Source organism: Proteus columbae (assembly GCF_002777965.1).
Lineage (GTDB): Bacteria > Pseudomonadota > Gammaproteobacteria > Enterobacterales > Enterobacteriaceae > Proteus > Proteus columbae.
In genome coordinates, this window is record NZ_NGVR01000023.1 from 173,015 (window position 1) to 288,357 (window position 115,343).

General features: G+C 38.4%; 93 protein-coding genes, 2 pseudogenes and 1 other annotated feature (2 of these 96 running past the window's edge). Of the genes and pseudogenes, 46 read left to right on the forward strand and 49 right to left on the reverse strand.

The window, feature by feature from the left end; genetic code table 11:
- On the reverse strand, window positions 1-616 hold the 5' portion of the coding sequence (gene metC, locus CBE70_RS11840) for a cystathionine beta-lyase (RefSeq protein WP_100159498.1). It extends 560 nt beyond the left edge of the window; the window shows 616 of its 1,176 coding nt (coding positions 1-616); it begins with the start codon at window positions 614-616; its stop codon lies beyond the left edge, outside the window.
- Between the two features lie 408 nt (window positions 617-1,024).
- Between metC and purB the strand changes: the two genes are divergently transcribed.
- Together purB and CBE70_RS11850 are read left to right on the forward strand one after the other, a co-directional pair.
- Window positions 1,025-2,392, forward strand: coding sequence for an adenylosuccinate lyase (gene purB / locus CBE70_RS11845; RefSeq protein WP_100159499.1), 1,368 nt, complete (start codon window positions 1,025-1,027; stop codon window positions 2,390-2,392).
- An 81-nt stretch (window positions 2,393-2,473) separates the two neighbouring features.
- The gene (locus CBE70_RS11850) at window positions 2,474-3,862 is read left to right on the forward strand and encodes an MmgE/PrpD family protein (protein ID WP_100159500.1); all 1,389 of its coding nucleotides are present in this window, start codon (window positions 2,474-2,476) and stop codon (window positions 3,860-3,862) included.
- Window positions 3,863-3,923: 61 nt separating this feature from the next.
- On the opposite strand, the gene fabZ is transcribed toward CBE70_RS11850, so the two are convergent.
- Both fabZ and CBE70_RS11860 read right to left on the reverse strand, forming a co-directional pair.
- A complete protein-coding gene (gene fabZ / locus CBE70_RS11855; protein WP_100159501.1) occupies window positions 3,924-4,349 on the reverse strand; it encodes a 3-hydroxyacyl-ACP dehydratase FabZ in 426 nt (141 codons plus the stop codon).
- 211 nt (window positions 4,350-4,560) lie between these two features.
- On the reverse strand, window positions 4,561-5,469 hold the full coding sequence (locus tag CBE70_RS11860) for a LysR family transcriptional regulator (RefSeq protein WP_100159502.1): 909 nt from the start codon (window positions 5,467-5,469) through the stop codon (window positions 4,561-4,563).
- Between the two features lie 254 nt (window positions 5,470-5,723).
- Between CBE70_RS11860 and dinG the strand changes: the two genes are divergently transcribed.
- The 5 genes from dinG (at window position 5,724) to CBE70_RS11885 (ending at window position 14,433) form a co-directional block, all read left to right on the forward strand.
- Window positions 5,724-7,826, forward strand: a complete 2,103-nt coding sequence (gene dinG, locus CBE70_RS11865; protein WP_100159503.1) for an ATP-dependent DNA helicase DinG — start codon at window positions 5,724-5,726, stop codon at window positions 7,824-7,826.
- Window positions 7,827-8,754: 928 nt separating this feature from the next.
- On the forward strand, window positions 8,755-10,311 hold the full coding sequence (locus CBE70_RS11870) for a [FeFe] hydrogenase, group A (protein ID WP_100159504.1): 1,557 nt from the start codon (window positions 8,755-8,757) through the stop codon (window positions 10,309-10,311).
- Between the two features lie 18 nt (window positions 10,312-10,329).
- Complete coding sequence (locus CBE70_RS11875; protein ID WP_100159505.1) at window positions 10,330-11,160, forward strand: 4Fe-4S dicluster domain-containing protein; 831 nt, start codon at window positions 10,330-10,332, stop codon at window positions 11,158-11,160.
- The gene (gene nrfD / locus CBE70_RS11880) at window positions 11,157-12,302 is read left to right on the forward strand and encodes an NrfD/PsrC family molybdoenzyme membrane anchor subunit (protein ID WP_100159506.1); all 1,146 of its coding nucleotides are present in this window, start codon (window positions 11,157-11,159) and stop codon (window positions 12,300-12,302) included. Before CBE70_RS11875 ends, nrfD begins: the two co-directional genes overlap by 4 nt.
- A gap of 97 nt (window positions 12,303-12,399) precedes the next feature.
- On the forward strand, window positions 12,400-14,433 hold the full coding sequence (locus tag CBE70_RS11885) for a TonB-dependent receptor domain-containing protein (protein ID WP_100159507.1): 2,034 nt from the start codon (window positions 12,400-12,402) through the stop codon (window positions 14,431-14,433).
- 77 nt (window positions 14,434-14,510) lie between these two features.
- On the opposite strand, the gene dps is transcribed toward CBE70_RS11885, so the two are convergent.
- Together dps and rhtA are read right to left on the reverse strand one after the other, a co-directional pair.
- Window positions 14,511-15,017 carry a DNA starvation/stationary phase protection protein Dps gene (gene dps / locus CBE70_RS11890; RefSeq protein ID WP_100159508.1) on the reverse strand — a complete coding sequence of 169 codons (507 nt, stop codon included), beginning with the start codon at window positions 15,015-15,017 and terminating at the stop codon, window positions 14,511-14,513.
- A gap of 273 nt (window positions 15,018-15,290) precedes the next feature.
- Complete coding sequence (gene rhtA, locus CBE70_RS11895) at window positions 15,291-16,181, reverse strand: threonine/homoserine exporter RhtA (protein ID WP_100159509.1); 891 nt, start codon at window positions 16,179-16,181, stop codon at window positions 15,291-15,293.
- Window positions 16,182-16,512: 331 nt separating this feature from the next.
- Between rhtA and CBE70_RS11900 the strand changes: the two genes are divergently transcribed.
- Both CBE70_RS11900 and CBE70_RS11905 read left to right on the forward strand, forming a co-directional pair.
- Window positions 16,513-17,091, forward strand: a complete 579-nt coding sequence (locus CBE70_RS11900) for an LOG family protein (protein ID WP_100159510.1) — start codon at window positions 16,513-16,515, stop codon at window positions 17,089-17,091.
- Window positions 17,092-17,101: 10 nt separating this feature from the next.
- Window positions 17,102-17,566 carry a GNAT family N-acetyltransferase gene (locus CBE70_RS11905; RefSeq protein ID WP_100159511.1) on the forward strand — a complete coding sequence of 155 codons (465 nt, stop codon included), beginning with the start codon at window positions 17,102-17,104 and terminating at the stop codon, window positions 17,564-17,566.
- Window positions 17,567-17,657: 91 nt separating this feature from the next.
- Here the strand turns inward: CBE70_RS11905 and CBE70_RS11910 are convergent, their stop codons facing one another.
- The 3 genes from CBE70_RS11910 to moeA form a co-directional block, all read right to left on the reverse strand.
- Entirely contained in the window at window positions 17,658-19,358 is a 1,701-nt protein-coding gene (locus tag CBE70_RS11910) for an amidohydrolase (protein WP_100159512.1), read from the reverse strand.
- Between the two features lie 235 nt (window positions 19,359-19,593).
- Window positions 19,594-20,361, reverse strand: coding sequence for a molybdopterin-synthase adenylyltransferase MoeB (moeB, locus tag CBE70_RS11915; protein WP_100159513.1), 768 nt, complete (start codon window positions 20,359-20,361; stop codon window positions 19,594-19,596).
- A 5-nt stretch (window positions 20,362-20,366) separates the two neighbouring features.
- Window positions 20,367-21,608, reverse strand: coding sequence for a molybdopterin molybdotransferase MoeA (moeA, locus tag CBE70_RS11920; protein WP_100159514.1), 1,242 nt, complete (start codon window positions 21,606-21,608; stop codon window positions 20,367-20,369).
- Between the two features lie 210 nt (window positions 21,609-21,818).
- Between moeA and CBE70_RS11925 the strand changes: the two genes are divergently transcribed.
- The 3 genes from CBE70_RS11925 (at window position 21,819) to yeiB (ending at window position 24,962) form a co-directional block, all read left to right on the forward strand.
- Window positions 21,819-22,988 (forward strand): YbfB/YjiJ family MFS transporter, encoded by a 1,170-nt coding sequence (locus CBE70_RS11925; RefSeq protein ID WP_100159515.1) that lies wholly within the window; start codon window positions 21,819-21,821, stop codon window positions 22,986-22,988.
- 148 nt (window positions 22,989-23,136) lie between these two features.
- Window positions 23,137-23,796 carry a GTP cyclohydrolase I FolE gene (gene folE, locus CBE70_RS11930; RefSeq protein ID WP_023581251.1) on the forward strand — a complete coding sequence of 220 codons (660 nt, stop codon included), beginning with the start codon at window positions 23,137-23,139 and terminating at the stop codon, window positions 23,794-23,796.
- Window positions 23,797-23,810: 14 nt separating this feature from the next.
- Window positions 23,811-24,962 (forward strand): DUF418 domain-containing protein YeiB, encoded by a 1,152-nt coding sequence (gene yeiB, locus CBE70_RS11935; protein WP_100159516.1) that lies wholly within the window; start codon window positions 23,811-23,813, stop codon window positions 24,960-24,962.
- Here the strand turns inward: yeiB and sanA are convergent.
- The 6 genes from sanA to metG all read right to left on the reverse strand — a co-directional run bounded on the left by sanA (window position 24,959) and on the right by metG (window position 32,154).
- A complete protein-coding gene (sanA, locus tag CBE70_RS11940) occupies window positions 24,959-25,690 on the reverse strand; it encodes an outer membrane permeability protein SanA (protein WP_100159517.1) in 732 nt (243 codons plus the stop codon). The genes yeiB and sanA overlap by 4 nt on opposite strands.
- Window positions 25,691-25,831: 141 nt before the next feature.
- Window positions 25,832-27,529 carry an NAD-dependent malic enzyme gene (locus tag CBE70_RS11945; RefSeq protein ID WP_100159518.1) on the reverse strand — a complete coding sequence of 566 codons (1,698 nt, stop codon included), beginning with the start codon at window positions 27,527-27,529 and terminating at the stop codon, window positions 25,832-25,834.
- Window positions 27,530-27,742: 213 nt separating this feature from the next.
- Window positions 27,743-28,627 carry a cytidine deaminase gene (gene cdd / locus CBE70_RS11950; protein ID WP_100159519.1) on the reverse strand — a complete coding sequence of 295 codons (885 nt, stop codon included), beginning with the start codon at window positions 28,625-28,627 and terminating at the stop codon, window positions 27,743-27,745.
- 200 nt (window positions 28,628-28,827) lie between these two features.
- The gene (locus CBE70_RS11955) at window positions 28,828-29,523 is read right to left on the reverse strand and encodes a CidB/LrgB family autolysis modulator (protein ID WP_100159648.1); all 696 of its coding nucleotides are present in this window, start codon (window positions 29,521-29,523) and stop codon (window positions 28,828-28,830) included.
- The gene (locus CBE70_RS11960) at window positions 29,523-29,993 is read right to left on the reverse strand and encodes a CidA/LrgA family protein (protein WP_100159520.1); all 471 of its coding nucleotides are present in this window, start codon (window positions 29,991-29,993) and stop codon (window positions 29,523-29,525) included. The genes CBE70_RS11955 and CBE70_RS11960 overlap by 1 nt, the downstream gene beginning before the upstream one ends.
- Window positions 29,994-30,126: 133 nt before the next feature.
- Window positions 30,127-32,154, reverse strand: a complete 2,028-nt coding sequence (gene metG / locus CBE70_RS11965; protein WP_100159521.1) for a methionine--tRNA ligase — start codon at window positions 32,152-32,154, stop codon at window positions 30,127-30,129.
- A 204-nt stretch (window positions 32,155-32,358) separates the two neighbouring features.
- Here metG and apbC point away from each other — a divergent pair, with 204 nt between their 5' ends.
- The 5 genes from apbC to dcuC all read left to right on the forward strand — a co-directional run bounded on the left by apbC (window position 32,359) and on the right by dcuC (window position 38,603).
- The gene (gene apbC / locus CBE70_RS11970; protein WP_036912151.1) at window positions 32,359-33,471 is read left to right on the forward strand and encodes an iron-sulfur cluster carrier protein ApbC; all 1,113 of its coding nucleotides are present in this window, start codon (window positions 32,359-32,361) and stop codon (window positions 33,469-33,471) included.
- A 220-nt stretch (window positions 33,472-33,691) separates the two neighbouring features.
- Window positions 33,692-34,333 (forward strand): uridine kinase, encoded by a 642-nt coding sequence (gene udk, locus CBE70_RS11975; protein ID WP_023581260.1) that lies wholly within the window; start codon window positions 33,692-33,694, stop codon window positions 34,331-34,333.
- Between the two features lie 67 nt (window positions 34,334-34,400).
- The gene (gene dcd / locus CBE70_RS11980; RefSeq protein WP_075672535.1) at window positions 34,401-34,982 is read left to right on the forward strand and encodes a dCTP deaminase; all 582 of its coding nucleotides are present in this window, start codon (window positions 34,401-34,403) and stop codon (window positions 34,980-34,982) included.
- A 46-nt stretch (window positions 34,983-35,028) separates the two neighbouring features.
- Window positions 35,029-36,966: an outer membrane assembly protein AsmA gene (asmA, locus tag CBE70_RS11985; protein ID WP_100159522.1), complete on the forward strand. Its 1,938-nt coding sequence runs from the start codon at window positions 35,029-35,031 to the stop codon at window positions 36,964-36,966.
- Between the two features lie 275 nt (window positions 36,967-37,241).
- Window positions 37,242-38,603 carry an anaerobic C4-dicarboxylate transporter DcuC gene (gene dcuC, locus CBE70_RS11995; protein ID WP_100159524.1) on the forward strand — a complete coding sequence of 454 codons (1,362 nt, stop codon included), beginning with the start codon at window positions 37,242-37,244 and terminating at the stop codon, window positions 38,601-38,603.
- Window positions 38,604-38,753: 150 nt separating this feature from the next.
- On the opposite strand, the gene CBE70_RS12000 is transcribed toward dcuC, so the two are convergent.
- Complete coding sequence (locus tag CBE70_RS12000) at window positions 38,754-40,334, reverse strand: TerC family protein (protein WP_100159525.1); 1,581 nt, start codon at window positions 40,332-40,334, stop codon at window positions 38,754-38,756.
- A 244-nt stretch (window positions 40,335-40,578) separates the two neighbouring features.
- On the opposite strand from CBE70_RS12000, the gene gndA reads away from it, so the two are divergent.
- Window positions 40,579-41,985, forward strand: coding sequence for an NADP-dependent phosphogluconate dehydrogenase (gene gndA / locus CBE70_RS12005; RefSeq protein ID WP_100159526.1), 1,407 nt, complete (start codon window positions 40,579-40,581; stop codon window positions 41,983-41,985).
- A gap of 98 nt (window positions 41,986-42,083) precedes the next feature.
- On the opposite strand, the gene CBE70_RS12010 is transcribed toward gndA, so the two are convergent.
- Window positions 42,084-43,436, reverse strand: a complete 1,353-nt coding sequence (locus CBE70_RS12010) for a dicarboxylate/amino acid:cation symporter (protein ID WP_100159527.1) — start codon at window positions 43,434-43,436, stop codon at window positions 42,084-42,086.
- Window positions 43,437-44,155: 719 nt separating this feature from the next.
- Window positions 44,156-44,653 (reverse strand): YbaK/prolyl-tRNA synthetase associated domain-containing protein, encoded by a 498-nt coding sequence (locus CBE70_RS12015; RefSeq protein ID WP_100159528.1) that lies wholly within the window; start codon window positions 44,651-44,653, stop codon window positions 44,156-44,158.
- 313 nt (window positions 44,654-44,966) lie between these two features.
- On the opposite strand from CBE70_RS12015, the gene yiaY reads away from it, so the two are divergent.
- Complete coding sequence (gene yiaY, locus CBE70_RS12020; RefSeq protein WP_100159529.1) at window positions 44,967-46,118, forward strand: L-threonine dehydrogenase; 1,152 nt, start codon at window positions 44,967-44,969, stop codon at window positions 46,116-46,118.
- A 110-nt stretch (window positions 46,119-46,228) separates the two neighbouring features.
- On the opposite strand, the gene hisIE is transcribed toward yiaY, so the two are convergent.
- Genes hisIE through hisG form a run of 8 tightly spaced genes read right to left on the reverse strand, consistent with a single transcriptional unit; the run spans window position 46,229 to window position 53,358 of the window.
- On the reverse strand, window positions 46,229-46,846 hold the full coding sequence (hisIE, locus tag CBE70_RS12025) for a bifunctional phosphoribosyl-AMP cyclohydrolase/phosphoribosyl-ATP diphosphatase HisIE (protein WP_198585718.1): 618 nt from the start codon (window positions 46,844-46,846) through the stop codon (window positions 46,229-46,231).
- Window positions 46,846-47,619 (reverse strand): imidazole glycerol phosphate synthase subunit HisF, encoded by a 774-nt coding sequence (gene hisF / locus CBE70_RS12030; RefSeq protein WP_100159531.1) that lies wholly within the window; start codon window positions 47,617-47,619, stop codon window positions 46,846-46,848. Before hisF ends, hisIE begins: the two co-directional genes overlap by 1 nt.
- Window positions 47,601-48,338, reverse strand: a complete 738-nt coding sequence (gene hisA, locus CBE70_RS12035) for a 1-(5-phosphoribosyl)-5-[(5-phosphoribosylamino)methylideneamino]imidazole-4-carboxamide isomerase (RefSeq protein WP_100159532.1) — start codon at window positions 48,336-48,338, stop codon at window positions 47,601-47,603. Before hisA ends, hisF begins: the two co-directional genes overlap by 19 nt.
- A gap of 6 nt (window positions 48,339-48,344) precedes the next feature.
- The gene (gene hisH, locus CBE70_RS12040) at window positions 48,345-48,935 is read right to left on the reverse strand and encodes an imidazole glycerol phosphate synthase subunit HisH (protein WP_100159533.1); all 591 of its coding nucleotides are present in this window, start codon (window positions 48,933-48,935) and stop codon (window positions 48,345-48,347) included.
- Window positions 48,935-50,002, reverse strand: coding sequence for a bifunctional histidinol-phosphatase/imidazoleglycerol-phosphate dehydratase HisB (hisB, locus tag CBE70_RS12045; protein ID WP_100159534.1), 1,068 nt, complete (start codon window positions 50,000-50,002; stop codon window positions 48,935-48,937). The genes hisH and hisB overlap by 1 nt, the downstream gene beginning before the upstream one ends.
- Before the next feature lie 49 nt (window positions 50,003-50,051).
- Window positions 50,052-51,134, reverse strand: coding sequence for a histidinol-phosphate transaminase (gene hisC / locus CBE70_RS12050; RefSeq protein ID WP_100159535.1), 1,083 nt, complete (start codon window positions 51,132-51,134; stop codon window positions 50,052-50,054).
- Complete coding sequence (hisD, locus tag CBE70_RS12055; protein WP_100159536.1) at window positions 51,124-52,452, reverse strand: histidinol dehydrogenase; 1,329 nt, start codon at window positions 52,450-52,452, stop codon at window positions 51,124-51,126. The genes hisC and hisD overlap by 11 nt, the downstream gene beginning before the upstream one ends.
- A 6-nt stretch (window positions 52,453-52,458) precedes the next feature.
- Window positions 52,459-53,358: an ATP phosphoribosyltransferase gene (hisG, locus tag CBE70_RS12060; RefSeq protein ID WP_100159537.1), complete on the reverse strand. Its 900-nt coding sequence runs from the start codon at window positions 53,356-53,358 to the stop codon at window positions 52,459-52,461.
- 44 nt (window positions 53,359-53,402) lie between these two features.
- Window positions 53,403-53,532: a sequence feature (His leader region), on the reverse strand.
- 357 nt (window positions 53,533-53,889) lie between these two features.
- On the opposite strand from hisG, the gene CBE70_RS12065 reads away from it, so the two are divergent.
- Complete coding sequence (locus tag CBE70_RS12065) at window positions 53,890-54,711, forward strand: SDR family oxidoreductase (protein ID WP_100159538.1); 822 nt, start codon at window positions 53,890-53,892, stop codon at window positions 54,709-54,711.
- Between the two features lies 1 nt (window position 54,712).
- Here the strand turns inward: CBE70_RS12065 and CBE70_RS12070 are convergent, their stop codons facing one another.
- The gene (locus CBE70_RS12070) at window positions 54,713-55,333 is read right to left on the reverse strand and encodes a glutathione S-transferase family protein (protein WP_100159539.1); all 621 of its coding nucleotides are present in this window, start codon (window positions 55,331-55,333) and stop codon (window positions 54,713-54,715) included.
- Between the two features lie 157 nt (window positions 55,334-55,490).
- On the opposite strand from CBE70_RS12070, the gene CBE70_RS12075 reads away from it, so the two are divergent.
- Entirely contained in the window at window positions 55,491-56,693 is a 1,203-nt protein-coding gene (locus CBE70_RS12075; RefSeq protein ID WP_023581278.1) for a serine hydrolase, read from the forward strand.
- A 150-nt stretch (window positions 56,694-56,843) separates the two neighbouring features.
- Here CBE70_RS12075 and CBE70_RS12080 read toward each other — a convergent pair whose 3' ends face one another.
- The 4 genes from CBE70_RS12080 to ybjG all read right to left on the reverse strand — a co-directional run bounded on the left by CBE70_RS12080 (window position 56,844) and on the right by ybjG (window position 63,208).
- On the reverse strand, window positions 56,844-58,514 hold the full coding sequence (locus CBE70_RS12080; protein WP_100159540.1) for a formate--tetrahydrofolate ligase: 1,671 nt from the start codon (window positions 58,512-58,514) through the stop codon (window positions 56,844-56,846).
- Between the two features lie 365 nt (window positions 58,515-58,879).
- The gene (locus tag CBE70_RS12085) at window positions 58,880-60,244 is read right to left on the reverse strand and encodes an L-serine ammonia-lyase (RefSeq protein WP_088493325.1); all 1,365 of its coding nucleotides are present in this window, start codon (window positions 60,242-60,244) and stop codon (window positions 58,880-58,882) included.
- 125 nt (window positions 60,245-60,369) lie between these two features.
- Window positions 60,370-61,686: an HAAAP family serine/threonine permease gene (locus CBE70_RS12090; protein WP_100159541.1), complete on the reverse strand. Its 1,317-nt coding sequence runs from the start codon at window positions 61,684-61,686 to the stop codon at window positions 60,370-60,372.
- Window positions 61,687-62,596: 910 nt separating this feature from the next.
- Window positions 62,597-63,208 (reverse strand): undecaprenyl-diphosphate phosphatase, encoded by a 612-nt coding sequence (ybjG, locus tag CBE70_RS12095; RefSeq protein WP_100159542.1) that lies wholly within the window; start codon window positions 63,206-63,208, stop codon window positions 62,597-62,599.
- A 239-nt stretch (window positions 63,209-63,447) separates the two neighbouring features.
- On the opposite strand from ybjG, the gene CBE70_RS12100 reads away from it, so the two are divergent.
- Window positions 63,448-63,873, forward strand: coding sequence for a secondary thiamine-phosphate synthase enzyme YjbQ (locus tag CBE70_RS12100; protein ID WP_100159543.1), 426 nt, complete (start codon window positions 63,448-63,450; stop codon window positions 63,871-63,873).
- Window positions 63,874-64,126: 253 nt separating this feature from the next.
- Here the strand turns inward: CBE70_RS12100 and CBE70_RS12105 are convergent, their stop codons facing one another.
- Entirely contained in the window at window positions 64,127-64,390 is a 264-nt protein-coding gene (locus tag CBE70_RS12105; RefSeq protein ID WP_036912158.1) for a GrxA family glutaredoxin, read from the reverse strand.
- 171 nt (window positions 64,391-64,561) lie between these two features.
- On the opposite strand from CBE70_RS12105, the gene CBE70_RS12110 reads away from it, so the two are divergent.
- The 4 genes from CBE70_RS12110 to CBE70_RS12125 all read left to right on the forward strand — a co-directional run bounded on the left by CBE70_RS12110 (window position 64,562) and on the right by CBE70_RS12125 (window position 68,013).
- Complete coding sequence (locus tag CBE70_RS12110; protein ID WP_100159544.1) at window positions 64,562-64,864, forward strand: YbjC family protein; 303 nt, start codon at window positions 64,562-64,564, stop codon at window positions 64,862-64,864.
- Window positions 64,865-65,031: 167 nt separating this feature from the next.
- Window positions 65,032-65,544: a type III secretion system chaperone family protein gene (locus CBE70_RS12115; RefSeq protein WP_100159545.1), complete on the forward strand. Its 513-nt coding sequence runs from the start codon at window positions 65,032-65,034 to the stop codon at window positions 65,542-65,544.
- Between the two features lie 30 nt (window positions 65,545-65,574).
- On the forward strand, window positions 65,575-66,708 hold the full coding sequence (gene rlmC, locus CBE70_RS12120) for a 23S rRNA (uracil(747)-C(5))-methyltransferase RlmC (RefSeq protein WP_100159546.1): 1,134 nt from the start codon (window positions 65,575-65,577) through the stop codon (window positions 66,706-66,708).
- A 105-nt stretch (window positions 66,709-66,813) separates the two neighbouring features.
- On the forward strand, window positions 66,814-68,013 hold the full coding sequence (locus CBE70_RS12125; protein WP_100159547.1) for a multidrug effflux MFS transporter: 1,200 nt from the start codon (window positions 66,814-66,816) through the stop codon (window positions 68,011-68,013).
- A gap of 117 nt (window positions 68,014-68,130) precedes the next feature.
- On the opposite strand, the gene artM is transcribed toward CBE70_RS12125, so the two are convergent.
- The 6 genes from artM to CBE70_RS12155 all read right to left on the reverse strand — a co-directional run bounded on the left by artM (window position 68,131) and on the right by CBE70_RS12155 (window position 73,537).
- Window positions 68,131-68,799, reverse strand: a complete 669-nt coding sequence (gene artM / locus CBE70_RS12130) for an arginine ABC transporter permease ArtM (protein ID WP_100159548.1) — start codon at window positions 68,797-68,799, stop codon at window positions 68,131-68,133.
- Window positions 68,799-69,503 carry an arginine ABC transporter permease ArtQ gene (artQ, locus tag CBE70_RS12135; RefSeq protein ID WP_023581290.1) on the reverse strand — a complete coding sequence of 235 codons (705 nt, stop codon included), beginning with the start codon at window positions 69,501-69,503 and terminating at the stop codon, window positions 68,799-68,801. The genes artM and artQ overlap by 1 nt, the downstream gene beginning before the upstream one ends.
- 31 nt (window positions 69,504-69,534) lie before the next feature.
- Entirely contained in the window at window positions 69,535-70,269 is a 735-nt protein-coding gene (artJ, locus tag CBE70_RS12140; protein ID WP_023581291.1) for an arginine ABC transporter substrate-binding protein, read from the reverse strand.
- 14 nt (window positions 70,270-70,283) lie between these two features.
- Window positions 70,284-71,012 carry an arginine ABC transporter ATP-binding protein ArtP gene (artP, locus tag CBE70_RS12145; RefSeq protein ID WP_069368163.1) on the reverse strand — a complete coding sequence of 243 codons (729 nt, stop codon included), beginning with the start codon at window positions 71,010-71,012 and terminating at the stop codon, window positions 70,284-70,286.
- 112 nt (window positions 71,013-71,124) lie between these two features.
- A complete protein-coding gene (locus tag CBE70_RS12150) occupies window positions 71,125-72,582 on the reverse strand; it encodes a DUF2867 domain-containing protein (RefSeq protein ID WP_100159549.1) in 1,458 nt (485 codons plus the stop codon).
- 52 nt (window positions 72,583-72,634) lie between these two features.
- A complete protein-coding gene (locus tag CBE70_RS12155; RefSeq protein ID WP_023581294.1) occupies window positions 72,635-73,537 on the reverse strand; it encodes a lysine exporter LysO family protein in 903 nt (300 codons plus the stop codon).
- Window positions 73,538-73,879: 342 nt separating this feature from the next.
- Between CBE70_RS12155 and CBE70_RS12160 the strand changes: the two genes are divergently transcribed.
- From CBE70_RS12160 to macB, 3 genes are all read left to right on the forward strand, one after another.
- On the forward strand, window positions 73,880-75,556 hold the full coding sequence (locus tag CBE70_RS12160) for an ATP-dependent nuclease (protein ID WP_100159550.1): 1,677 nt from the start codon (window positions 73,880-73,882) through the stop codon (window positions 75,554-75,556).
- A 135-nt stretch (window positions 75,557-75,691) separates the two neighbouring features.
- Window positions 75,692-76,801: a macrolide transporter subunit MacA gene (gene macA, locus CBE70_RS12165; protein ID WP_100159551.1), complete on the forward strand. Its 1,110-nt coding sequence runs from the start codon at window positions 75,692-75,694 to the stop codon at window positions 76,799-76,801.
- Window positions 76,801-78,747, forward strand: a complete 1,947-nt coding sequence (macB, locus tag CBE70_RS12170) for a macrolide ABC transporter ATP-binding protein/permease MacB (protein WP_100159552.1) — start codon at window positions 76,801-76,803, stop codon at window positions 78,745-78,747. The genes macA and macB overlap by 1 nt, the downstream gene beginning before the upstream one ends.
- A 153-nt stretch (window positions 78,748-78,900) precedes the next feature.
- Here the strand turns inward: macB and cspD are convergent, their stop codons facing one another.
- The gene (gene cspD / locus CBE70_RS12175; RefSeq protein ID WP_023581298.1) at window positions 78,901-79,110 is read right to left on the reverse strand and encodes a cold shock domain-containing protein CspD; all 210 of its coding nucleotides are present in this window, start codon (window positions 79,108-79,110) and stop codon (window positions 78,901-78,903) included.
- 288 nt (window positions 79,111-79,398) lie between these two features.
- On the opposite strand from cspD, the gene clpS reads away from it, so the two are divergent.
- Both clpS and clpA read left to right on the forward strand, forming a co-directional pair.
- Window positions 79,399-79,713 (forward strand): ATP-dependent Clp protease adapter ClpS, encoded by a 315-nt coding sequence (clpS, locus tag CBE70_RS12180; RefSeq protein WP_075672467.1) that lies wholly within the window; start codon window positions 79,399-79,401, stop codon window positions 79,711-79,713.
- Window positions 79,714-79,743: 30 nt separating this feature from the next.
- Window positions 79,744-82,035, forward strand: a complete 2,292-nt coding sequence (clpA, locus tag CBE70_RS12185; RefSeq protein WP_100159553.1) for an ATP-dependent Clp protease ATP-binding subunit ClpA — start codon at window positions 79,744-79,746, stop codon at window positions 82,033-82,035.
- A gap of 123 nt (window positions 82,036-82,158) precedes the next feature.
- Here the strand turns inward: clpA and infA are convergent, their stop codons facing one another.
- The 5 genes from infA to trxB all read right to left on the reverse strand — a co-directional run bounded on the left by infA (window position 82,159) and on the right by trxB (window position 88,035).
- A complete protein-coding gene (gene infA / locus CBE70_RS12190) occupies window positions 82,159-82,377 on the reverse strand; it encodes a translation initiation factor IF-1 (RefSeq protein WP_004244560.1) in 219 nt (72 codons plus the stop codon).
- 339 nt (window positions 82,378-82,716) lie between these two features.
- Window positions 82,717-83,409 (reverse strand): leucyl/phenylalanyl-tRNA--protein transferase, encoded by a 693-nt coding sequence (aat, locus tag CBE70_RS12195; RefSeq protein WP_100159554.1) that lies wholly within the window; start codon window positions 83,407-83,409, stop codon window positions 82,717-82,719.
- Window position 83,410: 1 nt separating this feature from the next.
- A complete protein-coding gene (gene cydC, locus CBE70_RS12200) occupies window positions 83,411-85,162 on the reverse strand; it encodes a heme ABC transporter ATP-binding protein/permease CydC (protein ID WP_100159555.1) in 1,752 nt (583 codons plus the stop codon).
- Window positions 85,163-85,164: 2 nt separating this feature from the next.
- Entirely contained in the window at window positions 85,165-86,934 is a 1,770-nt protein-coding gene (gene cydD / locus CBE70_RS12205) for a heme ABC transporter permease/ATP-binding protein CydD (RefSeq protein ID WP_100159556.1), read from the reverse strand.
- A 141-nt stretch (window positions 86,935-87,075) separates the two neighbouring features.
- Window positions 87,076-88,035: a thioredoxin-disulfide reductase gene (gene trxB, locus CBE70_RS12210; RefSeq protein WP_100159557.1), complete on the reverse strand. Its 960-nt coding sequence runs from the start codon at window positions 88,033-88,035 to the stop codon at window positions 87,076-87,078.
- Between the two features lie 544 nt (window positions 88,036-88,579).
- On the opposite strand from trxB, the gene lrp reads away from it, so the two are divergent.
- The 10 genes and pseudogenes from lrp to allD all read left to right on the forward strand — a co-directional run bounded on the left by lrp (window position 88,580) and on the right by allD (window position 100,573).
- The gene (gene lrp / locus CBE70_RS12215; RefSeq protein ID WP_004244566.1) at window positions 88,580-89,074 is read left to right on the forward strand and encodes a leucine-responsive transcriptional regulator Lrp; all 495 of its coding nucleotides are present in this window, start codon (window positions 88,580-88,582) and stop codon (window positions 89,072-89,074) included.
- Between the two features lie 243 nt (window positions 89,075-89,317).
- Window positions 89,318-89,719 (forward strand): annotated as a pseudogene (locus tag CBE70_RS18705) (DNA translocase FtsK 4TM domain-containing protein); the annotation flags it as partial.
- Between the two features lie 675 nt (window positions 89,720-90,394).
- Window positions 90,395-92,926 (forward strand): annotated as a pseudogene (locus CBE70_RS12220) (DNA translocase FtsK); the annotation flags it as partial.
- Between the two features lie 110 nt (window positions 92,927-93,036).
- Window positions 93,037-93,645, forward strand: coding sequence for an outer membrane lipoprotein chaperone LolA (gene lolA, locus CBE70_RS12225; protein WP_100159559.1), 609 nt, complete (start codon window positions 93,037-93,039; stop codon window positions 93,643-93,645).
- Between the two features lie 7 nt (window positions 93,646-93,652).
- Complete coding sequence (locus tag CBE70_RS12230) at window positions 93,653-95,002, forward strand: replication-associated recombination protein A (protein WP_088493305.1); 1,350 nt, start codon at window positions 93,653-93,655, stop codon at window positions 95,000-95,002.
- Between the two features lie 118 nt (window positions 95,003-95,120).
- The gene (gene serS, locus CBE70_RS12235) at window positions 95,121-96,410 is read left to right on the forward strand and encodes a serine--tRNA ligase (RefSeq protein ID WP_100159560.1); all 1,290 of its coding nucleotides are present in this window, start codon (window positions 95,121-95,123) and stop codon (window positions 96,408-96,410) included.
- Window positions 96,411-96,671: 261 nt separating this feature from the next.
- Window positions 96,672-97,703, forward strand: coding sequence for a methionine ABC transporter ATP-binding protein (locus tag CBE70_RS12240; RefSeq protein WP_232797396.1), 1,032 nt, complete (start codon window positions 96,672-96,674; stop codon window positions 97,701-97,703).
- A 1-nt stretch (window position 97,704) separates the two neighbouring features.
- Complete coding sequence (locus CBE70_RS12245) at window positions 97,705-98,391, forward strand: methionine ABC transporter permease (protein ID WP_100159561.1); 687 nt, start codon at window positions 97,705-97,707, stop codon at window positions 98,389-98,391.
- 50 nt (window positions 98,392-98,441) lie between these two features.
- On the forward strand, window positions 98,442-99,266 hold the full coding sequence (locus CBE70_RS12250) for a MetQ/NlpA family ABC transporter substrate-binding protein (protein ID WP_100159562.1): 825 nt from the start codon (window positions 98,442-98,444) through the stop codon (window positions 99,264-99,266).
- Between the two features lie 257 nt (window positions 99,267-99,523).
- Window positions 99,524-100,573: an ureidoglycolate dehydrogenase gene (gene allD, locus CBE70_RS12255; RefSeq protein WP_100159563.1), complete on the forward strand. Its 1,050-nt coding sequence runs from the start codon at window positions 99,524-99,526 to the stop codon at window positions 100,571-100,573.
- A 141-nt stretch (window positions 100,574-100,714) separates the two neighbouring features.
- Here allD and CBE70_RS12260 read toward each other — a convergent pair whose 3' ends face one another.
- The 5 genes from CBE70_RS12260 to ycaO all read right to left on the reverse strand — a co-directional run bounded on the left by CBE70_RS12260 (window position 100,715) and on the right by ycaO (window position 108,458).
- Window positions 100,715-101,611, reverse strand: a complete 897-nt coding sequence (locus tag CBE70_RS12260; protein WP_100159564.1) for a BPSS1780 family membrane protein — start codon at window positions 101,609-101,611, stop codon at window positions 100,715-100,717.
- 376 nt (window positions 101,612-101,987) lie between these two features.
- Window positions 101,988-102,728, reverse strand: a complete 741-nt coding sequence (gene pflA, locus CBE70_RS12265) for a pyruvate formate lyase 1-activating protein (protein WP_023581312.1) — start codon at window positions 102,726-102,728, stop codon at window positions 101,988-101,990.
- Between the two features lie 108 nt (window positions 102,729-102,836).
- Complete coding sequence (gene pflB / locus CBE70_RS12270; protein ID WP_100159565.1) at window positions 102,837-105,119, reverse strand: formate C-acetyltransferase; 2,283 nt, start codon at window positions 105,117-105,119, stop codon at window positions 102,837-102,839.
- 54 nt (window positions 105,120-105,173) lie between these two features.
- Window positions 105,174-106,028: a formate transporter FocA gene (gene focA, locus CBE70_RS12275; protein WP_100159566.1), complete on the reverse strand. Its 855-nt coding sequence runs from the start codon at window positions 106,026-106,028 to the stop codon at window positions 105,174-105,176.
- 672 nt (window positions 106,029-106,700) lie between these two features.
- Window positions 106,701-108,458 (reverse strand): 30S ribosomal protein S12 methylthiotransferase accessory factor YcaO, encoded by a 1,758-nt coding sequence (gene ycaO, locus CBE70_RS12280; protein WP_100159567.1) that lies wholly within the window; start codon window positions 108,456-108,458, stop codon window positions 106,701-106,703.
- Window positions 108,459-108,686: 228 nt separating this feature from the next.
- Here ycaO and ansB point away from each other — a divergent pair, with 228 nt between their 5' ends.
- Window positions 108,687-109,724 (forward strand): L-asparaginase 2, encoded by a 1,038-nt coding sequence (gene ansB, locus CBE70_RS12285; protein ID WP_100159568.1) that lies wholly within the window; start codon window positions 108,687-108,689, stop codon window positions 109,722-109,724.
- A gap of 69 nt (window positions 109,725-109,793) precedes the next feature.
- On the opposite strand, the gene CBE70_RS12290 is transcribed toward ansB, so the two are convergent.
- The gene (locus CBE70_RS12290; RefSeq protein WP_100159569.1) at window positions 109,794-111,227 is read right to left on the reverse strand and encodes an MFS transporter; all 1,434 of its coding nucleotides are present in this window, start codon (window positions 111,225-111,227) and stop codon (window positions 109,794-109,796) included.
- A 136-nt stretch (window positions 111,228-111,363) separates the two neighbouring features.
- Here CBE70_RS12290 and serC point away from each other — a divergent pair, with 136 nt between their 5' ends.
- The 4 genes from serC to rpsA form a co-directional block, all read left to right on the forward strand.
- The gene (gene serC, locus CBE70_RS12295; RefSeq protein ID WP_100159570.1) at window positions 111,364-112,452 is read left to right on the forward strand and encodes a 3-phosphoserine/phosphohydroxythreonine transaminase; all 1,089 of its coding nucleotides are present in this window, start codon (window positions 111,364-111,366) and stop codon (window positions 112,450-112,452) included.
- Between the two features lie 197 nt (window positions 112,453-112,649).
- Window positions 112,650-113,936: a 3-phosphoshikimate 1-carboxyvinyltransferase gene (aroA, locus tag CBE70_RS12300; protein ID WP_100159571.1), complete on the forward strand. Its 1,287-nt coding sequence runs from the start codon at window positions 112,650-112,652 to the stop codon at window positions 113,934-113,936.
- Between the two features lie 314 nt (window positions 113,937-114,250).
- Window positions 114,251-114,937, forward strand: coding sequence for a (d)CMP kinase (cmk, locus tag CBE70_RS12305; protein WP_100159572.1), 687 nt, complete (start codon window positions 114,251-114,253; stop codon window positions 114,935-114,937).
- A gap of 173 nt (window positions 114,938-115,110) precedes the next feature.
- A protein-coding gene (gene rpsA, locus CBE70_RS12310) for a 30S ribosomal protein S1 (protein ID WP_006537421.1) crosses the window boundary here: on the forward strand, window positions 115,111-115,343 show its beginning. 1,441 nt of this gene lie beyond the right edge of the window; 233 of the gene's 1,674 nt are visible here — the first part of the coding sequence; it begins with the start codon at window positions 115,111-115,113; the stop codon falls past the right edge of the window.

Consider the following 115,343-nt stretch of genomic DNA (forward strand, 5'->3'; position numbering starts at 1 on the left):
TCGCTGCAATAACTGAGACATCGGCACCTAATTCCAGTGGGTTATAAAGCCATGCAGAGCCCCAAGTATTATCAACACCAACCGGAATATTTCTTTCATGCGCAATACGGCAGATTTCAGGCAAGTCGAGCATTTCATAAAGTAATGAACCCGGTGATTCGACAAAAATCAGCTGTGTATTGTCTTGAATTTTTTGCTCAAAATCTGAACCATCTGTTTTAAAGAAGCTATAAGCAATGTTATTAGGCTCAAGAAAAGCGGAGGCAATTTTACGCACAGGTTCATAAACAGAGTCTGCAAATAAAACATGACCACCACTGCGCGCATATCCCATAATGGTCACAGCGATAGCTGCCAATCCGGTAGGGAACAATTGAGCGCGATGACCACCTTCTAGCTCTGTTACTAAGGCTTCCAGTGCAAAAGCAGTTTCTGTGCCGCGAGCGCCGTAACTCAATACGCGCTCTGTTGCACGACGATCACGTACATCACGCCAGCTTTTAATAGAATCAAAAACAATGGTGCTAGCTCTCATAACAGGCGGATTAATTGGACCTGAGGTTTTAATTTCTTGACGTCCACTGTGTATCAGTTTTGTTTGTTTATTTTGTTTCATTATTAATATCTCCAAATATAGAAATAGAGTTCCCCGGTAATTAAATAAAATCTTTAATTACTTTTTGTTCTGCGCTTATTCTGTTTCTATTATTTATAACAAACTTATTTATTTTTAAAATAGCTCTTTTTAAAAAAAGATGATCTTCATCTAACTTTTCAGCATTAATTATTCTAATTAAATCTTAAATAACATTTAAGATTCAAAAGTTATAACTAATAAATAAAGGATTATTTATAACATATTGAATTGGTGTTACTTTTTAATTGATTAGAAATTTTTGAAATTAGATTAAAATTATCAAAGTGTTTTTTTTGAAATTATACTGCATAAATAAAATAACAATCTAACAAGTCGTTTGATTAAAAAAACGATTTTTTTATTATTCTTTTAACAGGGGAAATAATTATGGGAACCAGCGTATTTGATTCTGTTTTATTAAAAAATTTATGGTCAACAGAAGAAATGAGAACTATTTTTTCTGATAAAACAAGAATGCAAAATTGGCTTGATTATGAAGCGGCATTAGCCATAGAACAAGCTGAACTTGGATTGATCCCAAAAGACGCGGCAAAAGTGATCGCAGACACGGCAAAGCTTGAAAAGCTTGATATGGATTATGTATTAGAACAAGTGCGTTTGACTCGCCATCCATTAGTGCCCACTATTCGCGGCTTAGAACATGCTTGCCCTGAACATTATGGTGAATATGTTCATTTTGGACCGACTACGCAAGATGTGATTGATACGGGTCTTGTACTGCAATTGAAAGATGCTCATTACACTTTTCTTCGTGATATCAAAATATTAGGTCGTGCATTGCTTTCATTAAGTGAAAAACACCGCAATACACCTATGGTAGGACGTACATTAGCATTACAAGCACTGCCAATTACTTTTGGCCATAAAACTGCGATTTGGTTAACAGAGTTAGCTCGTCATTATCAACGTCTTAAAGAAATTGAACCGCGTTTATTTGTGGGAAGTGTTGTGGGTGCTGTGGGCACAAAAGCGTCTTTAAGTGATAAAGCCGATGAATTGGAAACTCGTGTATTAAAACGCTTAGGTTTAGGTGTGCCTGAAATTTCATGGCAACCTGCGCGTGATAGATTTAGCGAATATGGCATGTTGATTGGCTTAATTAGCGGTACATTAGGTAAAATTGCCAATGAAATTTTGATATTAGCACATAACGAAATTGATGAATTATCAGAGCCTTTCAGCAAAGGGCAAGTGGGTTCTTCAACGATGCCTCATAAACGTAATCCGGCTATTGTTGAAAATGCTGCTTGTGTCAGCAACACCTTAAAAGCAAATCTTTCTGTTTTAACCGATATGATGAAACATCAACATGAGCGTGATGGCGCAATCTGGAAAATGGAATGGAAAATCATGCCAGAACTGTGTCTGATGCTGTCTGTTATTTTTGATAATATGAAAACAGTATTAGGCGGATTAAATGTTCATGTTGAAAAAATGCGCAAAAATATGGACATTTTGGGCGGCTTTATGCTGGCTGAACGAGTGATGTTTGCATTATCTGATAAAGCAGGTAAACAAACGGCACATGAAATTGTGTATGAAGCATCAATGTCAGGGCAAGAAGAAGGTATTACCTTTGTAGAAGCAATTAATCGTGATACACGTATTCGTGATCATATTACGCAAGAAGAACTTGATGCATTGTTAGATCCAACAACTTATGTGGGTAATGCGCCAGCTCAGGTTGATCGCGTTGTCGCACAAACCAAAGCCTCTGGCTGGCTAAATGACTAAGTGACTTAATTACATCCAACCTTCTTATTATCTAAAAGCCGGTGATATTGCTGGCTTTTTCTTATCTATTTCGAGGTGTTTATGACATTGAGTCAGCAGTTAGCCCAATTTATTACCACAACGACTTTTTCTGATTTGCCAACACAAGTGGTGAATCGAGCCAAAATTCATTTATTAGATACATTAGGTGTCGCTTTGGCTGGCAGTGTGCAACAAAGTGCAACTCAAGGGCGACAAGGCGTTGCTTTTTTACCTGATAGTAAAGGTGATATCCCGATTTGGGGAAGTTCACAAACGGCAAGTACAACTGTGGCAGCCCTTGCCAATGGAATTGCAGCACATGCTTTAGATTTTGATGATACACATACCGATTCCATTACACATGGTAGTGCCGTATTAACGCCGGTTGCTTTTGCATTGGGTGAATCTATTGATGCATCATCACAAGATATTTTAACGGCGTGGGTGATTGGCTGGGAAGTCGCAGCAAGAGTGGGCTTAGCAAGTCATAGTGGATTTCATCAACGTGGTTTTCATGCCACAGCAATTGCCGGTATTTTTGGCGCAACGGCTTGTGCTGCTTCACTATTAAAATTGACGCCTGAACAAACTGTGAATGCATTAGGGCTAACAGGAAGTCAAGCAGGAGGAGTGGCGGAATATCTTACTAATAGCTCATCTTCTAAATGCTTTCATGCAGGATGGGCTGCACAATCAGGTATTATTGCAGCATCATTAGCAAAAGGTGGAATGACAGGCCCTGAAACAATATTTGAAGGTCGTTATAGCCTTTATCAAACACATGGTATTCGAGAGCAAGCGCAACCAGAACAAGTAGCAATGGGATTAGGCGAAGTATGGGAATTTTTAAATGTTTCTATTAAGCCTTATCCTGTGTGCCATTTTGCTCATGCAACTGTTGATTGTGGGCGTAATTTACTGAAAAGAGGGATCACTGCTGCTGATATCGATAGTGTAGAGTGTGTTGTCGATCCTGTTGCGGCTGCCTTGATTTGTGAGCCACCTGAAACAAAATGGTCGCCTCAAACCACTTATGGCGCTAAATTTAGTTTGCCGTGGTTATTTGCTGTAGGCTTTTTAGATAATGCATTAACGCTATCTTCATTATTACCTGAAAATCTACAACGGGAAGATATTCAATCGTTAGCGAAGCGTGTAAGTTATCGTTATCCCGAAAAAGGGGAAATTTCATTTCCTACCTATTTCCCCGGATTAATTTTCGTGACATTAAAAAATGGCGAAAAAATCACGGAGAGATTAGATATACAGTATGGTAATCCGAAAAATCCAATGACAGATAAAGATGTGATCAGTAAATTTTACGATAACGCATCTTTGGTGATAGAAGCTGAACAATCGGCACAATTAGTTGAAAAAATATTGCATTTCGACAGTGTAACCATTTCAGAAATAACACAATTATTACGTGTTAAAGAAATAGAAGGTTAAGCTGAAATAGTATAAACAAGATTATTGTGTGAAGGATTGGTTTTATCTACCAATCCTTTATCTATTGCCTTGCACACATAAATTCAGATGTACAAACTATCTTTTCCCCAATTTTCACCGTACCTGAAAAGCTAACAATAGTGCGTCGCTGCCTGCGAAACTGGATCTCAATAAGTAGCTGATCACCTGCTTTTACCACATCATAAAACCGTGCATTCTTTATGCTGGCAAAATAACATTGCTGATCTTCACCCATAGGGGAAAGGTAGTAATGTGCAAGAATGCCCGAAGCTTGAGCCATGCTTTCAAGGAGTAATAAAGGTGGGTAAAACTCGCCAAAAACAACGGTATCATTGGTTGTGATATTTTTAATGGCTGTTAATTTGCCACTGGCAAGTTCAGCGGGTTTAGAAATAACGCGATCAATTAATAAGAATGGATAACGATGAGGCAATATTTCCATTATTTCACTGACGGAAATGGGCATATATTTTCTCCTCGTTATGATGATAGAACAAATCGTTTTTTATAATAAAGGTGGCTATTATTCCATTCTTATTCAATATGGTACAGTATTGTGCTTTGCTTTAGATAAGAAATTTGGGTTAAGTGGGTAACAAAGGCCAGAATAGGAAAAATCCAGCCTTTGTTACTTCTCATTTTCTGATGATTTATCGCAATGATTTTATCTATTTTAGTTATTCTTGTTGCAGAGTGATATCTGCATGATTAATCACTTCATTTTGTTCGTTTTTTAATGAATCAAACAGAATTTGTGCCGCTTTTCCTGGGCTATTAGAATTAAAATAAAGGTTATAACGGATCGCGGGTAAAGCAGGTAAACCTTCTTTTTCACCTAAAATACGTAAATCATCACCAGAAAGCTCAATTGAACGCGCCATAATTCCTAAGCCAGCTCGTACTGCCGCTCTTGCACCAGAAAGTGTGGTTGCAATATAAGCAATTCGCCAACGAATACCTTGCTGATCGAGATGATTTATCATCATATCGCGGTAAGTGCTTGGCTCATCAAGTACTACGAGAGGTAACGGTTCATCAAGATCAAATCTAAAATGTTTTCCGCAATACCATAATGAAGGTGAAACACGTAACACAATTTTAGGATAACCCACATGCTCTTCAGTAGAAATGGCTAAATCTAGCTCATTGTTTTCTAACATAGACATTAAGAATGGACTACGTTTAACAATAATTTCCATAATTAAGCGAGGATAAGCACCTGAAAAACGAGCGAGAAGCTCAGGTAAAATCGTGTTTGCGGTGTCATCAGGAGAACCAATTTTTAAAATGCCGTCAATCTCTTCATGCATCAGTGAAAGGCATGCTTCGTCGTTAAGGCGTAAAATACGGCGAGCGTAATTAAGTAGTTGTGTACCGGCTTCTGTCAGTGTTTTATTTCGACCTTGGCGAGCAAACAGCTCTTTTCCAAGTAGAGACTCAAGTCGTTGCATCTGTTGGCTAACGGCGGATTGTGTGCGACAAACAGATTCAGCCGCGGCAGCGAAGGTATTTCCATCGACAACGGCGACAAAGGTTCGAAGTAAATCAAGTTCTAAGTTAAAAATAGGGCGTTTTGCGCAAGTCATTATAGATATCTCTTAACTGGTGTTGTTGTGCTTAATAAAACAAAAGAAAAATATTTTTATAAGACTATTTTGGATGTTACGTAACCAAGTCTCATACTATGAATAGTTGAATGAATAATCCATAACAAAGCACAATAAATTCGAGAAGTTATCCATTCTTTGATGAAAAAGGCATGCAAGCAAAGGTAACTACTGATTTTTATACAGTGTTATGAGACAATAGCGCCTTTCTTGAAATCAGTTACAGAGTGGTTATGTCCCTTTCTCAATCCGTTAAAAATCAAATAAGTCAGTGGTATAAAGCCTTACCAGAACATATTGAAGGGTTTATTCCTAGAGCACCACAGCGTGAAATGATTGCTGAGGTCGCCAAGACTTTTTCTGATGAAATGGGTCGCCATCTTGTTATTGAGGCTCCTACTGGGGTGGGTAAAACACTCTCTTATCTTATTCCGGGTATTGCAATTAGCCGTGATGAGAAAAAACCACTGATAATCAGTACGGCAAATGTGGCACTGCAAGATCAAATTTATAGTAAAGATCTGCCATTACTTAAAAAAATCATTCCTGATCTTACGTTTACTGGCGCTTTCGGTCGTGGACGTTACTTATGCCCTCGCAATTTAGATGCGATTTGTGCAACAGAAGGCGAGCAAATTGACTTAATGTTTTTGCTTGAAGATAAAGTGGATGTTGCGACGAGTGCAGAAAGAGAAATTTGCCAAGAGCTCAAAAATGATTTCACTAGTTTCGGTTGGGATGGTTTACGTGATCACCATAAACGAGCGCTAACAGACAGTTTATGGCGTAAAATCAGTACTGATAAAATGAATTGCTTAGGGCGTAATTGCCAATATTATCATCGTTGTCCTTTTTTTATTGCACGCCGCGAAATTGATGAAGTAGATGTGGTTATTACCAACCATGCTTTAGTGATGGCGGCAATGGAAAGTGAATCTGTGTTACCTGATGCTAAAAATCTGCTTTTGGTACTTGATGAAGGACATCATATTCCTGATGTTGCGCGAGATGCACTTGAAGTCGAAGGAGAAATAACCTTAGTTTCTCTTAATAATCAGCTTGATAATATTACTCGCCATGTTAGTCAGTATTTAGCGCAATTTATTCCGGTAAGACCGCCTAAATTGGCTGATCCTATTCGTTTTGATGCTCATATTGCTAAGTTACGTGAAGCCTATCAAGAGGTTGATACATTTACGCGAGCACTATTACCAGAACGCAGTGAACAAGATGAATATCTCTTCCCATTAGGTGAATTACCAGAACAACTTTTGTTAAGTTGCCAGACATTATTTAAACTAACAGATGGTTTAAAAATGCTGGGCGAAGCTATTTTAAACGATTTAACAGAACGGACAGCGAAAGAAGATGTTGTGCGTTTACATCGTGCCATTTTAACTACCAGTAGGATGGTGGGTTATTTAGAAAATATGGCAAAACTTTGGCGCTTAGCCACATTAGAGCAAACCTCAAAAGCACCTGTATCCAAATGGTTAACTCGCCGTTACGATAAAAAACAGTCTCATCTCTATTTTCATTGTGCAGGTATTCGGGTTAGTGAACAATTGACGCAATTATTATGGAAAAACATTCCTCATGTGGTTATTACGTCTGCAACATTACGTTCATTAAATAGCTATTCTCGTATTCAAGAATTGACGGGATTAAGCGAGCAATTTGATGATCGCTTTATTACGTTGTCTTCACCTTTTGAGCATCAAAAGCAAGGTAAACTCGTGATCCCCAAAATGCACTATGAGCCAACTATGCTCCATGAACGTGAGCATTTAAAAGAGATGGCTCGTTATTTTCGCCAAGAAATGGCAGAGAATAATCATCGAGGGCAATTGGTTTTATTTAGCAGCCAACGTGCAATGGATGGCTTTTTAGAAGAAGTGAAAGATTTGCGTTTATGCTTATTAGTACAAGGCGATCAACCACGTTATCGATTAGTTGAAACACATTGCAAGCGTATTGATGCGGGTGATAATAGTGTATTGATTGGCTTACAATCTTTTGCTGAAGGTCTAGATTTAAAAGGCGATTACTTAACACAGGTACATATCCATAAAATTGCCTTTCCTCCGGTGACGGATCCAGTGATCGTAACTGAGGGGGAGTGGTTAAAATCACTCAAACGCTATCCTTTTGAAGTGCAAAGCTTACCCAGTGCATCGTTTAATTTAATTCAGCAAGTTGGACGTCTTATTCGTAGTCATCACTGTCATGGTGAAATCGTTATTTATGACCGACGTTTGTTAACTAAAAACTATGGTTCTCGATTATTGACTGCATTGCCGGTTTTTCCTATCTATCAGCCAGATATGCCAAAATAGAACCGTTTTATTTTTATCGGTGTTTTATGCTTTATCATTCACTTTTATATGATTAATGGCGGAATATTTTTATATAGAGAATGCTTTTATTTCCTATTTTATTTTTATAAAAAATAAAATATATAAACGGTTAAATACGAGACAACTTATCTTATAGTTAAATATATTTAACCATTATGTTTTTATTCTCATTTTTATATTCTCTTTTGTTTTTAACTTGCATTTATTATGAATCTTATTATTATTTTAAAAAATTAAATTTTTATATTTGAAATGCAATAATTTATTTACAAAATTTAATTGAATTATAACAAAAATAGAGTGGAATTAGATTTTTTTATTTATTGTTGAATTAAGAAAAAGTATATATTTTATTTAGATTTTTTATCATTTATTATTTGTATTTAATTTGATTGAATAAGTGGGTGGTTTTGTTTTTTATTTTGTTTCGCAATTAAGATAATCGCTCAATAAATTCATAAAAAATAACATGTCTTATAACGTGTTGATTGTTATGCAAATAATATTCTATTTTTTGATTTTTGTTTTATTTGTTAGTTGTGTTTTTTACTTCATTTTTCTTTCTATTTTGATATTAATCAATAAAGTAAACTATATTTTATCAATGATGCGTCATGATGTTTTTTTTAAATTTTTCTTCAGTACAATATCTACCTTAATAACACCCTATCACTTATTGAATTAAAAAAATCTCTCCTGATTTTCTTAAATGAAACGATGATTGCTGATAGGGTGTTTTTACTCAAATAAACTAGGTTATTTAAGGTTAATACTTATTTTAAGTATTGATCTTTTTATTAATAAAATCATATAAATATATTTAACAAAAATAAGTTTTAACTCTTTATATATTACTACTTTTAAACGGTAGTTTTATTTATATATTAAAGCAGGAGCATTGTAAAAAATGAAATCTATTCTCCCTACAAAAGAAGAAAGTGACGAGAAATTATTATCTCGGCGTTCTTTCTTTTCATTTGCTGGAAAGATGAGTCTTGCAGCAGGGGTAACCGCCGTGACTGCAGGATGTGATGGTAATATTTCGGGAGGTACGGGTTGGGTGCCTGAGCAATATAATGCGAAAGGTACTTTCCCAGTACAAGTCCGAGGCCGAATTCCTATTGATCCTAATAATGTGGCAATTTGTCGTGATGATAAAAAATGCATTTTATGTGGTCAATGTGTTGAGGTGTGTGAAAAAGTGCAAACGGTGATGGGAAATTATGATTTACCGTTAATTGATAGCGTTCCTTGTATTGATTGTGGGCAATGTACGCTTTGGTGTCCAACCGGTGCGATAACCGAAGTTGATGACACGGATAAGGTAATTAGGGCTTTATTAGATCCAACACTGCATGTTGTTGTTCAAACTGCGCCTGCAACACGAGTGGCATTGGGTGAAGAGTTTGGTATGCAACCGGGTAAGGATATTGAGTTACTGCAAGTTGCTGCACTGAGAAAACTGGGTTTTGATAAAGTTTTTGATACGAACTTTTCTGCTGATTTAACCATTATGGAAGAAGCGACAGAATTACTGCAACGAATTCAAAATAAGGGTGTATTACCGCAATTTACATCGTGCTCGCCGGGTTGGGTTAAGTTTTGCGAAATGTTTTATCCTGAATTGATCCCTAATCTATCTTCAGCAAAATCACCCATGACAATGTTGGGTTCGATGATAAAAACCTATTATGCCAAAGAGCAAAATATCGATCCTACCAAAATTGTCTCTGTTGCCATTATGCCATGTACCGCTAAAAAATCAGAAGCGGCACGCCCTGAAATGAATGGTGCTAGTGTGTTATGGGAAAAACCTGATCTTCGTGATGTTGATATCGTGCTAACAACAAGAGAGCTCGCCAGATTAATAAAAAGCCACAATATCGATTTAACCTCCCTGCAACCCGCAAATTATGATCGCTTAATGTCGGAATATAGTGGTGCAGGTGCCATTTTCGGCGTAACAGGGGGCGTAATGGAAGCGGCAGTCAGAACCAGCTACTACTTTATTACGGGTGAAAGACCACCAGAACCTTTATTTAATTTACAACCTGTACGTGGATTAGAAGGCATCAAAGAGGCAACAGTAGATATTCCAGGAGTGGGTGAAATCCGCGTTGCGGTTTGCTCTGGGATGGGAAACGCACGCCCTGTTTTAGAAGCAATTCAAAAAGGGGAAAAACAGTGGCACTTTGTTGAATTTATGGGATGTCCCGGTGGTTGTATTGCTGGTGGTGGGCAACCTCGTTCAGCATTACCGCCTTCAGATGAAATACGTGCTTTACGTATGAAAGCGCTTTATAACAAAGATGAACGAGCCACTATTCGCTTAAGTTATGAAAACAGTGAAATTCAAAGTATTTACGAACAATTTTTAGGCGAACCTTGTGGTGAACGCGCTCACCAGTTGCTTCATACGCATTACCAAGATCGCAGTATTCATTTTAACAAAAAGAAAGCTTAAAGATTGAGGAAACACATTATGTCTAAAGGTGTATTAGTCGATCTTACAAAGTGTATCGGCTGCGGTAGTTGTACAGTTGCATGTAAAATGTACAACGAAAATAAATGGATAGAAGACAGACAACCCACTAGTGGTGAGAATGCCAAACTCGCGGATGAAAACTGGACTGTTATCAAAACAGTCACGGTTGAAAAAGAAGATAAAGCGGTGTGGCGTTATGTCAAAGAACAGTGTTTTCACTGTATTGATCCTGCTTGTGCATCAGCGTGCTTTGCTAAAGCCTTTCAAAAAACGCCAGCAGGGCCAGTGGTTTACTATCCTGATCTCTGTGTGGGTTGCCGATATTGCATGGTGGCTTGTCCTTTTGATATTCCTAAATATGAGTGGGAAAAATCACTTCCTTATGTCACTAAATGCATGATGTGCTCATCGCGTGTAGAAGAAGGGCAATCACCAGCATGTGTTGCAGTTTGTCCTACACAAGCGTTGATATTTGGTGACCGACAAACCTTATTAGAAAAAGCCAGAGAAACCATCACGAATAATCCAGAATATGTTCAGCATATTTATGGTGAAAAAGAAGTGGGAGGGACTGAATGGCTCTATATTTCGGATGTTCCATTTGAAAAACTAGGTTTTAAAACAGGGTTAACTGAAAAACCACTCTCTTCTTATACCTCTGATTTTATGAAATATACGCCGATTGCAGGTGCGACTTGGGCTGTGATTTTGGGGGGTATTGCCATGTTTAATCACAGAAAAGACAAAGTTAGCCGTGATGAGCAATCCCATCAGCATCTAGAGCATAACCAGAATAGCACTGATGAAGAAACAAGGAGATCAGAATGAGTGTTATCGATAATACGACCCACTTTGGTAAGTGGCGTTTTCCTATGACACCTGTGCGCTGGGTGCTTGTTGCTATCAGTTTGATTGCCGTAGGGCTTATCTTATTTCGCTTAGTCACAGGATTGGGATTAGTGACTAATCTTAATGATGAATGGCCTTGGGGGCTTTGGATCTCGTTTGACGTGATGTGTGGTGTGGCGTTAGCAGGGGGCGGATATGGTACGGCATTAATTGTTTATGTGTTTAAACAAGAGCAATTTTCGAGTATTGCCCGAAGTGCTGCATTAACGTCATTAATTGGTTATTTATTGGTGATGGTAGGGCTTTTCCTTGATATTGGGCAATGGTGGAATTTCTGGCGACCATTAGTTTCTCAAGGTCATAGTTCAGTATTATTTGAAGTCTTTATTTGTGTTTCTGTTTACACCAGTGTGCAATTAATTGAATTTGGTGAAGTGGCAACTGAGCGAATTGGACGAAAATATCATCAGTTTTTCCGTAAAATATTACCGGTATTGTTAGTTATTGGCATTGCAATTCCATCAATGCACCAATCATCGCTTGGGGCGCTTTATTTACTAATGGTTGATAAACTGCATCCATTATGGTGGTCGCCAATTATTTTCTTCCAATTTTTAATTTCGTCATTCTTTGTGGGGCCTGCGATGATCGCAGTCGAAACTGCATTAGCAGGTCGAGCGTTTAACCATAAAGTGCCAATGTCGGTATTAAGTGGATTAGTTCGAATTTCAGGTTATGCAATGCTGGTTTATTTAGCGTTGAAATTCGGCAGTATTATTGCAGAAGGTAAAATACATTACCTTTTCGAAGGCAGCTTTGAATCTTTATTCTTTTGGATTGAAGTTGGTTTTGGCGTTATTGTGCCGTTAATTATCTGTTTCTCACCATTAATAAAACGTCGAGGCTGGCTAGTAACCTTTGGTGCGCTAGTCGCTTTGGGGGTTATTTTAAACCGTTATAACGTTGTGGTGACAGGTATGGTGACATCAACAGGTGTCTCTTATTGGCCATCTCTACCAGAATTAACTATCACTCTTGGTCTGGTTTCAATGGGGGCGCTTGCTTATTTATTTATCTGCGAAAACTTCCGTATTATTGAACATGAAGACGACAAACATTAATTAACTTAATGCCCAATTAAATTGGGCATTTTTTATAAATAAAACCAAGAAAATACTCTTTTTTATTCTTTTATTAATGATAAATAGAACGATAAATATGCCTATTTTAAAAAAATCCTTATGGTTTATTTCATCCTCTTTGCTTTCGATTACACCAATTTTTAGTTATTCCCAAGCGAGTGAAAATAAACCAGAACATATTATTGTCAGTGGACAAAAAGAAGATCATACGTCAAATCGTGTTTACAGCATTGAATCTGAAAAAATAAGCAATATAGCAGGAGGAACTAATTTAATTACGGTTGATCATGAAAATCGCTTATTAACGTTGAATGATGCCTTAAAGGATCAACCAGGTATCGTGATACAAAGTTTATTTGGTGGATTAGATCAACCTCGTTTAAGCATTCGAGGTTCAGGTGTTCAAAGTGCGCCACTTTCTAGAGGGGTATTATTACTCCAAGACGGACTGCCTCTTAATGAAGCCGATGGTAGCTTTCACTCAAGTATGATTGATGTACGAGACGTTCAATTGATTAGCATTCGTCGCGGTGCAAATAGTACACAATTGCAAAGTAATAACTTAGGGGGAGAGCTTGATTTTATCACCTATACAGGACGAAATAACCAAAATCAATTGCGTTATGAACAAGGTTCTTTTGGGCGTCAAGGTCTACAAATGGCGTTAGGCGGTTATAGTGATGATCATCCTATTGATGCCAGAATAAGCCTAAGTTATGACCATTATAATGGATATCGAGATCACTCTGCTTCTCAGCGTAAAACAATGCGCTCAACACTCGGATATACCTCTGACAACTTTGAAAATAGAACATGGATTAATTGGACTGATCTGCGTTTTGATGTTCCCGGCCCTGCAACATCACAAATGCTTGCCGATGATCCAAAAAGTGTATTACCTGCTATCCAGAAAAAAGATCCCCATCGTAATGTAGAGCAAATACGCATTGCGAATAAATCAACATGGGATCTCGGTGCTCACGATATTCAATTAGGATGGTGGTATTCACAAACACATGATAATTTCAAAACACCCAGCCATTATCAGTTTGTGAATTATTATACTAAAGGCGCTCAATTTAATTATAAATTAGAAACTCAGCGTATTAGTTATCGTGCAGCATTAGCGTGGGATCATTCGATAATGAAAGATGATATCGAGAAAAATCCCAAAGGTTGGTTAGGGCGATATGATGGACGTGCTGAAAATATCTATGCATCTTTAGGCGCAGGAATACATATTAGTAACAATGTGTTGTTTAATCTGGACATAAAAGGAACTCATGCGAAAAGAGATGTATTTTCGAGCCATAATTCTCTTGAACAATCCTTTAATTTCTTAACACCTAAAGTTGGGTTGGTTTGGTATCCTAATTACAATACACGCTTATTTGCTAATGTCAGTATGAGCCAAGAGCCAGCTTCTTTTAATGATATTATTAATCCTAAAGCGCCGTTAAATAAGGTTAATCTGTTAAAACTCTCGCCTCAAAAAGCAACCAGTTTTGAAGTCGGTAGTGACAGCGATTTAACAGAAAATATAAGTTGGGGCGTAGTGCTCTATCGTAGCTTTATCAAAGATGAATATATTACATCGCACGATACAAACGGGAATATTGTCGATATTTATAATTATCCTGCTAAAACTCGCCATCAAGGTGTTGAATTCAGTATAAATGCGATCCAACCTCTTCCTATTGGTGATTTTCTCTATCGTGCAACATGGACGTATAATGATTTTCGTTTTATGGGCGGGGAATATAATAGAAAATACATTGCAGGTGTTCCTAGAAATATTATTACTGGTGAAGTTTATTACCAATTAGAAGGATTAAAATTAGGGCCTACAATTTATTGGTCGCCAACAGAGGTTGCTGTTGACCATGGTAATCACTTTGATATTCAAAAAAGAGAGCCATTTGTATTATTAGGATTTAATGCACATTATCAATATGACAATACATGGTCGACTTACCTTAATTTAGATAACATAACCAATAAACGTTATGTGGCAAGCACCTTAGCCAATCCAACAGTGAAAAAGAATGATGCCTTACTTTTCCCTGGCAATGGTTTTAGTGTTAATGCGGGTGTTGTGTATAAATTTTAATTCAAGTAGAAAATAGACAAAGGCTGCCTTACACGACAGCCTTTTTTATATATTAATCACGTCTTTTTACACGTAGATTAATTTTCAATATTGGCTTCAATAAACCATAAGAATTTATCAAGATCACGCGATGCAGCAGTAAACATATCGGCAGTATCTTCATCTTCAACTTCGTCAATGGCTTTACGAATATCATTAGCAACAACAGCATAACGATCAGCCAGTGCTTTTAGGTGATCTTGCACATCATGGATATCCAAAGGATACGCTTTTAAGGGTGTTTTTTTACCGACAACTTGCGCAGTGCCTAATACCGTACCACCTAATTGAACAATACGTTCTGCAAACTCATCTGTGTGCTGATTAATGGTATCGCGGAAGCCATCAACCATCTCATGAACAGAAATAAAGTTTCTGCCACGCATATTCCAGTGCGCTTGTTTTGTGATGAGAGATAGGTCGATAAACTGCGTCACCATCTGTTGCAATAATTCAATAGCGTGAAGTTTTACGCTGTCGTCGAGGTTATTACGGGTATAAAGCAGAGTTGAAGGTGTGGATTTGACTAATTTAGCAGTACTCATAATCGTTCTCCCTAAATAATTAATAACTCAATATCTTAATTTCTGTTAATGATGATAGTAAATTATTAATGGTTAGTCTTATCGATTGATACTATTAAATTGATAGGTCATCTATTAAAAAAATCTAATCTATCGAAATAGTCTATTTAGGGTAAGACAATGAGCGCAAAATAGCAATGATAGGTCAGTAAAGTTATTATTTAATAAGAAAAAGGATCATAAGATCCTTTTTAAATAAATATTTATTTCTTATAAGAAAATACGGTTAAATAATTATTTAACCTCTTCAATTTTGGTTTTATTTTTCATGGTTGCTGTTGAACCAATAGAGGCTAATACAATAAAGGCAAGGGCAATCCATTGAATTAGTGTTAAATGTTCGTGTAAGAAAATAATACCAATAAAAGCACCCATACAAGGCTCTAAGCTCATGAGGGTACCGAACGTTTTAGCTGGTAAACGTGTAAGGGCAATCATTTCTAAGGTATAAGGAAATGCGGTCGATAAAATCGCAATAGCCAATGCAACCGGTAAAATTGACCAGCTAAACATAATGTCAGGGCTACTTTGTAACATACCAATAGGAACGAAAATAAAGGCAGCAACTAATGAGCCAATTGAAACAGTTGCCGCACCGTAGCCTTTACCTGCACGTTGTCCGAATACAATGTATAACGCCCAACCCACACCAGCACCCAGTGCATAAAGAATACCTAGAGGATCTAATCCATGAATATTATCGCCAATAGGTAGCAATAATCCTAAGCCCGCAATGACTAAAATTATCCATAAAAAGTCGATGGCTCTGCGCGATGAAAACATAGCAACAGCTAAAGGACCTGTAAATTCAAGGGCAACCGCAATCCCTAAAGGAATGGTTTCAAGAGCAAGGTAGAAAAGGTAATTCATTGCCCCTAACGATAAACCATATAGAAACAGTGGCATAATCGATTTTCGAGTGAACTTGAGTCGCCACGGTTTAAAAATAAAAAAGAGGATCAAAGTACCCAATAATAGACGTAACGCCGTGACAGCTGGGGCTCCAATAACAGGAAATAGGCTTTTAGCAAGGGATGCGCCGCTTTGAATTGAAAGCATGGAAAGAAGCAAGAGAAGCACAGGGTAAAACACCTGTAATTTAGCTGAGTGTCTGGCTGACAACATCCTATAAAACCTCGTCAATAATCAATCGTTATGTGTTCTCTGTTAGCAGATAACAAAGGATCGCATAATATAAAATAAAATCACTTGCTTTAATATAGCTATTTATTAATAAATATTTTTTATTTTAATTTAGTCGAGTGAGATTAGCTAAAATAAAAATTAATTTATTTTTAATAAAATAAAAAATAACTTCTCATAAATATAAGTATTAATAATGATTAAATATATATATGCGATAAAAATCGTAAAAACACTTTTTTTAACCTTTTTTATTAAAAATACCTTCAGTATAATTCCAAGCTCGATTTAACTAGTTAAAAGAGAATAAAAAATGAGTAAAATAAAATCTATCGCAGTGTATTGTGGTTCTAGTTTAGGCGCTTCACCTATTTATAAAGAACAAGCAATTATTTTTGCCAAAGAGCTAGTTAAACGTAATATTATCTTAATTTATGGTGGTGCCAGTGTCGGTATTATGGGTACTCTTGCTGATACTGTATTAGCCGAAGGCGGAAAGGTAATTGGTGTTATTCCTACGCTATTAGAAGGGCGTGAAATATCGCATAAAAACCTGACCGAATTGCATGTTGTTGAAACCATGCATCAGCGTAAAAGCAAAATGATTGAATTGGCTGATGGTTTTGTCGCATTACCCGGTGGTTTCGGTACATTAGAGGAGTTTAGTGAAGTCTTTACGTGGAGCCAAATTGGGTTGCATCAAAAACCATTAGGCTTACTGAATATCAATCAGTTCTATTCTCCATTATTAATGATGATTGATAAAATGGCGGATGAACAATTCTTACATGAAAAATACCGTAAAATGGCGATTGTGGAACAATCTCCTATTCAACTTTTAGATAAATTTGAAACGTATACTGCGCCTCCTGTAAAAACCTACAACAAATAAAGGTAAAAAAATGATAATAATAAGAAAAGCAATTTTGTCTGATGTAGAAGAAATTAATACGCTTTACACTTACTTATTTAATGAAATGGCAAATTTACAACCTGATCGATTAAAGCCGGGTAAGCAAGATGAAGCTTTTATTATTAATGGAATAAAAAATAATAAGTTTCATCTTTTAGTGGCAGATCTAGACGGTAAAGTGGTTGGATTTAGCTTCGCACAAATTCAAGAGACACCCCTGTTTAATTGTTTAGTTCAACGTAAATATGCTTATATTTACGATATCGTTACTGATCCTACAGTACGTAGCCAAGGTGTAGGTCGTTTATTGTTGACCGCAATGAAAGAGTGGGCTAAATCAGAGAAAATGACGCATCTTGAGTTATCTGTATTAGCTGAAAATGGTGCGGCTAAACGTTTTTATGAACGTGAAGGATTAAAAGAAGTGAGCACAGTAATGGCTATTGCTTTATAACAGGCCAAATTTACGTTAATTCTCATAGGATTAAGTGCATAGATAAAAATAAACCCGCTTCAAAGGCGGGTTTATTAATTATATTATTCAGCTAAATTGTGGGTTTCCCCGCAATGATCGTACACAATACCCTGACATTTTCAACATCTTCTGCCGATATTTCAAACAAGTTTCTATCTAATACAATAAAATCGGCAAATTTCCCGACTTCTAATGATCCAATTTGTTTATCCATATCTAATGCCTGAGCCGCATTAATGGTCGCAGCGCGTAGAATTTCAATTAACTTAAGATTACGATCATTATCAAGGCGTGGGCTTGCTGCATCTTTTTGGCGAGTCATCGCGACTTTAAAATCGTACCATTCATTAAGTGGATCAATCGGCCAATCGCTACCAAAAGCAACAGTAACGCCAGCATCAATAAACTTGCCAGCAGTCTCTAAATAATCACAGCGAGATTTCCCCAGCATTTCAATATCTTTTTCGATATTACTCTGTTCTGCGGCCGCCCATTGAAAGGAGAGAAAAGGATAGGTTTTTAGTTGTGTAAAACGAACGTAATCTTTTTCACACATCAATTCATTATGTGCAAGTCCCGGTCTTATGTCTTTTTCAGGTAAGGCTTTACGCATTGCACTAATAGCATCAAGTGCCGTACTAATTGCACCTTCAGCAACAGTATGAATATGAGGGTGATAACCTGCTCGTGCAATTTCTGTGACTAACGGGGTTAAAATTTCAGGTGAGAAATAGAGATCGCCAATATGTTCAGAGTATTGCCAGTGTGGCGTATCATCAGTGCCAACATTAATACGATAAGGTGAGTGCAAGCGTGCTGTCATAATCGGCGCTTGTAATACTCCATCAAGAAAAAGCTTGATATGGCGGATCGCAACACTGGGTTGAGCGCCTTCGCTGATTTGATGCCATTGTGAAAAGCGAGTGGCAGCATGGCATACAGCGTTTGGAATATCTTCAATACAAGGCACATCATCTGGCGTGATTTCAACGGCATTCTCTACACGAAGAGTCAGTTCACCTGCTTTTCTTAATGTATTAAAGGCGCGTAATTGCGGTTCGCCTACACGAGCATCCATAATGGTGGTCACGCCTTGTTCATTTAATAATTTTTGAACATGGCGAGCTATTTGTAAATTTTGAGCTTCTGTCAGTGGTGGTAAGCTGTCAATGGCTTGCATTGCTGGCGCATCTTCAAGAATACCAATAGGTGTTCTATCACCATCACGCTCAATGTTTCCATCTGGTGGATCGGGTGTTTCAGCGGTGATATTTAACAGCTCTAAAGCGCGCGAGTTAGCAAGAACACTATGACAATCACTAGAAAAGAGCAAAATAGGGCGAGCCGTATTTAAGGTATCAAGGTGATAACGAGTCATTTGCACACCTTCAGGTTGCATACCTTCACGATACCATGCGGAAACTTTTAACCATTCGGTATCACTATCAATAAAGTTTTCATCAAGGTATTTTTGAATACGCAATAAAATGTCATCGATAGAGAGTGATTGATAATCAAGATGGCAACCCGCTAGTGTTGCACCTCCCCAGAATGGGTGCATGTGTGCATCAATAATGCCCGGCATGACCATTCTTCCCTGTAAATCAATCTGCTCAGTATTTTCATTACAGTAAGAAAGTAACCTCTCTTTTTTACCTGAAGCAATAATCACACCTTGGCTGATCGCGATAGCATCAACAATAATGTCATTATGATCAGCAGTATAAATAAGTCCGTTGTAATAGAGAGTGTCTGCAATTTGAAATGTCATTCTTCTACCTTGTATTGCTTTTTTAGCACGTAGATGCGTGCTTAAATGATTATTTTGTTTATAGGGCATCCTGTTGCGTTTTGACGCGGGCGGTCATAGTAGAATTAAATCAGAGTGAATACTACAAGCTTGTTACATTGACTTAACGATGAGTATGAATACAACTTAGAGATTGAGCGAAATAAGGTAAGTTTAAAGAATGTCGACTTACCTTATTTAAACATAATAAGCGTGGTTAGTTGTCTGGTAAATTGGTTGAGCACACTTCACAATGTGGATTTTTAGGTAATTTGAATTCACGAAATTGCATTCGCATTGCGTCAAACATCAACACTTTGCCATGTAAATGTTCACCATACCCTGTAAGCAGTTTGATGGCTTCAACGGCTTGTAAAGTACCAATTGTGCCCACAACAGGTGCCATTACGCCGGCTTCAACACAACTTAAAGCATTATCACCAAAAAGATGACTTAAACAGCGATAGCAAGGCTCATTATCTTGATAGGTGAATACACTGATTTGACCTTCCATCCGAATAGCCGCACCAGAAACGAGCGGTTTTTTTTGATGAAAGCAGAGGCGATTAAGTTGCTCACGTACTGTCACATTATCAGTGCAATCCATAACAATATTATGGTGGCTAATAAGCTCCGCTAACGCTTCATCTTCAAGTAATGCATCAACGGTTTCTATCGTGACATGAGGATTAATGGCTTCTAATGTTGCTTTTGCAGAGAGTACTTTAGGTTGACCAATCGTGGCGTCGCGATGAAGAATTTGTCGCTGAAGATTAGAAAGGGAAACCGTATCAAAATCTAATAAGGTGAGTTTTCCTACACCTGCAGCTGTAAGATATTGCGAGGCGCTACATCCTAAGCCACCAGCACCAACGACTAATACAGAGGCACTTTTCAGCGCCTCTTGACCATCAAAATCAAAGCCTCTTAATACAATCTGGCGATTGTAGCGCAGCGTTTCTTCATCAGTTAATTCAATACTCATAAAGACTATTCACTTTTTAATAGAGAATTAAATAGCTCGATAGTAACAGTTTCGCCAGCTGCAACTTTACCGCGCTCACGCTCTAAAACGATAAAGCAATTAGCGACACTAAAGGAGCTATAAACATGGGAGCCTTGATGTCCAGATGTTTCGACTTGCCATACACCCTCGGCATTAATACTGGCGATACCGCGTTGGAAATCAAGACGACCTGCTGATTTTTTCAATGGAGATTGTGCAATAGCTTGGAAACGTTGTGGTGCTTTCCAATGGCTAAATCCTGATAAACGTGCGATTAAAGGCTGAACCAATTGATAGAATGTTACGGTTGCAGATACTGGGTTACCCGGCAAACCGCAGAACCACGCATTGTGTAGATGACCAAAGGCAAAAGGTTTTCCTGGTTTAATGGCAAGCTTCCAAAAACCAATTTCGCCAATTTCATCAAGAATTTGTTTGGTGTAATCGGCTTCGCCCACAGAAACACCACCACTGCTGATGACTAAATCTGCTTCTTGATCAGCTTTTTTAAAGGTTTCACGCAGTTTTTCTGGTGAATCAGGAATAACGCCTAAATCTAAAACTTCACATCCTAGTTTTTCAAGCATTAAACGTACCGCAAAGCGGTTGGTATCATAAATTTGGCCCGCTTTTAATGGCTGACCAATGGTTTGTAATTCATCACCCGTTGAGAAAACGGCCACTTTTAAACGACGATAAACTTGTACTGTTGCCACACCTAAAGAGGCAATTAAAGGTAATTGCGCAGTTGAAAGCTTAGTGCCAGCAGGTAATACAATGTCGTTTTCTTTAATATCTTCACCAATACGGCGAATATTCTGGCCTTTTTTAGCCGGCTGTGAAAAACGTATACCATGTTCGGTCACTTCGGCTTCTTCTTGCATAATGACAGTATCAACACCAGCAGGCACCATTGCTCCTGTCATAATGCGTACACATTGCCCAGCAGGGAGTTCTCCCTCAAAAGGAATACCAGCGAATGATTTACCAGCAACAGGAAGTGGAGTTTGAGCTTCTAAGTCAGCGTAACGAAGTCCGTAACCATCCATTGCCGAATTATCAAAAGGCGGAACATTCAGTGGAGATGTAATATCTTCACTTAGAATATAATCTGCGGCGTTATTTAATGGAATGTTAAGGGTATTGGTAATTGCCAGCGGTTTTTCAAGTAGTTTTTCTAGCGCTTCATCAAGAGATAATAAACCGCTAACGTGACATTGACTCATCATATACTCCAAGATCTATCGAAATGTTCTGTTTTATTTCATGATACTAATCTATCACGATGAACATCATCATGTCAGAGATCATCTTGTGAATAGAAAGAAATGAAACTTCTTATTGCAAAAATGTTAACTGATTGGGGTTAATGTGTTACTTGTTCTGTTATTAGTAAGCAGCACATTTAAAATGATAAAACAAAATAATGGATATCCATGAATACTTCAAATCACCAAAGTCATTCAGCACAAGCTTTTCATATTGCTTTTAGTGGGTTTCTTGCTTTAGTGGTTGCAATGGGAATAGGCCGCTTTACTTTTACACCGCAAGTGCCGTTGATGATTGCAGAATATCAATTAACGCTGACAAGTGCGGGGATCGTTGCTGCATTTAATTATCTTGGTTATCTTGCTGGCTCCTATGATGCGATGAAAGCGGTTAAAGGTGTGGGGTATCGCTTATGGGCAGGTCTTTGGGGAGCGGTGATAATCACTCTGTTGTCTGCTTTTTTAAAAGATGCTTTTACACATAGTATTGCACGCTTTTTTATTGGTTGGGCAAGTGGTTGGACATTAGTGCTGGTGGCTTCATGGGCTAACGAGTTACTGGCTCGCCTTAATCGACCTGCATTAAGTGTGGCTGTTTATGCAGGAACTGGTGCAGGTATATTTATTAGCGGTATTCTTGCCGTGTTAATTATGAAATGGCAAATGAGTGCGACAGCAGGGTGGTTAATTTATGGTTCTCTTGCTTTTATTTGTGCCATATATGTGAGCTACCATCTTCCAAAGCCTTGGACAATGAGCAGGGATGAGGTAAAAGTGACCTCTTTAACGCTTACGCCAGCGATAAAAAGGCTGATTTGGGGTTATACCTTTGCCGGATTTGGCTATATTTTACCTGCAACTTTTCTTTCTCAAATGGCAGCAGAACGCTTTCCGGGGAGCTTAATTGCGCAATTTGTCTGGCCTGTTTTTGGTGCTTCTGCGGCATTATGCATTGGGATCGCTATTTTCACGCGTAATGTCTTAAACACGCAGTTACGCTTAGCCATTACGCTTTGGTTACAAGCACTAGGCATACTGATTGCGCTGTGGGTTCCTACAATTATAGGGTTGGCGATAGGCGCGTTTTTAATTGGTGGCGGTTTAATGTGTGCGGTACAGCTGGCTTTTTTACGAGGTCGTGAATTAGCACCTCAACATGGGCGTTATATGGCGGGTTTACTTACCACTTTTTATGCCATCGGGCAATTAGTTGGCCCCGTAATTTCTTCACTTTCAACAGCATTAACGGGAAAATTAGAACCTGCACTTTATGTTGCTTTTATTGTATTGATAATTGGCGGTTTTCTGGTGTGTTTAAAAGAAAAAGAGTGTCAGTAAACTAAAAATAGCTCATACAAAAATGCAATAATTTCATAACGAAAAATGCGGTATTGCTGGATAATGTGATTGAGGTCATCTAAAGTGTAGGCTGTTGTTGCTAAGCGCGATAACAGCTACTTAATTAATGTGTTTACCGGAGAGTCCAATGTCATCATTAAGTAAAGAGGCGCAATGGGTGCACGCTGCGTTAGTTGAACGCGGTTTGGAAACGCCTCTTCGTGAACCAAAACTCTCTCCAAGTGAGAGCAAACAGCAAATTGAACATCATATGACAGAAGTGATGAAGCTGTTAAATCTAGATTTAAGCGACGATAGCTTAGCTGAAACGCCTCGTCGTATTGCTAAAATGTATGTTGATGAAATTTTCTCAGGGCTGGATTACCACAACTTCCCAAAAATCACACTCATCGAAAATAAAATGCAAGTTGATGAAATGGTGACAGTACGAGATATCACATTAACAAGTACTTGCGAACATCACTTTGTTACTATCGATGGTAAAGCCATTGTGGCTTATATCCCGAAAGATAAAGTAATTGGGCTATCTAAAATTAATCGAATTGTGCAATTCTTTGCTCAGCGCCCTCAAGTTCAAGAACGCTTAACACAGCAAATCCTTATCGCATTACAAACGTTACTAGGAACAAAAAATGTGGCTGTTTCTATTGATGCGGTTCACTATTGTGTTAAAGCTCGTGGTATTCGTGATGCAACTAGTGCAACAACAACAACTTCGTTAGGCGGGTTATTTAAATCTAGTCAAAATACGCGTCAGGAGTTTCTGCGCGCTGTTCGTCATCTTTGAGATTTTAAATAAAAATGAATGAATCGTCTCATCAACGTATCGAAGCACTCGATGCGTTGAGAGGAATGGCGATCCTTGGCATTTTATTGCTCAATATTTCAGGTTTTGCATTATTAAGAGTGGCTTCATTTAACCCATTACATTCGGGAGAAGCCTCTTTTGGTGATCGTATAACATGGATGGCATTAAATCTGTTTGCTCAAGGAAAATTCCTCTTTATTTTTGCGCTGCTATTTGGTGGTACGCTTTATCTCCTTTTGTATAAAGGAACACGTTTTAATGTATCGCGATTAGTTGTACTGGCATTGATCGGTGTTATTCACACATTATTTATTTGGGAAGGTGATATTTTATTTCCATATAGTATATGTGGTTTATTTGTTCTTGCATTTATCAAATCAATCGCGACAAAGCACCAATTTATATTGGGAGCGATACTCTATTTTTGTGGCGCACTTATTTTAGGTGCGCTGTTTTACTATTATCGTGATTTTATTGATACCGTTTGGTATAGCACACCATACTCTCAATTAGCTGAATCAGATTGGAAAACAGGATCTTATTTAAATAGTGTTTATTATCGTTTGAATGAGCTAAGTCTTTTTGTTTTTAATCTAGTACGTCAATACAGTTGGTTTTTGTTTGGTGCGATGTTGATGGGTTCTGCATTAATGGCAACAGGTTGGTTGCAGCAGAAATTTAGTCGCGCTCATTATGGTCATGTGGCACTCTATTTCCTCTCAATTAGTTTAAGCTTACAAACGGCTATTGTGCTGGTGGATTATTACCTTGATTGGGATTATCGTTGGGCTGCTATTTTTGCACAACCTTTAACCATGTTGATCCAAGTGATGCAAAGTTTGGGGTATATTGCGCTGTTTTATTGGAGTTGGAATATTATTCAACACTCTTATTTTGCCTATGCTTTACGTTGTGTTGGCAAAATGGCGTTAACGACCTATTTAATGCAAAGTTTTATCGGTATTTATTTATTTCAGCGTATGGGGCTATTTAATCAATTTACTTTACCTGAACTGATGCCTTTTGTTGCCGTCATTTGGGCAATCAATATTGCTTTTGCTGTGATTTGGTTACGTTATTTTCCTCAAGGACCAATAGAGTGGATCTGGCGTAAATCAGCCTCGAAATTAGCACAATTCTTTTAGATTTTTTCATGATTATTTTCATTCAGAGGAAGTGATTCGACTTCCTCTGGTGAAACAGCAGGATAACCTTTAATGCCTTCAGGAATAGATTGTATTGCGGGAATAGTTTCTGGTGGCCCTAAAAAGCGTGGTTCGCGGTTTAGAATATAAACATCAATCATTGCACCTGCTCTGGCAAATACTTCACGTACACGTACTTTAAACATACTTTTAGGGGATGCAACTGCAAAGCATTGCGCATCAATCCCTTTTTCTAATGCGATAAAAACAGCTCGTTCACAGTGAAAACGCTGAGTAATAATGGTAAATCCATCTGTACCAAATACCTCTTTTGTTCGCACTACTGAATCAAGTGTTCTGAAGCCTGCAAAATCCATCACAATACGAGAGGCAGGAATACCCGCTTTAATGAGATCTTTACGCATCGTATTTGGCTCATTATAGCTATGTTTTGCATTATCGCCGCTGAGCAATAAATACTGAATTTTGCCACTATTATAAGCATTTACAGCGCCTTGGATGCGGTATTGATAAAACTGATTTATATAACCGCTGGTATAGTACTTTGATGTGCCTAACACCATTCCCACTTTTTTAGCGGGTAATGTATCCACATCTTCAAATATATAGGGATTGGTTTTCCAGCCGATCCAGCGATCGCAGGCAATCAAGGTGACTGCAAATAGAATAAAAAGTGTGAGAAAAAGATAAATGAGGCGTTTTAGCATGTCCTTGCCTTAATGACGCAAATAACGAATGACTTTCATAATAGTTAAGGCTACTTGAGCAAGGATAGGGAAGCAAGAAAAAAGCGTCTCATATTAAGTAATGACACGCTTTTCAGAATGGTACTTAGTGTTTCAAACTACTTAGAACGAGGTTCTTTTGTAAATACGGTACTCTGGTGACCAATAGTTACGTTCAATTGCTTCTTCTAATGCTGAATCAGAAGTAACAGTAGCAACACCTTGTACTTGTGCTTCTTTTGCAACTTGTTTTGCGATATAACGCGAAACTTGTTGAATATCAGCCAGTAAAGGTAACAGAGAGCCATCACCCTCTTTCGCCATAGGTGAGCAATCTGCTAATGCGCGACTTGCTACCATTAACATGGCATCAGTAACACGTTTTGCACCACATGCGATAACACCTAATCCAATACCTGGGAAGATATAAGAGTTGTTGCACTGTGCAATTGGATACTCTTTATCTTTGTATTTAACTGGTGCAAATGGACTACCCGTTGCCACTAAAGCTTGTCCATCAGTCCAGTTGATAATATCTTCAGGACGCGCTTCTACACGAGACGTTGGGTTAGATAATGGCATTACGATAGGGCGTTCACAGTGTTTGTGCATTTCACGAATAATTTCTTCAGTAAATAAGCCAGCTTGTCCTGAAACACCAATCAAAATAGTTGGTTTTGCATTCTTAACCACTTCTAGCAGTGAAATTGCATCGCTTTCGGTTTCCCAATCAGCAATAGTCTCGCTTTTTTGGATAAGTTTGCTTTGGAAATCAAGTAAATTTGGTAGTTTGTCTGTTAATAAGCCGAAACGGTCAACCATAAAGATACGTTCACGCGCTTGCTCATCACTTAAACCTTCAGATTTCATTTGGGCAATGATTTGTTCAGCAATACCACAACCCGCAGAACCTGCACCTAAGAAAGTGACAGTTTGGTCTTTTAATTGGCGACCAGCAGCACGACTTGCTGCAATTAGGCTACCTAAAGTGACCGACGCTGTACCTTGAATATCGTCATTAAAACAACATAGTTCATCACGATAACGATTTAATAAAGGCATCGCATTTTTTTGTGCGAAATCTTCAAATTGTAGTAAAACATTTGGCCAGCGACGTTTAACAGCTTGGATAAACTCATCAACAAACTCGTTATATTCATCACCTGTAATACGAGGATGACGCCATCCCATATACAGAGGATCGTTTAAACGTTGTGGGTTGTTAGTACCAACATCAAGTACAACAGGCAGTGTGTACGCTGGGCTAATACCACCACACGCGGTATATAAAGAGAGTTTACCGATAGGAATACCCATACCACCGATACCTTGGTCACCTAAACCAAGAATACGTTCGCCATCTGTTACAACAATGACTTTTACGTTCTGTTTAGTGGCGTTTTGTAGCATATCGTCGATATTGGCACGGTTAGGGTAAGAGATAAATAAACCGCGAGCACGACGATAAATATCAGAGAAATGTTCACAAGCTTCACCCACTGTTGGTGTGTAAATGATTGGCATCATTTCAGTTAGGTGAGATTCCAAGAGACGGTAAAATAGGGTTTCATTGGTATCTTGGATATTTCGTAGGTAAATATGTTTGTCGTTATCGTTTTTGAAATCAAGATATTGGCGATAAGCGCGTTCAACCTGTTCTTCGATGGTTTCAACTGCTTCAGGCAGTAAACCATGTAAGTTAAAGGTGCTGCGTTCTTCTTCGCTGAAAGCACTACCTTTATTTAACAGGGGAAATTCAAGCAGGATTGGGCCTGCATACGGGATGTAGAGAGGGCGTTTACTTTCGTGTTCCAGTTCCATGAAAAATACTCTTGTAAGGCAGTTAGTCACATGACAATTGTAGATCCTACAAAATAATAAAAATATGTACAGCTTATGTTATTTTTTTATGATTTTTATGCTTAGAAATGAGAGATAGATACGGTTGTTACAACTTTTTCTGGTAAGCATCAGCAAAATTTACATGCTGATGCTTTTTTAGGAGAGATTTTTAGAGGAATAAGTTAAAACTTTTTACAAAGTGATGCGTTGCATTTGGCGACAACCTAAAGCGGTTAATGTTGCTTGTGTTGCATCCCATTGAGTTAAAATTGTCTCTGCTTTTTCAATTAAGACAGCAGATTCAATATCCATCACACTCTCACCTGCCATATTTAATAAAATTAATGCCGCTTGTAATGGCGGTAAACTTGGGTTAAATGCGGCATTTTCAGCGTAGCTACCTTGGAAAATTTTGCCATTTTTCATTTGAACAGCAATACCACTGTGCGATTCACTATAAGGAGCATGGCTACGATTAGCAGCTTGTATTGCCTGTTGTGCTAATTCACTAGGGTTATCAATTTTGTAACCGTGATTAACTTTGTCCATTAATAAAGAGGTGATATTGAGATCTTTCGGACCAAAGCTATCAGGTAAATAATCGCCCAATGTTGCCATTTTTCTACCCGGCAACTGAATTTGAATATGGGTGCCACTGTTCAATTCGTTCATAAACTGGCGACAATGACCACAAGGTGTATAGTTAACGGTGACTGAGATTAAGCGAGATTCACCACGTAACCATGCGTGAGTCACCGCACTTTGTTCAGCGTGAACGGTTTGTTGTAGCGGGGCGCCAGCAAATTCCATATTGGCACCGAAATAGAGATTGCCACTTTCACCACGCGCAACGGCACCGACTTTAAAATTAGAAATTGGTGCAACAGCACAAGCGGCGGCAACCGGTAAAAGTGCTAGGGCTAAGGCATCATCATTACATTGTAACTGTGTTTTTATGGCATTGACCTGCTCTGCCGTAAACATTGCAGGAAATTCATCCTGCTCAAGATAAGGAGCAAGTGCTTGTTGTAACTGAGGGGATAAATCTGACCAAACTGCCTGAAAACGAGTATGCATACATGAGTCTCCCATTAATCTTTCTGTATTATAAGATTCTAGGCATCTTTACCCATTCTTATATGTGATGAAAATCATATTTTCAATGAAACAATTGCAACAAATTCATTAATTGAGAGATGTATCTCAAATTTATAGTAAAAATCCCCGAAATAAATTTAATTAAATCGAGGATTTAAGAATGGAGAGTAAGAAAGGTATCAACTATAAAGATGCAAAATAATAGGGAAGATAAATGGCGCTGTAAGGGAAGTAATAATCCCGCATGTCATTAATGCCAGTGAGCTATAAGCACCTTCAATATAATCGACTTCAGCAGCTCTTGCTGTTCCTACTGCGTGAGAAACGGTTCCCATTGCTAAACCACGAGATGCGTGAGTAGGAATACGCAGTATCTTAAATAAAGTATGACCAAAAATGGCACCTAAAATACCTACTGCAATAACACATGCAGCACTGATTGCAGGAATACCACCTATGGAATCTGCGACAGCCATTGCGATAGGTGTTGTCACTGATTTAGGTAAGATTGATGCGGCAATTTCAGGTGTTGCACCCGCCCATAAAGCAATTGCTGTACCACTGACCATCGCAGCAATACTACCAATAAAGCAAATACTGATTAACGATTTCCACTGTGCGCGAATTTGGTGTAATTGCTGATAAAGCGGTATAGCTAAAGCGACAACAGCAGGTTGCAATAAGTCATTTAAAATACGACTTCCCGCAAAATAATGCTCATAAGGTGTATGTGTGATTAACAAGATAGGGATAATCACTGCAATACCTATGAGCAGCGGGTTTAAAATCGGTAATTTATAACGAGCTGCAAGTTTACGGGATAAATAAAAGACGATGATAGTTAAAGGAAGTGACCACCAAATATTCATTAACATTAACATTTTTTCTTCTCACTTAACGCTTTATCGTCGTCGTCTTCTTTTTCTACAATATCTTCAACTTGGTCAGGTTTTGCGCCAACAATAATGCGTTCACGATGAACGTAGTGTGAGCAATATGCAACGAGCGCCATAACACCAAAGGTACTTACAACGCAGGCTAAAACGATGGGGAAAAGTTGTTGACTTAATAAATCATAATAGTTCATGACAGCGACTCCGATAGGAATAAAGAGTAATGTCATATTTTTTAAGAGGATATTGGCACCCGGTTTTACCCAACGCAGTGGGATAAGCTGGAAAGCAAGTAGCCCAAAAAGGATCAGTAAGCCGACAATACTGCCTGGAACCGCAAAGGGCAGAAGGGCTGAAATCAGATTACCAGCAAAAAGGCAAAGATAAAGTACCAAAAAAGATCGTAGAAAATGCCAGAGTGTAATCTGCACTCGTGCCCGTTTAGATTTCATAAGTAAGTGTCCTAAATCAACTAACAGATTTATCATACACCGATTTTGAAAGTGTGCTACGGATCACAATAAAAAAAGAGCGAGGCTCTTATAGAACCTCGCCACTTATTTATCTGGCAAATGAATTTTGGTGTTATTTCACTTGCTGACCCGGTTTTGCACCAGAATCTGGGCTGAGTAAGAAGATATCTTTATCGCCAGGACCTGCTGCCATTACCATGCCTTCTGAAATACCAAAACGCATTTTACGAGGTGCTAAGTTTGCCACCATTACCGTTAAGCGACCTTCTAACACTTTAGGATCTGGGTATGCTGTACGAATACCTGAGAATACTTGGCGAGTTTCGCCACCTAAGTCCAAAATTAATTTCAGCAGTTTGTCTGAGCCTTCAACAAAATCGGCTTGTTTAATTTCAGCGATACGCATGTCGATTTTCGCAAAATCATCGAAGTTGATGGTTTCTTGGATTGGTGAGTCTGCTAATGGGCCTGTGACTTCTTTTACAGGTGCAATCGTGCTTTTTGACGCTTCAACCATCGCATTGGCTTTATCCATTTCTATACGATTAAACAATGCTTTGAATTTAGTAATTTCTTGGTTTAATAGCGGTTGTGCAAGTGTATCCCATGTTAATTCAGTTTGTAAAAAGGCTTCTGAACGCTCTGTTAGTGAAGGTAAAACAGGTTTCAGATATGTCATCAGTACGCGGAATAAGTTAATTCCCATTGTACAGATAGCTTGTAGCTGTGCATCTTGACCTTCTTGTTTTGCTACAACCCACGGCGCTTTTTCATCAATATAGCGGTTGGCTTCATCCGCTAATGCCATGATTTCACGAACTGCTTTACCAAACTCACGATTTTCAAATGACTGTGCGATAGTGTCTTTCATATCAACAAAGTGTTGATAAAGCTTAGCATCATCTAAAGAATCAGCTAATTTGCCATCAAAACGCTTGCTGATAAAACCCGCAGTACGTGATGCAAGGTTAACGACTTTATTAACTATGTCGCTGTTAACACGTTGAACAAAGTCTTCTAAGTTTAGGTCAATATCATCGATGCGTGAGGAAAGTTTTGCTGCATAGTAATAGCGCAGGCAATCTGCATCAAAATGATCAAGGTAAGCACGAGCTGTAATAAAGGTGCCACGAGATTTTGACATCTTCGCGCCATTTACAGTGACATAACCGTGAACAAACAGGTTGGTTGGCTTGCGGTATTCGCTGCCTTCTAACATGGCAGGCCAGAATAAGCTGTGGAAATAGACGATATCTTTACCGATAAAGTGATAAAGGTCTGCTTTGCTGTCTTTATTCCAGAACTCATCAAAACTTAAATCACCACGTTTTTCACATAAGTTTAAGAAAGAACTCATGTAGCCGATAGGTGCATCTAGCCATACATAGAAATATTTACCCGGAGCATCTGGGATTTCAAATCCAAAATAAGGCGCGTCACGAGTGATATCCCACTGTTGTAAACCGCTGTCGAACCACTCTTGCATTTTATTTGCAACTTGCTCTTGCAGAGCGCCAGAGCGGATCCACTCTTGTAACATGTTGCTAAATGCAGGTAAGTCGAAGAAATAGTGTTCAGTTTCACGCATAACAGGTGTTGAGCCTGATACAACAGAGCGTGGATTAATTAATTCTGTTGGGCTGTAAGTTGAGCCACAAACTTCACAGTTATCACCATATTGGTCTTGCGCTTTACATTTAGGGCAAGTGCCTTTTACAAAGCGGTCAGGCAAAAACATGCCTTTTTCTTCATCATAAAGCTGAGAAATCGTTTTGCTTTTGATGTGACCATTTTTTTTCAGTGCAAGATAAATTTTAGTTGATAACTGGCGACTTTCTTCACTGTGTGTAGAGTGATAATTGTCGTAACTGATATTAAAACCAGCAAAATCCTGCTGATGCTCTTTGCTCATTTCTTCAATCATGGCTTCTGGCGTAATACCCAGTTGTTGAGCTTTCAGCATAATTGGCGTGCCGTGAGCATCATCAGCGCAGATGAAATGAACTTCTTTGCCGCGCATTCGTTGATAACGGACCCAGATATCTGCCTGAATGTGCTCAAGGATATGACCGAGATGAATTGAACCGTTAGCATAAGGTAACGCGCAGGTTACCAATAATTTATTCGCGACGTGAGACATAGTAAGGATCTTACTTCCATAAAATTAATAAAAGGGACTTTGATGTTAACCGATCCATCATGATGTCGCTAGGGCAATAATCGAGTTTTTGCAAGAGAAATTTCAGTTGGCAAATTGAGGTAAGGCATTATCGTAGTCATCTACTATCTGATATGATAGATGCACTCATATATTTAATAAATAATGAAAACGAGAGGAGCCGGGATGAGTGATAAATCCCCCGAGCAGACCACCCCTGAGATTCTGAACGAAAAAGTTTCAGGTGTCTTGTCTACTTTTGAACACCCGACATTGAAACGTAATCTGCTTTCTCTAAAAGCATTACATCAATGTGCGATGATTGACGATGTTCTTCATATCGAGTTAGTGATGCCATTTGTTTGGAAAAAACCTTTCCAAGTCCTAATCGAAGAAAAAACAGCTGAACTTCGCAACATCACTGGTGCAAAAGCCATTGAATGGAAACTCAAGCACAATATTTCAACCTTACGCCGTGCAAATGATCTGCCAGGTGTTAATGGTGTGCGTAATATTCTTGCTGTGAGCTCTGGTAAAGGTGGCGTTGGTAAATCAAGTACAGCTGTTAACCTTGCATTAGCCCTTGCACAAGAAGGCGCTAAAGTAGGTATTCTTGATGCTGATATTTATGGACCATCTATTCCAAATATGTTGGGTACCACAATGGAGCGTCCGACGTCTCCTGATGGACAACATATGGCGCCGATTATGGCTTATGGTTTAGCGTCTAACTCTATCGGTTATTTAGTCACAGATGATAATGCAATGGTATGGCGTGGTCCTATGGCGAGCAAAGCATTAATGCAGATGCTCCAAGATACGCTGTGGCCTGACTTGGATTATCTGGTTATCGATATGCCGCCGGGAACAGGTGATATCCAATTAACCTTATCTCAAAATATCCCTGTAACCGCTGCGGTTGTGGTAACAACACCACAAGATATCGCGCTGGTGGATGCAATGAAAGGGATCGTCATGTTTAAGAAAGTCAATGTACCTGTATTAGGTATTATTGAAAACATGAGCGCACATATTTGTAGTAACTGTGGTCACCTTGAACCTATCTTTGGTACAGGTGGTGCGGCGAAATTAGCAGAGAAATATCATTGCCAATTATTAGGCCAAGTTCCTCTTCATATTTCTTTACGTGAAGACTTAGACCGCGGACAACCAACAGTGATGCGTGATCCTGAAGGCGAGTTTGCTGATATTTATCGCGAAATAGCGTCAACAGTGTCTGCTCAAATGTATTGGGATGGTGATGCAATTCCAACGGAAATTTCTTTCCGCGCAGTGTAATTACAGTAAAATAATACGTTGAATTATTTGCTGATTTAAATGGAGAGCCATTTGGCTTTCCATTTTTTACATGCGATTTTCGACTGTTTTTGATAAAAAACGAATAGATTTCTGGTTTTACGCTGGAACCAGAGTGATTTCAAAACTATAATCTGCGCTAGCGTAATATTTACATATTATTACGTTATCCCTCTTTTTATTTCAAACCAGGTTTTTGATTATGGCTGACACAGCACATCAGTGCACAATTGTAGGTATCGCTGGAGCATCTGCTTCGGGTAAAAGTCTTATTGCAAGTACACTTTACCGCGAATTAAGAGCGCAAGTAGGTGATCATAATATCGGGGTGATACCAGAAGATTGTTATTATCGTGACCAAAGTGATTTAACGATGGAAGAACGATATAAGGTCAATTATGACCACCCAAATTCGATGGATCACGCACTTTTATATCAACATTTGTGTGAACTAAAAGCAGGAAAAACCATCGAACTCCCTCAATATGACTACGTTGCTCACACTCGCAAAGCAGAATCCATTCCTTTTCAACCCAAAAAAGTTATTATCATTGAAGGCATCTTGTTATTAACAGATAAACGCCTGCGTGAAGAGATGGATTTCTCTATCTTTGTTGATACGCCATTAGATATTTGTTTAATGCGCAGAATTAAACGTGATGTTAATGAACGTGGACGTAGCTTAGACTCAGTCATTGAACAATATAATAAAACCGTTCGTCCTATGTTCTTCCAGTTTATTGAACCTTCTAAACAATATGCCGATATTATTGTCCCTAGAGGGGGTAAAAACCGCGTTGCGATTGATATTCTGAAAGCAAAAATTGGGCAGTTCTGCGAATAATAGGTTCATTTGTGGGCAGCTTTCATGCATGATGAAACTGCCTGTTTAACTTGAAGAAGGAAATAAAATGCGATTATGCGACCGTGATATTATTCAGTGGCTGGATGAAGGTAAATTAGTCATTGAACCCCGCCCGCCCATCGAGCGAATTAACGGCGCAACAGCAGATGTTTGCTTAGGAAATCAGTTTCGCGTTTTCCAAGGTCATACTGCTGCTTATATTGATTTAAGTGGCCCTAAGGCTGAAGTGAACGCTGCGCTAGAGCGTGTAATGAGTGATGAAATTGTGTTACCTGAAGGTGAAGCCTTTTTCTTACATCCTGGTGAATTAGCGTTAGCTGTGACACTTGAGTCAGTCACTTTGCCTGATAATGTTGTTGGATGGTTAGATGGACGCTCATCATTAGCCCGTTTAGGTTTAATGGTACATGTTACTGCTCATCGTATTGATCCCGGCTGGCATGGACAAATCGTATTAGAATTTTTTAATTCAGGTAAACTTCCTCTCGCATTAAGACCGGGTATGGTTATTGGTGCATTAAGTTTTGAACCTATGTCTGGTTCTGCTGATAGACCTTATAATCGTCGTCAAGATGCAAAATATAAAAATCAACAAGGTGCTGTTGGTAGTCGGATTAGTGAAGATTAACTATCTTTATAATCATCATTATCATGTTCACTAAGCGGGTAATTATATGAAAAGGTTTTTGACAACACTGGCTATTTTGCTTGTGGTTATTTTGGCAGGCTTAACAGCGTTAGTTTTACTCATTAACCCGAATGATTTCCGTGGATACCTTGTTGAAAGGGTCGAAAAACAAAGCGGTTATAAACTCACATTACAAGATGATATGCGTTGGCATGTGTGGCCAAAGTTAAGCATTATCAGTGGTAAAATGTCATTGACCGCACCCGGTGCTGAAATGCCTTTCATTACAGCCGATAATATGCGTCTTGATGTTGAGTTATTACCGCTACTTTCTCATCAACTTGAAGTAAAAGAAGTTATGCTTAAAGGTGCCGTCGTTCGCCAAACACCTGAAAGTAAAGCTATTCCTAAAATATCACCACCTTCTACTCCTCGAGATATTTCTCGCCCAGTTGTCGAAACTAGAGCCAATAATTGGCAGTTGAATATCGCCAAAGTAAAAATTTCAGACAGCTTAATTATTTGGCAAATGAAAAACGGTGAGCAGCTTAATTTACGTGATATTAATTTATCGTTGAAAACAGATGAGAAAAAACAAGTTAGCCTTGAGATGAGCACGAAAGTGAATCGTGATCGTCGAGAGGTAACGCTTAATGTTAACGCTAATGCGGATATGAGCGCTTACCCTTATCAAATTAACGGCAAAATTACACAGCTAGATTATATTTTGTCTGGTACTGAACTTCCTGAAAATGGGATCACAGGGGGGTTATCCTCTGATTTTACAATTAAAAATGACAGCATCAGAGCGATATCTCTTGATAATTTAAATCTCACGGCAAACGACAGCCAATTACAAGGCCATATTAGTGCTGAATTTGATAAAAAAACACGTTATCAAGTGGAGTTAAGCGGCGATGTTTTGAATTTAAATACACTATTGCCTGAATTAGCACAGACAAAAACAACAGAAACGGCACGTTTAACGCCTGTTATAAAGAGTTCAACAACTTCTCCATTTTCATTATTTAACTCTGCTCATGCTGCGCCAGCGCCGAATGCCACTATTATGGCAAAACCGGTTATTACTTCAGTTACCATTGAAAATAAAGAATATGATTTAACGCATTGGGGTGATATTGAGTTTACGCTGAAATTAGCCCTGAATAAGCTTCTTTATAAAGATTTAGAGATTAACAATTTTAAACTTAATGCGTTAAATAATCCTAATTCACTAAATATTCAAACCTTAACAGGACAAATCCTTCAAGGTGATTTTTCACTACCAACGGTTATCTCTACAAGCATTGTGCCAGCGCATATCAGCATGGATATCACAATGAACAATATTCCATTAAAGCCACTATTGCGTGTCTTTAATCAACCTGAAAATTTCAGTGGATTAATTTCAGCAAAAGGAAATTTAGAAGGAACGGGATATAACCGAAAAGCTTTTTATCATTATTGGCAAGGTACACTTAATACCTCTGTTACCCAATTTAAAATGCAGGGATTAAATGTACCACAGGTTATTCAGCAATCAGTCGCCCAAGCGACAGATAAAGTGATTTACCCTGAAGATATCGAAAGTTATACCCAAGCAGATAATGTGATTGCCCAATTTAAGTTAGCACCAAAAGGAAAAGTAACCGTTAATTCACTTGATGCTCAAGCAGAGGCTTATCAAATTAAAGGGCAGGGAAGAGTGGATCTTCAACGCCATGATCTTGATGTGATGTTACTTGTTAATATCAAAAAAGGTTGGGGTAAAGAAAACGAATTTATTCGTCAGTTGGCTAAAATTGAAATTCCATTAAGACTCTATGGAGATTGGAATGCTATTCAATATGAACTTAATATTGAAAAATTATTGCGCGAGCAATTACAGCAAAAAGCCAAACAAGCTATCGATAATTGGCTAAATAAACAAGATGCTGAAAGCCCTGAAGTAAAAGCACTTAATCAGCTATTGAAGAAAATATAATTTCACGATTTTTAACTTCATCACATTCTTAATAAAAGCACACTGTTTTGATAATTGTGTGCTTTTTGCTTTATATCTATCATTTAATTTATGTTTTGAATGAAAAGTAAGCATTCGTGCTATATGTATGCAAAAAAATAGTCGTTTTTTTTGATATATGTCATACACTGCAACGTTGCCTTTGGGCAGAGTGTGTCAATCGCACTAAACGCAAAAATGATGATAAAAATAAAAAACTTCATTTTATAAATGACTATTTTAGACAGGATAAATAAATGATTGAAATTCTTATCGGCGCCTTCGTTGCCGTAGGTGTTGGACGTTATATCGTTAAAGGCTATTCACCAACTGGTGTCTTAATGACAGGTGGTCTGTTATTACTGATCATCAGCGTAATTATGGGAAGGGCTGTTTTACCTGCGAGTGCGACTGCGACAGGCTACGGCTTAATTGATATTGTCGAGTATGTGAAAAATCTACTAATGAGCCGTGGTGGCGATTTAGGTATGATGATCATGATACTTTGTGGTTTCGCTGCTTATATGACACACATTGGCGCTAATGATGTTGTTGTAAAATTAGCATCACGCCCACTGAAAATGATTAACTCACCTTATCTGCTAATGGTTGCGGCTTACATTGTTGCATGTTTGATGTCACTGGCTGTTTCATCCGCAACAGGTTTAGGTGTGTTATTAATGGCAACGCTGTTCCCTGTTATGGTGAATATGGGAATTAGCCGCGGAGCTGCTGCGGCAATCTGTGCGTCTCCAGCTTCTATTATTTTAGCGCCAACATCAGGTGATGTTATTTTAGCCGCGCAAGCGTCTCAAATGCCGCTGATTGATTTTGCATTTAAAACCACATTGCCTATCTCTATTGCTGCAATTATTGGTATGTGTATCGCTCACTTCTTCTGGCAGCGTTATCTTGACCGTAAAGAGCATATTGAAACAGAAATGTTAGACGTGAATGAGATCAAAACTCACGCACCAAGTTTCTATGCAATTTTGCCTTTCACGCCAATTATCGGTGTTCTCGTTTTTGATGGTAAATGGTTACCAGAACTTCATATTGTTGCCATTATTATTATCTGTATGATTTTAGCCGCTGTTATCGAATTTATTCGTAGCTTTAGCGCAAAACAAGTTTTTGAAGGTTTAGAAGTTGCTTATCGCGGTATGGCAGACGCATTTGCGCAAGTTGTGATGTTATTAGTCGCAGCAGGGGTATTTGCTCAAGGCTTAACAACTGTTGGCTTTATCAATGCCTTAATTGAAGGGGCTCAGTCATTAGGCTCAGGTGCTATTGTGATGATGATTGCACTGGTATTAATTACGATGTTAGCAGCGATGACAACAGGCTCAGGTAATGCGCCATTCTATGCATTCGTTGAGTTAATTCCTCGTTTAGCAAGCAACATGGGCGTTAACCCTGCTTATTTAACTATCCCTATGTTACAAGCTTCAAACTTAGGCCGTACATTGTCACCAGTTTCTGGTGTTGTGGTTGCGGTATCTGGTATGGCAAAAATTTCACCTTTTGAAGTGATGAAACGTGTTTCTGTACCAGTATTAGTAGGGCTGGTTATTGTTATTGTTGCGACTGAAATTCTTGTACCAAGTACTTTAGGTTAATTATTAATTCATTGAATTAATCTGAAATTATTGTTTTAAATTTTATTGGCGGGCTTTGTGTGTGAAAACAAAGCCCGTTTTTTATATTTCATCATATTAAGATAAAAAAATATCCGCCATAAAGGCGGATATTTTGCTATTTGACAGAGATTACGCTTCGTCCACGTCCTCATTATCGTCAGTTTTAGGCTCAACAATTCGAACTTTATTAATTCGATGGTTATTCACTTCTAATGGCTCAAATTCAATATCATCAATCAGAATTTTCTCGCCAACAGTAGGTACACGTTGTAAGTGCTCCATTAATAAGCCTGCTAAGGTTTCATACTCACGTTTTTCATCCAATTTGATTGGAATATAAAGCACTAAGTCTTCAAGTGGTGTAAAACCGTTTACAGTCCATGAACCGTCTTCATTTTGAACTAAATCATGACGTGAATCGTTTTCTTCAGAGCTGACAGGTAAGTTACCCGCAATAGTTTCCATAACGTCAGTCAGCGTCACGATCCCTTCTACTGAGCCAAATTCATCAACGACAAATGCGAAGTGAGTATGCGCACTACGGAACTGTTCTAACGCTTGCAGTAAGGATAAACCTTCAGGGAAAATCAAAGGTTGAGTGACCAATAAACGTAAGTTTAGCGGTTCATTACGCAATTGCTGATTCAGCAGTTGAATAACATTAACCACACCGACAGGTTCATCACTATATTGCTCATCAGTGATCACTAGGCGAGAGTGAGGATCCTTTTCCAACAATTGGCGGATATCATCTTGTGTTGCATTTAAGTCTACGTATTCAACATCATGGCGAGACGTCATGATACTGTTAACATTACGTTGGCTCAAACCAAGCACACGCACAATCATTTGGCGTTCTTGAGGATCAAACACTTCTTCTGAACTGGAGACTAAATCAGATGTGTGAGGATCTAATTCAGAAGATTCAGACTTACCATTAATAATACGTAGCACCGCTTCTGCTGTACGTTCGCGCAAAGAGCGAGAAGCTGATAAGAAACGGCGACGGTTAAATTGTGCAAGCTGATTAAAGACTTCTATCATGATAGAGAAGCCAATCGCTGCATATAGGTAACCTTTTGGAATGGCGTAGCCAAAGCCTTCGGCAACTAATGCAAAACCAATCATCAGCAAGAAGCTTAAACACAAGATAACAATGGTTGGGTGGTTATTGACGAAATTTGTTAGAGGCTTACTTGCAAGGATCATCAAGAACATTGCAATAGTAACAGCCGCAATCATAACGCCTAAATGATCAACCATACCAACAGCGGTTATCACTGAGTCAAGCGAGAATACCGCATCCAGCACGATAATTTGAGCAACGACAGACCAAAAGCTGGTCGTTTTGCGTTGTTTCCCTTCGTTGTGATCTTTACCTTCTAGCCGTTCATTAAGCTCCATAGTGGCCTTGAACAGCAAGAATATCCCTCCAAGCAACATAATTAAGTCTCTTGCACTGAAAGGATGATCAAACAGTGTAATAAGAGGTTTTGTCAGAGTGATAAGCCAAGAGAGACTAAATAACAACACAACCCGCATAATAAGGGCACACAACAAGCCTGTTATACGTGCTTTATCTCTTAGTTTTGCTGGGAGTTTATCTGCCAGAATAGCAATGAAAACAAGGTTATCAATACCAAGTACGATTTCGAGAACAATTAGGGTGGAGAGTCCTACCCAGATTGTCGGATCTAAGATCCATTCCATACAGTTTGTTTTACCTTCTATAAAGACGGCATATGCCGACTTGAGAATAATGAGCAATTTGCAGGAATTTTTCAATAATTTATTATCAATATAAAGGCAATAATTTCATTTTACGTGAAAGAGTGCGATATCGATTGCATCAATAACTACCACCAATGATGAGAGTGAGTTACTATGTGATCAGGTTAACACATTGCCAGTGCTTGGAAACTGGCAGGTATATTTTCAGACGGGAGTCATTTTCATGTCAAAACAGCAAATCGGCGTGGTTGGTATGGCCGTTATGGGACGTAACCTTGCGCTTAATATTGAAAGCCGTGGTTATTCGGTATCTATCTACAACCGCTCAAGTGATAAAACAAACGAAGTTATCACTGAAAATCCAGGTAAAAAACTGGTTCCGAATTATTCTATTGAAGAATTTGTTGATTCGTTAGAAAAACCGCGCCGTATTTTATTAATGGTAAAAGCGGGTGAAGCGACAGATAAAACAATTGCTGCATTGACTCCTCATTTAGATAAGGGTGATATCCTTATTGATGGCGGAAATACTTTCTTTAAAGATACTATTCGTCGTAATCGTGAATTATCAGAGCAAGGTTTTAACTTTATTGGGACTGGTGTTTCAGGTGGTGAAGAAGGTGCATTAAAAGGTCCTTCAATCATGCCGGGCGGACAAAAAGAAGCTTACGAATTAGTCGCGCCAATCCTTGAAAAAATTGCTGCTGTTGCTGAAGGTGAACCTTGTGTGACTTATATTGGCGCTGATGGCGCAGGTCACTATGTGAAAATGGTTCACAACGGTATTGAATATGGCGATATGCAATTGATCGCAGAAGCCTATTCCGTATTAAAACACTCTTTAGGTCTGACTAACGAAGAATTAGCAGAAACTTTCACTGAGTGGAATAAAGGTGAGTTAAGTAGCTACCTGATTGAGATTACTGCTGATATCTTCCGTAAAAAAGATGATGAAGGTAAATACCTTGTAGATGTTATTCTTGATGAAGCGGCAAATAAAGGTACAGGTAAATGGACTAGCCAAAGTTCTTTAGATTTAGGAGTACCAGTTACTCTTATTACTGAATCTGTGTTTGCTCGTTATATCTCTTCATTAAAAGATCAACGTGTTGCGGCATCTAAAGTATTATCAGGCCCAACACCTAAAGCATTCTCAGGTGATAAAAAAGCCTTTATTGAAAATGTTCGTCGCGCACTGTATTTAGGTAAAATTGTCTCTTATGCTCAAGGTTTCCAACAACTGAAAGCAGCATCAGACGAATATAACTGGGATTTAAATTACGGTGAAATCGCGAAGATTTTCCGTGCGGGCTGTATTATTCGAGCGCAATTCCTGCAAAAAATTACAGATGCTTATAATGAAGATGCAAGTATTGCAAATCTGCTGTTAGCACCATACTTCAAACAAATCGCTGACGATTACCAACAAGCTCTGCGTGATGTTGTTTGTTATGGCGTACAAGCAGGTATTCCAACTCCAACATTCTCTGCGGCTATTTCTTACTACGATAGCTATCGTGCAGAAGTGTTACCAGCAAACTTAATCCAAGCTCAACGTGACTACTTTGGTGCGCATACATATAAACGTACTGATAAAGATGGTGTATTCCATACAGAGTGGATGGAATAAGTAAGATTATATATTCGGTTATATTTATCGAAATAGAATCAAAAAGGTGCTTAGTGATAAGCACCTTTTTTGTTTCTTTTATTGAGAAAATATCAAACCTATTGTTCTGATACTTTCACATAATGAGGTTCTTTATTTGCATTATCAGAGATTAAATTATCATCAACAAAGTCTTCTCTGGATATTCTTCCACTAAAAACATCATTCATTCTCTCTTTGTCTAATGCATTTTCCCAGCGAGCGACAACAATACAGGCGCAAGCATTACCCACAAGATTGGTCAATGCGCGACATTCTGACATAAAGCGGTCAATACCTAAGATCAAAGCCATACCTGCAACGGGAACACTAGGAACAACCGATAATGTTGCTGCAAGAGTAATGAAACCGGCTCCTGTAACACCTGCTGCACCTTTTGAGCTGATCATGGCAACAAACAGTAATGTAATTTGTTCTGTTAGCGACAAATCAACGCCTGTTGCTTGAGCGATAAATAAAGCCGCCATGGTCATATAGATATTGGTGCCATCTAAATTAAAGGAATAACCAGTAGGAATAACTAAACCAACAACCGATTTTTTACAGCCTAGTTGCTCCATTTTACTCATTAATGTGGGTAATGCAGCTTCAGATGAAGAGGTGCCTAATACTAACCATAACTCGTCTTTAATGTATTTAATTAAAGAGAGAATGGAGAAGCCGTTATATTTAGCAACGGCACCCAATACCACGAGTACAAAAAGTAATGCAGTAAGATAAAAAGTAATCACCAGCAACATTAAATTGCCAATGGAAGAAATGCCGTACTTTCCAATGGTAAAAGCCATGGCACCAAAGGCACCAATAGGTGCTAACTTCATTAGCATACCAACCATCTTAAACACGGGGTCGCAAAGATGCTGTAAGAATTTTAATACAGGTTCACCCCGTGAGCCTATTGATGCTAATGCTAGACCAAAAATCACAGAAACAAATAATACTTGTAAGATATTGCCGTTAACTAATGGGCTAACGATAGTATCTGGGATGATATTCATTAGAAAACTAACAAGAGAAGAGCTGTGTGCTTGTGTGACATACATTTCTACTCGACTACTATCTAATGATTCAGGAGATATATTTAAGCCATCACCAGGGCGAATAATATTAGCGGTTATTAATCCAATAATCAGCGCAATAGTCGAAAAGGTTAAGAAGTAAATCATTGATTTACCCGCCACTTTTCCTACTGCTTTCATATTATTCATGCCTGCAATACCTGTGACTACAGTTAAGAAAATCACAGGTGCAATGATCATTTTAACGATTTTGATAAAACCATCACCTAGCGGTTTGAAGGATTCACCTACATCAGGGTAAAAATGACCAAGCAAAATACCCAGAATGATAGCGATAATGACTTGGACATATAACACACGATAAAAGGGGAGCTTACGGGATGAAGTCTGCATAAAAATTCCCTGTAACTGAAAGATATTGACTAAATAAAAAAGAAATTATGATGTAAATTATTATTTACATTTATTTTGTTGTGACAGGTAACTTAAAGGTATGAGTAAATCAGGTCAATAAAATAAAGTTGATTTTATCAAATATTGTGCTCTTCATCTAAAAAATTAGATTTAATTTCAATTTATCGCCATTTGTGGAATTTATTTTTCTTAAATCAATAAGTTAATGAAATTATATTTTGTTTTAATTTGTTGTGTTTGTTTAAAAATATGTGTGTTTTGCTTTGTTTTTTGGTAAATAAAATGGTTTGGATGTAAATAAATATGAAAAGGAAGATATTAGAAATAAAGATTTAGATAATAATTTGTTTTTATTGAATTTTTTAAAAAATCAAAGAGGATATAAGCGCTCTTTGATGGATTATAGAAAGTTATCTTTATTTTACAGGGATTTTAATTGAAGTTTACATGAAGATTTCTCTGTACCTATTGGTATATTTTATAGCGTTATGGCTAAAATAATGTGGAATTATTGGGATTTACTCTGACTTTTCAATTTTTAATGGTGTTAAATGCTGGGTGTGTTTTGGATTAGATTATCTAATATTGCTTTTGAATATGTAAATATATACATACAGAAGGAATAGTTATCATGATAACAATTACCCTTAGCTGAATGATGACTAGGGTAATTGTTAAAAATAAGTTAGCTGTTTTTGCTATTCGTTTTCTTCATCACGAATAAAAGAGATTAATTCAGGCTGTGCAATACGTTTGTAATCTTGTGTATTAAGAATAATAGAACGCTCTAATGTGCCTGCATTAAAAGCTAATTCATCAAAACGTTCAAAAAGTAGAGGGTCAGCTACAAGCTTCAATGCAGGATGAAAACTAAAAGGGGGGATTGCACCAAATACGCATTGAGTAAGATCATCCACTTCTTTAGGGCTTGCCAGCGATGCTCTTGTTCCACCAATTTGGTGAGCGAGTTTTGATAGGTCAGCTTGTTTATCGGCGGGTAATATAGCAAGAACATGTTGTTTAACGCCGTTACCTTTTATATGGCAAACAAGTCCTTTTGCTCCCTGTCCTAATTGTGTTCCTCTGATTTTTGCAACTTCTTCAGAACGACCTGCGGTAGGGTGTTCCATAACACGGTAAGTCGCGTGGTTTTTATCTAATAAAGCAGTAAGTTGCTCAAAAATAGTCAAAGACATCAATGACTCCTGAATTAATAAGTTATTTCTTTGTGGTCATTATACGACTTTAAAAAAAATATTCTGCTGTGATGTTTACGGCTGGTTTTGATTATTTTGATAAGCTTTTCAAATTATTTTGTTACAAATGATAATATGTTAATAGTATTATCCTATTGAATTGATAGGGTAATTAGACTTCTTTATTTAATTGCCTGTAATAACATGATAAACAAATTGATATTTATTCATTATTTTGATGATGATCAATTTAAGAACAAAAAGAATAGAACATATTAAAACATAGATTTAATTACTAAAAAGGAAGTCAATAATGGCAGTTTCAACATTCTATATCCCTTCTGTGAATAAAATTGGTGCTGGTTGCCTTGCTGATGCTGTAAGTTCAATGAAAGACTTCGGTTTTCATAAAGCGTTGATCGTCACTGATAGCATTTTAAATCAACTGGGTGTTGTTGATAAAGTAAGTAAATTACTGACACAAGCTGGTATTTCTAGCGTTACTTATGACGGTACTGCACCAAACCCTACTGTTGAAAATGTAGAAGCGGGTTTAGCTCTGCTGAAAGAAAATCAATGTGACTGTGTCATTTCTTTAGGCGGTGGTTCTCCACATGATTGCGCGAAGGGCATCGCATTAGTGGCTTCTAATGGTGGAAAAATTGCAGATTATGAAGGTGTTGACCGCTCTGCGAAACCTCAATTACCACTGATTTCAATTAATACCACAGCAGGTACAGCATCAGAAATGACACGTTTTTGTATCATCACAGATACTGCGCGTCATATCAAAATGGCTATCGTTGATAAAAACGTAACACCAATCTTATCTGTAAATGATTCAGAATTAATGATTGGTATGCCAAAAGGTTTAACCGCTGCGACAGGTATGGATGCATTGACACATGCTGTTGAAGCGTATGTTTCAATTGCTGCAAATCCAATCACTGATGCGTGTGCATTAAAAGCAGTTACTATGATCAGCGAGTCTTTACGTAAAGTTGTTGATAATGGTGGTGATACGGCAGCGCGCGAAAATATGGCTTATGCTCAATTCTTAGCAGGTATGGCATTTAATAACGCTTCTTTAGGTTATGTACACGCTATGGCTCACCAATTAGGTGGTTTCTATAACTTACCTCATGGCGTGTGTAATGCGGTTTTATTACCACATGTTCAAGCTTATAACATTCAAGCAGCAGCAGGTCGTTTAAAAGATATCGCACAAGCTATGGGTGTTGATGTTTCTGCAATGAGCGATGAGCAAGGTGCGCAAGCATGTATCGAAGAAATTCGTAAAATGGCTAAAGATGTTGGTATTCCAGCAGGCCTGAAAGAATTAGGCGTGAAAGAAGAAGATTTCAAAACATTAGCTGAAAATGCGCTGAAAGACGCTTGTGCAATCACTAACCCAGTTCAGGGTTCTGAAAGTGATGTTATCGAATTATTCCGCCAAGCAATGTAATGCTTAGAAAATAAAAAGGTAATTACGTTATTACTTCTATTTTTTCTTAAAAATGAAGCCGATACTTTAGTTTGTATCGGCTTTTTTCGTATTTATTAATGTGATTTCAATTATTCTGCTTTTTTATGACGTTCTTGCAGGCAACCTATTACATCAGAAAGTGATAATGATTGATCTTGCAATAGCACCATTAAGTGATAGAGCAAGTCTGAGGCTTCATTTTTTAGCTCTTCTCTGTCATTAACAGTGGCAGCCAATGCTGTTTCTACTCCTTCTTCTCCCACTTTCTGTGCTATACGTTTTGTACCACTGGCATAAAGGCGGGCAGTATAAGAGCTATCTGGCGAAGCATTTTTACGTTCGCGTAATATATTTTCAAGCTCATAGAGAAATCCCCATTGGCTTTGAGCTGGGGCAAAACAACTTTCAGTACCGTTATGGCAAGTTGGGCCAATAGGATTGGCTAAAATAAGTAAAGTATCGTTATCACAGTCAGGATAAATATTGACTAACTTAAGAAAGTTGCCTGAGGTTTCACCTTTTGTCCATAAACGCTGTTTAGTGCGAGAATAGAAGGTAACATTTCCACTTTCTAGAGTGACATTTAATGCTTCTTTATCCATGTAACCAAGCATTAATACATCACCCGAAATAGCATTTTGGATAACCACAGGCATGAGATTATCGACTTTTTCCCAATCTAGTTGTGCTAATGTTTCACTATTCATTATATTCTTACCTTAACGTCATTCTTTGCAAGATACTGTTTTAATTCGTTGATATTAATTATTTGTTTATGAAAAACAGAGGCTGCAAGAGCGCCATCAACATTGGCTAATTTAAATGCATCAAGAAAGTGTGACATTTCGCCAGCTCCTCCTGATGCGATAATAGGAACATCTGCAACTTGGCGTACTAGAGCGAGTTGTTTTAGGTCATAGCCTTGTCTTACGCCATCTTGGTTCATCATATTTAACACAATCTCACCTGCGCCGAGTCGCTGAACTTCACGAACCCAATCAAGTGTTTTCCAGTGTGTTTGTTGAGTACGTTTTTCATCACCCGTAAATTGATAAACTAGATATTCACCTGTTTTTTCGTCAAACCAAGTATCAATGCCGACGACAACACATTGCACACCATAGCGTTCTGCTAAGCGTGAAATCAATGTGGGATCAGAAAGAGCTGGGGAGTTAATTGAAATTTTATCTGCACCAAAAGAGAGAATTTTCCCAGCATCTTCAATAGAGCGAATGCCACCAGCAACACAAAAGGGAATATCAATCACTTCAGCAACACGCGATACCCAGCTTTTATCAACAACACGTCCATCAGATGATGCGGTAATATCATAAAAGACGAGTTCATCAGCCCCTTCTTTAGCATAGCGCTCAGCAAGAGGAACGATATCACCAATGATTTCATGATTACGAAATTGAACACCTTTAACCACTTGCCCATCACGAACATCAAGACAAGGAATTATGCGTTTTGCCAACATGATATCGCCTCTTTTAATGTAAATTTGCCTTCTAATAATGCTCGACCCACAATAATGCCAGCTACGCCAGATGCAGGAAGTGCAGCGATATCGTGTAAATCACCAATACCGCCCGAAGCTTGGAATAAAATATCAGGGAAACGCTGGCTAATTTCTTTATACAGTTCGACGTTAGAACCCGCTAATGTGCCATCACGAGAAATGTCGGTACACAACACATGCTTTAAACCCACACTTTGATAAATCTTGATGATATCTTCAAGTGTATAGGGGGAGTTCTCTTGCCAACCACTGACAGCTACCCACTTTTTGCCTTGTTTATCAATGCGAACATCAAGGGCTAATATAATGGCATCTGCACCATAGCGCTCAAACCACGTTTTTACCATTTCAGGCTGACTGACTGCGGTAGAGCCAATAACAACCCGACTTGCCCCTGCATCGAGTAGTGATTTAACATCATCTTCAGTGCGAATGCCACCACCCACTTGTACGGGCACATTGACACATGCAACCAGCTCTTTTAATAGTGGGATTTGTCGAGCAGAAGGATCTTTTGCACCTGTTAAATCCACCAAGTGAAGTAATTTTGCGCCATCTTTTTCATATTGTTGGTAGCGTGTCAGTGGATTATCATCATAATCACGCTGTTTTGCATAATCACCCTGATGAAGACGAACCACTTTCCCATCAATTAAATCTAGTGCTGGAATAATCATAACGGGTTACATCTCCAAAAAGTTCTTGATAAGTTGAGCACCAGCTTTGCCTGAACGCTCTGGGTGAAATTGCACTCCATAAAAATTATCTTTTTGAATTGCGCTACTAAAACGTGAGCCGTATTCAGTTTCAGCAATCGTCGATTCATTGAGTGCTAGCGCATAGCTATGAACAAAATAGAACCAAGCATCGTCACCAAGTGAACGAAAAAGAGGGTGTCCAGATTTTGCTAATACTTGGTTCCAACCCATATGAGGTAATGGTAATCCTGCTGTATCAAGCTTATCTATGGTGCCATCAACTAATCCTAATAAAGGGATATTTTTACCTTCCTCGCTTAGTGAGGCCAATATTTGCATACCTAAGCAAATACCTAAAACCGGTTGTGTTAAGGCTTTAATTAAAGGAATTAGTTCGCGTGCTTTGAGTTGTTCCATTGCCGCTCTAGCTGTTCCTACTCCGGGTAAAAAGAGTTTATCCGCAGATAACACAACGTTTTTTTCATAGGACACTATTGGATCATAACCGAGTCGCTTAACGGCGTAAGCGACAGAGGCTAAATTGGCGCAGCCCGTATCAAGAATAACCACTTTCATTACAGAACACCTTTTGAGCTTGGTAAAGTATTGCCTTCAACACGAATGGCTTGACGTAATGTACGACCAAAGACTTTAAATAAGCTTTCAGCTTTGTGGTGATCGTTTTTGCCTTTCGATTTCAGGTGCAATGTGCAACCCATGGTGTAAGAGAGTGAACGGAAAAAGTGTTCAATCATCTCTGTACTTAAATCACCGACACGTTGATATTTAAATTCAGCTTTGTACTCAAGGTGTGGGCGACCAGAAATATCTAATGCACAGCTTGCGAGGCACTCATCCATTGGTAATGTAAAGCCAAAGCGGGCAATACCTCGTTTATCACCTAATGCTTCACGTAATGCTTCACCTAAAGCAAGACCGGTATCTTCCACAGTGTGGTGATCATCAATAACTAGATCACCTTTTACATTGATATTCATACGAAAGCCGCCGTGTGTGGCAATTTGATCAAGCATGTGATCAAAGAAACCGACACCAGTGCTGATTTGACTATTACCTTCACGATCAAGCCAAACATCGATCGCGATTTGTGTTTCTTTCGTTTTTCGCTCAACGTAAGCATAGCGATCTTTTTTAGTTAGTTGCTCTGTAATAACAGCCCAATTGAGCTTATCGGTATTATAAAGTATGCCTTTGATACCCATATTGTCAGCCAACTGAATATCAGTTTGTCTATCACCAATGACATAGCTGTTATTTTTATCCAGTGCACCATCAACTAAATACTGCGTGACAAGCCCTGTTTCTGGTTTGCGACAAGGGCAGTTGTCTTCAGGTTTATGAGGACAAATTAAAACATCATCAAATGAGATCCCTTGTGATGAGAAAACTTGCATCATTAAATTATGAGGAGGATCGAAATCGGCTTGAGGAAAGCTTTCTGTGCCTAATCCATCCTGATTTGTGATCATAATGAGTTTATAACCCGCTTTTTGCAGAGCAGTAAGTGCGGGGATCACGCCATTTTCAAAGGCAAGTTTATCAAGTCTATCAACTTGGTAGTCAGTTGGTGGCTCAGTGATTAAAGTACCATCACGGTCGATAAAAAGAATTTTTTGGCTCATGGTTGAGATCCCTCAGTTGCGATTTTTTGTTGTTATCGTTTTTAATGTTTTATACGTTTGCAGTTTGAATATTTTTTATGGCATTAATCACGCTATCACATTCTTCTGCTGTACCGATAGAAATACGCAAACAGCCATTAAGCCCATATTGACGCTGTTGATCGCGTAAAATAATTCCTTGTTCCCATAAAGTACGGAAAACCAGATTAGCATCAGTGAATTTCACTAAAATATAGTTGGTTTCACTGTTATAAACCTGTTCAACATTAGGCAATTTTTTTAACGTATCAGATAAAATGGCTCTGTTACGTGAAATTTCTGCCACTCGTTTTTTCATTATCTTAATACTTTCTTCTGTTAATGCTTGTGCAGCAATATCTGCAACAGGTGTTGAAAGTGGGTATGGTGCGATCACCTTTAGTAATAATTCAATGACAGGTGGGTTGGCAAGTGTAAAGCCACAACGAAGCCCAGCTAAAGCAAAAGCTTTCGATAAGGTTCGCAAAATAACTAAATTCGGATAATCTTCAAGCCATGAAACAATTGACGCTTGCGGGCAAAATTCAATATAAGCTTCATCTACCGCAACTATAGCTTTGCCTTTAGCTAGTTCTAATACATCACGAATAAGCGAAGGATCAACAATATTTCCTGTTGGGTTATTTGGGCTGCATAGGTAGATAAGTTTTACATTATCAAGCTGTGATGCGATGGCTTTGACATCAGGGCTCCAATCAGCAAGTGCGGGGACAACACGCTGTTCTATACCGAAGGTTTCAGCACTAACGCTATACATACCGTATGTTGGTGGACAATAAAGTATGGCGTCTTTACCCGGCTCACAAAAAGCGCGAATAAGTAGTTCAATCGCTTCATCTGCACCACGGCTGACTAAGACTTGATTCGCATTCACACCTGCGTATGCAGCGTAACGATTAATCACATTAACAGGCTGACATTCAGGGTAACGGTTTAAGTTTTTTTCATTAAAAGTAAAGTCAGGCGCGATAGGGTATTCATTTGCATTTAACCAAACAGAACCATTTCCCCCTAAGCGTCGAGCAGATTGATAAGGTATTAATTCACGTACATTTTTTCTTGTAAGTGTATTGATATCAAATTCAGTTTTCATCACTTTTTTTCCCCTGAGCTAAAGCGTTAACGCGAAGTGTGACAGCATTTTTGTGTGCGGTGAGTTGTTCTGCTTGCGCTAATATTTCAATAGTCTGTGCTAAATCAGATAAACCTTGTGCTGTGAGTTTCTGTACTGTCATTCGTTTCATAAAATCAGCTAAGCCTAAGCTTGAGTAGGTCGCTGTATAACCATAAGTTGGTAGAACGTGATTCGTACCAGAAGCATAATCTCCCGCAGATTCAGGCGACCAAGCACCAAGAAAAACAGATCCAGCGCTGGTAATACTATCAACACGAGTATCAGCATCATTGGTTTGAATAATTAAGTGTTCTGGGCCATAGCTGTTACTAATTTCAATACACTGATCGAGATCACGAGTAATAATGACGCGGCTTTCTGCAAGTGCTTGTTTAGCGATTTCAGCGCGGCTTAATAGCGCTAGTTGTGTTTCAGTTTCAGCAATAACGGCTTTAGCGAGTGTTTCATCAGGTGTTAATAACACAACTTGTGAATCAGGGCCGTGTTCAGCTTGCGAAAGTAAGTCAGCAGCAATAAATGCAGGATTTGCATCCGCATCAGCAATTACTAATACTTCAGAAGGGCCTGCTGGCATATCGATTGCAGCACCTTGTAGCGATTGACTGACTTGGCGTTTTGCTTCAGTTACATAGGCATTACCAGGACCAAAAATTTTATCAACTTTAGGAATAGAATCCGTACCAAATGCCATGGCTGCAATTGCCTGCGCACCACCGACTTGGAAGATTTCATCAATACCAATTTGTTGAGCAATATATAAAATTTCATCAGCAATAGGGGGCGGTGAGCAAAGGATAATTTTGCGGCAACCTGCAATACGGGCTGGAATACCTAACATCATTACTGTTGATAGTAATGGTGCCGAACCTCCGGGAATATAGAGCCCTACCGCATCAATGGGTCTACTTACTTGTTGACAAAATACACCCGGCTGAGTTTCCACGTTGATAGCGTTAGGAATTTGAGCCTCATGAAAGCGACGAATATTATTCATCGCCTGTGCTATCGCCTGTTTTATTTTGCTATCAAGTCTTGATGAAGCTTCATCGATTTGCGATTTTGACACCAAAACACTTTCCGGCGCTGTTTTATCGAATTTTTGGCTAAGTGCTTTAAGCGCTTTGTCTCCATCATTACGTACCTGTGAAATGATGCTAGCAACTTGTTCTGTAATTGAACCTGATGCAGAAATAGCAGGGCGAGTTAATAGCACTTGTTGCTGTTCTTTAGTGCATTTATTCCAGTAAGTTAATGTATTAAAACCCGTTTTCATCATTTCACCTTATTCCATCATTTTTTCAATTGGTAAAACAAGAATTGAACTTGCACCTAATGCTTTAAGCTTTTCCATTGTTTCCCAGAATAGGGTTTCGCTACTCACCATGTGCATTGCAACGCGATTTTGGTCACCCGCCAGAGGTAAAATAGTCGGTCTTTCAGCTCCCGGAAGTAATGCAATTACATCTTCAAGGCAATCACTTGGTGCGTGTAACATAATGTATTTTGATTCTCTAGCTTGAATAACGCCTTGAATACGCGTTAGTAAACGGTCTATAAGAGCTTGCTTATCAGTTTCCATGTCACCATCGCGTTGGATCAAACATGCTTTTGAGCGATAAATCACTTCAACTTCTTTTAAACCGTTGGCTTCTAATGTTGCACCAGTAGAAACTAAGTCGCAGATAGAGTCCGCAAGGCCTGCACGAGGGGCGACTTCAACAGAGCCATTTAATAAACACGATTTAAATTTGATGCCTTTTTGGTCTAAATAGCGTTTGAGTAGATTTGGATAGGAGGTTGCGATACGAGTATTATTTAAGCATTCCACACCTTGATAATCGAAATCAACAGGGGTTGCTAGAGATAAACGACAGCCACCGAAATCAAGACGACGCAGTGTCAGATAGCTTGGATTTTCACCTTGTGAACGACGTTTTAATAACTCTTCTTCTAAAACGTTTTCACCGATGATCCCTAAATCAACAACGCCATCCATTACCAATCCTGGAATATCGTCATCTCTAACACGCAAAATATCGATTGGCATGTTTTCAGCGTAAGCAATCAAGCGCTGTTGATTTAAGTTAATTTTGATGCCACAGCGCGCTAAAAGGGCACGAGAATCATCGCTTAAACGTCCTGATTTTTGCATTGCGATTCTTAATCTTGCTTTATCTAACATAATATTACCCTATCATTGTCCATGTTTTTGTTATGAAAATTAGCTATAAAAAAACCCCGGAAGTTGCCTTCCGGGGTTTTAGTTGTTATCTGCATTCAGACCACCGGAAGCGTTTCTTAAACGTCTTCCAGCACTCATCGCCTGAAAGACTAGTCAGGGTGATGGTGATGATGGTGGTTTAGTTGAATGCTATACATAATTATTTTCCTAGCTAATAACACTATTTGTTATTTAATAATGCCCGTTACTGTTAATCTGTATTTAGTAACCTGCATTTAGAATTTGTCTGCCTTTCAACCTACATGATTTACAAAGCATAAAGCAACCTATTTTTTAATAATAATTTAATTATTTTGTAACCTTTTGTTTTTAATGTGATTTTAATATTTCTCTTATTTACTTAATGGAATAAGTAGGCGAGTATATAGGGATATGCTAAACGTTCAGGAAATATAAGTAGTATTTATAAGTAATGGCGAAACTAAAATTTTATAGCATACTTTGACTAAGCCATTTAAGTAGGGGAGCAAAATGAAACGAATAACCATCGTAGGATTAGGTTGGTTAGGTTTACCACTTGCCGCTGCGTTGCGTGATGCAGGCTATCAAGTTAAAGGGACAAAAACCACCGAAGATGGCGTAGAAGCAGCAAGAATGAGTGGTGTTGACTGCTGTTTAGTGAATTTAACACCCGCAATTGAATGTGATAGAGATGATTTTGATTACTTAATGGAAACTGACGTCCTCATTATCACGTTACCACCAAGTGCTGCTGGTGGAGGTTATGATTATGTTGAAGCCATTCAGACACTGGTGGATAGCGCAATGTCTCGCCATGTTACGAGAGTCATTTACATTAGCTCTACTTCTGTATATGGCAATCAAACAGGTAATATCACGGAAGAAATGGATATTCGACCAGAAACACAATCAGCAAAAATGTTAGCAGAAGTTGAAAACTGGTTACATCGTTTACCATTGACTACGGTTGATATTCTTCGATTAGCAGGATTAGTCGGGCCAGGTCGTCATGCAGGACGTTTTTTATCAGGTAAAAAACAGGTAAAAGGTGCTCATCAATGTGTTAACTTAGTTCATTTAGACGATGTGATTTTTGCTGTTGAACAACTTCTTGCGCAAAATGAAGGTGGGCATTTATATAATTTATGTGCCCCTATTCACCCTAAAAAGAAAGAATTTTACTCAAGAGTGTCGAATCAACTCGATCTTATTCCGCCAGAATTTGTTGAAGAAGAGAAGCCTTTAATACGAGAAATTGATGGTCAGGAGATTTGTCGAGATCTTGGATTTCATTACCATTATCCAGATCCCGACAAAATGCCAATGAATTAACTTAATTGACAGGCAGTAACACGATATCACGGAAAATAGGTCTTTCACTTAATTGTGCAAACCAACGCTCAATGTGAGGGAAGTGAGGTCTATCTTTGCAAACTTCAAGCCACGGGTAGACCAATGGTGCTATTGCCATATCGGCAAGAGAGAATACATCTCCTGCGAAATAAGTTGTTTTTGCAAGTTGTTCGTCAGCGATTTTGATTAATTTATTAAGCTTCTCTTTCAACGCGTTAACAATCTCAGGATTTTGCTGCTCTTTAGGCGTGCGAACAATCATGATCATCATTTGTTGAATGGGCGCAAATAGACTGCCATTTGACCAATCCATCCATTTTTCTACATTTGCTCGTTGTTTAGGATCAAGGGGATAGAAGGTGTTATTTTCATATTTTGTACATAAATAACGAATAATGGTATTAGACTCCCATAAAGCAAAATCATCATCTTGTAAGGTTGGAATAGAAGCGTTGGGATTCATCGCTAAATAATTTGCTTCATTGAGCCCACCAAAAGGGCCACCAACGTCGATTTGCTCATAAGGAACATTTAATTCCTTTAAGCACCAAAGAACTTTTTTAACGTTAGATGAGTTTTTTCTACCCCAGACTTTTAACATAAAGGTCTCCTAAACCGCGATAAGTAATAAAATTTCCCGCTATAGGGCGCTAAATATGAATATAAGATAAATCTCTATATATCAATGTTGGCGTCTTATTCCAGAAAGCCATATAGTAGGAAAGCTTTAACAAATTGATATAAAAGGGTGATCGGTAATGAAAAAAAATATTCCATCTGTTCTGGGTAAGGTTACCGCGGGAATGGGTTTACTGCTAATTATTTCTAGTCCTTCATTTGCAGTAAATAATCCGGTGCCTCCTCAAATAGAGGCAAAATCTTATGTATTAATGGATTACAACAGCGGAAAAATTCTGGCATCAGAAAAACTTGATGAGCGTTTAGATCCCGCCAGTCTTACAAAAATCATGAGTAGCTACGTTGTTGGACAAGCTATCAAAGAAGGTCGTATGTCACCTGACGATACGGTTATTGTTGGGCGTAATGCATGGGCAACGGGAAATCCGGTATTGAAAGGATCATCATTGATGTTCTTGAAACCGGGTGATCAGGTCAAAGTGATTGATTTAAATCGCGGTATGGTTATTCAATCTGGTAATGATGCCAGTATTGCATTAGCAGAACATGTTGCGGGTAGTCAGGAAACCTTTGTTGATTTAATGAATTCTTATGCTAAGAATCTCGGTTTAAAAAATACACATTTTAAAACCGTTCATGGGTTAGATTCTGATGGGCAATATACAACCGCACAAGATATGGCATTACTGACAGCAGCCATGATCCGCGATGTTCCTTCTGAGTATGAAATTCATAAAGAAAAAGAATTTACATTCAACAATATTCGTCAGCCAAACCGCAACCGCTTATTGTGGAATAAAAATATGAATGTCGATGGTGTGAAAACGGGTCACACTAATGGAGCAGGGTATAATCTTGTTTCTTCGGCAACTGAAGGCGATATGCGTTTGATTGCTGTTGTTTTAGGAACACCATCAGATAAAGTGCGTTTTGCTGAAAGTGAAAAATTATTAGGTTGGGGTTTCCGCTTTTTTGAAACAGTAACACCTGTAAAAGCAGATACACCACTGACAACTCAAAAAGTATGGTACGGCGATAAAGGCGAAGTGGCATTAGGCGTTGCTAATGATGCTTCAATTACCATTCCTAAAGGTGAATTGAAAAATCTGAAAGCCTCTTTTACTTTAACCAATCCTGTATTAGAAGCGCCGTTAACTCAAAATCAGGTTGTAGGTACAGTTAACTTTTTATTAAATGATGAAGTGATTGAACAACGCCCATTAGTTGTAAAAGAAGCAGTTGAAGAAGGCGGTTTCTTTAGTCGTATTTGGGATTTTGTTGTTAAAACAGTATCCGGTTGGTTTAATGCTATTTTTGGTTAATTCGCCAATAATGGAGCTATCAAAGCGTTACTGAGTTTTTCACCCAAGAAAAAAGACGAGCTGTTATTTTTATTAAAAAATCCGTAATGGTTTAACGATTACGGATTTTTTTATGCTCAATAAAATAGAGGGATATGCCTATCTTAGAACTTAAATAAGCCCATCTATTTTACCTTGATTATCAACATTAACAGCGATAGCGGCAGGCGTTCTCGGTAATCCGGGCATCGTTGTGATAGAGCCTGTTAAGGCGACAACAAAGCCAGCGCCAGCAGAAACATACACTTCACGAACATTTATTGTAAAGTCAGTTGGGCGACCTAATAACGTAGGATCATCTGAGAGTGAATATTGAGTTTTCGCCATGCAAACAGGGAAGTGAGCAAAACCCATGATTTCTATCTTTTCCAACATTTTGTGAGCATGTTGGCTATAAGTCACACTATTTGCACCATAAATTTCTTTGGCAACGATATCGATTTTTTGACTAAGTGAAGCATCATCAGGATAAATTAATTGAAATTGGCTCTGTTCATTTTCAAGCGTATCAATCACTTGCTTAGCCAATTCAATACCACCTTCGCCTCCTTTTTCCCACACTTTGGTAATTGCGAAGCGACAATCTCTATCTTGACAAAATTGTTCGATAAACTGGTGCTCTGCAATACTATCAGTGATATAAGCATTAAGAGAGACAATCACGGGTAAGCCATATTTTTTAAGGTTTTCAATGTGTTTTTCAAGATTTACAATGCCTTTTTCAAGGGCAACTAAATCTTCATTATTCCACTCGTCTTTACCTAAGCCACCGTTATATTTTAGTGCTTTAGTGGTTACAACAATAACGGCACAATCAGGACGTAATCCACTGATCCGGCATTTTATATCAAAGAATTTTTCAGCACCTAAATCAGCACCAAAACCAGCTTCTGTCACAGTAATATCAGCAAGTTGAAGAGCAAGTTTTGTCGCCCTTACGCTATTACATCCATGAGCAATATTAGCAAAAGGGCCTCCATGAATAATGGCAGGGGTATTTTCGAGTGTTTGTACTAGATTAGGATTAATGGCATCTTTTAATAAACTAGCCATTGCACCGACAGCTTGTAGATCGTTTGCTGTAACAGGATCACCATTATAAGAATAAGCAACAATGATACGAGAAAGTCGCTGTTTTAAATCATCAATATCCACAGCTAAACAAAGGATAGACATAATTTCAGAGGCAACAGTAATAACAAAATTATCTTCTCTTGTGATACCGTCTTTTTCGCCACCTAATCCCACAACAATATTACGTAAAGCACGGTCGTTCATATCCATACAACGTTTAAACACGATTTTTTTAGGATCGATATTTAAAGGATTACCTTGATAAATCGAATTATCAAGCATGGCTGCAAGTAAGTTATTGGCAGAGGTAATAGCATGAAAATCGCCAGTAAAATGAAGGTTGAGATCTTCCATCGGAACCACTTGTGAATAACCACCACCAGTTGCGCCACCTTTAATACCAAAGCAAGGGCCTAAAGAGGGTTCACGCAATGCAATAATGGCATTTTTTCCAATATGATTAAGCGCTTGCCCTAATCCAACAGTAACCGTTGTTTTACCTTCACCTGCAGGTGTTGGGTTAATGGCTGTAACTAAAACTAATTTTCCGGGCTTTTTTGTCGCAATTTTTGACCAAATGCTGTGACTAAATTTGGCTTTGTACTTGCCATAAAACTCGATATCGTCTTGATCAATATTTAAATTTTTAGCAATGTCCTGAATAGGTAAGAGGTGTGCTTCTTGGGAGATTTGAATATCTGATTTCATTTTAGTTCTCTTTTTATCCCGCTGATGATGTCTCTAGTGATCTTTACTTATCAACTTTAGACAATAATCTAAATATGGCCAATAGATTGATTAATTTGTAGTTATTTACTTTAGATAACGCGTTCATCGTCACGCCATTTAAATAATTTTTGTGGCTAGTGCCTATTTTTTCTTTAAATTACCTTTTATTGAGTGATGTTTTGTTTTTTTCAAAAAACATATTTTAACTAAGGATGACAATTTAATCTCATACAAAAAAGAGGATATTAAAAAGGAAGAGTATTGAGATTGATGTTAATAAACAAAAAAGGCGCTGATATCAGCGCCTTATCTATTATAAATATCTGTATTTAAAACTCTCAGATTTAGTCACAAGAAATTTTAATGGCTAATCCACCTTGAGAGGTTTCACGATACTTAGCATTAATATCTTTACCTGTTTCGTACATTGTTTCGATGACTTTATCTAAACAAATACGGGGATCGCTGACACGACGTAAAGCCATACGAGATGAGTTTACTGCTTGTACGGCTGCGATAGCATTACGTTCAATACAAGGAACTTGTACTTGTCCTGCCACTGGGTCACAGGTAAGTCCTAGGTTATGCTCCATCGCAATTTCCGCTGCAATACAAACTTGTTCTGGGCTACCGCCTAAAAGTTCAGTTAATGCACCTGCTGCCATTGAACAAGCAACACCAACTTCACCTTGGCAACCGACTTCAGCACCCGAGATAGATGCATTCATTTTGTAAAGTGAACCAATAACACCGGCAACTAAGAAAAAGCGAGTGTAAGAGTTTTCATTTACAGGACGAATAAATTTATCATAGTAAGATAATACTGCAGGGATAATGCCACAGGCACCGTTTGTTGGTGCTGTGACAACACGTCCACCAGCCGCATTTTCTTCATTCACGGCAAGGGCAAACATATTAATCCAGTCAACAACGGTCATTGGATCTGTTGTTGTTTTATCTTCTGTAACTAGCATACGGCGTAATGCCGATGCACGGCGAGGTACGCGTAATGGCCCCGGTAATAAGCCTTCAGTATTTACACCGCGCTCAATGCCTGATTTCATCACTTCCCAAACAGCCGCGAAATGAGCCGAAATTTCTTCTTTGCTACGTAATGCTAATTCGTTTTGCATCACTAATGCTGATAAAGAAAGACCTGTTTCTTTGCAATGGCGACGTAAATCAGCCGCATATTGGTAAGGATAAGGTACTTGAACTGCATTTTCTTCAGGTTGGCCAAAATGCTCTTCATCAACAATAAAACCGCCACCAATAGAATAATAGGTTTTTTTCAATAAAACCTGCTCACCGTTATAAGCGGTAATGGTCATGCCATTTTCATGAAGGGGTAGATTGGTTTTATGAAAATTCATCCCGCCTTCAACCGGAAAATCGACTTCTTTTATGCCATTTGCCAGCATTAAGCGACCCGTTGTTTCTACTTGTTTAATAAACGGGGCGATAGAATCAATATCAACAGTATCAGGTAAATTTCCTGCGAGTCCCATAATAATAGCAATATCAGTTGCGTGACCTTTACCTGTTAAAGATAAAGAGCCATAAACATCAACGATAACGCGGGAAACAGAAGAGAGGAGATTTTTTTCAGCAAGTAAATCAACGAATTCTTTACCTGCTTTCATTGGGCCTACAGTGTGTGAGCTTGAAGGGCCGATACCGATTTTAAAAATATCAAAGACGCTAACCATAATATTCGCCTCCCTAATTAATTTAAAGGCGCAACTGTGTGTTTATTAGAGTGTTAAGTGTCAGTTTTGAAACCTAAAGCTGTAATGGCTACTTCCTATTAAGAAAGTAGCCATTAGATATTTTATTAGCTCATGAATGAGTTAATTAAGCTATAGAAAACTGCTGAGATTGCGATAAGACCCATGATTACAACAAATACGTTGCTGATATGGCCTTCATATTTCTTCATTGCTGGTACTTTACGGATTGCATACATTGGCATCAGGAACAGTAACATTGCGATAACTGGGCCACCTAATGTTTCAATCATACCTAAAATGCTTGGGTTTAATGTTGCAACAATCCAAGTTGTAACCAGCATAAACAGTGCAGTGATTTTGTTTAAACGATCTTTTTCGATTGTTTTACCTTTTTCACGCAGTGATTTGATGATTAAACCGTTGAAACCTTCACGAGCACCTAAGTAGTGACCTAAGAACGATTTAGTGATAGCAACGAAAGCAATAAATGGAGCAATATAAGCAATAACAGGTGCTTCAAAATGGTTAGCAAGGTAAGACAGGATACTGATGTTCTGTGCTTTTGCTTCCGCTAAGTTTTCTGGTGTTAAGCTAAATACACAGCTAAACACGAAGAACATTACAGTGATAACCATCATGATATGCGCATAAGCTAAAATGCGTGAACATTTTTTCTCAGCGTTTTCGCCGTATTCTTCACGTTTTGCAACAGCAAACGCCGAGATGATTGGAGAGTGGTTAAAAGAGAACACCATTACAGGGATAGCTAACCATAGGGTAACTAATAGGCCTTGACCCATACCTGATGTTGTTGCGTGATCAAAAGAGAGAGTATCAAGAATCGCACCATTCCACTCTGGGATCAGATACAGTGCTAAGACCATCAGAACAGCAACAAATGGGAATACTAAAACGCTCATTGCTTTAACGATAGCTTGTTCACCAAAGCGAATAATCGACATGATACCAACAATCAGTACCAGTGATAAAATAGCGCGAGGTGGTGCAGCCATGTGCATTTGGTTCACAATAAAGCTTTCTACTGTATTGGTGATAGCAACACTATAAACCAATAAAATAGGATAAATTGCGAAGAAATAGAGCAGGGTAATTAATTTACCTGCTGTTTTACCAAAGTGTTCTTCAACAACTTCAGTGATATCTTCACCTGGGTTTTTACCTGATAACACAAAGCGGCACATACCACGGTGTGCAAAGAAGGTCATTGGGAATGCAAGTACTAACATGATCAACAGAGGAATTAAACCACCAATCCCTGCGTTGATAGGTAAAAATAGAACGCCAGCACCGATAGCCGTACCGTATAAACCTAACATCCATACTGTATCTGACTTACGCCATGTTTTGTAATCACCTTGGGTGTTACCCGACGCGATGGAACCAACTTTGGTTGTATCCATAATACTCTCCGAAATAACGCGGTAAAAAAAATAATGAATAAAAATAAGAGCGCGATTGTATTTCTTTTTAGAAATAATCACGGCATAAATTTAATTATGAATAAATGAGTGCATTGAGTACCTGGTGTTATCTCAATATCTTCAATTACCACATATAAAATCTTTAAATTTCAAAAGAATTAAACTCTTTCAAAATTTGAAAAAATATTCAATAAGTTTATATCCAGACTTAAGAGGTGCAGAATATAGTGTTTTTCAGGATAAACTACCGTGATCACCATCTCAAATGCTAAATATAACTGAAAAACCTGAAAATGTAACATTTTTTATATTTTGTTTTTTTCGAGGCTGTTTTTAAAACATTTTGAAATAACTTTCCAATTTTAAGGTAAGTATAAAATAAAGCTAAATACTTAAATGTTCATATGTTAATGATTGTTTTTAGGTATTTTTATTAGATCGAAAATAAATGATTAAAATCAATTGGGTTATTTTTGTTTACAATTAAAACATTATGTTAACCATGTATCTAATTGAAATATAATGATAAATTATTTTCTTTAATTAATGTTTAAAAGTAGACAAAAGAATATAGAAACGATGCAATATGATTATTTATTAATGAATTTCTTTTATTTTATGAAATGAATATAGCTATATTTCATTTATAAGTAGAATATTGTTTATAAATACGACAATAAATTTGTTAATAAATGAGTTTGGTAGGCTGTTATATAACGAATATAAAAGTTTCAGTTTGATTAAAATAACAACATATTTATTTTTGGACAAAAAATATAATAGTAGAGAATATTTTTATTTATATATTAATATATCGAAGGGTGGTGTTACTTAAGTTAAATATATAAAAAGACCACAATAAATGTGGTCTTTTTCGGTATAAGAAAGGTTATGCCTTTGTCCAGCCTTTGCGAATAGGATAAGCAAAACAGAGCTGATAGAGCTGTTGTACCCATTTTTGGAGTATATCACCACCTTTAGACCAGAAGATCTGGCAAAGGCCACAAGAAAGTAGAGCAACGATAAAAGCACCAATCATATCGATTGGCCAATGTACACCAAGATAGATACGCGCCCAAGCAATCGCAAGTCCTAAACTGAGCATAATATAGCCAATACGTTTGCTGTGATGCCAAAAGAGATACGCTAAAGCAATGGTGAATACAAACGTACCATGGTTACTTGGGAATGACGGTGTTGCATCGTGATCAAGAAAGTTGTAGCCAATGTTGGCGGCAAAAGGGCGTTCATGAGGCGCAATAGCACCAATCACCCAAGAGATAGAAAGTGCAATACCTAAAGAGATAGCCGCTTTACATACCAATGTTCTTTGCTGGCTAAGATGTTTTTCATTACCCCATAACCAATAGAACACTAAAGATAACGGAAAAAGATAGACAAGGTACTTAGCAATAATTATCGCCGTACCGATTTCTAAAGGAGATGCCGCAGGTGTTGCATTCATCATTGAAAATACGGCTAAATTGAATTGTTCCAGCAAAGTAGGCTCCATACATGTCGTACTGATAAGCGATGTTTATGATACATAATACGCAAGTTTTTAAGGGTAAATGAGGGAGTAATAGGGGTAAAGTGTTTTTTTCTTATTTAATTGTGCTTTTTTTAAAAGATTTGTCAGTTTTATATCAAACTGAGATAAAGCACTCTTAAAAAGAGTATTGCGCTTATGTTATTGCTCTCACATTGTTCTTTTTCTTATCTTCAACGAGGTATAACTTTATGTGGTTCCAGAAAAATATAGTCCTTAATGCAAGACCAAGAGGATTTCACTTAATTACACAAGCATTGATTCAAGAATTACCGGAACTAAGACAATATAAAATTGGAATTGCTCATTTTTTTATTCAACATACATCGGCTTCATTAACGATTAATGAAAATGCTGATCCGACAGTACGAAGTGACTTTGAAAACTTCTTTAATCAAAGCGTAAAAGAGAACGAAGATTATTATCTTCACACTTATGAAGGCAGTGATGATATGCCAGCGCATATTAAAAGTAGTTTACTTGGACAAAGTGTCACGGTTCCTATTAGCCAAGGTGAGCTGAATTTAGGAACTTGGCAGGGGATTTATCTTGGCGAACATCGTAATCACGGTGGTAATCGTCGTATTATTGTGACATTGCAAGGAGAGTGTTACTAAATTTCAAGCAATAAAAAACCCGACAGTTATTTCACCAAAAGGGTTGAAACTATCGGGCTCCTCAATATTTGGGGACATCAAAGAAAAGCAGTGGCACTAATTCAGACTACGGGTTAGAAAGAAAGTTCGCTGACTAATGAAAAAAAATAGAGTTTTTTTTTGGAAAGAGTGGGAATATAAAGAAAAGATGGATAATGCAAAAAGAGAAAGCGCTAAAACATATTGATAAATAAACTGTTTTAGCGCTTTTGAATTAGTTGTAGATGCCTAAATTTTCTTTAGCATAAGCTTCAAAATCTGTGCAACCACCAATGTGTTTCTCATCAATAAAAATTTGTGGCACAGTTTCAACAGGTTTACCGACAGTTTTAGATAAATCAGCTTTTGTAATTCCTTCAGCTTGAATATCTACATAGCGGAAATCGAAATCGTCACGTTTTTCAGACAAAGTTTCAGCCAGTTGTTTCGCACGAACACAATATGGGCAACCTGGGCGACCAAAAATGACAACAAACATACGACACTCCTTATTGAGGAAATAAAATTCAGGCATAATAGTTTCTATTGATTGTTACTATGCCCTTTTATGAGGCTAAACAAAAACAGTTATTGCCTTTTAGTGTGATAAATTATACCAATTTGCCGAATAATGAGATAGGACTGCAACACAGCATTTAGCGGAGAAATGATGGAAAAGCCTTCAAACCGAGATATGAAATCACTATCAGATATGCCAAAACCCATTATCATCATTGAAATAATTGGGATTATTCTATTAGTGGTTGCTTATCTTTATATCAATCAATATATGACCTCTCCGCAGTGGCTAGGAACATATACAGGACAATTAACGCTAGTTGTTTTAGGGGTTATCTGTATGATCCCGCCAGCTATCCATATTGTCTGGCGCGCTATTTATCGATTAACTTTTTTAGGGATTGACCATAAATCCACAAATAGTAAAAAGAAAAAAGAGAATAACGAAGAATAGCTATCTGTTTTTCCTCAAAAATGCATTAAAAACTAAGAAAATCCAATGTGTAAATTGGCTTAATTTTCTTAGTTTTTCTATTTATTAGTGCCTTCAAGATAGAAAAAGTGGCAAAATAGCGCCAATGCCAAAAGGCACTCTTTTTTTTGCGCGTAAAGGTTATTTGAATGAACGCTGTTGTGACTACCGATCTGGATCAGCTAAAATCTTGGCTTGATGAACTACAGATTGCTTATTATGAATGTGACTCTTGTCAGGCGTTACATTTGCCACATCTTCAATATATCAGTGGCATTTTTGATGCCAAAATTGATATTCTTGAGGATGTACTTGTATTTACCGCTATCGCTGAGCTAAAACCGTCAGCAATAGTGCCATTAATGGCAAATCTAAGCCAAATTAATGCAAGCTCTTTATTTATTAAAACATTTCTAGAAATTAGTGATGAGAACTTACCAAAATTAGTTTTCTGCCAATCATTCCCTGTTGCTGCGGGTATTTCACTTAATCAATTTGACCTATTCTTACAAAAAGCAGAAGAGCAATGTGCTGAAGTTGTCAGCGAAATTTTTAATAACGGTTTCTTGTATGGCGAAAAGCAAGAAAGTGAAAACGAAGAAGATGAAGAAGATGTTGAGATAAATAGCGCATCAACTGACTCCTCCTATACTGTACATTAATATTAATCTCCATAACGGTCACAAAATCTTATGCAATGCGCACGATTTAGTGCGGGTGAATGTCATTCTTGTGAGTGGCTTTCTCTTGCTTATCCTGAACAAATCAAGAAAAAACAGCACAGCCTCTTAGCATTACTTCCAGACGATTATGCTTTTGATAAATTAGCGCTGGTTGAAAGCCAACAGGCGCAGTTTCGTAATAAAGCAAAAATGGTCGTCAGTGGGAGTGTCGAAAGACCCGTATTAGGCTTAAAAACTAAAGATGGTGTCGCTGTTGATTTATGCGAATGCCCACTGTACCCCGTTTCTTTTGCACCCGTGTTTCCTGTTTTAAAAACATTTATTGCAAAAGCAGGGTTAGTACCTTACGACATCCAACGTCGCCGTGGTGAACTCAAATTTATTTTATTAACTGAGAGTCGAAGTAATAGCACCATGATGTTGCGCTTTGTTTTGCGCTCAGAAAAAAAACTAGAACAACTTCGCAAAGCACTTCCTTGGTTACAAGAGCAACTGCCTCAATTAGCGGTTATCTCCGTTAATATTCAACCTGTCCATATGGCTATTTTGGAAGGCGAACAAGAAATTATTCTGACAGAAAAAACGTTCTTGGATGAATCATTTAACCAAATTCCATTGCATATTCGCCCAAGAGGCTTTTTTCAAACTAATCCAGCGGTGGCTTCATCACTTTATGCCACGGCAGGTCGTTGGGTAAGAGAATTAAATATCACGCATTTGTGGGATATGTTTTGTGGATCAGGGGGCTTTGGGTTGCATTGTGCAGATAAATCAACCCAATTAACAGGTATTGAAATTAGTCCAGAAGCGATTGAATGTGCTCGTTTATCAGCTCAGGAATTAGGGCTAGAGCATGTCGAGTTTCAAGCGTTAGATTCAACGGGTTATGCATTAGCAAAAGAGTCTGTTCCTGAATTAGTGCTTGTTAATCCACCAAGGAGAGGTATCGGTGAGGCATTGTGCGGTTATCTAAATAAAATGAAGCCTCGCTTTATCCTTTACTCAAGTTGTAATGCTCAAACCATGGCAAAAGATATTCAGCAACTTTCACACTATCAGATAGATAGAGTGCAATTGTTTGATATGTTTCCTCATACTTCTCACTATGAAGTCCTTACGTTATTGGTATTACAAGATAACTAAGATATTTATTACAAAATAGTGATTGAGTGTTAGTATAAATAAGCATTTAACGCTCGATGGATAACATCGGGCGTTTTCTTTTTTATTAGATAGGCATTCTATTTTATGCAGAACTTAAAAGCGTTGTTATTAGTGATGGTGTTATTGGGGCCTTTGGGGATCGATCTCTATTTACCGACGATACCTGCGATTGCTCAAGATTTAGGAAGTAGTGTCTCTCTTATTCAATCAACTATCGCTTTATTTATTTTAGTCCTAGGTGTTGGGCAACTTATATCAGGGCCTTTAGTGGATAAGTTTGGTCGTAAACCTATCGCTATTGTTGGGATACTTATCTATATTGTGGGTTCTGTTATTGCAACGATTGCGACAGACTCAACGCTTTTTATTATCTCGCGATTATTACAAGCCTCAGCAGTGTGCTGCACTTCCGTTGTTGCTTTTACCTGTGTTCGTGACTGTTTTAATGGTAATGAAGCCGCCCGCGTTTTTGGATTTTTAAATGGCACGTTAAATATTATTCCTGCATTGGCACCGCTATTAGGTGGATTATTGGCAGAATATTGGGGATGGCGTGCACCTTTCGGGTTCTTAATTTTCTATTCAGTGCTGGTGTTGATTTTGATCACCCGCTTTTTACCAGAAACAAAGCCTGAAAATACAGCTCAATCAAAGCAAAAATTAGGTAAAACATACCTTGAGATTTTATGCAGCAAACGCTTTTTGACTTTTGCTTTAGTGAATGCGGGCACAATGGGAATGGCATTAACTTATGTGTCATTTGCCCCAATTGTATTGATGAATGATGCAAAATTATCAGCGCTGATTTTTTCTATTGTTTTTGGTGTAAATGGTTTTTGGATAATGCTTGTCAGTTTTTATGCGAACCGCGTTATTCACCGTGTCGGCAGACCTATTTGTTTGATCTTAGGGAGCGGACTAATGGGATTAGGCTGTGTGAGCTTATTAGGTAGCTTGTTGTTTATTCCTGCCGAAATGCAAAATCATTGGTTGATCTATATGCTTCCTGTCGCAAGTGCATGTGCTGGTCTTGCTTTTATTATGGGACCTGCAACAAGTTATGCGCTGGAGCCTTATTCAAAAACGGCAGGTATTGCTTCTGCATTAGTCGGTTTTATTCAAATGGCAGGTGGTGCAGCCTTTGGTTTAACGGCACTGGCTTCACCAGTACAACCGAAATTAGCGTTAGCTATTGTGATGTTACTTGGTAGTTTATTAGCGTTGAATGCTTATCGAGTAAGCCACAAAGAAGCGTTAATAGAAAAACAGGCTACACAAGAATAGAACAAGTATTTGTTGTTTATTCAAACATAAAAAACACCCCAAAGTTGGTGTCCAACGTTTGGGGTGCAGTTCAAATTGCTGGGGTGTTTTTATATCGACGTTTCGATTTACGTATTTTTAATTGCGATGTTCAAACTCTAAGGCTTTTTTCTCAATTAATCTCATTAAAAGTGTCAATATTCCGTTGATGCACAGATAAATAATCCCTGCGGCAACAAATACCATCACATCATAACTTTGGCCAAAGACTTGTCGGCTATAACCTGTTAACTCAAGCAAGGTGATGGTACTGGCAAGTGAGGTACTTTTGAATATTAATACCACTTCGTTTGAATACGATGAAAGCGCACGTTTAAATGCGTAAGGTAATATCACTCTTGCTGTTTGTACTGGTGACATTCCTAATGCTTGGCAAGATTGCCATTGTCCTGACGGAATAGCTCTTACAGCACCATAGAAAAGTAAGGTTGAATAAGCCGCACTATTTAATGCTAATGTAACCATTGCACAAAACCATGGTGTTGATAGTAACTCCCACATGATTGGGAAGTTTTTCAACGCAGGAAATTGCCCAGGGCCATAATAGATTAAGAAGAACTGCACTAATAAAGGCGTACCAGTAAATAAGGTAATATAAGCTTTTACTATTTGGCTAATAACCGGTGTTTTTAGTGCCAAAATAAATGTCATTAAAACCGAGAGTGTAAATGCAACCAATAGAGCTACAAACGTTAAAGAAAGGCTGGTTGGTAATCCCGGCAAAATATCAACAATATAATCCCACATTATGAGGCACTCCGTTCAAATCGGGTCGTTCTCATTTCTAACCATTTCAGGATATATTGACTGACCAACGTAATTGCCAAATAAATCAATGCAACAATGCTATACCATGTAAAAGGTTCTTGAGTTCGGTTAGCGATACTTTGTGTTTGTAACATTAAATCATTAACGCTGATTAATGAGACTAAAGCCGTATCTTTTAATAGAACTAACCACTGATTACCCAAACCCGGTAACGCATGACGCCACATTTGAGGCATGATAAAGCGGAAGAAAATAGTAATACGACCCATACCTAATGCTTGGCCGGCTTCCCATTGTCCTGTTGGTACTGCTTTTAATGCGCCACGTAAAGTTTGTGAAGCATAAGAAGCATAAAGAAGTGAAAGGGCGATAACACCACAATAGAAAGGCAATGATTCAGTATCACCAAAATCAATTTGTAAGGTGAAAGCACCGAGATCAATCCCATCCATTAACATCATGACACCTTGTAAGGTGCCATAATAGACAAAAAGAACCACCAGCATTTCTGGTAGTCCTCTAATTAGTGTTACCCAGCATGTTCCTAAGAAAGCAAAGGCTTTCCATCTCGCGGATTCCCAAGCTGTAAACAGCATGGCAAGAACTAATCCGATGATAAGAGCAGAAATAGCAAGTGAGACCGTTGTGACGGCCGCACCTGCTAGAGTTGTTATTTCATTCATTTATTAAGCTATTGTTGTTATTGAAATATCGTTATTCAAACCATTTTTTATAAATGACATCATAGGTGCCATCAGCTTTTACTTCAGCTAATGCTTTGTTTAATTTATCTTGTAAATCAGCATTACCTTTTCTTACTGCGATCGCAAGACCTGTACCAAAGTAGTTAGGATCTGCAACTTTGTCACCGACAATACCTAATTCAGGATTCTTTTTCAGCCATTCATTAACAACAGCAGTGTCACCAAAGATAGCTTCGATACGACCATTTTTAAGATCTAATACCGCATTTTGATAACTGTCATAAGGAACAGTCTTCATCTCTTTGTGTTGTTCATTGATGAATTTCTGATGGGTTGTCCCATTCTGCACACCAATTTGCTTGCCTTTTAAGCTCGCTACATCAGAGATTTTACCTGTTACTGTGATAAATACTGCTGAGTTATCATAGTATGAATCAGTGAAATCAACTTGTTTTTGACGCTCTGGGGTAATATCAATACCTGCCATTAATGCTTCAAAACGACGGAATTTCAGACTAGGAATTAAACTATCAAATGACTGATTGGTAAAGGTACAATCAGCATTAATTTTTGCACACATTGCATTTGCTAAATCAACATCAAATCCTACAATTTGATTATTCGCATCAATCATTTCAAATGGAGGATATGTTGCTTCAGTTGCAAAACGAATTGTCTCTTTCTCAGCCGCAGTTGCAGAAAGTGTAATACTGGTCAGAAGTGCTGCAAATAATATTTTTTTCATTGTCTGATCCTGATTTAGTGTGACAAGTAATTAGCAAAAGCTTCCGTTTGTGGAGCAGTGAAACGATAGTTATCGCCTTGCTCTATAATACGGCCGTTTTCCATATATACAACTTTGCTCGCGGCTTTGCGTGCAATTTCAACTTCGTGGGTCACAATAACTTGTGTAATACCCGTTTCAGAAAGCTCTTTTATAATATCAACAACTTGAGCTGTAATTTCAGGATCTAATGCCGCCGTAGGCTCATCAAATAAGAGAACTTGAGGCTCCATCATTAATGCTCTTGCAATAGCAACACGTTGTTGCTGTCCTCCAGATAAGTGTAGAGGAAAACGTCCTGCATAATCACTTAAACGCAAACGCTCAAGTAATTTCATTGCTTTTTCTTTGGCTTGAGGTTTTGATAAACCTAAGACACGACAAGGTGCTTCAATTAAGTTGTCAAGAACCGTTAAATGTGGCCATAAATTGTATTGTTGAAATACCATGCCCACATTTTGGCGTAATGAACGAATTGCCTTTGCGTTAGGCTGTTGGCTAAAGTCAAAATGTAGACCCGCGATTTCTAATTCACCTGAACGTGGCATTTCTAATAAATTAAGAACTCTCATTAGTGAGCTCTTACCTGCACCACTTGGTCCTAAAAGAACCATTGTTTCACCGGCAGAGCATTCTAGATTAATATCATAGAGTGCTTGGTGCGAACCGTAGAAACAATTTATGTTTTTTAATTGAATACTCATGCGTTTTTTCTGAATAGTCATTAACTGGTTCAAATAATAAAACGACAAGAATAATTATGCAACTAAAACTGCATAATAAAGTGGTTTTTTTACGTAAAAATGGGTAATTCGGCTATTCTTTTTCACTGGTAGGTGAATTTTTATCCAGTTTGTAAGCGTTAGTACTTATTGTTTTAGCCATACCTTTGAAAATAAATAAGTGCGCAGGCATCATGGCAAACCAATAAAGTAATCCACTAAATCCTGCGGGGTGCCACCAAGCACGAACATCTATTGAACGAAGATTACCACTGTCGTGGATCGTGAAAGAGAGTCTGCCTAAACCGGGCGCTTTCATTCCAAATAACAGTGTGAGTTGTTTTTCAGGCTCAAGTTTGATCACTCGCCAACCATCGATCATATCGCCAAGTTCTAATGTTTCTCTAGATGGGCGTCCGTAAGTGACTTTATTTCCAGCGATATCATCCATAATAGCGCGTGTTTTCCATAGCGCATTACCATAGAAATAGCCTTGTTCTCCACCAATTTGTTGTACTGTATGCCAAAGGGATGCTGCGCTTGCTGGTGTGGATACGGTGCAACCTGCATTTTTAGGGTAATAACCATAACCAGGTTTCCAGCGACTACGAACAGCCGGAGAGTAACCCCAATCTTGGTTATCTAAAGCCGCTTCTTCATCAGCGAGTGTTTCTTTTACTGCATCATCAAATTTAATTAGAAATTGAGGAATAAGTTTACGTAATGGCTCATCGTTGGCAGGGAGATCGTATTTAAGTCCTTGGATCAACTCTTTGGCAATAGAGGTGGGCACAGACGTTATCATACTGATAAATCCCGCCGAAATTAAACTTGCTGGCATCGGAATGGGGATTAGCATCCGCTTTTTACCTGAAATTTTAATAAAGCGCTCAAAAAGTGTTTGATAGCTGATGTATTCAGGACCGCCAGCATCAAAAATTCGGTGCTGATGTGTAGGGTGATGAATAATTTCCGTTAAATAGTGAATTAAATTTTTTAATGCAATAGGGGAAGACTTAGAACGAACCCAGCGAGGTGGCGTAAGAATAGGGAGGTTATAAACCATATCACGCATAATTTCAAAAGCGGCTGAACCGGGACCTACAATCATTGAGGTACGGATTTCTGTCACAGGGATGGTGCTGGTTCTTAAAACTTCACCTGTAAGTTTTCGTGCAATAAGATGAGGAGAGTATTGTTGATCTTCATGTTGTAAGGCACTTAAAAAGATAATTTGTTGAACGCTTGAGCCTTCAAGTGCTTCAACAACATTAATGGCAGCTTGACGCTCTAGTTCAACTAAATTATGCGCATCCCCCATACTATGAACAAGATAATAGACAATATCGGTATCTTGCATCACCTTTTTAAGTGTCTCAGGATTGTGGAGATCTACAAAAATACAGCGTGTATTTCCCCAGCCTTGTGACATCATCCAGTCTATTCTACGGGCTCCCGCAGTGACTTGGTGCCCTTGTTTTATCAACGCTGGGATAAGATTTTGACCTATATGACCACTTGCACCAAGTACCAATACACGCTGTTGATTCATTGTTAATCCACTGTAAAAAGAGAACATTATTGTTCTATTGTTACTGATTTTTCTATGAAGTAAAGAACGCCATCAAGATTGGTGTGATTAAACTTAACACGAATCCATGCACAATCGCTGCTGGTACAATGGCAACACCACCACTGCGTTGTAAAACAGGCAAGGTAAAGTCCATAGAAGTTGAACCACAAATTCCTAATGCTGTATTTCTATAACGATTAACAATGATCGGAATAAGCATGATTGCCGCTAATTCACGCATTAAATCATTGAAAAATGCAGTACTACCAATAACAGGGCCAAATGCATCTGTGAGCACAATGCCCGATAATGAATACCAGCCATAACCAGATGCAATAGCTAATCCCATTTTCATCGGTAATCCCAGTAAGTAAGCAGCTAAAGCACCACCAGCAAGCGCACTAACACCCATAACAACGGCAACGGTTGTTCCTCGACGGTTGATAAGAATTTGCTTTGGGCTCATTCCGCTATTGCGTAATTGTAAACCGACTAACCAAAGTAAGAAGATAAGCGCACCTTGGCTGGCATGAGAAGCATAATGGAAAATTGACCAGCCGGTTAAACCGACAAAGAAACCCACCACAACGACGCCACATAATTGCAGTGATTCTAGTACCATTTTTATACGTGAAGGCGGTTTGGACTGTTTATGGGCAGGGACATGCCAAGGATCTTTTTTATCCAGTAACCATAAAAATAGTAAATTGGCACCAAATGTACATAAAAAGAAGACACTGGCATAAGAAAGAATCGAGACTAAGTTTTCACCAATATTATCTAGCATGGCTAAACTAACGCCCATTAGAAATAGGATAACGTAAACCATCGCGCTAAGTAGGCGGTTTGCCAGATGAAGTAACGGGCGATTGTTTAACTTAATCAAATACCCTACAAAAAGCGGAAGTAGGATAATCAATAACCCTGATAGCATTTCTATTCCTTACTGAGCGTGCTCAAATTATAAAATAAACTAATAACGTGAATTGGATTATAACATTTACTTATGATGTTGTGGATACAGAAATTAAGATAAGTCTAAAATATTTATTAAGGGTAATGAGCCTACCACGTTTAGGTGTAAGAGGCTTTAATTGATTGAAAAGCGAACAAAATGGGTATATATCGAATAGTTGAGTAAATTTTATTACGGCTATCTTGAACTGTGATTTAATGAAAATATTCATTAAGTGAAATTATTAGCTGATTAAGCATAAAATGAAGGTAGGAAGAATAAAATAAAACCATAGCTTAGTCGCAACTAACGAGGGAATTTATGTATTTAGAAAGAGTGGAAATAGTTGGATTCCGTGGACTTAATCGTCTTTCATTACCTCTTGATATGAATACAGTCTTAGTGGGTGAAAATGCGTGGGGTAAAAGCTCATTACTTGATGCGTTAACACTCAGTTTGGGTATTGAAACCTATCAATATGCATTTACACCTGATGATTTCCATCGTTTGCCGAATGAGCCTGAAGAAAATGGCAAAAAAAGCCTACAAATTATTTTAACGTTTACCGAATCTCGCCCTGGACGTCATCGCTCTTTTCGTTTCCATAAAATAGCACCTGTGTGGGTTGAAAATGGTGATGATCTTAAACATATCTATTACCGTATCAGTGCTGAATTAGATGAACAGAAGAATGTGAAAACATTCCGTTATTTTCTTGATAAAGAAGGAAAGCAAATTCGCTTACCTAATGGACAAACTCAAGAAATCATTGCAGAGATAGTGAGGCTTTATCCTGTTCTTCGCTTACAAGATGCGCGTTTTGTTCGTGATCTTGCTTCTGACGTTATCGATTCTCATAATAATCCTCATCGAGAAGCGTTTAATAATAAAATGAGCGAGTTAACCAAAGCGCTAGTCAAAAATCCTGACGAATTATCAGATGAAGATTTACGTGAAGGTCTTGATGCAATGCAACAACTGTTAGGGCACTATTTTGCAGATCACGGTTCGTTGCTGTTTAAATCTCGCTCTCGCCATCGCAAAGTCAGCGAGCCTCATGTACGTGGCTGGCATGCCTTAGAAAATATCAATAAAGTATTAGCAAAACCCAACCAGAGAAGTATTCGATTAATTATCTTGGGAATGTTTTCTTCAATTTTACAGTCTCGTGGTAGTGTCGCGCTTGATCCTTATGCAAGACCTATCGTGATTGTTGAAAACCCAGAAACTCGTTTACATCCTATTATGCTTTCGGTGGCTTGGGGATTACTCAATCTTTTCTCATTACAACGGATCACAACTACAAACTCAGGTGAATTACTGTCACTTGCACCATTAGAAAGTGTTTGTCGTTTAGTGCGTGATACCGATAAAGTTGCAGCTTACCGTGTTGGAGATCAGCAACTACATTCTGATGAAGAACGGCGAATTTCATTTCATATTCGTTATAACCGACCTTCTGCGTTGTTTGCGCGTTGTTGGTTATTGGTTGAAGGTGAAACAGAAATTTGGTTAATGAACGAATTGGCAAGGCAATGTAATTATTTCTTTGAAGCAGAAGGAATTAAAGTCATTGAATTTGCTCAATGTGGACTTAAGCCATTATTAAAGTACGCAACCTATATGGGTATAGAATGGCATACTTTAGTGGATGGTGATGAAGCGGGTAAGAAATATGCCGCTACCGTTAAGGATTTTGCGTTAAAAAGCAATGACGCAGAACGCGATAGATTAACGAAACTTCCTGCGTTAGATATGGAACACTTTTTATATAAAGAAGGCTTTCGCAATGTATATCATGATGTTGCAGGTGTGCCAGATAATGAAAAATGGCCAACTCGACGAGTGATCATTAAAGCTATTCAACGTTCATCCAAGCCTGATCTCGCACTAACGGTGGCTAATAATGCGGCTCAACGTGGAGTAGACTCCATCCCTTCCATACTGAAAAGTATGTTCTCTCGTGTTGCATGGCTTGCAAGAGGTAAGGCGAATTAATTCGGATTCGCTACACTCGTGCAAGTAAGATAAATTCATGAGATCTACACTTATTTTATTTAGCTATGAGAGTAAAATCTCATAGCTAACGCTTTGAATGATTTATTGCATCTTTATGTTTAAGAAGGAAGAATTATGGCTTTTTTATCTTTAAAAAAGCGAGGGAGAGTGCTCGCCCTTATTTTAATTGTTGTAGCAATTGCTACGTACTTTTTTTTGCCAAAAGAGAAGGCACCGATATATCAAACACAGCAGATCACACGAGGTGATCTATCAAAAGAAGTAACCGCAACAGGTAAGCTTGATGCTGTGCGCAAAGTTGATGTGGGTGCGCAAGTCAGTGGACAGTTACAATCGCTCCTTGTAAAAGAGGGTGATGTGGTTAAAAAAGGGGATTTACTTGCCATTATCGATCCTAAAAAAGCACAAAATGACGTCACTGAATCTCAAGAAACAAATAACGAGCTTAAAGCCAATCTTCAACAAGCACAGGCTGAATTACGTTTAGCTCAATTAACTTATCAACGCCAATTAAAACTTATTGGTACTCATGCTATTGCCCAAGATGAACTTGATCGCACTAAAACCGATGTTGAAGTAAAAAAAGCACGCATCATCACTTATCAAGCTCAAATTAAAAAGAACCAAGCGACGTTAGATACTGCAAGAACGAATCTGCAATATACACGGATAACTGCGCCTATGGATGGGGTTGTTACCTTTATTAAAACGCTTGAAGGTCAAACAGTGATTGCTGCACAAGAAGCACCGACTATTTTAACGTTAGCTGACTTAGACACAATGCTGGTAAAAGCAGAAGTATCAGAAGCGGATGTCATTTATTTAAAGCCAGCTCTTAGCGCTTCTTTTACAGTTTTGGGGGCACCAGATAAAGCTTTCAGCGGTAAGTTGAAAGATATCTTACCTACCCCCGAAAAAATTAATGATGCTATTTTTTACTATGCTCGTTTTGAGGTCCCTAATGAGCAGCATTTATTACGTTTACAAATGACTGCACAAGTTAAAATTCTTATTGAAAACAAGAAAGATGTGCTTCTTGTTCCGCTTTCTGTATTAGGTGAAGATGCCGGAATTAATGAATATTATGTTGATGTATTGGTTAATGGTCAGCCAGAAAGACGCACAGTAAAAATAGGTATGCGTACTGATGTTTATGCAGAAGTGCTCAGCGGATTGAAAGAAAACGATGAGGTTATTCTGGGTGAAACTTCAGGAGAAGCATGATGCCTGCATTATTAGAGCTCAATGAGGTTAGCCGTTTATATACCAATGGTGAAGAAGAAACCGTTGTTCTCAATAAAGTCTCGTTAACGATTAATGCCGGAGAAATGGTGGCGATAATTGGGGCTTCTGGCTCTGGCAAATCGACTTTAATGAATATTTTAGGCTGCTTAGATAAACCAAGTAGCGGTGAATATAAAGTTGCTGGTCAAAGTGTTGCGAAAATGGAAGGCGATCAACTTGCTGCATTACGCCGTGAGCATTTTGGCTTTATCTTCCAGCGCTACCATTTAATGTCGCATTTAAGTGCAGAACAGAATGTCGAAATTCCTGCGATTTATGCAGATAAAAATGCCACTCAAAGAAAAAAAAGGGCTCGCGAACTATTAACGCGCTTAGGATTAGGTGATCGCGTTGATTATCGTCCTAATCAACTCTCTGGCGGTCAGCAACAGCGCGTAAGTATTGCTAGAGCATTAATGAATGGTGGTGAAGTCATTCTTGCAGATGAGCCAACAGGAGCATTGGATAGTCATTCTGGTAAAGAGGTTATGTCTATTCTTAAGCAATTAAATGAACAAGGGCATACGGTTATTATCGTAACCCATGATCCTTTAATTGCGGCACAGGCTGAGCGAATTATAGAAATAAAAGATGGTAAGATTATTAATGATAATTACCATCAAATAACAGCAAATAAAGTTAAAAAAGAGACAACCCCAGTTTTAGCTTCTTCTTATTTAGGGCAAATATTCGGGCGTTTTACACAAGCATTAGATATGGCTTGGCGTGCAATGGTTGTGAATAAAGTACGCACTTTGCTAACGATGCTCGGCATTATTATTGGTATAGCCTCTGTCGTCACTATTATTGTGATTGGTGATGCCGCTAAAAGCATGGTGCTGGCAGATATAAAAGCAATTGGCTCTAATACTATTGATATCTATCCCGGAAAAGACTTTGGGAGCGATTCCCCAGAAGATAGACAATCGTTAACATTGCAAGATGTTTTTGCTTTAAAGCAACAATCTTATGTACAAGCTGTTACACCACAAGTGCAATTTAGTACACGATTACGCCGTGGAAACCAAGATTCACCCGCATCTGTTGCGGGTGTCAGTGACGACTATTTCACAGTGTACGCCATGAAGTTTTCGCAAGGTCACTCATTTACACCTGATATGATCCAGCGGCAAGCTCAAGTTGTCGTTATTGATGAAAATACCCGTCAGCGGTTCTTTCCTACCAAAAAAGAGGTTATTGGTGAGCAAATCATTATTCGCAATATCCCCTCTACGATTGTTGGTGTCATTGCTGAAAAGAAATCAGCTTTCGGTAATAGTCAATCGCTCAAAGTATGGGTACCTTACAGCACACTAAATAGCCGTATTTTAAATCGAAGTTATCTTGATAGTATTACAGTAAGAGCAACGGAAGGTTATGACGCCAGTGTTGCAGAACAACAAATTATCCGTTTATTGACGCTCAGACACGGTAAAAAAGATATTTTTACTTATAACCTTGATAGTTTTATTAAGGCTGCCGAAAGTACCACTCAAACAATGCAACTGTTTCTCACTTTAGTGGCGGTTATTTCATTGGTCGTGGGTGGGATTGGTGTAATGAATATTATGCTGGTTTCAGTGACTGAAAGAACGCGAGAAATTGGTATTAGAATGGCGGTTGGTGCCAGAGCCAGTGATGTGATGCAACAATTCCTTATAGAGTCCGTATTGGTGTGTTTAGTCGGCGGATCCCTGGGAATTGGCCTTTCATTTGGTATTGCTATGGTGGCAAGTGTTATGTTGCCTGATTGGCATTTCGTATTTCAGCCCATCGCATTAGTGAGTGCTTTTATTTGTTCGACTGCTATTGGTGTTATTTTTGGATTTTTACCAGCAAGAAGTGCAGCAAAAATGAATCCAATAGATGCTCTTGCGAGAGAATAACACAAACCATAAGATAAAAGCCCTTGAAATATAAAGGGCTTTTATTTGAATGAATTAGGCATTCTATTTAATTAAAAATACCCAACTATTGGGGTGCAGTTCATGTGAGCAAAAGGTATTTTTATTGGGGTTATCTATACTGTAAATTATCTTCTATTCAATAATAGGAATGATAAGGTCAGCATGATCCCCTTTAGGCCCTTTTATCGTGCTATAATTAACTTTCTGCCCCGCTTTAAGTGTGCGGTAACCTTCCATTCTGATTGTTGAATAGTGGGCAAAAATATCATCGCCACCTTTTGCTGGGGTAATAAAACCGAAACCCTTAGCATTATTGAACCACTTTACTGTACCTGTCTCCATACTTAACTTCTCTCATATACTTGTATTTATTTGTTTAACATCACTTTCAGTATATTTACTGAGCTGTTCATAAAACATACTCTATTTTATTGTTTCAATCGTCAAGAGGTGAAGAGGGTAGAAAGTGTTTCGGGTAGATGAAATTTTGATGTAGCTAACGCTTTGTAATTTTTTGAATGTAAAAAGAAGGAATAAAAAAGCGTTGATAGGCAGACTTTCCTGTGAGATGGTAAACTAAATGTCATAATTGAAAGTGACGTTTAACAAAACTATGAGTAATGCAAAACAATGGGTCAGTTTGATTTTTTAACAGAAACCACGTTAAGGGAAGATGTTCATCAGAAAAATGAGCCACCAGCAATGTATAAGGTGATCTTGAATAATGATGATTACACCCCCATGGATTTTGTTGTAGAAGTGCTTACGATGTATTTTTTCCTTAGCGAGGAAAAAGCAACGCAAATTATGTTGGACGTTCATCATAAAGGGAAAGGAGTTTGTGGGGTTTATAGTGCGGATATTGCCGAAACAAAAGTGGCTCAAGTTAATCTGTACGCAAGAGAAAACGAATACCCACTTTTATGTACTCTTGAACAGGCATGATCCGGTTAGTCTTTTAAGGAGGAGGTGCTTATGCTTAATCACGAATTAGAGCTGAGTCTTAATGTTGCATTCGCGAAAGCCCGTGATAACAGACACGAATTTATGACTGTAGAGCACCTGTTGTTGGCGCTATTAAGTAATAAATCGGCACGCGAAGCATTGGAAGCTTGTAAAGTCGATCTAGCAGTCTTACGCGAAGAGCTTGAAGTCTTTATTCGTAAAACAACCCCAATTCTGCCTGAAAATGTGGACAGAGAAACACAGCCAACGCTGAGTTTTCAGCGTGTATTACAGCGCGCTGTTTTTCATGTTCAATCATCTGGCAAAAATGAAGTCTCTGGCGCTAATGTGCTGGTGGCTATTTTTAGTGAACAAGAGTCTCACGCAGCTTACTTATTACGTAAACACGACGTTAGTCGCCTTGATGTCGTTAATTTTATTTCTCATGGCATTTCAAAAGAAGATCAACAAAACGAAGATCTTTCTGACATGAATGATATGAACGCACAATCTCAACAAGAGATGCCTCAAAGTGACGATCATATGGATAATTTTACTACTAACCTTAATCAGTTAGCGCGCCAAGGTAAAATTGATCCCCTAATTGGACGCCAAGCTGAATTAGAAAGAACAATCCAAGTGTTATGCCGTCGTCGCAAGAATAACCCATTATTAGTGGGTGAATCGGGTGTCGGTAAAACAGCTATCGCAGAAGGGCTTGCATGGCGTATTGAGCAAGATGATGTACCTGATGTGATGAAAGGTTACACTATTTACTCACTCGATATTGGTTCACTATTAGCGGGAACAAAATATCGTGGCGATTTTGAAAAACGGTTTAAAGCCTTACTGAAAACCCTTGAAAAAGATGAAAAAAGCATCTTATTTATTGATGAGATCCACACCATTATTGGTGCAGGAGCAGCATCGGGGGGACAAGTTGATGCGGCAAACTTAATTAAGCCATTGTTATCTGGTGGTCGAATTCGCGTTATAGGTTCTACGACTTATCAAGAATTTAGCAATATCTTTGAAAAAGACAGAGCGCTCGCACGTCGTTTCCAAAAAATTGATGTGACTGAACCATCTCCAGATGAGACTGTTTTGATCATCAAAGGATTGCGCCAGAAATACGAAGCACACCATGATGTCCGTTATACCAATAAAGCTATTCAGGCTGCGGTAGACTTATCGGTTAAATACATTACCGATAGACATCTACCTGATAAAGCTATTGATGTTATCGACGAAGCGGGTGCAAAAACACGTTTAGTTGCACCAAGTAAACGTAAAAAAACTATTAATGTCTCAGATATTGAGTCAGTCGTGGCTAAAATTGCACGAATTCCTGAAAAAACAGTTTCTAGTAGCGATAAATCAATACTGAAAAATCTTGATAACCAATTAAAAATGTTGGTATTCGGTCAGGATCAAGCAATCCATGCTTTATCTGAAGCGATTAAGATGAGCCGTGCAGGATTAAGCCAAGATAATAAACCGGTGGGTTCATTCTTATTTGCAGGCCCTACTGGGGTAGGTAAAACAGAAGTCACTGTACAGTTAGCAAAAACATTGAATGTTAAACTGCTACGCTTTGATATGTCGGAATATATGGAAAGACATACGGTCAGTCGTTTAATTGGTGCTCCTCCTGGTTATGTTGGTTTTGATCAAGGTGGATTATTAACAGACGCTGTCATTAAAAACCCATATTCCGTTGTGTTACTTGATGAAATTGAGAAAGCACATCCTGATGTATTCAATATCCTGTTACAGGTAATGGATAATGGTACATTAACTGATAACAATGGCCGCAAAGCAGATTTCCGTAATGTTATTTTAGTGATGACAACCAATGCGGGTGTGCGTGAAACGCAACGTAAATCGATTGGGTTTACAGAGCAAGATAATAGCACTGATGCGATGGCTGAAATCAAAAAAGCCTTCTCACCAGAGTTCCGTAACCGTTTAGATAGTATTATTTGGTTTAATGCATTATCTCCAGAAATTATCTCTATGGTTGTGGATAAATTTATTGTCGAACTACAAGTGCAGTTAGATGATAAAGGAGTATCGCTAGAAGTTAGCCAAGAAGCACGTCAATGGTTATGTGATAAAGGTTATGACAGAGCGATGGGCGCAAGGCCAATGGCGCGTGTTATTCAAGAAAACTTGAAAAAACCATTAGCTAACGAGATTTTATTTGGTTCTCTTGTTAATGGTGGTTCAGTTTCTGTAACACTAGATAAGCTGGCAGGCAAATTGAATTATGAGTTTGTTAGCCAAGAAAAACTGGCGAAGAATGAAGATACCGTTATCTAAGGATAGCGGTTAATCTCACTAAGCTATAAAAGCATACACCACAGGTGAGCATCAATAAATGCCTTGCCTGTGGTGTTTTTTTTCACCCGTTATATGACAATAGCGGGAGAGAACAGATTGGGATCAACGGCTACGGAAGATGATACGGCCTTTGCTCAGGTCATATGGGGTCAGCTCAACGGTAACCTTGTCGCCTGTCAGGATACGAATATAGTTTTTACGCATTTTTCCTGAGATATGAGCGGTAACGACGTGTCCGTTTTCTAATTCTACGCGGAACATCGTGTTTGGCAGAGTATCCAGTACAGTGCCTTGCATTTCAATGTTGTCTTCTTTGGCCATCTAATCCTCTAAGTTTTAATAACCATATTTTTTAAACGGCAAGATAATGCCGAAAATATTGTCCTATGTAAAGGAATGTTATTGGATAGCAATGGTGTTCACCTTGCTATTGCACTTAACATCCTTACCGCAACTTGCGTTTTACTTTGCTAAGGTAAAAGTAATAACAGAAGTCGTAATTCTTTATTTTGTGGTATTTGTAGCAATAAAATAACAGCACCCTAACCACATAATGGGTGAGTAAGATAAAATTTTTGTATAAACCTTTTTGCATAAATAACAGGATGTCATTCTAGATCCTGTCTTAAATAAGAAGGGCTTTACAAAAACAAGCAGTGATTATAATTCCAACGATTGCTGATACCAACACTTTTTATCAATAATCACTTTTTTCCAACGAGATAACGCAACTAAATAATGTTTACGTGAAATCTCAGAGGCACCTAACGAGGCAGTATGAGAGTTTAGCACCTGACAATCAAATAGTTGACCCCCATAACGAAGAAAATGGTTATAAAAAGCAATAAAGGCACATTTAGAGGCGTTATCTCTACGACTAAACATAGATTCACCACAAAAAACGGCTCCTATGTTTACACCATATAATCCACCAACGAGTTCATCACCTTCCCAAACCTCAACAGAGTGAGCTTCACCTTGTTGATAAAGAGCTTCATAACCTGCTTTTATATCAGGGCCTATCCACGTTCCTTCTTCACGTACAGAACATGCCTCAATAACTGAAGCAAAGGCATGATTTAACGTAATTTTATAAGGTTGGCGCCGAATAAATTTACGCAAACTACGCCCAATATGTAAATCACCTGCTGGTAAAACGGCTCTTGGATCAGGTGACCACCATAATGGTTCTTCATTAGGGAAATACCAAGGAAAAATACCCGATTGATACGCAACACGTAATCGCGAAAGGGAGATTTCTCCCCCTATCGCTAATAAACCATTAGGCTCTTTTAACGCTAAATGAGGCTCTGGAAAATCCAAATCACTATCATCTAATTGAAACAGCGGCATATTATGCCTCGTGAGTCGGTGTTAATAGAGCCTGTCTTTGATGAAATTTAGCATAATGCCCCTGTTGTTGTAACAACGAAGCATGAGTGCCTGTTTCAACGATTTTTCCGCCATCCATAACGCAGATTTTATCCATTTTATCTAAACCGTGAAGTCTGTGAGTGATCATTAATACAGCCTTATCTTGGCAATGCTGATGCAAGAGAGCAAGGATCTGCTGTTCTGTATCGGCATCAAGGCCTTCTGTTGGCTCATCAAGCAATACAAGAGGTGCATTGTGGAGTAGGGCTCTTGCTAGTCCTAAACGTCGCTGTTCGCCACCAGAGAGCTGTCTACCACCATCCCCCATCCATGCATTTAAGCCTTCATCATTTTCAAGTAGTTGTCCAAGACCAACTTGCTGAAGAACATGTTTAAGCTCTTCATCTGTTGCCTGTTCTTTTGCCATCAATAGATTTTCTCTTAATGTGTGGCTAAAGACATGAACGCGTTGAGGAACAACTGACATCATTGAACGTAATGTCACTTCATCATAATCAGCAATAGGCAAATTATTTAAGCTGATAGTGCCGTGAGTCGGATCAAAAGCTCGATTGATCAACTGCAATAGAGTTGATTTACCACATCCCGTTTTTCCTAATAATGCAATGTGTTGTCCTGCTTCAATCGTTAAATCAACGTGATTGATGACTTGCATTGGTTGGGTTGGATAAGTAAAGCAAATATTGTGCATTGCAAGTGTGGCGCGATTGTTAGTTTCTCCCCCTTTTTCAGGAAAAGTGACATCGGGTTTTTGCTCAATTAAATGAGAAATACGTGTTGCGGATGTCATCACTTGTCCTAAATGCTGGAAAGCGACAGTAACCGGAGCTAAAGATTCAAATGCTGCCAATGCACAAAATGTAAATAAGGCAATTAACGCTTCTGGCATAAAGCTATTGTCGATACCACCAGCCGCCAGCCATAAAATTAATGTTGCTGTTAGGCCCGATGCGAGGATCATCAATGATTGCGATAAACCCGTTAAATTTGCTTGTTGTGCTTGTCTATGCAGCCATTTAGCTTCAAGTTGCGCCAAATTTTGTCTAAAACGAGGTAATGCGCCAAAAACAGTTAACTCGGCTTGTCCTTGTAACATGCTGGTTAATACTGTGCGATATTGACCTCGTAAATCGGTGAGATCACGACCAATAGGTTTACCAGCGTAATAGAATACAAAAGGCAAAACAATCAGCAAGGTAAGCATAATGCCACCCAGCGTATTGGCTAAACGTGCATCGATTAAACCAAGACCAAACATAATTGCCATAATGACAACAAAAGCGGCAATAATAGGGGAAATAACACGAATATAAAGGTGATCGAGCGTTTCAACATCAGCAACTAACCGGTTTAGTAACTCACCTTGACGAAAACGTGCGATCCCACCTGGTGAAAGAGGGAGGATCTTTTTAAAGGTGAATACACGCAGGTGCGATAATACACGAAACGTTGCGTCATGGCTGACAAGCCTTTCAAAATAACGACCCGCAGTACGAAAAATAGCAGCACCTCGAACACCCGCAGCTGGTAGCATATAGTTAAAACTATAAATACCCGCAAAGCCCGCAAGAGATGTGCCTGCTAAAAACCAGCCTGATAGTGTTAAAAGACCAATACTCGCCAGTAAAGTCAGAATAGCAAGAATAATCCCCAGCAATAACATAAACCAGTGACGGCGATAGAGCGCAAGAAAAGGAAGCAATACTCTCATGATTAAAGTTCCTCTTTACGATGAGCAAGAAGGCGAGCAAAAGTACCGTTCTGTTGGCTTAACGATGCATAAGTTCCAGTTTCAATAATCTGGCCTTTTTCCATCACCCAAATTTGGTCGTAACCCAATGTTTCTTCGAGTAGATGAGTAATAAGCAAGGTCGTTTGATTTAATGAGGCGTTATTAAGCGCGTGCATGACACGCTGTTCACTATGAGAATCAAGGCTTGCTGCCGGTTCATCTAATAACAAAAATTGACAAGGTGACAATAAAGCACGAGCAACAGCAATACGCTGAGCCTGACCAACAGAAAGGCGTGCCGCACTATCGCCAATAATCGTATTTAAGCCATCAGGTAACTCATTAATAAAATCGCTGACATAGGCTTTTTCAATGGCAAGATTGATTTGTTCATCGCTGGCATTAGGATTGCTTAAGCGAATATTATCCAGCAAGGTTTGTTCTGGTAAATTAGGATTTTGACCAACCCAGCTTAAACATTGACGCCATGCTTCAGGCGAGAGTTGCGTCAATTCAATGCCATTAACTTTTAATGAACCACGATAAGGTAAAAAGCCGAGTAGTGCATTTAATAGCGAGCTTTTGCCTGCACCACTTAGACCCACAATCGCAATTCGTTGATTAGGGTTAATGGTAAAGTTTAATGGACCAGCAAGTTTGACACCTTGGTGAGATAAAACTTCGAGTTCATGAGCTGTTATCTCAATACTTTCTGTTGTATTGATCCGCTCATTACCTGTAAATTGCGGTTTTTCACCATCGGCTTCTAAAAATTCAACCAAAGATTCAGCAGCACCAATGGCTTGTGCTTTGGCATGATAGTAAGTTCCTAAATCACGCAAAGGCTGAAAAAACTCTGGGGCTAAGATCAGTGCTAAAAAGCCTGAGAATAGTGTGACACCTAAGCCATAACTGCCGAAACTAAGTTCACCTAAGTAAGAAAAACCAAAGTAAACAGCCACAACAGCGATAGAAACAGCAGTAAAGAATTCCAATACGCCTGATGAAAGGAACGCCATTCTTAGTACTTCCATTGTACGTTTGCGGAAATCTTCTGTTGCTTCGGTGATCTGTTTAACTTCTGCATTACCACGGTTAAATAACCGTAATGTATCTAAGCCTCTTAATCTATCGAGGAAGTTACCACTTAAACGACCTAATGCGAGGAAGTTTCTGCGGTTAGCATCTGCTGCGCCTAATCCAACTAATGCCATAAATAACGGGATCAGTGGGGCGGTGAAAAATAGAATCAAGCCAGCCGCCCAGTTAACAGGGAAGATGGTGATAAGGATAAGGATAGGCACAATGGTAGAAAGATACATCTGCGGAATATAGCGCGCATAGTAATCTTGCATATCTTCTATTTGCTCTAGAATAATTGTTGCCCAACTCCCTGCGGGTTTGCCTTTAACCCAAACAGGACCTAGCTCTTCAAGTCTATCAAGAACAATTTTACGAATTTGTCGCCTGACCGCCATACCACAGCGATAACCTACACGCTCTCGTATCGCCATCACCAAAGCGCGTAAGATAAAAATACCAATAAGGGTGAGAAAGGTAGGTATATGCGTATCACGACTCAGACTGTCCATGATAAATGCTTGAAGTAAAACAGCTAATAACCATGCTTGTGCAATAATTAATAAACCGCTTACAACACCTAGGATCATTGATAGCCGTAGCCATCGACGGGCTGGAGCACTTTGCTGTTTCAGCCATCGAACCAATTCACTTTGTTTAGTTTTATCCATAAGAAAAGATTCAAATCTGCAGGTGAGATACAAAGTATCAGAAAGGCCAAGGGTAAGTAGTTATACGCTTTGGCAACCAGGCTAGTATGTTACATGGTAAAAGGCGCTACTGAAATAGCGCCTTGAAAGGAAGTGATGATTTTAGTTGGATTTTAGTGCGTCTATGTAACGTTCTGCATCTAAAGCAGCCATACAGCCTGTACCTGCGGAGGTAATTGCTTGACGATAAATGTGATCCATTACGTCACCTGCTGCAAAAACACCCTCGATAGAGGTTTGTGTTGCATTACCTTGAGTACCTGATTGTACTTTGATGTAACCATTGTCTAATTCTAATTGACCATCAAAAATAGCAGTATTAGGGCTATGACCAATAGCAATAAAGACACCCATAACATCTAATTCTTCGGTTTTATCGCTCTTAGTATCTTTTAAGCGAACTTTCGTTACACCCATATCATCGCCAAGAACTTCGTCTAAGGTACGATCAGTATGCAAAATAATATTGCCACTGTTAACTTTGTCCATTAGGCGGTTAATTAAGATCTTTTCAGAACGGAAAGAATCACGGCGGTGGATCAGATGAACTTCTGATGCGATATTCGCTAAATAAAGAGCTTCTTCCACAGCGGTATTTCCGCCACCGACAACTGCGACTTTCTGGTTACGATAGAAAAATCCGTCACACGTTGCACAAGCCGAAACGCCTCGACCTTTAAAAGATTCTTCTGAAGGTAAACCGATATAACGTGCAGAAGCACCTGTTGCGATAATCAATGCATCACAAGTGTATTCTTGTTCATCACCAAATAGGCGGAATGGACGGTTTTTCAGATCGACTTTATTAATATGGTCAGAGATAATCTCTGTATTAAATTTTTCAGCGTGCTGAAACATGCGGTCCATTAATCCGGGGCCTGTTAACCCTTCTGGGTCACCGGGCCAGTTTTCGACTTCTGTTGTCGTTGTCAGCTGACCGCCTTTTTCAACACCCGTAATCAGTACTGGTTCTAAGTTTGCTCTTGCAGCATAAACGGCGGCGGTATAACCCGCAGGGCCAGAACCTAAAATAATAAGTTTGCTATGTTTGATGGTGCTCATGTATACCTCATCTCTGATTAGGCGTGATGCGAATTGAGGGATTGTAGGAGAAATAAGACGTTAAAAAAAGCCAATGACAAGAAATAGACATAATATTTTAGCTATTTTAGCAATAGTTAATACTAATATAGTTTAATAATTATAGAGTTATATTGGGCTAACATCATCGAATTAACCTGAAACATTTTGCTTTACAATTGATGTTTATCTTGCGTATATAGAGAATAACATAGCGCCTTGTTCTGATTTTTACTCATTTGCTTTGACAATCCGCTGTACATTTGCGAAAACATGATTGTTAAAGATAATTATCCTCGGATGTTATACGTATTATTTTTTAGACAGACAGGGTATAGGATAGTTATTTTGCGATATTTGCTAATGAGTATTTGGATAAAATAGAACTTTTATCTGGCATTAAAAGAAAATAGATTGGTAGTTTGCTCTGACCGTTTGATACCGAAGTTTCGACAGTGATGCTGAAGGTGTACAGGTATGGGTATAGGAAAATAAAGTAAGAGAAAAAGAGAAAGAGAGTATAGAGATGATTGATAATAAAAAACGTCCGGGTAAAGATCTTGATAGAATAGACCGGAATATTCTAAATGAGCTTCAAAAAGATGGTCGTATTTCAAACGTTGAGCTATCTAAACGTGTAGGTTTATCACCAACGCCTTGTTTAGAGCGTGTACGTCGTTTAGAACGCCAAGGATTTATTTCTGGTTATACTGCACTGTTAAACCCACATTACTTAGATGCATCATTACTGGTATTCGTGGAAATCACATTAAACCGTGGTGCACCAGATGTTTTTGAACAATTCAATATGGCTGTTCAAAAACTTGAAGAAATCCAAGAGTGCCATTTAGTTTCTGGTGATTTTGACTATCTGTTGAAAACTCGTGTACCTGATATGTCCGCTTACCGTAAATTACTAGGTGAAACACTGTTACGTCTTCCAGGTGTTAATGACACACGTACATACGTGGTTATGGAAGAAGTTAAACAAAGTAACCGTCTTGTAATTAAAACTCGCTAAGCCAACTTAATAGGTTGGTGCAAAGCAGGAAAAAGTTAGGTACACTCCTGTTTATGCATACAGTTTCAACGCTGGGATATCTCAGCGTTGTTCCGTTTTAATTCACCCTAAGTTAAACCTGGAGAGCCCTCTTTGAGCCAGGAATATACAGAAGATAAAAATATTCGTTTAACAAAGATAAGCAACCGTCGCCGTATTTGGGAGGCTATTCTCATCCTCATCGGCATTGGCGCTGTCTTTTTAATGGTTTCATTACTTAGCTTCCATCCCTCTGATCCTAGCTGGTCACAAACCACTTGGAATGAGCCTATTCAAAATTTAGGCGGTAGTATCGGAGCATGGTTAGCTGATATTCTATTTTCTGCATTTGGTTTACTTGCCTATGCAATTCCTGTCGTCGTGGTCTTTGGCTGCTGGAATTCTCTGCGCTACCAACAAAACCGTGAATACACCGACTTCTTTTCCCTTGCACTTCGCACGATTGGTGCTTTGGCTCTGATCTTTACCTCTTGTGCATTAGCCGATCTTAATTTTGATGATATCTATAATTTCAGCTCAGGTGGTGTGATTGGAAGTTTGTTTAGCAAAGCCTTATTACCATGGTTTAATGTTTTAGGTGCTACTCTTGCCCTGTTATCTGTTTGGGCAATTGGCTTTACACTGTTTACTGGCTGGTCTTGGTTAACAATTACAGAAAAAATTGGTGCTGTTATTTTGGGCAGTGTTGGTTTTATTACCAATAGAGGCCAAAAAGAAGCCGATTACGAGGATGAAGAAGAGGAAGATGATACTCAAGACGTTGTTACAGAATTAGCTGAAAATTCAAATCAAAAAGAAAATCAGCAATCTGAATTAGCAACAGAAGAGAGTGATGATATTTTATTTTCTGCGCCTTCAGCACTTGAACTAGCTCGTCAGCAAGAGATAGACACATTACAAGCTAAAGCAGAACAAGAAGATGATTTGCCGTCTTTCTCTGCAACAAATGACATAGCAGATGAACATGCGCAAGCATTGACGCAAGCTGATCCTCTTGTGCCAGCAACGGTTTCACAACCAACTCATACAGAGGAAGAACCAGAACATTACCGTTTTGATATTCCAGAAGCATTTTTGAAAAAAGAAGCTCAATCAGAACCCATTGCCCCTCAACGTTCCACTTACTCAATACCAGAAGAGAATACATCTTCTGTAGTGCCGTTTGATAATGAACCTATGGCACAGCTATCGTCCGTATCAACAGATAGTGTTATGCCTGAGGGCAGAGCTGAACCTACATTTTCGTTAGCGCCTGATACAGACTCTTTAACGCAAGCAGCGACAGTGGCAGCAGGTGTGGCAGCGACTAGTGCTCTTGTTAGCCATGGCTCTCAAGTTAAACAAGGACTAGGCCCTGAATTACCACGTCCAAATCCAGTGCGATTGCCAACACGCCGTGAGCTTTATGGCATCCATATACCTTCACAACGCGAAGCTGAATTGCGTCGTCGTGAGGAAGCCGTTCAATCTGAACCCGAAGATGAGTTAGCTGATATTCAAGAACAGGCGAATTTCGAACAAGAGTTGCGTCAGCAATTCCTCGAACAGCAACGCGAACGTTATGGTGAGAACGATAGTGCTGATCCTGAGGATATTATTGAACCCCATCAGCCAAATATTACAACACCATTATCTTCATTTAGTCATCAACAAGATGATTATCGTGACGAACCAACGGTTACTGCAAATACTTTCTCTTCCACAGAAGAGAGTAACAGCGAAATTGATGAAGATGAGCAATATCAGCAACAATTAGCAGCGCAATTTAAGCAACAATTGCAGGATCGCTATGGTGATGATGTGTCGTTAGATGATGACGTAGAAGAAGTATTACCTCAAATATCAACACCATCACCTTCATTGCAAGCAACTACGGGTTATCAACCTCATATTCAACATTCGTTTGCTTCACAATCAGCGCAACCGACGCAAACTATTGAGAAAAAAGTTGAATACCCAGCCAGCAATGCATTTCTACAAATTTCGCCTCGTGATGAAGAAGAGGAAGAGTACAGCCCTAAAATTGAGTTAGAAAGAGAACTCACAGCATTAGAGGCATTCTCACCAATTGATGATCTATTGGATGAAGATCCGATAGAGCCAGTGTTTACACCGATTGTTTCAGAACCTGTTACGCCACAAGTTGCACCTCAAACTGCATTGCAATCACGTATTGAGCCTCAGCCTAATCTGGCTCAGCATTTTGCACAGCAACAGCAACAGCAACAGCAACAGCAACAGCAACAGCAACAGCAACAGCAACAGCAACAGCAACCCTTAATTCATCCGTTATTGATGCGCAATGATAGGCCGTTGCAAAAGCCAACAACGCCAATGCCTTCTCTGGATCTACTAACAACGCCACCAGTAGAAGATGAACCTGTTGATATGTTTGAGCTTGAGCGTATTGGTAAACTTATTGAAGCACGTCTTAATGATTATCGTGTTAAAGCCAAAGTAGTTGGTATTTCACCGGGACCTGTTATCACGCGTTTTGAGCTTGAACTTGCACCAGGTGTAAAAGCTGCACGTATATCAAATTTATCACGCGACTTAGCTCGTTCATTATCTGCTATTGCGGTACGTATTGTTGAGGTTATTCCGGGAAAACCTTATGTAGGGCTGGAATTACCTAACAAAAAACGTCAAACCGTATATATGCGTGAGTTGTTAGATAGCGATGCATTTCGTGATAGCCGTTCTCCATTGACCGTTGTTTTAGGTAAAGATATCGGCGGTCAGCCCGTTGTTGCCAATCTGGCTAAAATGCCTCACTTACTTGTTGCTGGTACAACAGGCTCAGGTAAATCTGTCGGTGTGAATGCGATGATCATCAGCATTCTCTATAAAGCGAAACCAGAAGATGTTCGCTTTATTATGATTGATCCTAAAATGCTTGAGCTTTCGGTTTATGAAGGTATTCCGCATCTTCTTACAGAAGTCGTTACCGATATGAAAGATGCCGCAAGTGCTTTACGTTGGAGTGTGGCTGAAATGGAACGCCGTTATAAACTTATGTCAGCATTAGGTGTGCGTAATCTCGCAGGTTATAACGAAAAAATTAAAGAAGCTGAAGCAATGGCGCGTCCTATTCCTGATCCATTCTGGAAACCAAGCGATAGCATGGCAACAGAAATACCGACGTTGGAAAAAGAGCCTTATATTGTCGTTGTCGTTGATGAATTTGCTGATTTAATGATGACAGCAGGTAAGAAAGTTGAAGAACTGATCGCTCGCTTAGCACAAAAAGCGCGAGCTGCGGGTATTCACCTTGTACTTGCTACACAAAGACCTTCTGTTGATATTATTACTGGTTTAATTAAAGCCAATATTCCGAGCCGTATTGCATTTACTGTATCGAGTAAAATCGACTCCCGAACTATCTTAGACCAAGGTGGTGCAGAGTCATTATTAGGTATGGGGGATATGCTTTATGCGCCGAATGGCTTTGTTCCTGAGCGTGTTCACGGCGCTTTTGTTAGTGATGATGAAGTACATGCTGTGGCAACTGACTGGAAAGCACGCGGTCGTCCTCAATATATTGAAGCTATCACAAAATGTGGCGAAGAAGGTGAAGGCAATAGTGGCGGTGGATATGATGATGGTGAAGAGCTTGATCCGTTATTTGACCAAGCTGTAGAATTTGTGGTTGAAAAACAACGTGTTTCTATTTCTGGTGTACAACGTCAATTTAGAATTGGTTATAACCGCGCGGCAAGAATTGTGGAACAGATGGAAATGCAAGGGATCGTGAGTGCGCCAAACCACAACAATACACGTGATGTACTTTCACCACCACCTTCAGATATGTAATATCTTGAAAACACAGTTATCAGCTAATGAGATAGCGTGGTAATCTGCATATCATCAATAATTTATACGCCGACATTATGTCGGCGTTATCTCATGCCGAGGCTTGTAGAATGAAAAAAGTATTATTTGCAGTGTGTGCGATGACATTAATAAGTAGCCAAGCCGCTTGGGCTGATGCACGTCAGGATTTGCAACAACGATTAAATAAAGTAAATAGTTTTCAAGCAAACTTTAGTCAAACCGTGACCAGCAATGAAGGCTCACTTATTCAAAAAGGGGAAGGAAATTTAAAAGTACAACGCCCTGATTTGTTTAATTGGCATATGACAGCACCGGATGAGAGTACATTGATCTCTGATGGCAAAACATTGTGGTTTTACAATCCTTTTGTCGAGCAAGTTACTGCAACTTGGCTGGAAAGCGCCACAACCAATACACCTTTTATGCTGATTGCCCGTAATGACAGTAAAGAGTGGCAAAACTATGACGTAAAACAATCAGGTGATCGTTTTGAGTTAACACCAAAAGTAGAAAATAACTTAAAACATTTTACGATAACAGTATTACCTAACGGACAAATTCAGCAATTTGCAGCCACAGAACAAGACGGTCAAGTAAGTAATTATCAATTGACTGCACAGACTGCTGCGCCAATCGATGCATCCGCGTTTCGCTTTACACCTCCTGCGGGTGTGACTGTGGATGACCAACGTCAGTGAGGATATTTTGAGTAATTTATCACTCGATTTTTCACGCAATGAGTTCCAACCTTTAGCTGCAAGAATGCGACCTGAAACGTTGGAACAGTATATCGGACAAACTCATTTACTTGCTGAAGGTAAACCATTACCTCGAGCGATTAAAGCGGGTCAATTGCATTCCATGATCTTATGGGGACCTCCTGGTACGGGTAAAACTACTCTTGCTGAGATTATTGGTCGCTATGCGCAAGCTGATATAGAACGATTATCTGCGGTGACATCGGGTATTAAAGAAATTAGAGAGTCTATTGAAATTGCCCGCCAAAACCGCAATGCAGGGCGTAGAACGATCCTGTTTGTTGATGAAGTTCATCGTTTTAATAAGAGTCAACAAGATGCCTTTTTACCTCATATCGAAGACGGCACGATCACTTTTATTGGCGCAACAACAGAAAATCCCTCTTTTGAATTAAACTCAGCGTTACTATCCAGAGCAAGAGTTTATCTATTACGTTCATTAACCGAAGCTGATATTGAGCAAGTGCTACAACAAGCGCTGGACGATCCTGAACGGGGTTTAGGCGGGCGTAATATTATTCTGCCAGATGATACACGTAAAATGATTGCACAATTGGTTAATGGTGATGCGCGCCGTTCATTAAATTTGCTTGAAATGATGGCGGATATCGCTGAAGTTGATAATCAAGGAAAACGAGTATTAACACCAGCATTACTGACAGAAATCAGTGGTGAACGAAGTGCTCGTTTTGATAATAAAGGCGATCGCTTTTACGATCTTATTTCTGCATTACATAAATCAGTCAGAGGATCTGCACCTGATGCTGCTCTTTATTGGTATGCAAGGATCATAACAGCTGGTGGCGATCCACTTTATGTTGCTCGTCGTTTATTGGCGATTGCATCAGAAGATGTGGGAAACGCCGATCCTCGAGCCATGCAAGTGGCAATTGCTGCATGGGATTGTTTTACGCGTGTTGGCCCCGCAGAAGGTGAGCGCGCTATCGCTCAAGCCATTGTATATCTGGCTTGTGCGCCAAAAAGTAATGCTGTTTATACCGCATTCAAAGCCGCTATTGCTGATGCTAAAAGTAAACCTGATTATGATGTGCCTGAACATTTGCGTAATGCACCAACAAAATTAATGAAAGAAATGGGGCTTGGCGCTGAATATCGTTATGCTCATGATGAGCCTAATGCTTATGCAGCCGGAGAGGTCTATTTTCCTAAAGAAATGGCAAATACGCAGTACTATTACCCAGTAAAAAGAGGGTTAGAGATCAAGGTTGCAGAGAAATTAGACTGGCTTTCTCAACAAGATCAAAATAGTGTTACAAAACGCTATCGCAAAATGTAAAGATGCGGTAAGGTTATTAAATTATCATTAATTTCTTAACTATGCCTTGTCTCAGATATCTTTTTTATAAGATAGGAGAGAAGGTTTTTATTAATCTATCAATAAGCACAGGATAAGCATGCTCGATCCAAATCTACTGCGTAATGAGCTAGACGCGGTCGCCGAAAAACTGGCTCGCAGGGGGTTCACCCTCGATGTGGAAAAAATCCGTCAACAAGAAGAACGCCGCAAGGTGTTACAGGTTGAAACTGAATCCCTGCAAGCAGAACGTAATTCTCGATCGAAGTCCATTGGTGCGGCAAAAGCGCGTGGTGAAGATATTGAGCCACTTCGTCAAGAAGTTAACCTGTTAGGTGAAAAACTTGAAGCTGCAAAAGCCGAACTTGAAGTGCTTCAAGCGGAAATTCGTGATTACGTTTTAACTATTCCAAATATGCCAGATGATACAGTTCCAAATGGCAAAGATGACAGCGAAAACGTTGAAGTTTCTCGTTGGGGAACACCAAAAACTTATGATTTTGAATTAAAAGATCATGTGACTTTAGGTGAACTAACAGATGGTTTAGATTTTGCTTCTGCGGTGAAAATTACCGGTTCACGTTTTGTTGTGATGAAAGGTCAAGTTGCACGTTTACATCGTGCTATCACACAATTTATGCTGAATCTGCATACAGAAGAGCACGGCTACCAAGAAATGTATGTTCCTTACTTGGTTAACCACGCAACTCTGTACGGTACAGGTCAGCTACCTAAATTTAGTGAAGACTTATTCCACACTAAACCGTTAGAAGAAGAAGCAGAAAGCCAATATGCACTTATTCCAACAGCGGAAGTGCCTGTGACAAATATGGTAAGAGACGTCATTCTTGAAGAAGACGACTTACCATTGAAAATGACGGCTCATACACCATGTTTCCGTTCAGAAGCTGGCTCTTATGGTCGTGATACTCGTGGCCTTATTCGTATGCACCAATTTGATAAAGTTGAGCTAGTTCAGATTGCTCATCCTGAAAAATCAATGGAAGCATTAGAAGAGCTAACTGGTCACGCTGAAAAAGTGCTGCAATTACTGAATCTACCTTACCGTAAAGTTGTGCTTTGCACTGGCGATATGGGCTTTGGTTCACGTAAGACTTACGACTTAGAAGTTTGGGTTCCAGCTCAAAATACTTACCGTGAGATCTCTTCATGTTCGAATATGTGGGATTTCCAAGCACGTCGTATGCAAGCACGTTTCCGCGCTAAAGGTGATAAGAAAACACAACTTGTTCATACTTTAAATGGTTCTGGCTTAGCAGTTGGTCGTACTTTAGTGGCAATTATGGAAAACTATCAAATGGCTGATGGCCGTATTGAAATTCCAGAAGTATTACGCCCATACATGAACGGTTTAGAATATATCGGTTAATTATTATCTAATTAATTGAGTATTAATAATTTAACCCTCTGCTCAGGCAGGGGTTTTTTTTATTACCTAAATTAAATATTTGTCACTATTAATTTATTTTATATTAGCAATTAAAACCAATTAATTGACTTACCATGGAGTGAAAAAATTAGTAAATAAAGTATTAGAAATAATTTAATTCTAAGGTATTCCATTTTTATTCATTGTGTTTTCATTCCCAGCTTGACAATTTCTCTCATTAACATTATTTTGGATTTCTAGATGTTTAGCCGTCTAGATTTCTATTTAATGGGTGGGTTGATTAAAATGATAACACTAAAAAATGTCAGCAAAATTTATCTGCGAGGGAAAAAGCAAACTATTGCTGTTGATGATATTAATTTGAATATTGAGCAGGGAGATATCTTTGGCATCATTGGTTATAGTGGTGCTGGGAAAAGTAGCTTAATTCGTTTATTGAATCGCTTAGAGCCTGTAACAAAAGGGGAGGTGATTGTTGGCAAATACAACATTACCACCAGCAGTGAACGTGAGATCCGTAAAATCCGTCACTCAATTGGTATGATATTTCAACATTTCAATTTACTGTGGTCACGTACAGTTAGAGAGAATATTGAATTCCCACTCGAAATTTCAGGGGTAGATAAGAAGCAACGTTTTCAACGTGCGAGTGAATTAATGGAGTTAGTTGGGCTTGCCGATAAAGCTGATGAATATCCATCAACATTAAGTGGTGGGCAAAAACAACGTGTTGGTATTGCAAGAGCGCTGGCAAACAATCCGGATGTTTTATTATGTGATGAAGCAACATCTGCATTAGATCCAAAAACAACACAAACAATTTTAGCATTGCTCGCTGAAATTAATCAAAAAATGAACATTACGATTGTGTTGATCACACATGAAATGCAAGTTGTAAAAGCGATATGCAATAAAGTAGCCGTTATTGAGCAAGGAAAAATAATTGAACAAGGCGAAGTAGTTAAAATATTTAACCAACCAAAACATAAAGTGACGCAACAGTTTTTATCACAATCAGTACATGTAACAGATAACAGTGATGATATTGATAATATAAAGCAGCAAAGCACAGTAATAAAATTGTTACTGCAAGAGGGTAAAAAATATGACTATTTACTTTATGATTTAATTTCTAAATATAATGAACCTGTTAATTTAATAAAAGGCAATTTTTCACAAGAAAACGGGTTTGTTTATTTACAGTTAAATAATAAATCGGATGAAATTATCCAATATCTTGAGAAAAATAAATTTGATATAACGGTCGTGTAATATGGATGAAATACAATATTGGGTTAATGGCTATTTACCTCATTTAAAATTCAATGTATTAGGTGAAGAGACATTAAATACATTATATATGACACTTGTTTCTGGCGCATTATCTTGTTTATTAGGGATCTTAATTGGCGTGGCATTATTTTTAACAGCCAAAGAGGGTTATAAAGAACACGTTTCTATATATAGAATACTCTCATTTATTGTAAATATTTTTAGAGCAGTTCCTTTTATTATTTTAATTATTTTATTATTTCCTTTTACTAAATTAATTGTGGGAACCATATTAGGTGTTAATGCAGCACTACCTGCATTAGTGATTTCTGCGGCAGCTTTTTATGCCAGATTGGTTGAATTAGCATTACGTGAAGTTGATAAAGGTGTAATAGAAGCAAGCCTCTCAATGGGAGCTAATCTACCGACCTTAATATTTAAGGTGTTATTACCCGAATCTTCACCCGCACTTGTTTCTGGTTTAACTGTAACATTAATATCTTTGGTTGGTGGAACAGCTGTTGCTGGTGCAATAGGTGCAGGTGGATTAGGAAACTTAGCATATTTAGAGGGTTTTCAGCGTAGCCATCTTGATGTGGTTTGGATAGCAACATTAGTGATTTTATTTATTGTGTTATGCATTCAGCTATTGGGAGATAGTGTTGTAAGAAATATAGATAAACGCTAATTAAAGAATTAATTCAATTAAAAATCAAATTTAAAAATAAGGTTATAACAATGAAATTAACAGTATTTAGAAAACTGGGATCACTGCTACTTATTAGCTTAGCACTCTCTGCTTGCAAACCATCAGATGAAAAATCAGAGAATAAATTAATTATAGGTGCATCAAGTACACCTCATGCAGAAATTTTAGAATTTATTAAACCGCAATTAGCTAAAGAAGGATTAGAATTAGATATTAGAATTTTTAATGACTACATTATTCCTAATCAGGCATTAGCAGAAAAAGAATTGGATGCAAATTTCTTTCAACATGTTCCTTATTTAAATAAAACACTTGCTGATCATTCTGATTGGAAATTAGTATCAGCAGGTGCAGTACATATGCACCCATATCGTTTTTTCTCGCAAAAATATAAAAGCTTACAAGATTTACCTAATGGTGCAAAAATGATTAGTAGTAATAATCTGGCACAGCATGGACATATATTAAAACTGTTTCAAGATGAGGGTTTAATTAAATTACGAGATGGTATTGATCCTGATGATTCTACGATTGATGACATCGTAGAAAATCCTCGTAATATTAAGTTTTTATTTACCTATGATGGCCCATTGTTGCCACAAATTTATAAAAATGGTGAAGCGGATGTCGCTTCTATTGATGGGCATTTTGCCATTAATGCAGGGCTCGATTTAACCAAAGAAGTTATTTATACAGAGCCTGCGGCTAACAGTAAGTTTGCCAATGTAGTTGTTATAAGAGAAGAGGATAAAAACGATCCGCGTATTGCTAAACTAATGGCACAGCTAAAAGCACCTGAAACCAAAAAATTTATTTTAGATACCTTTAAAGGCGAAGCAGTTCCTGTTCCATAATCAGTCTATTTTTAAATTAACCCATCAAAGAGTGGTGTAAGAAATTATGCCACTTTTTTGTTTATTATGAGAGGGATTATAAAAAGGTTTTTAATAAACAAATGACTATTTAACAAAAATATAACGCAATCCGCTATTGGTTAAACTGATCACGGCAGATCCTATTTATGCTGTTAAATTAGACCTATCGCTCGAATTTACCTCCGTTATTTTATGACATTTCTATTTAATTAGAACCCTACAAAAGAGCATATTCTATGATAGTTTCTAAACAGCAGTTACATCAATTAATAAAAAATAAATTACATCATGCAGGATTGAGTAAGTCTCATGCTGATACGGTGGCTGATGTCTTAGTCCATGCTGATGCCAAAGGTATTCATTCTCATGGTGCTGTGCGTGTAGAGTATTATGCAGAGCGGATCAGTAAAGGTGGTACAAATACGGCCCCTGATTTTACTTATATTGAAACGGGACCATGTAGCGCTGTATTTGATGGTGATAATGGTGCTGGGCATGTTGCAGCAAAAGATGCAATGGAACGCGCAATTAAAATGGCACAAGAGAAGGGAGTTGCCGTTGTTGGTGTAAGGCGAATTGGTCATAGTGGCGCGTTGTCTTACTTTGTTGAACAAGCATCACAAGCAGGAATGGTGGGTATTTCGCTGTGCCAATCTGATCCTATGGTTGTTCCTTTTGGTGGCTCAGAAGTCTATTACGGCACTAATCCTATCGCTTTTTCAGCTCCTGGCGTCGGTGATAAACATATTACGTTTGATATGGCGACAACCGTACAGGCATGGGGCAAGGTACTCGATGCGCGTTCGCGTCATGTCGATATTCCCGATACTTGGGCAGTCGATGAAAGTGGTAAACCTACGACGGATCCCTTTGCAGTAAAAGGGTTATTGCCTATTGCTGGGCCTAAAGGTTATGGCTTAATGATGATGGTTGATGTGTTGTCTGGGATCTTGCTTGGACTTCCTTTTGGTAAACATGTTAGTTCGATGTATCACGATTTAACGCAGGGGCGAGAACTAGGCCAATTACATATTGTTATTAATCCTGCTTTCTTTACTGATGCCACATTATTTAGAGAACATATCTCACAGGTTATGGGGGAGTTAAATACCATTAAGCCAGCTCCTCATGTAGAGAAAGTGCTTTATCCTGGTGAGAATAGTCAAATAGAAGAACAAAGAAGTGAAAAAGAAGGTATTGAAATTGTTGATGAAATTTATAACTATTTAATATCAGACGTACTTTACAATAAATCTTATGATAATAAAAACCCGTTTGCGGGTTAATGATAGAAGACGATTGCCTTCGAGATAAAAATTAATCACATTTAGTTTAAGAAAAACACCCCAAAGTTTGTGTTCAACTTTTGGGGTGCTGTTCAATTTACGCTCTACTGCTTTTTTATTTAAGTAAGTTAATGCTAAGAATTAACTGACTAATTTACCAATATTAGATTCCGCGGTTTTATTAAGAGAAATGGTTCCATTTCCACCATTTCCGCCAATTCCACCATTATTTCCTTGGTTTCCTATATTATGGTGATAAAAAATATCACGATAAGAACCATACATTGCCGTATAGGAAAGAGGGATGGTAATAAGTAACCCTAAGCCAAATGGAATAACACTAATAGCAAGAATAAAGAACAGTAAAATAAAGAAGAAGAAACCACCTAATAGGTTTATTTTTACTGCCGCAAGGCTCGCTTTAACCGCAGGGAATGCTTTATAGCCGTTTACTAATACCAGCGCAGGAACAAACCAATAGGCTGCGGTACTTAACGCACCAAAAATAGCGATAATAACAAAAAATAATGTAAATCCGGATGAATTATCCACCATCATTTCAGCAATAATCTCTTCAGGATAATCGCTATTGATAGCATAAAAAATATCCATCATGGCGGCACTACTGACGACAAATGCAAGAATAAAGCCCACAAGTAAAATTAGGAAACTGATACCATATGCACCCATCAAGCTAAGATAACGCTTGTTATAAAAACCAAAGAATAAAGTATCAACATCAATACGTTGAGTCTCATATTGTTGATGAGCAATTGCCACGACACCTGCGGCTAATACAGTAGTAACAAAAGGTGAGATAATTGGACCTATTAGCGGAATAAATCCAAGAATGGTTGATATAATAAGACTAACGATAAAGTAGATAATAATAACGCCTATCCACATCCAAAAACGTTCTTTTATTAAATCCCATCCTAGTCCTAACCAACGCACTCCGCCTGAAGCTCCTCGTGCTTGAGGAATCGACGTAAATACCTCTTGTGGCTCTATTTGCGATGAATTGTTGTCTTGTTCCATTTCCTGTACCTTAATCCCAATATCTTTGTTTATAAATATAAGCCCTCTATAATATCTTTTTGTTTTGTTATTAATCAACTGTATTGAAGCTAATATAGGTTAAGGATAATCTTATAAAGACATATTTAGATATGTTGATAAGTGTATTTCATATTTAATAATAAAAAACAAAATAAAAAATAGCGTAAAAATCATTAATCTCATGAAAAGTATATTAATTCTTAAAAAGCATTTTTAAGAATAGGGAGATATAAAATGAGAGAAATGAAGAAAAATGAAAAATAGTGCTTTTTAGTATCAATATAATTTACTTTATAAACAAAAAAGCAGCGCTTATAAAACCGCTGCTTCTTAAATTAATATTAAGTAAAATAACTTAATAGATAACTTTATGGCCGTAAGATTCAAGAATTGATTTTACATTTTCCATCGTCTCTTTTGACGGTGGATGAATACCATCTAATTTGTATTCTTCTCCTAAAGCTACCCATTTATGTTTTCCGAGTTCGTGGTAAGGAAGAAGTTCTACTTTTTCGATATTTTTCATATCTTTAATAAATTCGCCTAAACGATGAGCAGAATCATCATCATCAGACCAACCCGGTACAACAACATAACGAACCCATGTTTTTTGGCCTCGTTTTGCTAAATAACGTGCGAATTCAAGTGTACGCTGGTTTGATACACCAACCAGTTTCTGGTGGATCTCATCGTTGACTTGTTTTAGATCGAGCATCACTAAGTCAGTGGCATCCATTAATTCATCAATAACGGGATCATAACGACGAACAAAGCCGTTAGTATCTAGGCAGGTATGGATATTTTCTTTCTGGCAAGCGCGGAACCAATCACGCACAAACTCTGCTTGCAAAATTGCTTCGCCACCTGAAGCAGTAACACCGCCGCCAGAAGCATTCATAAAATGACGATAGGTAACCGCCTCTTTCATTAGTTCATCAACTGTGACGATTTGCCCACCATGAGTATCCCATGTGTCACGGTTGTGACAATAGAGGCATCTCATTAGGCATCCTTGAAAGAAAACAATGAAACGTATTCCGGGACCGTCAACAGTACCGCAGGATTCAAATGAGTGGATACGACCAAGTACGGACATAACAGGGTTACTCCAAAACTGTCTAATAAAAAGGCCCCAAAGTAGGGGCCTTTATTCTAAGCGATTTTATCTACTTTCTCAGTAAATAAATGCATATAGTTATCTTTATTACATTGTTTGTGTAAATGTACGGGTGATAACGTCTTGCTGTTGCTCTTTAGTCAGTGAGTTAAAGCGAACTGCATAACCAGAAACACGGATAGTTAACTGAGGATATTTCTCAGGATCTTCCATTGCTTCTAACAGCATTTCACGGTTCATCACGTTGACGTTCAGGTGTTGACCACCTTCGATGCCTGCTTCGTGGTGGAAGTAACCATCCATCAGACCAGCAAGGTTTGCTTTACGAACATCATCATCTTTACCTAATGCATTAGGTACGATTGAGAAGGTGTAAGAAATACCATCTTTCGCATAAGCAAATGGTAGTTTCGCAACAGAAGTCAGAGAAGCTACCGCACCTTTTTGGTCACGACCGTGCATTGGGTTAGCACCTGGTCCGAATGGTGCACCTGCACGACGGCCATCTGGGGTATTACCTGTTTTCTTACCGTAAACAACGTTTGAAGTGATAGTCAGGATTGACTGTGTAGGTACCGCATTACGGTATGTACGCAGTTTCTGAATTTTCTTCATGAAACGTTCAACTAAGTCACAAGCGATGTCATCTACACGAGAATCGTTGTTACCAAATTGTGGGTATTCGCCATCAATTTTGAAGTCAATAGCTAAGCCGTTTTCATCACGGATTGGAGAAACTTTGGCATATTTGATTGCAGACAGTGAGTCAGCAGCAACAGACAGGCCTGCGATACCACATGCCATTGTACGATATACGTCACGGTCATGAAGTGCCATCAGAGCTGCTTCATAGCTGTATTTATCGTGCATGTAGTGGATAACGTTCAGCGCAGTTACGTACTGAGTTGCTAACCAATCCATAAAGTGATCCATTTGGTTCATCACAGTATCGAAGTTTAATACTTCGTCCATGATTGGAGCATGTTTTGGACCTACTTGGATTTTCAGTTTTTCGTCAACACCACCATTGATGGTATACAGTAAGGTTTTCGCTAAGTTTGCACGAGCACCGAAGAACTGCATTTGTTTACCAACAACCATTGGGCTAACACAACATGCGATTGCATAGTCATCGCTGTCGAAGTCAGGGCGCATTAAGTCATCATTTTCGTACTGGATTGAAGAAGTATCGATTGAGACTTTCGCTGCGTATTTTTTGAAGTTGATAGGCAGTTGTTCTGACCACAGGATGGTCATGTTTGGTTCTGGTGATGGACCCATTGTGTACAGGGTATTTAAGAAACGGAAAGTATTCTTAGTTACCAGAGTACGACCATCTAAACCCATACCAGCTAAAGATTCTGTTGCCCAGATTGGGTCACCAGAGAACAGCTCATCATATTCAGGAGTACGTAAGAAACGAACCATACGTAATTTCATGACTAAGTGGTCAATTAATTCCTGAGCTTGTTCTTCTGTCAGTAAACCTGCGTCAATATCACGTTGGATGTAAATATCTAAGAAAGTAGATACACGACCAAATGACATTGCAGCACCGTTTTGAGATTTAACAGCGGCTAAGTAACCGAAGTAAGTCCATTGTACTGCTTCTTTCGCGTTTTGTGCTGGACGAGAAATATCGTAACCGTATTTCGCAGCCATTTCTTGGATTTGACCTAAAGCAGCGTGCTGCTCTGCGATTTCTTCACGCAGTTGGATAGTCATTTCCAGATCTTCGCCTTTTTCCATTCTTTCTTGTAAAGAGGTGAATTGGGCAAATTTATCTTTACGCAGGAACTCAATACCGTACAGTGCAACACGACGGTAGTCACCGATGATACGGCCACGACCATATGCATCTGGTAAACCTGTTAAGATACCAGATTTACGGCATTTCATGATGTCTGGAGTATAAACATCGAAAACGCCTTGGTTGTGAGTTTTACGGTAGTCAGTAAAGATTTTTTTCAGTTCTGGATCCAGCTCACGGTTGTAAGCTTGGCAAGAACTTTCAACCATACGGATACCACCGAATGGGATGATCGCACGTTTCAGAGGTGCATCAGTCTGTAAACCTACGATTTGTTCTAAATCTTTAGTGATATAACCTGCATCGTGAGATGTGATAGTTGAAGCAACAGAAGTATCAAAATCAACCGGCGCATGCGTGCGGTTTTCGATTTTGATGCCTTCCATAACTTGTTCCCAAAGTGTATCAGTTGCTTTAGTGGAACCTGCTAGGAAAGATTCGTCGCCTTCATATGGAGTGTAGTTTTTTTGAATAAAGTCACGAACGTTAACACCGTTCTGCCATTCACCTTCAGAAAAACCTTTCCATGCTTCAGCAAATTTTTCATTTAAATCAGACATGATACTTCTACCTTTTTACAATGGAACTTAAGAAATCAGTCATACCTGCGTGGATTAATGTTTATCGCCACGCAGATGCATTAACCAGTATACCAAACCGACTAGGACTGCTCCGCCAATAATGTTACCGATAGTGACAGGTAATAAATTGTCAGCGAGGAAATTCGAAACTGTTAAATCCGAAAATTGTTCGGGTGATGCACCTACTTTAGTCCAGAATTCTGCGGGTGCAAAATTCTTAATAACAATACCTAAAGGGATAAGAAACATGTTAGCGATACTGTGCTCAAAACCACTAGCAACGAACATACCGATAGGTAAAATTAATGCAAAGAGTTTATCAATTAGCGTGCGACCTGCATAGCTCATCCAAACTGCAAGACAAACCATTAAGTTAGCTAAAATACCTAAACAAACCGCTTCAATAAAAGTGTGTTCAACTTTATGTTGTGCTGTTTGTAAGACATTAAGCCCCCAAAGCCCATTCGCCGCCATATGCTGACCTGCGAACCACATTAAGGCGACAAAAAAGAGTGCGCCAACAAAGTTACCAAGATAGACATTTATCCAGTTTGCAAACATTTTGCCCCAAGATATACGTCCGGTTGCTTTAGGAATAATAGTAAGAACAGTTGAGGTAAATAAGTCAGCGCCACAAACGACGACGAGCATTAACCCCAGAGAGAAGCAGATCCCACCGACTAACTTAGCCAGCCCAAATGGAACAGATGCGGTACCTGTAGTAGCAGTAATATAAAAAACAAAAGCAATTGATATAAACATACCCGCGGTAAATGCAGATAAGTAAGTCGTTGGAATATGTTTATTTGCTTTATAACAACATGCATCATCGGCAACTTTTGCCATATCAGCAGGTGATAATAAATTAAAAGGGCTGTCAGCTTTCATACTAACACTCTCTTATATGTTGGAATAATTATAGCACGCAATAATAGTAGCAAAGGGGCTTACTTCTAAAATTGATATGGATCATGGTCGCTCATTAGAATCCCGTTTTTAGTGCGTAAAAACCCGCTATTTTGGCTATAACCATTTGATTAATAAAATAAAAAAATTTTTTAAAAATTATCAAAAAATTTTAGACTAGCTGGATAAATAAAGTAGAAAGTAAATATAAAGTATTATTTAAACCCCGTATGTTAAGAATTAAAAATCAAATTTAACGCCTTATTTACTTTTGCTATAAATATAAACATTACTTTATTTGTGGTTAATCTTTAATGATTACTCCAGACATATATCCATTATAAAAATAAGGTTTTTTAATTTTTGAGATCTGGTTAAACAAATAGCAATTTAAACTAAGTTTAAGTAAAATTCTTAGTGAAAAAATTCAATATGTATTTATAGTGTCATATTAAATGCCTTAAATCGTCACTTTTGCCATATTTTGACAATTTTGTCAGATGGCAAATTTGTCATATTGACAAATCTGTCAATATTTTATTTTTAGCAAAATAAAACACTCTACTTTTCAATAGAGTGTTTCAATTTAAATACGCGCTTATTATTCAGTTAAAATTAATTATTATTTAATAAATAACCTTAAACAAAATAGGCTTATTTAGTCGATTGACGTTTTGCTTTCTGTAATTTCTCATAGGCGGCAAGTAACGACTGATGAACAGGTAAATTAGCTAAGTCAGGATCAATCGTTTGTAATCCGTAAAATGCTTGTTTGCCTTGTATTGCGTTTAAGGCTGCTTGTAATGTTTTTTCGCCATACATACGAGAGAATGCGTGCATATATTGTTCTGATTCACGTTCAGTCTCTTGCTGTAATAATAAGAGATTGTGTAAACAGCGATAATAGTTTTGACGTTCTGGCGTAAATAAGGAAGCATTAAAATCTTGAGTCCATTCAACCCAAACGAGCGCTTGATCAAGATCACCCCCCGCAAGAGCTAACATTGATTTTAATTCACCTACACGTAAATGGCTCCAACCATTATCTTTGCCCGGAGCAATACCAATCATCTCTCTGATACGTGTAAAGTCATCTAAACCATCTTCATCAAATTGACCAATAAGAGAAAGATACTCTTCTTGAGTGCCTTCACTTGTTGGTAGAGAAAGAATAGTGTCACGCCAATGTACACCCATAATGTTATTGGCTAATTGTAAATCTTCAGCAGGATAAATATCAGATAAGCCCGGTACTAAAATACGACAAGCGTAAACACCTAGGTGTGAGTAGTCCATGATATAGACTTCTGCATCGCACTGCTGGCAAAGTGACATTAAGGTGTAGAACTCTTCTTCTGTCGTACCACTGAAGTTCCAATCAACAAACGCGTAATCGGCATCTTTCTTAAATAAATCCCAACTAATTAAGCCGCTTGAATCAATAAAGTGTGTTTCAAGGTTAGTGTGATCACCCACTTCTTCATCATCAAAGCTTGGCGGATTAAAGACATCGAGATCTTTAAGGCTACGACCTTGCAATAATTCAGTGACAGTACGCTCTAAAGCTACACCAAAATCAGGGTGAGCACCAAAAGAGGCAAAACAGGTGCCATTTTGTGGGTTAAATAACACGACACAAATAACAGGGAATTGACCTCCTAAAGATGCATCAAAGCTAAAGATTGGGAAACCTTCTTGCTCTAACGTTTCAATCGCTTCAATAACAGCAGGGTAGCGAGCTAAAACTTCTTTAGGAATTTCAGGTAAGCTAATTCTTTCAGTGATAATACGATTTTTTACATAACGTTCAAAAACTTCAGAAAGCCCTTGAACTCGAGCTTCATTCTTTGTATTTCCTGCTGACATACCATTAGATGCATATAAATTAGCAATAATGTTTACAGGAATATAAACAGGTTTTTCATCAGATTGACGTACAAATGGCAGAGCACAAATTCCGCGGTCATGATTACTTGATTGTAAATCAACTAGCTCACTACCACATAACTCACCTTCAGGATCATAAAATTCGCGTAAACGCGCATCTAATAAACCAGCGGGAACAGAATCATCTTCTGTTAGTGGGAACCATTTCTCACTTGGATAGTGAACAAATTCACCTTCTGCAATATCAGCACCTAACCAGAAATCAGAGAAGAAATAATTGGTTGAAAGACGTTCAAAGTATTCGCCTAGTGCAGAGGCTAATGCCGCCTTTTTGCTGGCGCCTTTACCGTTAGTAAAACATAAAGGACAATCTTTATCACGAATATGAACAGACCAAACGTTAGGAACAGGGTTTAACCATGAAGCTTCTTCAATGTTAAATCCTAAGTCGGTTAATTTTTGCTGAAAGCTAGCGATAGAATCTTCCAGAGCGGCATCTTTGCCAGGAATAAATGTTTGTGACATGGCAGGTTTCATCAATATTTTGCTGGTGATAGTTAGGGGCACATGATACTGAAATCCCCTGTAATGCACTAACGATTTCTTATGAAGAAAAATAACTAACTATATAAAAAACTCATTATTTATTTGATATATGAGTTTTTTTAATAAATTCGTTTGATTTATCACGGAATTGGTAATTAAAAATCATCATAATTAGATTTATTTATTAATTCATAAGGGATCGAAAAAATGATGAAGAAAACATTGCTTGCCAGTTTGTTAGCTGTAATCAGTGGTTCTGTTTTCGCTTTGCCTAATGTCACTATTCTTGCAACCGGCGGAACGATTGCAGGCGGTGGTGATTCAGCAACACAGTCTAGCTATACGGCAGGTAAATTAGGCATTGATGTATTGATCAATGCGGTGCCTGAAGCGAAACAAGTGGCTAATTTAAAAGGTGAGCAAGTCGTTAATATCGGTTCTCAAGATATGAATGACCAAGTTTGGTTAAAACTCGCTAAAAAAATTAATGAAGATTGCGATAAAACTGACGGATTCGTGATAACACATGGTACCGATACCATGGAAGAAACAGCCTATTTTCTTGATTTAACAACTGCTTGTGAAAAACCAGTTGTGATGGTAGGCGCAATGCGTCCTGCTACAGCACTAGGTGCTGAAGGCCCTTTAAATCTTTTTAATGCCGTTGTGATTGCGAGTGATAAAGCTTCTGAAAACCGTGGCGTATTAGTCACAATGAATAATGCGGTTATCAGTGGTAAAGATGTTGTGAAAATGAATACTACTGAAGTACAAGCATTCCAGCCTGTTAACGCAGGGGCTCAAGGTTATGTGCATAACGGCAAGGTTCATTATTATACTGCGGCATTACCTCGTGCAGATAAAGCTGCATTTGATGTGAGTAAACTAACCGAACTGCCAAAAGTTGGTATTGTTTATAACTACTCCAATGCGTCTGATTTACCTGCAAAAGCCTTTATTGATAATGGCTACAAAGGTATTGTTAGTGCCGGTGTGGGTAATGGTAACTTATATACTGATATTTTTGATACCTTAGCTGATGGTGCGAAAAAAGGTGTTGTAGTTGTGCGTGCAAGCCGTGTGCCTGTAGGATTTACCACCCAAAATGGTGAAGTAGATGATGCAAAATATGGCTTTATTGCATCAGAGCGCTTAAACCCACAAAAAGCGAGAGTGTTATTACAGTTATCACTGACTGAAACTCAAGATCCTGCAAAAATTCAAGAAAATTTTGAAAAGTATTAAGTTAAACTAGTCTAAACAATAACAAGGCCTCATTCGTGAGGCTTTGTTATATTAAACATCACATCATATTCATTGATTCTTTTTAGCACGAGATACTACGATTTTCGCTGTAAAAAACGCCATAAACGGCGTAAAAGCAAACACAATAAACAGCCAATGTGCAGCATTTTGCGCACCAAGAATACCTCCCGGATCCGTTAGTCCTGCCATATTAACTACAGTTCCTGAGATAGAGGCACCGACAGCTGTTGAAAATAATTGGATAGTGGTAATGGATGTTGCTGCTTTTTGAGCTTCTTGTCCCTGAGAAACGTGTAACACACGAGTTAAATAATGGGGCCATGCCATACCAATTCCGGCACCGGTAAAAAAGAGAGCGATGCAAATAATGATAATTTGTCCATAAGGTATGGTTAGAACATTAGAGATAAATAAACCAAGGATCACAATGGCTGAAAAATTAATCATGGGGCCAAAACGCATTAATTTCTGAGCCGTAGATTGTTTACTTGATGAAGATATAATGGCAGAGAAAGACCAACCCGCACCAACCAATGCCGCTAAATAACCTGAAAGCAGTGGGGTAATATTATGGATAATTTGCAAGAAATAGGGCACAAAGACTTCTGTTTGTACACTGATCCCTAATAAAGCCATGGTGAGATATATTGGTGCTAACGGCGCAGAAAAAGAAAATGTTCCTTTAGGAAATAAGCCATCATTTGATTTTTTATCAATATTGACTAACAGTAAAATAAAGATAAAAGCAAATACAAAAGATAAGGCATTATATAAAATAACGTTATAAAGACTACCAATAGAAATAGATAATACAGCAAGCATTAATAAAATAAGCTGTTGGTAAGGTAATGGGGTTTTCGCGACGATATTATCGGCATTATTTTCGGTAGGAAGAATAGTAAATAATAAAATAGCGTAAGGAATACCTACAAATAAAATAGACCAAAATGCACCGCGCCAAACATCATATTCAGCAAATATCCCGCCTAGTGCAGGGCCTAATAGTGTCGATATCCCCCACATGCTAGACATTAATGCCATGGCTCTAGACCAAAGTGGTTGAGGAAACATGACACGGACTAAAGAGTAAGCAAGTGCCAGCAACATTCCTCCGCCAGCTCCTTGAATAAATCGCCCTAAAAGTAATATCTGCATTGAGGGTGCTGTTGCACAAATAACAGAACCTGCTAAAAAGCAAATTGTGGCAAAAAGATAACTATTGCGAGGTGCAAGTACGTTCAGTAATCGTGAAGTTAATGCTGAAGAGAGAATTGAAGCTAGAATAAAAACAGTAGTGTTCCAAGCATATAAATTAAGCCCACCAATATCACGCACAATTGAAGGTAGCGTTGTGATCGTAATATAGACATTAATTGCATGTAATGCGACACCTCCTGCTAAAGCAAGCGATTTTAGACTATTTTTTCCATGAAGAAGCATTCCCCAGCTCGCTTCTTCTTTTTTATTTACACTCCCCGACATAAAACACTCCTAACCATTATTTTTATGCTCCGCATATTATGCGTTAGTTCACAATAATCATTGCGCCAATTTAACGGGAATGATACAACCGATAAAGGTCATTTTGTAAAAACATATTCAGATAGGGTGAATTTGAATGAGTCAGGTATATAACTTTAGTGCAGGTCCGGCTATGTTACCGGCAGAAGTCCTTCGTCGTGCAGAATTAGAATTATGCAACTGGCATGAACTTGGGCGTTCGGTTATGGAAATTAGCCACCGCAGTAAAGAGTTTCTTGAGGTTGCTCATCAGGCAGAACAAGATCTTCGTGATCTTCTCAATGTGCCAGAAAACTACAAAATTCTTTTTTGCCACGGAGGTGCTCGTGGTCATTTTGCCGCTTTACCTCTCAATTTATTAGGCGATAAAGCAAGTGCTGATTATATTGATGGTGGTTATTGGGCTAAAAGCGCAGCCGAAGAAGCTGAAAAATATTGTTCGCCAAATATTATAAAAATTAAAACAGAAATTGATGGCAAAATTGGCGTTAAGCCAATGAAAGAGTGGCAATTAAGTGCTGATGCTGCTTATGTGCATTATTGTCCAAATGAAACCATTGATGGTATTGCCATTCATGAAGAGCCAGATTTTGATGACAGTAAAATTGTTATTGCTGACTATTCATCTTCTATTTTATCTCAACCGATAGATGTTAGCCGTTTTGGTGTTATTTATGCGGGTGCACAAAAGAATATTGGTCCTGCGGGTTTAACTATTGTCATTATTCGTGAAGATCTATTAGGTAAAGCGCGCAAAGAAACGCCTTCTGTGTTTGATTATACTGTGCTTGCTGAAAATGATTCCATGTTTAATACACCACCTACCTTCGCTTGGTATTTATCAGGTATGGTCTTTAAATGGCTGAAAGAGCAAGGTGGTTTGCAAGAGATGGCAAAACGTAACTATGAAAAAGCAGCGCTTCTTTATAGTGCAATTGATAATAGTGATTTCTATATCAATCGTATTGCTACAGAAAATCGTTCACTAATGAATGTTCCTTTCCAAATGTCTTCTCCTGAGCTGGATTCTGTATTCTTAAAAGAGGCAGAAGCACAAGGTTTAGTTGCATTAAAAGGTCACCGTGTATCGGGTGGTATGCGTGCTTCAATTTATAACGCAATGCCATTGGAAGGTGTTCAAGCATTAGTTGACTTTATGGCTGATTTTGAACGTCGCCATGCGTAATAAATAAAATCTAGAATAAGAAAACCTGCTTAAAATACAGGTTTTCTTATTCATTCAATATTGAAGATGTTAATAATTAAAATTGAATTATCGAGTATAAAATTAATAAATAAAAGTATAAGTACCTAAATGATTCTATATTTAATTAAATAGCATCCCCACTTAATTTACTTGTCTATTGGAGTTTTTACCTGTTTATGGAATCGTTAACATTACAACCTATCGCTCATATCGAAGGTGTTATTAATTTACCAGGATCAAAAAGTGTCTCTAACCGCGCGTTGTTATTAGCGGCTTTAGCTAAAGGTAAAACTCGTCTAACCAACTTATTAGATAGTGATGATATTCGTCATATGCTTAATGCATTAAAAGCGTTAGGTGTGCAATATCAATTATCAAATAACAATACGGTATGTGATATTGAAGGGCTAGGGGGAGAGTTTAAAACAAATTCACCATTAGAGCTCTTTTTAGGTAATGCAGGTACAGCAATGCGCCCATTAGCGGCCGCATTAAGTCTTGGTGAGCACGATATTATTCTTACGGGTGAACCTCGTATGAAAGAGCGTCCAATTGGGCATTTAGTTGACGCTTTACGCCAAGGTGGCGCAAAAATTGACTACCTTGAACAGACGAATTATCCGCCAATTCGCTTATGTGGTGGTTTTTTAGGTGGTAATGTTGCGGTTGATGGAAGTGTTTCTAGCCAATTTTTGACTGCATTATTAATGGCTGCACCATTAGCTGAGCAAGATACGATTATCACTATTAAAGGTGAATTAGTGTCAAAACCATACATTGATATTACCTTAGCATTAATTAATACCTTTGGTGGAAAAATTGAAAACCAAGACTACCAACGCTTTGTTATAAAAGGTGGGCAGCAATATCAATCACCACAAAAGTACCTTGTAGAAGGCGATGCTTCGTCTGCTTCTTACTTTTTAGCCGCTGCTGCCATTAAAGGTGGCACTGTACGAGTGACAGGTATAGGTAAAAATAGCTTACAAGGGGATATTCATTTTGCTTCTGTACTTGAAAAAATGGGTGCAAAAGTACGCTGGGGTGATGATTATATTGAGTGTGAGCGTGGAACGTTAAAAGGCATTGATATGGATATGAATACTATCCCTGATGCAGCAATGACCATTGCTACCACGGCACTTTTTGCAGAAGGCGAAACGGTTATTCGCAATATTTATAACTGGCGCGTAAAAGAAACTGACCGATTAGCGGCAATGGCAGCAGAGTTACAAAAAGTCGGTGCGATAGTTGAAGAAGGGCACGATTACTTAAAAGTAACGCCACCAAAGCAGTTAACTACTGCGGATATCGAAACTTATAATGATCACCGTATTGCGATGTGTTTCTCGCTGGTGGCGCTTTCAGATACGCCAATTACTATTCTTGATCCAGGATGTACCGCAAAAACCTTCCCTGATTATTTTGATAAGTTAGAAACGCTTTCTCAACGTACTAATTAATGTGAAAATCATTAATTAAAATGAGTCAAAATTAAATCAGTTAAATCGGCAGTATTGGACTTTTTGAAGAACAATACTGCCGATTTTTTATTGTAATTAGATTAATTTTTCTAAAAAATACATTATCTTGAAAAAATAATATTAAATAAGACTCTTTAGTGCTTATCTGCTTGTTTCTTCCTATACATTGTATGCGTATAATGTCGCGCATATATTAATACTGTTTTTCTCTGTTTGAACACACTATGCCTATTATATCAATGTAATAAGAGCAACAAATACAGAAATGCAGTGCCCACGAAAAGGAGAAACTCATGGCGGTTATCGTCCCTGTTATAACTGTTGATGGGCCTAGCGGAGCAGGTAAAGGAACATTATGCCAAGCACTAGCGAAAGCGTTTGGCTGGCATTTACTCGATTCTGGCGCTATTTATCGTGTATTGGCATTAGCGGCTTTACATCACCATGTTGATATCACCTCAGAAGATGCTTTAGTACCCTTGGCTGCAAATTTGGATGTGCGTTTTATTCCTAATGAGAATGGCTTGAATGTCATTCTTGAAGGTGAAGATGTTTCAACTGAAATTCGAACAGAAACAGTTGGGAACACAGCATCACAAGCTGCGACTTTTCCTCGTGTAAGAGAAGCATTGCTGCGTCGTCAGCGCGCATTTCGTACAGCGCCAGGCTTAATTGCAGATGGTCGAGATATGGGCACAATCGTTTTCCCTGATGCCCAAGTGAAAATATTTCTAGAAGCGAGTGCAGAAGAGCGCGCGCGTCGTCGCATGTTACAGTTGCAGGAAAAGGGCTTTAATGTTAACTTTGAGCGCCTTTTATCCGAGATAAAAGAACGCGATTACCGTGACCGGAATCGTGCTGTTGCGCCACTTGTTGCGGCGAAAGATGCATTAATTCTCGATTCTACAAGCTTGTCTATTGACGAAGTCATTGAAAAATCGTTGACTTATGCTAAAAAAAATCTGCAATTATCAGCGTAATTAATTTTTATTTCGTTTATACTAGGTAATTATCAAAATCGGGTTGACGTGTTAATGAAAACACAACAATGCCCGATGACCTTGTCACAAAGGATGTAACGAGGTATGTGAAACAACCCCATTCGGCCGGATGCTAAATGGACGTTAATTAAATTTACTTGAAGATCATTAACATGACAGAATCTTTTGCTCAACTCTTTGAAGAATCCCTAAAAACAATCGAAACTCGTCCTGGCGCTATCGTTCGCGGCGTTGTAGTTGCTATCGATAAAGACGTTGTTCTGGTTGATGCAGGTCTGAAATCAGAATCTGCTATTCCTGTAGAACAATTCAAAAACGCTCAAGGCGAATTAGAAATCCAAGTGGGCGACGAAATTGATGTTGCTCTGGACGCGGTTGAAGATGG

Bases quoted from the DNA above. Each gene is read 5' to 3' on its own strand.
- cydD (WP_100159556.1), bottom strand. From the start codon at position 86,934: ATGGATAAAACTAAACAAAGTGAATTGGTTCGATGGCTGAAACAGCAA.
- aroA (WP_100159571.1), top strand. From the start codon at position 112,650: ATGGAATCGTTAACATTACAACCTATCGCTCATATCGAAGGTGTTATT.
- sanA (WP_100159517.1), bottom strand. From the start codon at position 25,690: ATGCTAAAACGCCTCATTTATCTTTTTCTCACACTTTTTATTCTATTT.
- clpS (WP_075672467.1), top strand. From the start codon at position 79,399: ATGGGTCAGTTTGATTTTTTAACAGAAACCACGTTAAGGGAAGATGTT.
- gndA (WP_100159526.1), top strand. From the start codon at position 40,579: ATGTCAAAACAGCAAATCGGCGTGGTTGGTATGGCCGTTATGGGACGT.
- serC (WP_100159570.1), top strand. From the start codon at position 111,364: ATGAGTCAGGTATATAACTTTAGTGCAGGTCCGGCTATGTTACCGGCA.
- purB (WP_100159499.1), top strand. From the start codon at position 1,025: ATGGGAACCAGCGTATTTGATTCTGTTTTATTAAAAAATTTATGGTCA.
- dinG (WP_100159503.1), top strand. From the start codon at position 5,724: ATGTCCCTTTCTCAATCCGTTAAAAATCAAATAAGTCAGTGGTATAAA.
- dcd (WP_075672535.1), top strand. From the start codon at position 34,401: ATGCGATTATGCGACCGTGATATTATTCAGTGGCTGGATGAAGGTAAA.
- CBE70_RS12105 (WP_036912158.1), bottom strand. From the start codon at position 64,390: ATGTTTGTTGTCATTTTTGGTCGCCCAGGTTGCCCATATTGTGTTCGT.
- cmk (WP_100159572.1), top strand. From the start codon at position 114,251: ATGGCGGTTATCGTCCCTGTTATAACTGTTGATGGGCCTAGCGGAGCA.
- folE (WP_023581251.1), top strand. From the start codon at position 23,137: ATGTCATCATTAAGTAAAGAGGCGCAATGGGTGCACGCTGCGTTAGTT.
- hisB (WP_100159534.1), bottom strand. From the start codon at position 50,002: ATGAGCCAAAAAATTCTTTTTATCGACCGTGATGGTACTTTAATCACT.
- moeB (WP_100159513.1), bottom strand. From the start codon at position 20,361: ATGAGTATTGAATTAACTGATGAAGAAACGCTGCGCTACAATCGCCAG.
- CBE70_RS12150 (WP_100159549.1), bottom strand. From the start codon at position 72,582: ATGAATCAACAGCGTGTATTGGTACTTGGTGCAAGTGGTCATATAGGT.
- dps (WP_100159508.1), bottom strand. From the start codon at position 15,017: ATGAGTACTGCTAAATTAGTCAAATCCACACCTTCAACTCTGCTTTAT.
- cydC (WP_100159555.1), bottom strand. From the start codon at position 85,162: ATGAGAGTATTGCTTCCTTTTCTTGCGCTCTATCGCCGTCACTGGTTT.
- CBE70_RS12155 (WP_023581294.1), bottom strand. From the start codon at position 73,537: ATGCTATCAGGGTTATTGATTATCCTACTTCCGCTTTTTGTAGGGTAT.
- metG (WP_100159521.1), bottom strand. From the start codon at position 32,154: ATGTCTCACGTCGCGAATAAATTATTGGTAACCTGCGCGTTACCTTAT.
- CBE70_RS12245 (WP_100159561.1), top strand. From the start codon at position 97,705: ATGGATGAAATACAATATTGGGTTAATGGCTATTTACCTCATTTAAAA.
- CBE70_RS11875 (WP_100159505.1), top strand. From the start codon at position 10,330: ATGTCTAAAGGTGTATTAGTCGATCTTACAAAGTGTATCGGCTGCGGT.
- ansB (WP_100159568.1), top strand. From the start codon at position 108,687: ATGATGAAGAAAACATTGCTTGCCAGTTTGTTAGCTGTAATCAGTGGT.
- nrfD (WP_100159506.1), top strand. From the start codon at position 11,157: ATGAGTGTTATCGATAATACGACCCACTTTGGTAAGTGGCGTTTTCCT.
- dcuC (WP_100159524.1), top strand. From the start codon at position 37,242: ATGATTGAAATTCTTATCGGCGCCTTCGTTGCCGTAGGTGTTGGACGT.
- CBE70_RS12075 (WP_023581278.1), top strand. From the start codon at position 55,491: ATGAAAAAAAATATTCCATCTGTTCTGGGTAAGGTTACCGCGGGAATG.
- CBE70_RS11850 (WP_100159500.1), top strand. From the start codon at position 2,474: ATGACATTGAGTCAGCAGTTAGCCCAATTTATTACCACAACGACTTTT.
- hisF (WP_100159531.1), bottom strand. From the start codon at position 47,619: ATGTTGGCAAAACGCATAATTCCTTGTCTTGATGTTCGTGATGGGCAA.
- artP (WP_069368163.1), bottom strand. From the start codon at position 71,012: ATGAGTATTCAATTAAAAAACATAAATTGTTTCTACGGTTCGCACCAA.
- yeiB (WP_100159516.1), top strand. From the start codon at position 23,811: ATGAATGAATCGTCTCATCAACGTATCGAAGCACTCGATGCGTTGAGA.
- CBE70_RS12260 (WP_100159564.1), bottom strand. From the start codon at position 101,611: ATGGAACAAGACAACAATTCATCGCAAATAGAGCCACAAGAGGTATTT.
- CBE70_RS11905 (WP_100159511.1), top strand. From the start codon at position 17,102: ATGATAATAATAAGAAAAGCAATTTTGTCTGATGTAGAAGAAATTAAT.
- CBE70_RS12065 (WP_100159538.1), top strand. From the start codon at position 53,890: ATGAAACGAATAACCATCGTAGGATTAGGTTGGTTAGGTTTACCACTT.
- CBE70_RS12015 (WP_100159528.1), bottom strand. From the start codon at position 44,653: ATGTCTTTGACTATTTTTGAGCAACTTACTGCTTTATTAGATAAAAAC.
- CBE70_RS12100 (WP_100159543.1), top strand. From the start codon at position 63,448: ATGTGGTTCCAGAAAAATATAGTCCTTAATGCAAGACCAAGAGGATTT.
- CBE70_RS11860 (WP_100159502.1), bottom strand. From the start codon at position 5,469: ATGACTTGCGCAAAACGCCCTATTTTTAACTTAGAACTTGATTTACTT.
- hisIE (WP_198585718.1), bottom strand. From the start codon at position 46,846: ATGAATAGTGAAACATTAGCACAACTAGATTGGGAAAAAGTCGATAAT.
- artM (WP_100159548.1), bottom strand. From the start codon at position 68,799: ATGTGGGATTATATTGTTGATATTTTGCCGGGATTACCAACCAGCCTT.
- CBE70_RS11910 (WP_100159512.1), bottom strand. From the start codon at position 19,358: ATGACATTTCAAATTGCAGACACTCTCTATTACAACGGACTTATTTAT.
- hisD (WP_100159536.1), bottom strand. From the start codon at position 52,452: ATGATGAAAACGGGTTTTAATACATTAACTTACTGGAATAAATGCACT.
- artJ (WP_023581291.1), bottom strand. From the start codon at position 70,269: ATGAAAAAAATATTATTTGCAGCACTTCTGACCAGTATTACACTTTCT.
- ycaO (WP_100159567.1), bottom strand. From the start codon at position 108,458: ATGTCACAAACATTTATTCCTGGCAAAGATGCCGCTCTGGAAGATTCT.
- pflB (WP_100159565.1), bottom strand. From the start codon at position 105,119: ATGTCTGATTTAAATGAAAAATTTGCTGAAGCATGGAAAGGTTTTTCT.
- aat (WP_100159554.1), bottom strand. From the start codon at position 83,409: ATGCCGCTGTTTCAATTAGATGATAGTGATTTGGATTTTCCAGAGCCT.
- CBE70_RS11870 (WP_100159504.1), top strand. From the start codon at position 8,755: ATGAAATCTATTCTCCCTACAAAAGAAGAAAGTGACGAGAAATTATTA.
- lolA (WP_100159559.1), top strand. From the start codon at position 93,037: ATGAAAAAAGTATTATTTGCAGTGTGTGCGATGACATTAATAAGTAGC.
- asmA (WP_100159522.1), top strand. From the start codon at position 35,029: ATGAAAAGGTTTTTGACAACACTGGCTATTTTGCTTGTGGTTATTTTG.
- CBE70_RS12090 (WP_100159541.1), bottom strand. From the start codon at position 61,686: ATGGATACAACCAAAGTTGGTTCCATCGCGTCGGGTAACACCCAAGGT.
- CBE70_RS11885 (WP_100159507.1), top strand. From the start codon at position 12,400: ATGCCTATTTTAAAAAAATCCTTATGGTTTATTTCATCCTCTTTGCTT.
- cdd (WP_100159519.1), bottom strand. From the start codon at position 28,627: ATGCATACTCGTTTTCAGGCAGTTTGGTCAGATTTATCCCCTCAGTTA.
- hisC (WP_100159535.1), bottom strand. From the start codon at position 51,134: ATGAAAACTGAATTTGATATCAATACACTTACAAGAAAAAATGTACGT.
- clpA (WP_100159553.1), top strand. From the start codon at position 79,744: ATGCTTAATCACGAATTAGAGCTGAGTCTTAATGTTGCATTCGCGAAA.
- macB (WP_100159552.1), top strand. From the start codon at position 76,801: ATGCCTGCATTATTAGAGCTCAATGAGGTTAGCCGTTTATATACCAAT.
- infA (WP_004244560.1), bottom strand. From the start codon at position 82,377: ATGGCCAAAGAAGACAACATTGAAATGCAAGGCACTGTACTGGATACT.
- hisH (WP_100159533.1), bottom strand. From the start codon at position 48,935: ATGAAAGTGGTTATTCTTGATACGGGCTGCGCCAATTTAGCCTCTGTC.
- serS (WP_100159560.1), top strand. From the start codon at position 95,121: ATGCTCGATCCAAATCTACTGCGTAATGAGCTAGACGCGGTCGCCGAA.
- CBE70_RS12085 (WP_088493325.1), bottom strand. From the start codon at position 60,244: ATGGTTAGCGTCTTTGATATTTTTAAAATCGGTATCGGCCCTTCAAGC.
- hisA (WP_100159532.1), bottom strand. From the start codon at position 48,338: ATGATTATTCCAGCACTAGATTTAATTGATGGGAAAGTGGTTCGTCTT.
- CBE70_RS11955 (WP_100159648.1), bottom strand. From the start codon at position 29,523: ATGTTAATGAATATTTGGTGGTCACTTCCTTTAACTATCATCGTCTTT.
- yiaY (WP_100159529.1), top strand. From the start codon at position 44,967: ATGGCAGTTTCAACATTCTATATCCCTTCTGTGAATAAAATTGGTGCT.
- CBE70_RS11960 (WP_100159520.1), bottom strand. From the start codon at position 29,993: ATGAAATCTAAACGGGCACGAGTGCAGATTACACTCTGGCATTTTCTA.
- CBE70_RS12290 (WP_100159569.1), bottom strand. From the start codon at position 111,227: ATGTCGGGGAGTGTAAATAAAAAAGAAGAAGCGAGCTGGGGAATGCTT.
- CBE70_RS12160 (WP_100159550.1), top strand. From the start codon at position 73,880: ATGTATTTAGAAAGAGTGGAAATAGTTGGATTCCGTGGACTTAATCGT.
- CBE70_RS11945 (WP_100159518.1), bottom strand. From the start codon at position 27,529: ATGGAACTGGAACACGAAAGTAAACGCCCTCTCTACATCCCGTATGCA.
- CBE70_RS12070 (WP_100159539.1), bottom strand. From the start codon at position 55,333: ATGTTAAAAGTCTGGGGTAGAAAAAACTCATCTAACGTTAAAAAAGTT.
- udk (WP_023581260.1), top strand. From the start codon at position 33,692: ATGGCTGACACAGCACATCAGTGCACAATTGTAGGTATCGCTGGAGCA.
- macA (WP_100159551.1), top strand. From the start codon at position 75,692: ATGGCTTTTTTATCTTTAAAAAAGCGAGGGAGAGTGCTCGCCCTTATT.
- CBE70_RS12115 (WP_100159545.1), top strand. From the start codon at position 65,032: ATGAACGCTGTTGTGACTACCGATCTGGATCAGCTAAAATCTTGGCTT.
- pflA (WP_023581312.1), bottom strand. From the start codon at position 102,728: ATGTCCGTACTTGGTCGTATCCACTCATTTGAATCCTGCGGTACTGTT.
- CBE70_RS11900 (WP_100159510.1), top strand. From the start codon at position 16,513: ATGAGTAAAATAAAATCTATCGCAGTGTATTGTGGTTCTAGTTTAGGC.
- artQ (WP_023581290.1), bottom strand. From the start codon at position 69,503: ATGAATGAAATAACAACTCTAGCAGGTGCGGCCGTCACAACGGTCTCA.
- CBE70_RS12240 (WP_232797396.1), top strand. From the start codon at position 96,672: ATGTTTAGCCGTCTAGATTTCTATTTAATGGGTGGGTTGATTAAAATG.
- lrp (WP_004244566.1), top strand. From the start codon at position 88,580: ATGATTGATAATAAAAAACGTCCGGGTAAAGATCTTGATAGAATAGAC.
- CBE70_RS12110 (WP_100159544.1), top strand. From the start codon at position 64,562: ATGGAAAAGCCTTCAAACCGAGATATGAAATCACTATCAGATATGCCA.
- rhtA (WP_100159509.1), bottom strand. From the start codon at position 16,181: ATGTTGTCAGCCAGACACTCAGCTAAATTACAGGTGTTTTACCCTGTG.
- CBE70_RS12000 (WP_100159525.1), bottom strand. From the start codon at position 40,334: ATGGAATGGATCTTAGATCCGACAATCTGGGTAGGACTCTCCACCCTA.
- CBE70_RS12010 (WP_100159527.1), bottom strand. From the start codon at position 43,436: ATGCAGACTTCATCCCGTAAGCTCCCCTTTTATCGTGTGTTATATGTC.
- trxB (WP_100159557.1), bottom strand. From the start codon at position 88,035: ATGAGCACCATCAAACATAGCAAACTTATTATTTTAGGTTCTGGCCCT.
- fabZ (WP_100159501.1), bottom strand. From the start codon at position 4,349: ATGCCCATTTCCGTCAGTGAAATAATGGAAATATTGCCTCATCGTTAT.
- moeA (WP_100159514.1), bottom strand. From the start codon at position 21,608: ATGAGTCAATGTCACGTTAGCGGTTTATTATCTCTTGATGAAGCGCTA.
- CBE70_RS12125 (WP_100159547.1), top strand. From the start codon at position 66,814: ATGCAGAACTTAAAAGCGTTGTTATTAGTGATGGTGTTATTGGGGCCT.
- rlmC (WP_100159546.1), top strand. From the start codon at position 65,575: ATGCAATGCGCACGATTTAGTGCGGGTGAATGTCATTCTTGTGAGTGG.
- CBE70_RS12080 (WP_100159540.1), bottom strand. From the start codon at position 58,514: ATGAAATCAGATATTCAAATCTCCCAAGAAGCACACCTCTTACCTATT.
- cspD (WP_023581298.1), bottom strand. From the start codon at position 79,110: ATGGAGACAGGTACAGTAAAGTGGTTCAATAATGCTAAGGGTTTCGGT.
- CBE70_RS12250 (WP_100159562.1), top strand. From the start codon at position 98,442: ATGAAATTAACAGTATTTAGAAAACTGGGATCACTGCTACTTATTAGC.
- hisG (WP_100159537.1), bottom strand. From the start codon at position 53,358: ATGTTAGATAAAGCAAGATTAAGAATCGCAATGCAAAAATCAGGACGT.
- allD (WP_100159563.1), top strand. From the start codon at position 99,524: ATGATAGTTTCTAAACAGCAGTTACATCAATTAATAAAAAATAAATTA.
- CBE70_RS11925 (WP_100159515.1), top strand. From the start codon at position 21,819: ATGAATACTTCAAATCACCAAAGTCATTCAGCACAAGCTTTTCATATT.
- focA (WP_100159566.1), bottom strand. From the start codon at position 106,028: ATGAAAGCTGACAGCCCTTTTAATTTATTATCACCTGCTGATATGGCA.
- apbC (WP_036912151.1), top strand. From the start codon at position 32,359: ATGAGTGATAAATCCCCCGAGCAGACCACCCCTGAGATTCTGAACGAA.